Here is a 114,647-nt window from a genome sequence, read left to right as displayed (position 1 = left end):
ACCAGCACCGCCATGATGCTGTGTACGATGCCGTTGTAGGTCTCGCTGTACTCCCACTGCGGAATGCTCGGCACCAGCGTCGTCACCCAGACCCCCAGGACAAAGGTCAGGTTGGCGATAAACGAGATGATGATGGTGCGCCTGGCCAGCCGCAACCCGTAGAATTCGTTGAGAATGTCCACCAGAATGAATGTGAGCGGGTAAATGAAGATCGCCGGCGGCGTGATGAGATTCAGCACCGGGATTTGGATCGGCTTGACGCCGCACAGCGTTGAGAAAATATAAATCACGCTGAGCGCCACGGTAATAATCAGGTAGGCGTACCAGGATCGTTCGTGGCGATCGCTGAGCTCGTAGGCGGTTTTTTGTTGGTTGTCGCCATAGAGTTTGCGGTACAGCGCCTGCAGCTCGTGCCGGCTCAGATCTTCCGATATTTCGCTGTCGGCCAGCTCATTCAGCCCCATGGTAATGGTTTTGCCGGTGGCCAATACCATGACATTGGCCGCGATGGTGCCATGCCGGGTGAAGCCCAACAGCTTGAACTTCTGATTCGGTTCCATTTATAACCTTTCTCCAACGATGTAACCCAGGAATTGCACGGTGTCCTGAGGGCGTTTGTCCATGCTTTCGCTGTCTTTGTCGTCAACCACAAAGAAGCCGCTTTTTCCCGAGTGATACAGCAAAGGCGAATCGCAAATCAGTACCGGCGGACGTTTTATGATGATGATCTCGCCGGGAATAAATGACCCTTTAATTTCGGTCTCTATTTTCATTGCCAACATGTTCGACTCATCGCCGAAGAAATAAGTCAGAGGAAACTCGGTGACCAGTTGCCCGATCTTGCGCTGCGAGACGGCCAGATAGCGCGACTGCGGGATCACCGGAATGGCGGAAGGGTTCTTGTTGCCCTCGGTGGACAGCGTCTCGTTGAGCAGCTCCAGCTTTTCCAGATCGTAGTCTTCGATCTCTTCACAGGAGACACCGAAGAAATCGGAGATCCGATTCACGGTGGATTGCTGAACGTTGTTCACTCTTCCGTCAAGAATTTTGTAGAGGGTCGTGCGCGTCAGGCCGCTGCGATTGGAAAAGGAAGCCTTGGTTTCACCTCGGGTACGCATCAGATATTCAATATTTTTAATGATGTTGATTTTGCGCTGTGCGTTGGTGGTTTTCATTGGCTGTCCTTACAAACATTACGCAGGCTTCACTATATCCTACGCACTGGCGTTGTCCAGATAAAAAGGCGCGGACGCGCGGGTAACAGGCTGATTATTGGTGGTAATTATTGTTTCTCGTCAGCCGTTTAGCGCAGTGATGTCAGCGGGGCGGCCTGCTTTCTCTGTGCGAAAGATAAAGCCGTGTAAATCAATTGATTAGGTTTTGCTTATGGAAAAGTGAACACAAAAGCCGGTTTTATGTTTACTTTTATGTTGACCAAAACCGATTTCATGGGCTACTGTTCATGCAAGCTGAAGTTTTTCTTTATGATCAAACACGGAAGCCAACAATTTTTATAATAAAAAGCCCAGAGGGGGCGTTGCCACACTCTGAGCATAATGGATAGCTTGCTACCGACACCAGGGACCCTAACTACCACGGCCGTTTGTCTGCGCGATCGGCCTATTCTTTTGCACTGAATCTCCCTTTTCGAGCATCAAACACTCCCCCGTTACCGGAGGAGTGCATTAACGCATGCGCGAAAATCAGAGCGATTTCTGTGAGGCCAGCGGTTTTTGCGCCCGGCTGAAGGCCAGTTTGAGCACCCAATACAGCAGGCTGGCGGCCACCAGAGAGTTGATGGTCGGCACGCCCCATTCGGTCGCCAGGCCAACGGCGCCGCCGACGATGCTGGCGACGATCGCCGCCCAGCCGATGGTCGGTGTTTCGCTCGGCAACTGGCCGGTACGGCGGCTCTCGTCCAGGATCTTGCGGTGGCTGCGCAGCAGGTAATAGTCCACCAGCATGATGCCGATAATCGGCGGGAAGACCACGCCAAGCACCGTCAGGAAGTCGACAAAGCGGTCAAGAATGCCCAGCACCGACAGCGTGGTGCCCAGAATGCCGATCACCAACGTGGTGTAGGTGTACTTCAGCTTTTTGCCGGTGATGCCTTCCACCGCGTTGACGATGCCCAGCGAAGAAGAGTACAGGTTGAGATCGTTGACGCGCAGGGTGGAGAACACCACCACCAGCAAACCGGCGCCGCCGGCCGCTTGCGACATGATGGTGACCACATCGGCGGTGCCCAGGGTTTTGGCGATCAGGATTGCCAGGCCGTTCACCACGAACTCGCCGGCGATGATGGTGAAGAGCGTGACGCCGAGCACGTGCTTGCCGTTTTTGGAGTAACGGGTCAGATCGGGGGTCATCAGGCTGGCCACGATGGCGCCGCCGACGACGATGGTGATGCCGGCGCTGATGGTCAGCGGTTCACCCGGCGGCGCCAGCTGGATGATCTCCTGCAGGTTATGGCCGGAAAGCGCGGTCACCGAAATATAGGCCACCAGCATGATGAACATCGGCACCGCGATACGGGCGGCGATGCGCAGCGCCTTGAAGCCGAATGCCACCAGGATGGTCAACAGCGTGCCCGAGAGCCCGGCGGCCAGGCCGAAGCCCAGCTTATTGCCGAGCGCGAAGTCGAGCGACTTGGCGAAAATGGCGTTCTGAATGCCGAACCAACCCAGCAGGCTGACGGCCACCACCACGCCGATCAGCACCGAGCCCAGACGGCCAAAGCCGCACCAGCGCGCCAGCAGGCTGCCGGAAATGCCTTCGCGCATGCCCGCCAGCCCCAGGCCGTAGGTCACCACGCCGAAGATCAGGCTGCCGACGAAAATGGCGGTGAAGGCGTCAATCAGCGTCATGGAGTTGCCGAGCACGGCGCCGAGCATGAACTGGTCCAGCGCGGTCAACATGCCCATATGCACGATGGCCACGCTTAAAAACGAAACTCGTTTATCCTGCGGCACCCGGGTGAGCGGATAATCTTCGATCTTTATCACGGTGAGATCTTCCTTGTGGTTCAAATAAACTGAATGCCTTTGGTTATCAGGCGATCGGGAATGTAGTTATCCAGATTGGCGTATTTGCAGTATTCCTCAAATTGCTGCTGAGTATGCACGTTGGCCTTCTGGTAGATGTTATAAATGCGGTTTTCGATGGTCTTATTGCTGACGTTATAGATTTTGGCGATCTCTTTCACCGTAAATCGTTGCAGCATAAGGAAAATGACATCGAGTTCGGCACGGGTGAACAGCTCGTTATTGACTTCGGTGGTCAACACGCTGGGTTTTTGCTGATTGATGTATTTCAGCGGCGACAGGCTGTTCATCGGCTTGGCGTTCCAGATCACGCCAATCACCTGTTTGTCATCGTTGTACACCGGCAGCTTTTCGCTGATAAACGGCGTCAGGCTGTCTTTGCCGTACCAGTAGTGCGTTTCTATGACCGTGACCCGATCGCGCGCCGCTTCGGTCATCTTGTCATGTTCGATAAAGTCGGCGGCGGAGTCGGCCCAGTCGGCGGGGAATTCGTGGTCATATTTACCGGCGACGTCGAAATTCAGCGGCGTATTGGTATAGAGATAAGCGGCGCGGTTCATATAGAGGTGGCGGGACAGCTGATCTTTGATGCCCCAGGGTTCGCTCAGGTGCTCCATCATGGTGATGAGGCCCTTAAAATAAGATTCATTATTTTTATGCGATGAACCCATACCCACCTCTGTGCCGCTCAGGCTGCGTTACAGGCTTTTAGCCAGGTAATGGCGGGTGTGGCGATGCGCATAGTCGCCCAGCTCCCCGTAGACCCGGTAGCCCAGTTTTTCGTAGAAGCCTCTGGCCTGGAAATCGAAGGTATCGACATAGGCCATATGGCAACCGCGCTTGCGGGCTTCTTCTTCGGCCAGCTCCATCAATTGGCGGCCGTATCCGCTTTTGCGGCATTGATCGCCGACCCACAGATACTGCACTTCCAGGCCGCCCCACCAGGTGCGCGCGACCAGGCCGCCGACGATCTGCTGGTTGTCGTCGGTGACGGTCAGGAACAGCGGGTGAATGTCTACGGGCTGGGTTTTGTGATTGTGCGCCCAAAGGCTGTCGATAACGAACTCTTCATCCTGCGGGTTGGGTTTGTCGGTGATATTAATATTCATTTTTAATATAATTCCCTGATTTAATTATTCAAAACCGAACTAGGCGCTTTCGCTCCAACCGCTTCTAATATCACTTTAATTAATGTATTTCAAGGGTGGTTTTCACCCTTTTCCACCCGGTGAGCGGGCGCTTATAGTAGGCGTCACAGGGAGAAGAAAATAGTGAACAGGCGGTATTAAAACGCTGAAATGCCCTGCCAACACCATCTTTTCCTACTTGCGCCTCACCAGGGCCCCACCGGGAAAACTGCAGTACTGTATGGCTCCACCGGATAGAGCAAGCTCACTTGCCGACGGGGGAGCCACTTTGTTTTTTGACGCCCCCATCCGCGACCACCCTTCACCGTCTCAGATAGTAAACACTCTTCTCATCAGAAGATATGTGCCGCAGATGAAAATGCGGCCGATACCTTCCAATCCGCGGATTCAATCCTCTGCGATGACGCTGCTCAGCGCCGGCTCGATGGCCGCGCCCAGCATGGCGCCGTGCCCTAAGGCGGGCCACTCCCGATAGCCGATGGTGAGACCGCCGAGCTGCGCCAGCTGTTCGGCCAGCAAATGCGTTGCATCCGCCGGCAGAGTGGGGCTCTTCACGCCGGGCGGAGCCGCGCGATCGCGTTCCGCCAGGCCAACCCACAGTTGCAGCCTTGTCGCCGGCACCGCACGTCGTTCCGTCATCTGCTGCGCTTCTTGCAGGATCATGCCGTTGCCCCACCACAGCGAGGGTTCCACGGCGATGTAGCGCTGGAAGGCGGCGGGATGGGTGAACAGCGTGTGCAGAACGAAGAGCCCGCCGTAGGAGTGGCCCCACAGCGTTTGCCGCTGCGGATCGACCGCCAGTTTGGCGGCGATCGCCGGTTTGATCCGAGCTTCAATCAATTGCAGGAACGCATCCGCGCCCCCGACGGCTCGCGGCGGTTTCTTCATGCCTGCCGGCAGAGGGAGCGTATAGTCGTAGGCGCGGCCGGCGGCATCGATGCGCAGATCGTTGTCATAACCGATCATCACCAGCACCGGCGGCCGCTTCGCCGCTGCCAATTTGGCCAGTAAGGCGGCGTTCAACTCCATCAGCACCGCATTGCCATCGAGGAAATAAACCGTTGGATAGCCGTCAGGCGCAGGCGCCCGACGCGGCTGGGCGATGCGAACACGGTAATGCCGTTGGCCATCGGCGGAGGTGAAGCGCAGATCGCTGAAACGATAATCCGCAGAATCGCTATCGGCTACGGTAGTGCCGATCTTGCGTTCCAAATCGGGCCTGGCCAGCACGGAGCCCGGCAGCCAAAGGCCGATGGCGAGCGCCAGAAGCGCGGAGATAAAATGCCGGTTGGACAATAACATGCGGATCAACATCCTCGAAAAAGGCCGATAGTAGCATCCGTTCGCGTCAGGCAAAAACCTACCTTTAGGGTGGACATTCCGGCCGCGGAACCCGGAAGCGCGCCGCCAGTTGCTTTGCCGGGTTAATAGCAACTCATTGTTATTATTGGTAAGTCAGGAATAAGAAGGATTAGCATTAATTAGAAATGGTTATGGTTTTTATGGGGCGGAGAATAGCGAAGGCAGGTAAAAAATCACGGTTATCAACGATTTTTGGCAAAAAAAGCCCTATAAAATAGGGCAAAGACACACAACAACACCAGGGAAACTTTCCTGTATCTTATATTATAGCTTCCTATACATATAGAACATTTTATTATAAATATGTAAGTGATTCTTATTAATCGTTTAATGCCATTATTTTTCAAATGGTTATGTGGTCTGGCTGAGGTATTGTTCTTGGGCCGGGCGTGGGCTGCCAGGGATTGCCGGCAGGGGTTTTGCTGTAACGGCGGCATGAACCGGCGAGATCGGCGGCCCGATAACCCTCAGGGCAATACCGGCCGGCAGGCCGCGAACATGCCGGCAGGTATTGCCGATCTTCACCGTGGGGCCAGGTGAAAATCAGTGCTGTTGCAACGTCAACATCTCGCCAAGCAAAACATCGGTTGGCGGCAGGATATCCGTATCCAGCCCGGCGGAGGGGGTAAAGGTCAATTCGCCGAAAATGATCTGGCCTTTGGAGATGTAGAAATCAACGCGAACAAACTCGAAGGGCGCGGACAAGCGTGAGGCGTACTCAAACAGCTCATCGTAGCCTTCTGGCTTCACGAAGGCGTCTATTTCTTCCTGGCTCAAGGCCAGGCAGTCATCGCTGTAGCACAGAAACTTGAAATCTTTGTCAAAGAAGTAATACTTCGGCGACCCGGTATCTCTGCCGACACACAGCAACGTGCAGTAAGGCACGCCGCGGAAACAATAGATTTTATAGTCTTCAGGCCCGTGACCATTGGCCGATTCGATATATTTCTCCCCAATGATCTTTTTTTGTATCCCTTTGTAGTTGAGTTCTACATAGGTTTTCCAATAATCGTCTTTCATCCAGCCGTCGATCAATTTTTTGGCGCTCGTGATATTCAGCATTTTTTTATTCTGGCAAATCAGGTTATATCCGGAACCGTGATTCCCTTTGATCACAAATTTGTCCGGCAACGCGTCCCACGGAATATCGTTTACTGAATCGCAGGCAAAGTACAATTCATTCAGGATCTCTTCGCACCCCTTTTCTTTGATGTACTCTCTCACCGCATATTTATCTGCGCATTGCTTCACCAACGCATTGTGACTATAGCCATTCAACTTCAGGTGATTGATCTTTTCATTCCAGGTGGACGGCGCCTGTAAGTTTAACGGTTTGCCAAACGCTTTTTTGTAGAGCAATCTGGCCTTGAATTCGGGGGCCAATACGGCCAACTGCTTTATAATAAATTTAATAATTTGTCTTTTCATATACGTCATTCCATCATAGCGCTGTGATAATGATTAAGGCGTGCTCGCGGTTAAAACGTGGGAGAGACACCTTCACTTCGCCATTGAATTGCACTCGGCGTTGTACTCAGATCAAACGGCTGTTGTTCTAAAGCGCGATTAAGAATACGGGCCGATCGCCACGCCATCAGGCTCAACTGCGGATCGGCAATGCCGTGATTATGCATACTGGCGTTCATGGCGAATAAGCAGTTCTCCGCAGGGCCTTCCCACTCAAAGGTAAAGTCGGGAGCGATGCGGTATTCGCCATCCGCAGTGGTCAGCAAACGGTGGGCCAAAGGCTCAAGGAACTCTGGCGTTGCCGATTGGTAACCGGTGGCAAAGATCACCACGTCCGCCTTGAAGGCTTCTTCGCCGTGATCGAGATGATGGCGCGTTTCGAGTTGGTAGGCGTTATCCAGCGTGTGTTTCACGGCCGTCAGCGAACGGCTGGGCAGCAGGCGCACCCATAATTTCTCGCGCAGGACGTCGAAGCGGTGGTACATGGCGCGATAAATCGCCAGCAGCGACTCACTGGTGATGCCGTCTGAGGTCATCTTCTGTTCGGCCAGCATATGCCGCTTGGCCGCGCTATCCAGTGAGTAAAAGCTCTCGACGTAATCGGGCGTGAAATATTCGTTGGCAAAGGCCGCTTCATCGAGCGCGTTGTAATTGTTGCGGCGCGATATCCAGTCGAGCTGTTCCGGTTGCCCCCATTCCCCTTTAAAAATATTCAGGAACAGGTCGGCGCCGCTCTGGCCGCCGCCGACGATCGCCACGCGTTTGCCTGTCAGATCGGGGTTGCGCAGCATCATTTCGCTGGCATGGAAACAGCGATCGCTTTGCGCCGTCACGCAATCAGGCAACTTTATTTTCTTGCCAATCCCAATGCTGACGTGCCTGGCGTGGAAGACCTTATTCGAGGTGGTCACCACGAACTGACGCTGCCGATCGTCAAACTCGACCCGTTGAACGTCTTGATTAAATGCTAATGAGCGCATGCCGCCGGCGGCCCAGGAGAGGTAATCGGCGAACTCTTCACGCGATGCGGTGCGCTGTTCCGTGGTCAGAAAACGGTAGAATTTCCTGTTTTTTACCAGATAGTTGAGAAAGCTGTACCGATTGGTTGGGGCAACCGCGCTCACCAGGTCTTTTAAAAAGTTGGTCTGCATGCTGCAATCCGCCAGGATCATCCCTGGGTGCCAGGAGAAATGGGGTTTGCGTTCCAGGAATTGCCCCGTAAATCCCTCTATTTCACTCCCTAAGGCCGCCAGGCTAAGATTCGACGGGCCAAGGCCAATACCGATGATATCCAAACGCTGATTCATTAATAAGCTCCAGTATAATGAGAATAATACCCAGAAATACGGCTGCAGAAGGGCGGCTTATAGCAACCAGGCTGCCTTTTTCTTATAAGTAAGCTTCACGAATTAAATGTAATTAAAAGGTGTGCGGGCCAAAAATACCGCATTATTTAAATGCTCGTTTAGAATTCGGTAGCACATCAGGTAAAGGCTACGGGCGTATTTCTTCCATGAAAGTCCCAATAAAAGCTTCCGTGTGTTTATAATTAACTCGTTTAGGTATAAATCCGATAAAGTCTTATTTATCATTCCATAAAAACGCCAACCCAGGGAAAAGAAAAGCCGTTGGGTTTTCATCAGTTGTTCTCGTGTCGACACTGGTCTGCGTTCGTCTTATGTCTCTGGGATCAAGTATTCGTTGCCTAGAATAGCCCTAAAATGCGTCCTGGGAAGGTGAAATAACATGATATTAGAAGCAGAGGGCGTTTTGAAAATATGAAATTAAAAGTGAAATTATGAAATCAGCCTGTTGTGATTTGCTTTTTGTCATATAATTCAACGTGTTGAAGTGTAACTTGTAATGGTGTGGCGAGGCAGTGAGCAGGGGTTTTCCTGCTGCAGTGAGCCTCTTCCTTCGCTGTATCCCTCCTGAATCCTAAGCATTCCCTCCCTGCGGGTACTGATCGGCTGAGCAAAGATTGCTCATGTTGCATGCAAAATGCGCTGTTCGTTTAGTGGACACCGGCTCAATGTCGGCGGAAGGTCAGAGAGGCTGGCCGTCACGCTCGACGTGGTTACGTTGTGAGTAAGACTTGTCTAACCGCGCGGCGGTTAATTGTTCGTGTGATAGGAAGATTCTTATGTTTCAGCTATAATCCGCGCCAGGAGTAGGTCTAAGAGAGCGATTATGAGGTTCTTAATCAATAACCGAATTATCTTCGATGAGGATAACTCGACGCTGGCGTTGGCGGAGGAGAACCTCGAACCGGTGACGCTCACCACGATAGCCAATCGTCTGCTCGCACTGTTGGTAAAAAATAACGGCATCTTGATTAGCCGGGACTTTATTTTTTCCACCGTCTGGGACGATCATGGCAAAACGGCCTCGAACAGTAACCTGAACAACTATATCGCCAGCCTGCGCCGTACATTTTCCGGCTTGGGAGAGAGCGAAATTCTGGTTACCGTGCCGAGGCAGGGATTTATGTTTACCGCCGCCAGCATTCATTCCGTGGCGGACAATATGACGCAGGACGAAACTGTTCCTGCCGCGCCTTTACCCGTCCGGCGCCGTTGCGATGCCATTTTACCTAAGGTAACGCTGCTGTTTATCGGGATTGCGTTGGTATTGGCGGGCGTTTACTTTTTTACCGAACGTTACGACACCGCTTATCAGACCCAGATCGCCAGCTACAAATCTTGCCGCGTGGAGACGCTGAACGCCAGCGAGCGGATCGACGAGCGGTATATTGCCGACGCCCTGGAAAGGCTCAAAAGCCGTGGTTTTGATTGTGATGTACCGGCAACGGTTTATTACTCTCGATTGACATACCATTATACGAACTACAAAAAGCTGATTGATTTCATCTCGTATTGCCCGAAACACCGCGTTAAGAATATGGATGCGCACTGTGAAGATGAGTTTGAGGTGATCAATGAAGGTTAGTTCGCGCCGTGCTTTCTACCTGGCATTATCTGCTGCTATTGCCCTTGTTATTGTTATATTGATTTATTTATTGACCGCCTCGCGAGATTTCCCTGAGTGCAATGCGTCTTTATCGACGACGCGCATGACGCCGAATGGGACGGTAACCAGCGGTTTGTACGTGAACATCGTGCGTTCGGGATGGCGCCGCGCGACCATTACGCTTAACGGTTTAGCCTATCGGGATGGAAAGAAGCAGGTGATAGCCCGCGTGCTCGAAACGAAGTATCACTATCATCGTGGGTACTACTATGTCGCCATTGAAAAGAAAATCCTTCAATCCATGGATAACTTCACCTACTCCGATGCGCAGACGTTTCTGTTGGGTGAGGAAAAACATTACTATGTTTTAAAAATTGCCAAATTGAATGATGACAATTTTATTATGTACTACGGCAGACAGCCTGAGCTGCTGTGTTCCGTAACCAGAAAATGATGGGAACATCCCATAATGAGACGATTATGGGATGTGGTTGGTGATGGCGTGTATAGCAAATAACGGCAGGTTGAACGTGTCCGTGAACGGACATCTTGCTGTTTTTGTATCACTGGTAGTGAAAAACGTTACTCAATTATGGAATATAAACCACTTCGCAAGGTTGGCGGCCTGCGTTTTCCCGGCAGGATACGAGCATTTTCTCTTCAAACTGCCTGTTATCCTGAGTGATTTTGTTATAGTAATAAACTTTAGTCTTTTTCTGGCAATTGACATAGGCCTTTACCATGTCGGTTACCGTTTCCTTCTCTGGATAATCCCACCCCATGTTGTATATTTGGCAACCCGCGAACTGAGTGCCGCGGAATAGGTTGTTACGCACGGAGTACTGATGGCTGGCCATGATCAATGCAGCGATGCTGATGAATAGGATGAGATTAACCCATTTATTCCAACTCTGAAAATGCCGCCAGGCCGATAATAATTTTCCGCTACCACGCCCTCTGGGGGCGGCTTGCCCCGGCGGTTGCGTGGGAACAGCGGTTTCCTCCATTATGTTTTGTTCTTTTTCCGGTTCGGCAGTGGCGTGTCGGCTAATTTTTTTTGCAACGAACTTAAAGCCTTGTCGGGGGTAAGTGATTATCAACTCCGTCTCGCCAAGTTGCGCCAGATGGCGACGCAATAGTGAGATATAGTTATTCAAGTTGCTGTTTGTTCCTTTTAGTCCCCGTTCTTCCCAGACCTCTTCAAGTAATTGTTGACGCTTAATCAACATTTCATTGTTCCTGACGAAAATAGAAAGCAAACGGCAAGCCGCGGCCGCTAGCGGCTGCATATTTTGCGGGGCATTGACGCTCTCCAGGGTTCCTTCGTATTCATTGAACTTAACCCTTCCATTTATAATGAAAATCATAGGAATCCTCTCATTTTTTGTTTCGGGAAGGGATTTTGCGCTGAGAGGTTATATTTTTCAATAACCCTGATTCTCTGTGTTTTCCAATAATACTGATATCTGTCACTAAGTGATAATTTATCCATAATGAATTTTTTATGGAGATCTAACTATTGAGCTAAATGATGTCATGTTTAGTGTCTGTTTGTAATTTAATGGTGTTTTTTAGTTTTTAATATCGTATTTACAGTGTTTGATGAAATAATATTTCAAGATTGCGGCAGGGGCGCTAAAGTGGCTTCACCCCGGCGATGGAGGATTTCATCGGTTGGGAAAAACAGGAGAGTAATTGGTTTATTCCTTGAATAGTATGTGGCTGACCTATTAACCATGGTTATCCACTACATCAGTAATAGCCGCGTGAAAAGGCGGCTTGGTTTTTAAAGCATCAGGCCAGGCCGTTGATACACATTACTCATTGTTAAGAAAATACCTTATGTATTAATACGATTAAGGATAATTGGTTATATGAAACTGAATAAAATCATGCTGGCTGCCGTCATGGCGTTTGGTGTTTCTTCTCTGGCTCATGCTGCTAATCAGGGCAGTGGCACTGTGACCTTCAGCGGTTCCATTATCGATGCGCCATGTTCCATCGCGCCTGAGTCAATCGATCAGACCGTTGAGCTGGGGGCTATTTCCAATGCGGCGCTGAAAAACGGTAGCAAGGCATCGACCCCGCGCGATTTTCATATTCAGCTGGAAGGCTGTGATCTGAAAACGGAAGCGCCAGGGAAAAATAACACCGTTACGCTGACGTTCAACGGTACCGCTTCGGAAACCGACAAAAAACTGCTGGCTATTACCGGTGAGGCGAAAGGCGCAGGTATTGCTATTACCGATGCTAACAAGAACCTGATCGAACTGGGCAAAGCTTCCAATGCGATTGAACTGCAAAATGGCCGTAACAAACTGAGCTTTGCTGCTTATCTGCAGGGCAGTTCGGCTTCTGATTCGGTCATCGTGCCTGGGGAATTCCAAGCCGTAGCCGATTTCACTCTGGCATATCAGTAATCTATTACCCGGTGAAATACGCGTGATTATCGGCATGCGGGGGAACTCGCATGCCATTTATAAATAAACGTTATTTCAAAAGGGAATGGTAATGAAATTTGGTTTAAAAGGTGTGAAAAGACTTCTCCTGTTTTTGGGAGTGCTAAGCGTTGAGGGAACAGCTATATCCTCCCCACTTTTTCAGGGGCGGATAAACATGCAGGGCGCCATTAATGATGCTGCTTGCGCCATTGCTACAGAGAGCCGTGAACAAGTGTTTGATCTGGATGTTACATCATTTTCGGATATTTATCCGGGCGGCGAAGGGAAAGTAACCCCCTTCAGCATTCATCTGGTGAATTGTATTTCAGCGCTGGGGAGTAACTCAATATCTGAATGGAGACAGTTTCAGATAACTTTTGACGGCAATGTTGACGGGCAGATGTTTGGCGTGGGGGGGAAGGCGTCGGGTGTGGCACTGGCTATCAGCGATGCGGATGGCAATATCGTCAGGCCGGGAATACCTCTGCCGCTAAGTAATAATTCATTTAAAAATGGTCGATTGGATTATGTCATGAAGTTAATGACTAACAGGCAGCCATTTAGATCGGGTGAGTATTTTACTTCGGTGAGATTCAAAATGGATTATTACTGAGTCGGCCGGCTATTTCAGGGACGTTTATAGTAAAGGGTTTGAATATGATGTTTTTGTCTGCAGGAAAGCCGTTTCGTTTACCCATTCTGAGCGTCTGGATAGCGCTGGCATTGGGCAGCCTGGTGACCAATGCTGGAGCCGTGGAGGAAATCCAATTCAATACCGACGTATTGGATATAAACGACCGCAAAAACATCGATCTGAGCCAGTTTACGCGCGGCGGTTACATTATGCCGGGGACTTACGGCATGACGGTGCATGTCAATAAAAGCGATCTTCCTGAGCAACAGGTGCCTTTTTATGTCCCTGAAGACGATCCCAACGGTAGCCGCGCCTGTGTAAACCGAGCGCTGGTGGCACAGTTGGGGCTGAAAGAGGCGATGCAGAAGGAACTGACCTGGTGGCACCAGGGAGAGTGTCTGAATGAAACCAGCCTGAAGGGCATGGAGGTGCGAGGCGATCTGGCGTCGTCGTCGCTGTATCTCAGCATCCCACAGGCTTATCTGGACTATATCTCGGAGGATTGGGAGCCGCCATCCCGCTGGGACGAAGGCATACCGGGAGTGCTGCTCGATTACAACCTTAATGCGCAGGCGCAACGTCAGTTAAAGGGCGGTACGCGGTCATACAATGCCAGCGGCAACGGCACGGCGGGCGCCAACATGGGGGCCTGGCGGCTACGGGCCGACTGGCAAGCGAGCATTAGCCAGCAAAGCGGGGCCGGGCAGGGCGCGGAAAAACGGTTGGAATGGAGCCGTTACTACGCTTATCGGGCTTTGCCAGCGCTGCGTTCGAAATTGACCGCCGGTGAAGATTATCTCGATTCCGGGCTGTTCGACAGTTTCCGCTTCGGCGGCGTGAGCCTGCGTTCCGACGACAGTATGTTGCCGCCCAACCTGCGCGGCTATGCGCCGGAGGTGGTGGGCGTGGCGAAAAGCAACGCCAAGGTAATCATCAGTCAGCAAGGGCGGGTACTGTACGAAACCACGGTAGCGGCGGGGCCGTTCCGCATTCAAGATATTGATGATGCGGTGTCTGGTGAATTGAATGTGCGGGTGGAAGAACAGGATGGCAGCGTACAAGAGTTCACGATGAACACCGCCAGCATCCCGTATCTGACTCGTCCCGGGTCAGTGCGCTATAAGCTGGCTTTGGGCAAACCCTCCGATATGAATCACCGTTATCGAGGGCCGCTGTTCGGCACCGGCGAGTTTTCCTGGGGGGTGAGCAACGGTTGGTCGCTGTACGGCGGTGCACTGCTGGGCGGGGATTACAATGCTGCGGCGCTGGGCATCGGCCGCGATCTGATGCTATTGGGCGCGATGTCATTCGATATCACCCAGTCGCGCGCCAGATTGCCCTACGACCGCGAGACGCTGAGCGGCGGATCATACCGGCTCAGTTACTCGAAGAGTTTCGACGAGCTGGACAGCCAGGTCACTTTCGCCGGCTACCGTTTCTCGGAGCAGAGCTTTATGAGCATGAGTGAGTTTCTGGACGCTCGTCAGTTCGGGCGACGGTTCGGCAACAGCAAGGAGATGTACACCATCAGCTATAGCCAGCAACTGCGCGAGCTGGGGCTGAGCGCGTACTTGAACTATAACCACCAAACCTATTGGGACCGGCCGGCTAACGATCGTTACAACCTGACGATGTCGCGTTATTTCGATATTGGCCGGTTCAGAAGCCTGAGTTTGTCGCTAACGGCTTACCGCAACCGCTACAACGAGCGTAACGACGACGGCGCCTATTTGTCGCTGTCGGTGCCGTGGGGCAATGGCGCCAGCGTCAGCTATAACGCCACGCTTAACCGCAGCGACAACACCCATCGGGTGAGCTATTACGATCGCCTCGACGAGCGCAGCAACTACCAGCTCAGCGCCGGCGGCTCGCGCAGCGGCGCGAATTTGAGCGGCTATTACACCCGCGATAGCGATATGGCGCGCGTTAGCGCCAACGCCAGCTATCAGCAGGACAGGTACAGCGCGATCGGCCTGTCGGCACAGGGGGGCATGACGCTGACCGCCGAAGGCGGTGCGTTGCACCGTAGCAACATACCGGGCAGCACCCGGCTGCTGTTGGATACCGAAGGCGTGAGCGGGGTGCCGGTGCGCGGCTATGGCAGCGCCGCGGCGACCAATCGCTGGGGCAAGGCGGTGGTGACGGACGTCAACAGTTACTACCGCAACAAGGCCAGCATCGATCTCGACAAGCTGGGGGATAACGCCGAGGCCACCAAATCGGTGGTGCAGGCGACGCTGACTGAAGGGGCTATCGGCTACCGCAAGTTTGCGGTGATCGCCGGGGAGAAGGCGATGGCGGTGATCAGGCTGGCGGACGGCAGCGAACCGCCGTTCGGCGCCACGGTGCTGAACGCCCGCAAGCAGGAGACCGGTATCGTCAACGACGGCGGCAGCGTTTACCTGAGCGGCATCAACGCCGGCGAGCGCATGACGGTGCGCTGGGGCGGGGCGGGGCAGTGCGAGGTGCAGATGCCGACGCCGCTGCCGGCGGAGATGTTGACCACCAATTTACTGCTGCCGTGTCGGGCGCTGAGCGCGGGCGACGGCGGCAACGAACACTGAATTTAGGAGTTTTTATGATGAGCAAACGTCACGTTATCGGCCTGCTGGCTACCACTTCGCTGCTGGCGGGGGCTTTGACCCCTGCGGCGAATGCCGCCATCGCGCTGGATCGCACCCGGGTGGTGTTTGATGGCAGCGTGCAGTCGGTGAGCCTGAGCGTCAGCAACCAGAACAAGCAGCTGCCGTACCTGGCGCAGGGCTGGCTGGAAGACGCGCAGGGCAACAAGATCCAGAGCCCACTGACGGTGCTGCCGCCGGTGCAGCGCATCGAGCCGGGCAAGCCGAGCCAGGTGAAGATCCAGGCGTTGCCGGCGGCGAAGATGCTGCCGCAGGACAGGGAGACGCTGTACTACTTCAACCTGCGCGAGATCCCGCCGAAGAGCAACAAGCCGAACTCGCTGCAGATTGCGCTGCAGACGCGCATCAAGCTGTTCTACCGCCCGGCGGCGATCGCGCCGGAACGCAATGCCGCGCCGTGGCAGGAGCAGCTGACGCTGACCAAACAGGGCGACAAGTACATCGTCAATAACCCGACGCCGTATTACGTCACTATCGTCGATGCGGCCAGGGGCAAAGGTGCGGCCAGCCCGCATAATTTTGAACCGTTTATGGTGCCGCCGAAGGGGCAGATACCGTTGACGGTGAGCGCCTCCAGCGTAGGCGGTAGCCCGGTGCTGACCTACATCAACGACTACGGCGGCCGTCCGCAATTGGCGTTTAACTGTCGCGGCGGGACTTGTACGGTGGCGCCGGAGAAAAAATCGTCTTAATGACGAGATGGCGATTGGTTGACGTCAGTACCAGTGTTCAAAGCCTAGGGAGTCAGATGAAAAGCCTGTTATTGCGCATGACGCTCGCCCTGAGCGCGAGCATGAGTTCGTATTGTTCAGTCGCTACGACGGACAACATGTTATTGCACGGAGCGTTGGTTACGGAGCCATGTACGTTGCGAATGGGCGATGAAGATATTCAATTGGAGCTGGATCCGGTTATTGACAAATACCTCTACATGCACAGTCGCACACCGGCAAAGCCGTTTAGCCTGACCTTACAGGATTGCGACGTCAGCGTGGGAAAAACGGTAAAGCTCACGTTTAGCGGTACTGAAAGCGCCGCTTTGCCCGGCCTGCTGGCTTTGGATGGCGGCAGCCAGGCCAGCGGCATCGCCTTAGGGATAGCGACGGCGGAGGGGAAACCCGTCGTATTGAACAAGCCAGGCCAAGGCTATGCGCTGGTTAACGGCACCAACAGTTTGCAACTGCAGGTTTACATCCAGGCGGAGGGGGAGGCGATAGCGCAAAAGAAAATCAGTCTTGGCGCATTCTCAGCCGTCACCACTTTCGGTCTGGAATATGAGTGAAGGCGGGCTGCGACAGTTACTCAGGAGGGGATGATATGACAAGGGAAAAAGCGAGAGTACATCGCTCATATTCATATGTTGCTTACGAACTCTGCTATTACGCCGTATTGGGCGGGCTGGCGCTGATGGTGCCACTAATTATTATGACAACGCTGTGGCTCATGCCTGCAGCGCAAGCGGCAAACGATCTCGATACCTACGGCGCCGACGGCGTGCTGCATGTGAGAGGGGCTTTGACGGAAAGCGCCTGTCGGCTGGAGATGGACAGTGCCAGGCAAGACATACGTTTGGACGATATCGGCACCGCGGAGTTGCGGCGGGCGGGGGATCGTGGTGAACCGGTGGCATTTTCCTTGAGGTTACGCGATTGCCTACGCAGCGTAGGCGCCGGCACCAGAGATGAACGCACCGGCTCTTTGAGCTGGGCGCCTTATCAACCGGCGGTCACTATCGGTTTCAGTGCTCCTGCGGATGCGGATAATCCGCAGTTGGTCAAATTGGTGGGCGTTTCAGGCATCGGGCTGCGGGTAACGGATGCCGCGGGGCGTGATGCCCGATTGGGTGAACGCGGCGCCCCGTTATTGCTTGAGCAGGGGAACAATGTACTTACGTATAAGGTGGCGCCGGAACGAACCCCGGCGCCATTAAGGGCCGGTGCTTATGCCGCAACGATAGATTTCAGGCTGAATTATGACTGACGGAGCGAAATAAATGGCAAGTGTGAGAGGAAAACTCCGGGTGGCGGCATGGCTGTTTTTGGCATTGTCGGTTATACCCGCCGGCACCTCTTGGGCGGATACCGCCATCTCTTTCAGCGGCACCGTGACTGCGCCGATGCCTTGCTCAATTAACGGTAAACGGGCAATAGTCACTCATTTTGGCAACGATCTAGTCACTACTCGTATCGATGGCAGTAATTACCTGAAATCGTTGGATTATACGCTGGAGTGTCATAGTAACAGCCCGAATGCGCTTCGCATGCAGCTGCAGGGCGATGTCTCTGATTTCAACCAGCATGCGTTGCGAACGACCACGATGCCTGACTTGGCTGTCGAGCTACGCGTCAACGGCAAACCTGTGGCACCTAATAGCTGGTTTAAGTTTATTTATCCCGAGACGCCGTTGCTGCAGGCTGTGCCGGTTAAACGTCACGATGCGAAGCTGTCCGGCGGCTCGTTTTACGCTACGGCGACCATGCTGGTGGATTATCAGTAGCGACCGGATTGAGGCGCAAAACATATTTTCTTCAAGGAGCCCAGCGATGTGTCCGTATTGGAAAGCGATAAGAGCGAAACGCCTGAGCGCGTTGGCTCTCTTGGCATTGATGCAAACCGGCGCGGCTCAGGCTGCAGCCACCGCGGATATGGTCTTTTACGGCACGCTGAATGCCCCACCGCCTTGCACGATCAACAATGGGCAAACCGTTGAAGTTGATTTTGGCGATCGGGTAGGGGTGAGTAAGGTGGATGGTAAAAATTACCTGCAATTGATCAACTACCGCATTACCTGTGAGCAGGGCGGTGGCGGGATGGCGTTGGGATTGACGCTTTTCGGGCCAGTCAGCGGCTTTGATACGGCGGCTTTGCAAACCAACGTTCCGGATTTGGCAATTCGCATAATGCGAGACGGCCAACCACTTGAATTAAATAAGCGCATCGATATTGCAATAGACAGCCCGCCAATATTGCAGGCAGTGCCGGTTAAAAGAGCTGGGATGCAATTATCATCAGGCACCTTCAGCGTTACGGCGACGCTGTTGGCGGATTATCTCTAGAGGCTGTAAAAGACGGTATTTTTTATTTAACTTGTGGTGAATAACCATAGAGAAACGATATTATGTATAAAGTTAATGCTCCGTGCGTGTTATTGAGTGTGCTGCTCTTTTTATTGATGGGTGAAGCACGTGCCTTTACTTGCATCACCTCTGATGGTGGGGTTATTGGAGCGGGTGGCAGTGAAGAACCTCTTCCGGTTAGAATTAGAGTTTCCCCGAATTTGGTGGATGGGAAAAACAGCATTGTTAATGTTAGTCAGATTTATTGTAAGAACGATTTGCCTGGAAATCATATATGGACTGACTATCTCTACTTTAAAGCAGTGTCTGTTAGGAAAGCTGATTTATATCCGCTCACGCTTGGTATAACAATTAATGGAAAAGATTTCGATATACCTGGGAATATGCTTTCCCTAAAAAATCTTGAATATTTGTTTCAGGTGGTGAGTGGAGGGAAGAGGAATGTGCCAATAAACATGTATATTAAAATGAATAAGCGGCCTTCACGAGATGTTGTGATAAAAAAAGGGGATGTAATAGCAAAGATTGATATGTGGCAAGTAAATAATCAGGTAGGCTGCCCAGAATGTGGTCCTTATAATTGGTTGTTGATCGCTGATAACGACGCTTATTTCGCGACGACCACCTGTACTATCAATGGTGCCAAACAGATGAACATCGATTTTGGGCCGATCAGTCAGGACAATTTCACTACTGACGTGGAGAGCGCGGTGATTAAGCAGAATCATAACCTTGATTATTATTGTGAGGATTCTAACGCCAGTCAAGATATCGCGGTTCGTTTAGTCGGAAACGCCAGCGGGTTTAGTTCTGAGGTGATTAAAACCTCGAATGAAAACATTGGTATTGCCATGGTGTACAAAGGAAAGATTGTTAAACCTAATGAAATTTTTAATTCTAAAGTTGTGAACGGTATCGGCAGTGATACGTTGACCTTCGTGCCGATAAAAAAGAACGTTCCTTTTAATGAGATAAATACGGGGCCGTTTACCGGTTCTGCAACGTTAGTGTTCAGCGTGCCTTGACTTCTCTCGTAGGGAAGGGGCTTCTTTTATATTAATAGAGGGTTTGGACACTCATCTTTTATATGAAAGCGCATGAGATTTAAAAGGGGAGAGAATGAGCCCAATAAAAATTCTTATTGATGATGAGAACGACTATTTTGCCGTTGGCCTGCGGCTAATTATCGAGGAATATGCGCAGGAGTACGCGAAACGGGTGATTTTTTTAACCTCGGATGACGAAGAACATCCCGATATCGTTTTTGTCTCATCGGCTTTGCGTATCCAGTATTGGCGGGCGCTATGGCGTTATGGCGCCGCATCGCATATTGTAGCGATCAAGGAGCGAAAGTCCGGCATCCATGAAGACCGATCGCTTGTGCTGTTACGCACATGGGGAAGAGAGGCGCTGAGCGCATTGCTGACGAATCTTTTTGCTAATTGTCATGGAGTGATACGCCCATTGGTGTCTCACCCGTTTACTTACCGTGAATGTCAGGTAATCAGTCATCTCCGAAGAGGGATGGATCAATCGCAGACGGCCAGGGAGATCGGCGTCAGTGTAAAAACGGTACATAGCCATAAACGGTCGGTTATGAAAAAACTGATGCTGAATCGCCACCGAGAATTTATGTATTGGTTAATATCGCAAGATGACTAATCTTTTTTTTGAAAATGATGGCTTACTATTTTATCAGTTTTAGAGCTTTCTTTTTCTAACAAAAGGAACTTAAGTGTTTTTTTTGCTTTCTGCAGCAATACTATTTTTATTTAGCCTGTTGTCTTTTTATAAGCATCTTAAATTAGTCAGGAAAAAACGGCTGATTATTAGCCGTCATAAAATTTTATGGTAGGAGACAACGCGTTAAGTTTTAATAAACGGCGAAGCCGGTTTATTCATCTTGGGCACCGGTAAGAAGCGCCGGGGTATTGCTCATTCACACCTGGAAAGGCATTTCCTCGCCGGCGGCCACTTGCTGATTAACCAACAGAATAGGCTAACCAGAGTGTTTTCCGCCTGATACGAGCCCAGGCTGGTATGCTGCACAACAACCTTTCTGCCATTGATGATTGCCTGGCTGTAACCGACCCTGATCACTATCGCTTAACGCATGGCGTACCTGACAAATAATCGAACGCAGTTCGAGGGAGAGTCCGTACTCCAGAAAGCGAAAAACCCGCCATAGGCGGGTTCTTCTGAATAGGGTGACCGGACTAGGACAACCGGCGCTGGCGCCGCGTTGAACAGCGCTTCAGCGCTGGCCCATAGAGTGAGGCCTTGGGCCGAATAATCGAACGCAGTTCGATGGAGAGTCCGTACTCCAGAAAGCGAAAAACCCGCCATAGGCGGGTTCTTCTGAATAGGGCGACCGGACTCGGACAACCGGCGCCTGCGCCGCGTTGAACAGCGCTTTAGCGCTGGCCCGCAGGGTGAGGCCTTTGGCCGAATAATCGAACGCAGTTCGATGGAGAGTCCGTACCTCGGAAAGCGAAAAACCCGCCTTTTGGGCGGGTTCTCTAAATATGGTGCCCGGACTCGGAATCGAACCAAGGACACGGGGATTTTCAATCCCCTGCTCTACCGACTGAGCTATCCGGGCAACGGGGCGCATTAAACCGTATTGGCCGGATGGCGTCAATCGCTTTCTGTCACAAAGCCGATCGGTTGCTCTATTTTCAGGCAGTGAACCCGGGGGAGTGGGGGATTGGAGGGTATTGCCACTCAATAAATATGCATGTAAAACGTGTATTTATACTGTCGTCAAGATGGGTTTTTATAATTTTTTAATTAAATAACAATGCGTTATTGTAAAATCAATGCGCGTTAAACCAAGGCGATTCTTGCTTGAACCCCGCAACGAATCATGCAATCATTGCGCAAATTTTAGCACTCTCCGTTCCCTGACGGTGTTCCCGCTTCTTATAAGCCAGAGGGTTATTGGCATGACTGGTTTTGTTGCTCAAGCGCTGCTGCGCACCAGACATCTGACGCCGCCACCGTTCCGCCGTTGTTTCCTCCGTACGTCATCCGCCCGAATACGCCTGCCGGCCATGCGGTAAGGCCGCCTGATGCCCGCTGTTAGGCATGCGTAAAGCCAGCGCTGCGGCCCTGATTTTACTGATGCCTGTCGGACGCTGCCAAGACCAGTTTTCCCGATAGCCGCCTGATGATCGCCGATCATGAGCCGGTCACGCACGCCGCTTATGCTGCCGTGCCCGGGTATCGCTTTTACCGGGATAACCGCGTTATCTCATTACCGTGCCGGTGGCACACCCTCATCCTTCACCGTTTGAGAGTCAGCATGATGAAAGAATTGAAAATCGCGACCAGCGCCAGCCTGGTCGCCACCATTGAGACGCTGCGTCAGATCGTGCGCGTAGAGCAGACGGACTACACCGACGTGGCGGCGGTGGTGGTGTCGGTCGCCGACGTGAACGCCGGCATTCTGGCGCGCTTGCAGGCGACGGGGTTCGACATCCCGACCTTCGTGGCGGTGGAAGGGGACGAGCATCTCTCGCCGGACTATCTGCCGTTCGTCAGTGGGGTCTTCGCGCTGCTGGCCGGCGCCAGCAAGCCGTTCTACATGGCACAGCTGGAGGCTGCCGCCGACGCCTACGAGCAGGCGCTGCTGCCGCCGTTCTTCAAAACGCTGAAGACCTACGTCGAGATGGAAAATTCGACCTTCGCCTGCCCGGGGCACCAGGGCGGTGAGTTCTTCCGCAAGCACCCGGCAGGCAGGCAGTTCTTCGATTTCTACGGTGAAACCCTGTTCCGTTCCGACATGTGCAACGCCGACGTCAAGCTGGGCGATCTGCTGATCCACGAAGGATCGGCCAAGGATGCGCAAAAGCACGCGGCGCGGGTGTTCAACGCCGATAAAACCTATTTCGTGCTCAACGGTACCTCGGCGGCCAACAAGGTGGTGACCAACGCACTGCTGACCCGTGGCGATCTGGTGCTGTTCGATCGCAACAACCACAAATCCAACCACCACGGCGCGCTGATCCAGGCCGGCGCCACGCCGGTCTATCTGGAAACCGCCCGCAACCCGTTCGGCTTTATCGGCGGCATCGACGCGCGCTGCTTCGACGAGCGCTACCTGCGCGAGCAGATCCGCGAAGTGGCGCCGGAGAAGGCGGCGGCGGCGCGGCCGTTCCGGCTGGCGATCATTCAGCTCGGCACCTACGACGGCACGATTTACAACGCTCGCCAGGTGATCGACACCATCGGCCATCTGTGCGACTACATCCTGTTTGACTCCGCCTGGGTGGGTTACGAAGGCTTTATTCCGATGCTGAAAGAGTGCTCGCCGCTGCTGCTGGAGCTGGACGAACACGACCCGGGCATTTTCGTCACCCAGTCGGTGCATAAACAGCAGGCGGGGTTCTCGCAGACCTCGCAGATCCACAAGAAAGACGACCATATCAAAGGGCAAAAGCGCCACTGCAACCACAAGCACCTGAACAACGCGTTCATGCTGCATGCGTCGACCAGCCCGTTCTATCCGCTGTTCGCCGCGCTGGACGTCAACGCCAAGATGCACGCCGGCCCCGCCGGGCGCCGCATGTGGATGGACTGCGTCAAGCTGGGCATCGAGACGCGCAAACAGCTGCTCAAGCGCTGCTCGCAGTTGAAGCCGTTTATTCCGCTGCAGGTGGCGGGCAAGGACTGGCAGGATCACGATACTGACCTTATCGCCAACGACGCGCGCTTCTTCACCTTCGTGCCGGGGGAGACGTGGCACGGCTTCGAAGGCTATGCCCAGGATCAGTATTTGGTCGATCCGTGCAAGCTGCTGCTGACCACGCCAGGGATTGACGCCGCGACCGGCCAATACACCGAGTTCGGCGTGCCTGCCACCATTCTGGCCAACTTCCTGCGCGAGAACGGCATCGTGCCGGAGAAGTGCGATCTCAACTCGATCCTGTTCCTGCTGACCCCGGCGGAGAACCCGGCCAAGATGGAACAGCTGGTGGAGATGCTGGCGCAGTTCGAGCGCTATGTTGCAGAGGACGCGCCGCTGAGCGTGGTGCTGCCGACGGTGTACCGCAAGAACGAGCAGCGCTACCGCGGTTACAGCATTCGCCGGCTGTGTCAGGAGATGCACGATCTGTACGTCAGCTTCGACGTCAAACAGCTGCAAAAGGAGATGTTCCGCCAGGATCATTTCCCGCCGGTGGTGATGAACCCGCAGGACGCCAACGTGGAGTTTATCCGCGATAACGTCGAGCTGGTGCCGATCGGCCAGGCGGAAGGGCGCATCGCGGCGGAAGGCGCCTTGCCGTATCCGCCGGGCGTGCTGTGCGTGGTGCCGGGCGAAGTGTGGGGCGGCGCGGTGCAGCGTTACTTCCTGGCGCTGGAAGAGGGCATCAACCGCCTGCCGGGCTTCTCGCCGGAGCTGCAGGGGGTCTACATCGAGAAAAAAGATCACGGCTGGAAGCGCATTTTCGGCTATATGATCAAGCCATAGAAAAAGGGCCGGTTCGCACCGGCCCTTCTCATTTATCCACGCGGAACGCGTTACTTCCTGCGGTAGCTCTTCTGCGCGGTATTCACTTTCACCAGATAGCGGCGCGACTCGGCGGCCGGGTGCTTGGTGGTCAGCGTCTGATACACGTCGCCCGGCTGCATGGCGTTGATGATGCCCACCGCGCGCGTTCTGTCGCTGGAGAACACCCGCAGCACGCTGCCGGCGCCGCCGTTGTAGGCGGTGATCACCGCATAGCGGCGCGAGGTCGGGTTCTGAATGCCGCCCAGGTAGTTGTTCTGCAGGATCGCCAGGTAGGCGGTGCCGGTGTCGATGTTGTTCTCCGGATCGAACAGGTAGCTGCGGCTCGGGGTGCCCCATTTGCCGCGCATCTGGAACACATCCTTGCCGGCGGTGTGCTGCATCACCTGCATCAGGCCCAGCGCGTCCGAACCGCTCACCGCATACGGGTTGAAGCTCGATTCGGTCTGCATGATAGCCAGGATCAGCGACTCGTCCACGCCGTATTTTTCCGACGCCTTGCGCACCATCGGCAGGTATTTGTGCGCACGTTTGTCCAGGTGGTTCGGCACCAGTTGGATGGTGACCGAGTAGATCACGTGCAGGCCGGAGGTGCGTTTTTGCAGCTTGGTCTGCAGCAGGTAATCGGCGAAGTGCGCCGCGCGCCATTCCCAGCGGATCGGCGCGCCCTTGTTATCCAGCACCTGGCCGTACAGGAACGGCTCTTTGCTGATCTGGATATCGTTGGCGTCGGAATAGAGATCGATGGAGCCCGGATCGTCACCCATCAGCAGCGTGCTGATGATCGCCTGGCGCAGGTGCGCGGCCGGATCGGTGGTGGCGATGGTCTCGATGGTAATGGCGCCGGTGTCGAAGTTGATGTGGCTGCGGGTTTGGTATTGGTCGGTATATTTGACGTAGTCTTTCGGCCCGGCGATCAGAACTTCGTTCAGACCCCAGATGTTCTCGATGTTGTGGGCGAATTGGCCCATCAGAATGTCGAAGCCGTTGGTATCTTTAATCCAGGCTTCGTTGATTTCTTCACTTTTTTTGCCGGAACAGGAGATCAGCAAAGGCGCTATTACGAGCAAAGCTAAAATTTTCTTCATCTTAAAGCCGTTTGGAAGAAGTATAAAAGGATTGAAGCGGGCCAGCGCCTGGCCCCAACAGCGTTATTCGCTCGGCGGCGTATAGCCTTCGATGTGCACGTCGTGCCCTTCGAACAGGAACTTGATCATTTCCTCTTCCAGCAGCTTGCGGTCGTCCACGTTCATCATGTTCAGCTTCTTCTCGTTGATCAGCATGGTCTGCTTCTTCATCCACTCGCCCCAGGCTTCCTTGGAGATCTCGTTGTAGATGCGCTTACCGACGTCGCCGGGATAAAGCTGGAAGTCCTGGCCTTCGGCGTCGCGCTGCAGGAAAGTACAAAAAATGGTGCGGCTCATGCTAATTCCTCATCGATGGCGCTATCGCCATATAAGTTTTGTTGGATCGGGGGCTGCTTCGCCAACTGTTGCAACAAACGGTCTACCGGCGCCGCCAGCCCGACCGACGGCGGCTGCGCTAAGTTATACCAGAGACCCGCGCCCTCATCCATGCCGCTGCCCGCCGCGTCGAGCGACAGCCACATCGGCACGATATCGAGGTGGAAATGGCTGAACGTGTGGCGAAACGCGGTCAGCTGTTCCAGGCGCTTGCCTTTCAGACCGCGCTGCTGCAGCCAGAGTTCCAAATCGACGCGCGCGCTGAACTGCGGGAAGCAGAACAGACCGCCCCACAGCCCCACCGCCGGGCGCTGTTCCAGCCACACGCGCTCGCCGTGCTGCAGTAATAAGAAGTAGGCGGTTTTTTCCGGCAGGGTCTGTTTGGGTTTTTTGCCGGGGTAGTTGGCCCAGCTGTGATTGGCGTAAGACAGGCAGCCGACGTTGAGCGGGCAGAGTTCACACTTGGGCTTGGAGCGGGTGCAGACCATGGCGCCCAGATCCATCATCGCCTGGTTGAACTGGCCGACGCCCTGCGCCGGGGTGACCTCTTCGCTGATTTTCCACAGCCGGTTTTCGACCTCTTTCTTGCCCGGCCAGCCCTCCACCGCGTAGCAGCGGGCCAGCACGCGCTTCACGTTGCCGTCGAGGATCGGATAGTGTTGGCCCAGCGCCAACGACAGCACCGCGCCGGCGGTGGAGCGGCCGACGCCCGGTAAATCGGCGATTTCTGCGAAGGTTGTCGGGAACTCGCCGCCGTGCTGTGCGACAATGGTCTGCGCCGCCTTGTGCAGGTTGCGGGCGCGGGCGTAATAGCCGAGCCCGGTCCACAGATGCAGCACTTCGTCCAGTGGGGCTTCCGCCAGCGCACGCACGTTGGGAAAACGGGCCATAAAGCGCTGAAAATAAGGAATGACGGTGGCAACCTGGGTCTGTTGCAACATCACCTCGGAGAGCCATACTTGATAGGCGGTTTTTTCCAGCTGCCACGGCAGGGTCTTGCGGCCGTAGCGCTGATACCAGTCAAGCACCACCTGTGCGAATTGTTGTGCTTGCATCATGAGCAGCGTCGTTATCCGGCAGAAAATGAAGCGAGATTGCAGCATAGAGTCATGGTGCTGTAAACCGGAACTTTCCGACGCCGCACGGCGGGTACAGAAGATGAACACTTGCTAAACCAATGTATCTTTGCATAATGCGCGTTTCCCTAATTGGCAGCCAAACAGACAGAAAGCACTATGATTAATGACGTCATCTCCCCGGAATTTGATGAGAACGGCCGCGCGATGCGCCGTATCCGCAGTTTTGTCCGCCGCCAGGGGCGGCTGACCAAAGGCCAGCAGCACGCGCTGGAGAACTATTGGCCGGTGATGGGCGTGGAGTATCAGGCTGACGCTGTCGATCTCGCCGCGCTGTTCGGCCGCGAAGCGCCGACGGTGCTGGAGATCGGTTTTGGCATGGGCGCCTCGCTGGTGACCATGGCGGGCAACAACCCGCAGCAGAACTTTTTAGGGATTGAGGTGCACTCGCCGGGCGTGGGCGCCTGCCTGGCCGACGCCCACGAGGCGAAGCTGAGCAACCTGCGCGTGATGTGCCACGACGCGGTTGAGGTGCTGGAAAACATGATCCCGGACGGCTCGCTGGACATGGTGCAGCTGTTCTTCCCCGATCCGTGGCACAAGGCGCGCCACAATAAGCGCCGCATCGTGCAAACGCCGTTTGTCGAACTGGTGCTGCGCAAGCTGAAGACCGGCGGCGTCTTCCACATGGCCACCGATTGGCAACCTTATGCGGAACATATGTTAGAGGTTATGAACGGGGTCGCAGGCTACCGTAATCTTTCCAGCGATAATGATTACGTGCCGCGTCCGGATTCGCGCCCACTGACGAAATTTGAATTACGCGGCCAGCGCCTGGGACATGGCGTTTGGGACTTGATGTTTGAGAGGAAAGAATAATGGCTAAGAACCGCAGTCGTCGTTTACGTAAAAAGTTGCACATTGAAGAATTTCAGGAGCTGGGTTTCTCCGTAGCCTGGCGCTTCGCCGAAGGCACGTCGGTGGAAGACATCGACAGCACGCTGGATACCTTCATCGATGAAGTGATCGAGCCGAACGGCCTGGCGTTTGACGGCAGCGGCTACCTGCAGTGGGAAGGTCTGATCTGCCTGCAGAAGATCGGCCACTGCACCGACGAGCATCGCGAGCTGGTGAAAAACTGGCTGGAAGCGCGCAAACTGAGCGACGTTAAGGTCAGCGATCTGTTCGATATCTGGTGGGATTGATCGCGCTTGCCCGATGAGCGCGGCTTCGCGCCGCGCCGTTTTATTGATCTAAGGTGCCTTAACGGCGCCTTTGTTTTGCCCGGAGTGTGACCGAGGTGGTAACAACATTGGATAACGCGTTGCTGGAGGAGATCCTGCAACAGGTGCGCCCGCTGATTGGCCAGGGGAAAGTGGCCGACTACATCCCGGCGTTGGCGGAAGTGCCCGCCGATCGGCTGGCGATCGCCGTCTGCACGGTGGACGGCGAACTGTTCCAGGCCGGCGACGCCGCGGAGCGCTTCTCCATTCAGTCGATCTCCAAGGTGCTGAGCCTGACGCTGGCGCTGACGCGCTATCAGGAGCCTGAGATCTGGCGGCGCGTCGGCAAAGAGCCTTCCGGCCTGCCGTTCAACTCGCTGCTGCAGCTGGAGATGGAACAGGGCAAACCGCGCAATCCGTTTATCAACCCCGGCGCGCTGGTGGTGTGCGACATGCTGCAAACCCGGCTCAGCGCCCCCAAACAGCGGATGCTGGAGGTGGTGCGCCAGCTGGCCGGCGAAGACGACCTGGCCTATGACCTGCGGGTGGCGCGCTCCGAGTTCGAACACTCCGATCGCAATGCGGCCATCGCCTATCTGATGAAGTCGTTCGGCAACTTCGAAAACGACGTGATCACCGTCCTGCAAACCTATTTCCACTACTGCGCGCTGCGCATGAGTTGCGTGGAGCTGGCGCGCAGCTTCGTCTATCTGGCCAATCGCGGCCGCGATCTCAGCGGCGAGGCGGTGATCAGCCCGCTGCAGGCCCGGCAGATCAATGCTCTGATGATGACCTGCGGCATGTACGACGGCGCCGGCGAATTCGCCTATCGGGTGGGGATGCCGGGCAAGTCCGGCGTGGGCGGCGGCATCGTGGCCATCGTACCGGATGAGTTGTCGATCGTCGTCTGGTCGCCGGAGCTGGATGCTTCCGGCAACTCGCTGGCGGGAACTGCGGCGCTGGAACTGTTGTCTCAACGTATCGGTCGTTCGATTTTTTAATCCCAATCTGGATGGGAGTCAGGAGAAGCTATGTTGAAGAAAACCGGGTTAGCCTTACTGCTGCTGGCGGCGACTGCCGCGCAGGCCCACGCCGAGTACCAATGCAGCGTTAAACCCCAGGATGATGTGATCATCAGCCCGCAGAGCGTGCAGGTGAAAGGCGCCAGCGGCGACCTGCAAATTTCGCCGGATGGCGACGTGATCCGCAACGGCCAGGCGCTGAGCCTGAACGACAGCCAGCGGCAGAAAGCCTTCAGTTACCAGAGTGCGCTGCGCAAGCAGCTGCCGTGGATCGACGACGGCGCGCAGCAGCACCTGGAGAAAGCCCGTTCGGCGCTGGATAAGGTGATCGTCAAAGAGCTGGGCAGCAACAGCAACGTGCGCAACCGGCTGACCACCCTGAACGGCCAGCTGAAACAGCAGATGAACCGCATCATCGAGCACCGCAGCGACGGCCTGACCTTCCACCACAAGGCGATTGACCAGGTGGAACAGGACGGCCGCAACATCGTGCAGCAGAGCATGGGCGGCGTGCTGCAGGACAGCCTGAACGAGATGGGCGTCAAACAGGCCGCCAACAGCGGCGGCAACCCGCTGCAGGCGATCATGGGCAACCTGGGCGGCTTGCAGAAGGCGATCCAGAACGAATGGAACAACCAGGAGCAGGACTTCCAGAACTTCGGCCGCGACGTTTGCAACCGCGTCACCGCACTGGAAACCCAGCGCAAGGATCTGCTGAAGGCGTTGAAGTAACGGATAGATATCGCATATCCATATCAGAGACGCTGAGGCGAAGCGAAATTCTGGTTGATACCTATCAGGCATTGTTTTTGGAGGCTTGGCATGAGTACGGCTAAACGCGTCAGCTTTGGGACGCGTTGGACGAGGATGTTTCCGTTGAGGGATTGCTGAAGGGGCGTGGCGACGTGACGCATCGCCCTCATAATGCCGCCTGAACATGAAAAAAAGCGCTGATTATTCAGCGCTTTTTTTTACTCGTCGTCCGCCAGGAACAGTTCCAGCAGCGAGTTGAGGAACAGTTTGCCCTTCTCGGTGATCTGCCAGTGCTCCGCGGTTTCTTCCAGATAGCCTTTGGTCAGCGCTTCGTCCAGCTGTGGGCGAATGACGCTTTCCCCCAGCCCGGTGTAGTTGACGAAGTCGGCGCGCGGCGCGGCTTCCAGCAGGCGGAAGCGGTTCATGAAGAATTCGAACGGCCGATCCGCCGCCGCCACCTCATGTTGCTTGTCCATGTAGTCGCCGCGCATAAAGCCGCGCGGGTGCTTGGTCTTGGCGGTGCGCAGGATGCGCCCGTCGCTGAAGGTCACCTTGCCGTGCGCGCCGCAGCCGATCCCCAGATAGTCGCCGAAGCGCCAGTAGTTGAGGTTGTGCTGGCATTGGTAGCCCGGCTTGGCGTAGGCCGAGGTTTCATATTGCTGATAGCCGGCGGCGCTCAGCAGCTGGTGGCCGCGTTCGAAGATGTCCCACAGCGCGTCGTCGTCCGGCAAGACCGGCGGGCGCGAGCTGAACAGGGTGTTCGGTTCGATGGTCAGCTGATACCACGACAGGTGCGGCGGATTGAGGGCGATAGCCTGACGCAGATCGTCCAGCGCCTCTTCCAGCGACTGATCCGGCAGGCCGTGCATCAGATCGAGGTTGAAGCTGCGCAGGCCGAGGCCGGTCGCCAGCGTCGCCGCGCGCTTGGCCTCTTCCGGGCCGTGGATGCGCCCCAGGCGGGTCAGCTTCTCTGCGCTGAAGCTTTGCACCCCGATGGAGATGCGGTTGACGCCGGCGCGCTGGTAGCCACTGAAGCGATCGGCCTCCACGGTGCCGGGGTTGGCCTCCATGGTGATTTCGGCGTCGTCGGCGACGCGAATGCGCGCCCGCACGCCGTCCAGCAAGGCTTGCATCGCCTCGGCGCTCAGCAGGCTGGGGGTGCCGCCGCCGATGAAGATGGTGCTTATCTCCCGGCCGCCGGCCAGCGGCAGGTCGGCATCCAGATCCGCCAACAGATGATCGACATACTCCTGATGCGGCACGTCACCCTTCAGCGCATGGGAGTTGAAGTCGCAGTACGGGCATTTCTGCACGCACCACGGGATGTGGATGTAGAGACTCAGCGGGGGCAGCTTAAGCATTGCGCATGGCTTCCAACATCAGCTTCAGCGCCTTGCCACGGTGCGAAATCGCCCGCTTCTCGTCGCGGCTCAGCTCGGCGGCGGTGCGGCCCAGCTCCGGCACGTAGAAGACAGGATCGTAACCGAAACCGCCTTCGCCGGCGGCCTGTTCGGTGATTTCGCCGGCCCAGCTGCCGTGGAACACCAGCGGCGTCGGATCCTGCGCATGGCGCAGATAGACCAGCACGCAGTGGAATTGCGCGCCGCGCCGGCCCGGCGCCACGTCTTTCAGCGCCGCCAGCAGCTTGTCGAGGTTCTGCCGATCGTCGGCGTCTTCACCGGCATAGCGTGCGGAGTAGATGCCCGGCGCGCCGCCCAGCGCGTCGACCGCCAGGCCGGAGTCGTCGGCGATCGCCGGCAGGCCGGTGACCTGTGCCGCATGGCGCGCTTTCAGAATGGCGTTTTCGATAAACGTCAGCCCGGTTTCTTCGGCGGATTCAACGCCCAGATCGGTTTGCGCGACCACGTCCAGGCCGAAATCGGCCAACAGGTCGGCGAGTTCGCGCACTTTGCCCGGGTTACCGGTGGCAAGAACGACTTTTTGCATAATGACTACCTTGAAAATTATTCGATGAGCGCCGCGACCACGGCGGGGATCTGTTGCGGATTCACGATGCGTAACTGTTTATGCCGCCCCAGTTCGCCTTTCTCGATGGTGACGTTGCTTTTCGCCACTTTGAACTGCTTGGCGATAAACTTGATCAGATGGGCGTTGGCTTGGCCGTCGACCGGCGGGGCGGTGATGGCGACTTTCAGTTCGTCGCCATGCAAGCCGATAATTTGGTCGCGGCTGGCTTTCGGCTGAATATATAGCCTGATCGCCAGCCCGTCCAGCACCGGAGTGACTGCACTCACAGCAGGAACCAGATCTCGCCGAACAGATCCATGCCCAGGTAATTGATCAGATAGAGGATCAGGATCACCACCATGGCGGAAAAGTCGATGCCGCCCATCGCCGGGATGATGCGACGGATCGGCGCCATCAAGGGTTCGGTGAGCTGGTACATTACATAGTCGATCGGGCTGCGGCCCTGACTGATCCAGCTCATCAGCGCACGAATGATCATCACCCAGAAGATCAGGTAGCCGGCAGACTTCACCAGCGAGATCAGGCCGAACAGCAGGTTATATGGGCTGAGCGACATCGCGCCGCCCTGGATCAGCAGCAGCAGCGGGTACTTGATGGTCATCAGCAGGAACGCCAGCAGCAGCGAAGCGCTGTCGATGGGCCCCAGCGACGGGATGATGCGGCGCAGCGGGCCGACCACCGGCTGGGTGATCTTCACCACAAACTGCGAGAACGGGTTGTAAAAATCGGTGCGCGTCCACTGCATCCAAATGCGCAGCAACAGCACCATCACGTACAGATCAATAACGGTCTTGACCAGGAAAGTCAGCGTTAGCATGAAGTGGTCCTTCTCCTTAACTCATGGTTATTTAAAATAATTTTTCCATCTCTTGCGCGCGGGAAACGGCGGCCTGCATCGCTTGCGCCACGGTTTCCGGCAGCTGGCGTTCATTGAATACCCGCAGCGCTTCGGCGGTGGTGCCACCTTTGGAGGTCACCTGCTCGCGCAGCGTGCCCAGCGGCGTATCCGGGTTGGCTTCCACCAGCGCGGCGGCGCCGGAAGCGGCCTGCTGCACCAGATCGCGCGCGGTCTGGCTGTCGAAGCCCATACGTTCGGCCTCTTTTTGCATCGCCTCCATAAACAGGAAGAAATAGGCCGGGGCGCTGCCCGCGGCGGCGATCACGCCGTTGATGCCATTTTCGTCATCGACCCAGCAAACTTTACCGACCGACGCCATTAAATCGCCGGTGTAGTCGCGATCCTGCTGGCTGACCTGCGCCGGCGCGTACAACCCGCTCATGCCCTTGCCGACCAACGACGGGGTGTTGGGCATGATGCGCACGATGTCCAGCTTGTCGCCGAGCAGCTGATAGAAACGGCTGACCTGAATACCGGCGGCGATCGACAGCACCAGTTTGCCGCTGAAATCGACCTGCTCGCGCAGCGGTTGGCAAACGTCGGCCATCATCTGCGGTTTGACCGCCAGCACCACTACTTCGGCCGCGCGCGCGCAGGCGACGTTGTCGCCGCTGCTGACGATGCCATAGTCCGCCGCCAGCGCATCGCGGTTTTTCGCCGAAGGGGCGCAGACGCTGATGGATTTGGCCGGATAGCCGCCTGCCACCAGGCCGGCGATGATTGCACGCGCCATGTTGCCGGCGCCGATAAAGGTAATCTTGCGATGTTGCATCAAATCCCTCGTCTGTGTGTCAGGCCTGCGAGTAGTCGCGGGCGCCAAAAATTGCGGTGCCGATGCGCACCAGGGTGCTGCCTGCGGCGATCGCTGCCGCCATATCGTCCGTCATGCCCATAGATAGCGTATCGGCCTGCGGATAACGCTGACGCAGGGCGAGAAAGGCGTCGTTCATCCGGCCGAATACCGCCAGCTGCCGCTGATAATCCGCTTCCGGTGCCGGGATGGCCATCAGGCCGCGCAGCGTCAGGTTCGGCAGCGCGGCGATCGCTTCGGCCAGCGCCGGCAGCTCGGCCAGCGCGATGCCGGATTTGCTCTGCTCGTCGCTGATGTTGATTTGAATCAGCACGTTGAGCGGCTGCATGCCGGCCGGGCGCTGATCGCTCAGGCGCTGGGCGATGCGCAGCCGATCTACGGTATGGCACCAGGCGAAGTGTTCCGCCACCAGCCGACTCTTATTGGATTGCAGCGGGCCGATAAAGTGCCACACCAACTCGCCGCTCTGCGGCGACTCGGCGAAATGCCGGATCTTGTCTACCCCTTCCTGGACGTAGTTCTCGCCGAAGGCGCGCTGGCCCGCGGCGATGGCTTCTTCGATCGCCGCCACAGGTTTGGTTTTGCTGACTGCAAGCAGGGCAACTTCTTCTGGCGCCCGCGCGCAGTTTTGCGCGGCGGCCGCGATGCGGTTTCTGACATCCTGCAGGTTCTGTTGGATAGTGCTCATTATTGACCCGGGAGAGTGATATGGATATCGATGAATTCGTGGCCCTTAGTGTAAAGCATAATGCTTCCGATCTGCACCTTTGTGCCGGTCATCCGCCGATGTTGCGCATCGACGGTGAACTGCAGCCGCTGGCGGCGGCGCCAACGCTGACGGCGCAAGGCGTGCAGGCCCTCTGCGACGGATTGCTGAATGCGCAGCAGCGCGAGAGCCTGCGGCGGCTGGGGCAGGTCGATCTGGCGTTGCACCGGCCGGGCGGGGAGCGGCTGCGGGCCAACGTTTTTCAGCAAAGCGCGGGGATGTCTCTCGCATTGCGGCGCATCGCCGGGCAGGCGCCTTCGCTTGCCGAGCTGGCGGCGCCGGCCATCGTCCCGGCGCTGCTGCGGCGCGACGACGGGCTTCTCCTGGTCACCGGCGCCACCGGCAGCGGCAAGTCCACCACGCTGGCGGCGATGATCGACGAGATCAACCGGCACCAGCCGCGGCACATTTTGACGCTGGAGGATCCGATCGAATTCCTGCACCGCAGCCGGCGTTCGCTGATCCAGCAGCGGGAAATCGGCCGCGACAGTCAAAGCTTCGATGCGGCGTTGCGCGCCGCGCTGCGCGAAGATCCGGATGTGATCCTGCTGGGCGAACTGCGCGATATTGCCACCATTCGGCTGGCGCTCACCGCGGCGGAGACCGGCCACCTGGTGCTGGCGACGCTGCACACCCGCAGCGCGCCGCAGGCGGTGGAACGGCTGGTGGACGTGTTTCCGGCGGAAGAGAAACCCTATGTGCGCGCCCAGCTGGCCGGCAGCCTGCAGGCGGTGATCGCGCAAAAGCTGATGAGGCGGCCCGGCGGCGGGCGAGTGGCGATCTTTGAGGTGCTGACGGCGACGGCGGCGGTCAGCAACCTGATCCGCGAAGGGAAAACCCATCAGTTGGCGAGCGTGTTGCAAACCGGCGCGCAGTCCGGCATGCAAACCTTTGAGCAAGGTTTGCAGCAGCGGATCGACGCCGGCGTGTTGGGGGAGAGTGCGGGGGAGGGAACGGAGGGTTAACCCAGCTGCCGTTCGAACCAGCTTTCGAGGATCACCACCGCAGAGGCGGAATCCACGCTGCCTTTGTCGAGCGCGCGGAAGCCGCCGCGATCGAACAGGTTGGCGCGCGCTTCCACGGTGCTCAGGCGCTCGTCATGCAGATCGATCTGGATGCCGAAGCGGCCGTGCAGGCGGTTGGCGAACTTGCGCGCCTGGGCGGTCACGGGTTGTTCGGTGCCGTCCATGTTCAGCGGCAGGCCGACCACCACCAGATCCGGCTGCCACTCCTTCAGCAGCTTTTCGATTTTCAGCCAGTCCGGCGAGCCGTCCTGCGCTTTGAAGGCCGGCAGGGCGCGGGCGCTGCCGGTTAACTCCTGGCCGACGGCCGCGCCGATGCTTTTGGTGCCGAAATCGAAGGCGATAATGGTGCGGTTGCTCATCAGGCGTGTCCTGCGTGGTTGGCGATGCTGCGAATGTCGATACCCAGAAGGTTCCCCGCCTCGCGCCAACGGCTGGCGATCGGCGTGCGGAACAGAATGTCGGTGTTGGCCTCGATGGTCAGCCAGGCGTTCTCCAACACCTCCTGCTCCAGCTGGCCCTTTTCCCATCCGGCATAACCCAGCGCCACCAGCACGTCGTCCGGTTGTTCCGGGGTGCCGAGCGTTTCCAGCACGTCTTTCGAGGTGGTGATCATGGTGTTGGGGGAAATTTGAATGCTGGCACCGAAGCCGTGGCGCGGCGTATGCAGGATAAATCCGCGATCGTCCGCCAGCGGGCCGCCGGCGAATACAGGCTTGTCCAGGCTGATGGCCGGATCGCGCGCAGGCGGCATGATCTTCAGCTTGCTCAGTACCGTGGCTACCGTGAACTGCTCCACCGGTTTATTGATCACCAAACCCATGGCGCCTTCTTCGTTGTGCTCGCAGACGTAAATCACCGAGCGCTTGAAGCGAGGATCCTGCAGGGTGGGCATGGCGATCAGAAAATGGTGCTGTAAATTCATGGCGTTAGTATAAGGTAATCAATGGGTGAGAAAATAAACAGCCGCCAGTATGCGGCTATACCCGCCGCCTTTCAAGCCGCGAAAAGGCGGCTTTGGCGGGCGCGATGCAGGATAGCGGGCGGCAGGCCGCCCGCATGGCGCATCACTTCGCCGCCAGGCGCTTTTCAATCGCGTCCATCAGCATGCCGGTAATCGAGATCGGGAATGCCGCCTCAATTTCGCGCGCGCAGGTTGGGCTGGTCACGTTGATTTCGGTCAGGCGATCGCCGATCACGTCCAGGCCGACGAAGATCAGCCCTTTCTCTTTCAGCGTCGGGGCGACGGTGCGGGCGATTTTCCAGTCGCTCTCGCTCAGCGAGCGCGCTTCGCCACGGCCGCCGGCCGCCAGGTTGCCGCGGGTCTCGCCCTGCGCCGGAATGCGCGCCAGGCAGTAAGGCACCGGCTCGCCGTCGACGACCAGGATGCGTTTGTCGCCGTCCTTGATCGCCGGCAGGAAGTTCTGCGCCATGCAGAAACGGCTGCCGTGTTCGGTCAGGGTTTCGATGATCACCGACAGGTTGGGATCGTCCTGCTTCACGCGGAAGATAGACGCGCCGCCCATGCCGTCCAGCGGCTTCAGGATGATGTCGCCGTGCTGCTGGTGGAATTTGCGGATGTGCGCGGCGCTGCGGCTGACCAGCGTGTCCGGCGTCAGCTCAGGGAACCAGGCGGTGAACAGCTTCTCGTTGCAGTCGCGCAGGCTTTGCGGCTTGTTGACCACCAGCGTGCCTTTGACCTCGGCGCGCTCCAGAATGTAGGTCGCGTAGATGTATTCGGTATCGAACGGCGGATCCTTGCGCATCAGGATCACGTCCAGATCGTGCAGCGCCAGATCCTGCTCGCTGCCGAAGCTGAACCAGTTTTCCTTGTCTTCCTTCACGCTCAGCAGGCGGGTGCGGGCGCGCCCGTCACCGGCGTGCAGATAGAGATCGTTCATCTCCATGTAGTGCAATTCGTAACCGCGGCGCTGCGCTTCGAGCAGCATGGCGAAGCTGGTGTCTTTCTTGATGTTGATGGAATCGATAGGATCCATCACGATGCCGAGCTTAATCATCTTTTCTCCTTTAACCCAGGTCGCCGAAGCGGACCTGCAGAGCGGTAATGGCGGTGAGCGCTGTGGTTTCGGTACGCAGCACGCGTGGCCCCAACAGAATATCAGTAAATCCGTGGCCGGTGGTCATGGCGATTTCGTCGGCGGACAAACCGCCTTCCGGGCCGATCAGCAGGCGGACGCGGTCTACCGGCTGCGGCAGGGTGTTGATGCTGTGGCTGGCGCGCGGATGCAGGTTGAGCTTCAGGCTGCCGTCTTGTTCGGCGCACCAGGCTTCCAGCGACATCGCCTCGCGGATTTCGGGAATGCGGTTGCGGCCGCACTGTTCGCAGGCGGCGATGGCGATCTTTTGCCATTGCTGGATTTTCTTCGCCAGACGCTCGCCGTCCAGTTTGACGCCGCAGCGCTCGGAAAACAGCGGGGTAATGACGTTGACGCCCAGCTCGATGGATTTCTGGATGGTGAACTCCATCTTCTCGCCGCGCGAGATCACCTGGCCCAGATGCAGGTTGAGCGGCGATTCGATGTCGTCCACGCGGCCGTCGCTGAGGCGCACCAGCACGCTCTTTTTGTCCACCCGAACTATCTCGGCGTCGAACACCTGGTTGCTGCCGTCGAACAGCTGCAGCGCCTGGCCGGCGCTCATGCGCAGCACGCGGCCGACGTGGTTGGCGGCGTCCTCGCTGAGGGCGATCTCCGCCCGATCGGTCAACGGCTGCGGATGGTAAATGCGGGGTATGCGCATGGGTAGTCTGATCCTGACGAAACGGCGCCGTGGGTTGGCGGCGCCATGAAAGATAAAGGCTATAGTAGGTTAGCTTTTCCGCTGCTGACAAGCCTGTTGAATATAGGGGTTGTGGTTGCCCTGCACCTTGGCGATACGTGCTTCACGCTGACATTCCCATTGGCTCACCGGATATTGCCGGTTCCACACCTCGAACAGCTGGGTTTGCTGGCGTGACAGCCGCAGCTGGTAGCGATCGCGCATGTAGAAGTAGGTGCGGGCGATGGCGCCGCGGGCGCGGGCGGGCGGCTCCGCCTGTTTATTCTTGAAGTCCACCTTCATCGGGCACTGCCCGTATTGGCCTGCGCCGCCGTTCCATTGGCTGTACATGAAGTTATTGCGGTCGCCGTTCACTTCGCCGATCGCCGGCTGCAGGTTGTGCAGATCGGTTTCTATCTGGCGATAGGTGGCGTCCTTGTTGCAGTTTTTGCGCCCGCCGTCCTGCCAGCACTGCAGCTGGTGGCCGAACTGCCAGGCCGGCACCACGTGTTCCCACTCGATACGCTGCGCGCGCTGGGCGTTTTTACGCACCTGATAGCCGCAGCCGGCGAGATCCGGGATGCCCTTCTTGCCTTGCCAGTCGATGCGGCAGCCGCAGTAAAAGCTGCCCGGCGCATCCTGGTTAATCTTGGCCGACGCCGCCTTGGCCTGAGAAAAATTATTGATGCCGTGCGCCTGTACGGCGCCTGCGGCGAAAACCGCGATAAACAAAATTCTGCGAAGCATATTCCAAAACAGCTCAAAATTGGAAAAGCAGGCAGGGTAACGGAACTTGCCGGCAGTGGCAAATGACGATATTTGCTTGTTTTAACGTATAAATCGTTTAACTAAAGGTTCTCGCTAGCGAGAAATTTCAGTTTTTCGCCGCACCGGCGGCAGCGGTATTCGCTTTCGCCGCGCAGCACGCGATTATGGCGGCGGATGGTGAGCTGGTGCTGCCCGCAGCCACAGCGATAGGGGAAGGTTTTGCTTTGCACCGAGGCGGTTTCGAAGCGGTGGGTGCGGCTGGCGGGGGTCAGCAGCACGCTTTCCATCATCCAGCGCCATTCGCGGCCGTGCGGCGCCACCCGGCCGAATTGGCGAAACACCAGCAGGTGCGCCAACTCGTGCGGCACCACTTCATCGATAAACGGCTGTTGGTTTTCCAGCAGCAGCACCGGATTCAGGCGGATTTCCCAGCTTTGCAGCCAGGCGGTGCCCGCGCTGGTGCCGCGTTGCTGATAGACGATGCTGGGTTCGGGGAACTCGACGGCAAAATGCCGGCGGGCCAGCTGCAGCTTTTCTCGCAGGCAGCGCATTACCGCTTGTTGCAGCGCGATGGGGATTCTCGGTTTGTTCATTGCGGCCTAGCTTAAGCAATGGCGCGGCGGCTGACAATACGCCCCGCGTAAATCGCATCCGGCGCTTTTTCGCCACATTGATAAGACGATCGCCGCCGATGGATTGTAATCAATGTGTTAACTGCGGGATAATAAAGCGTGCATGATGAGCCTGTACCCGCAGTTCTCACCGAGCAAGGTTGAAACGCCGCCTGTGGTAATCCCTTACGCAAAGAGCGGTTATTTTGCGATTTGGCGCAATAACTGACTGATTAAAAATACGTAAGGTGGAGGCAGTTTTTTGACAAGGCGCCGAGCCGTGCGCCGCAAGTGTGAATTTAACGCAGCTGATGTTGCAAGTGAGAGATCAATGTCGAATAAACCGTTCCACTATCAAGATCCGTTCCCGCTGAAGAAAGACGATACCGAATACTACCTGCTGAGCCGCGACCACGTTTCCGTGAGCGAATTTGAAGGCCAGGAAATTCTGAAAGTTGCCCCTGAAGCGTTAACCCTGCTTGCCCAGCATGCGTTCCACGACGCCTCGTTCATGCTGCGCCCGGCGCACCAGCAGCAGGTGGCCGATATCCTCAAAGATCCGGACGCCAGTGAAAACGACAAGTACGTTGCGCTGCAATTTCTGCGTAACTCAGAAATCGCCGCCAAGGGTATTTTACCGACCTGCCAGGACACCGGTACGGCGATCATCGTCGGCAAAAAGGGCCAGCGCGTCTGGACCGGCGGCGGCGATGAAGCCGCGCTGTCGCGCGGGGTGTACAACACCTACATCCAAGAGAATTTGCGCTATTCGCAGAACGCCGCGCTGGATATGTACAAAGAGGTCAACACCGGCAGCAACCTGCCAGCGCAGATCGATCTCTACAGCGTGGACGGTGAAGAGTATAAGTTCCTGTGCATCGCCAAGGGAGGCGGTTCCGCCAACAAAACCTATCTGTATCAGGAAACCAAGGCGCTGCTGTCGCCGGGCAAACTGAAAAATTACCTGGTCGACAAGATGCGCACGCTGGGCACCGCGGCTTGCCCGCCGTACCACGTGGCGTTCGTCATCGGCGGCACCTCGGCGGAAGCGACGCTGAAAACCGTCAAGCTGGCTTCGACCAAGTATTACGATGGTCTGCCGACCGAAGGCAACGAGCATGGCCAGGCGTTCCGCGATCTGGAACTTGAAGCGGAATTGCTGCAAGAAGCGCAGAACCTGGGTCTGGGCGCGCAGTTCGGCGGCAAATACTTCGCGCACGATATCCGCGTGGTGCGCCTGCCGCGCCACGGCGCGTCGTGCCCGGTCGGCATGGGCGTCTCCTGCTCCGCGGATCGCAACATCAAAGGCAAGATCAACCGCGACGGCATCTGGCTGGAAAAACTGGAGCACAATCCGGGGAAATTCATTCCTCAGGAGCTGCGCCAGGCCGGGGAGGGCGAGGCGATCAAGGTCGATCTCAACCGTCCGATGGCCGAGATCCTCAAACAGCTGTCGCAGTACCCGGTTTCCACCCGCCTGTCGCTGAGCGGCACCATCATCGTCGGCCGCGATATCGCGCACGCCAAGCTGAAAGAACGCCTGGATCGCGGTGAAGGCCTGCCGCAGTACGTCAAGGATCACCCGATCTACTACGCCGGCCCGGCCAAAACGCCGGAAGGTTACGCGTCCGGTTCGCTGGGGCCAACCACCGCCGGGCGTATGGACTCCTACGTCGATCTGCTGCAATCCCACGGCGGCAGCATGATTATGCTGGCGAAAGGCAACCGCAGCCAGCAGGTAACGGATGCCTGCCACAAGCACGGCGGTTTCTATCTCGGCAGCATCGGCGGCCCGGCGGCGGTGCTGGCGCAGCAGAGCATCAAGAGCCTGGAGTGCGTGGAGTACCCTGAGCTGGGCATGGAAGCGATCTGGAAAATCGAGGTGGAAGATTTCCCGGCGTTTATCCTGGTGGATGACAAAGGCAATGACTTCTTCCAGAAGATCCAGGCCGGTCAGTGCTCCAGCTGCCTGAAATAAGCGCGGCCCCCTTCGCCGCCTGCGGGCGGTGAAGGGGATTGTGTAAAGTCCTGTAGCCTGCTGGACGGCGAGTTTTAACCTGTATACCCTACGCGGACAGCACTAAAATTCGACTAATGGAATATCGGCAACAGAAGGCTCGGCAAGCACATGAGTACGCAGGAAAGTCATATCAAGGAATTGCTGGTCTGGATTGAGGATAATCTGACCAATCCGCTGTCGTTGGATATCGTTTCCGCCAAGTCAGGCTATACGAAATGGTATCTGCAGCGCATGTTCAAGAAGCAGACCGGATTATCGTTAGCTTCGTATATCCGCGCTCGCCGCCTCTATCTCGCCGCCTTCGCCTTGCGTTTCACGCAGAAGAGCATCCTCGATATCTCGGTCGAATACCAATTCGATAACCAGCAGACGTTCTCGCGCTGTTTCAAGAAACACTTCGCCGAATCGCCCAGCGTCTATCGCCATGCCCGCAAGCAGGACTTCAGTAATCTGGTGCGTTCGCTGGCGGCCAGCCAGCCGGGCGATATTCAGGTCGAACGCGTCAGCATCGCCAGCGGGCAATACGCCTTTCACGGCAAGCAGTACGCTTATCACCTGGATATCGAGAAGCTGGACAAGTCGCACCTGCCGCAGCGCAGCGCGCTGCGGGCGCAGTTCTATACCTTATTGGGCGAGCGCCCGACGCAAACCTATTCGTTTACCCAACTGGTGCCGGACGGCGAGCGGGTCAGGGTCGATTATACCCTGGGCGTGACGACGGAATACCCGCTGCGCGAAGGCGTGGTGCTGGAGCCGTTGCCGGAGATCCACGGCGAGTTTTGCCGTTTTCGCTATTCCGGCAAGCCGGTGGCGCTCAATGACCACATCATTCAAATCTACACGCAGGTGCTGCCCGAAATGGGGCTGGCCCGCGGTGACGGGCCGGACATTACGGTGTTCAGCTATTCGCTGAGCGGGAAAGAGGAGCTGCATCTGGAGTTGCAGCATCTGGTGCCGGTGGTGCCGCTGCATTGAGCTCGTCGGCGGCCGGCAGCCGGTTTTTTTGCTGCACGATCGCCGCCATCACCGCCAGGGCGATCTCCGCCGGGGTTTTGCTGCCCAGTGGCAGGCCGATCGGCGCATGGATGCGTTCCAGCTCCTGCGGGGTGAATTCGGCAATCTGCTGCAAACGCTGGCGCCGCCGCGCGCTGTTTCTGAGCGAGCCCATGGCGCCGATGTAAAACGCCGGGGTGTGGATCGCTTCCATCAGCGTCAGGTCGTCCATGCGCGGATCGTGGGTCAGCGCCACGACGGCGGTATTGGCGTGGCAACCCCCTTCCTCAATGAATTTGGCCGGAAACTGACGCAGCAACGTCACGCCCGGTTTCAGCTCGGCGGCAAAGTTATCCAGCGCCTCCGGGCGGTTCTCGCACACCAGCACCTCAAACCCCAACGCCACGGCGAAATCGGCGCAGTACAGCGCCACGCTGGACAGCCCGGCGATCAGCAGGCGCGGCGCGGCCGCGATGTGCAGGGTGATCTGCTCGAGCCGGCGTTCGACCTGGGTGGCGCTGGTGAAGTGGCTCTGCTCGAGGCTGTGGCAGGCGTTGGGCAGCGTCAGGCGTTTGATCAACGCGTGATGCCCTTCCAGCGCGCCGGCGATGCGCCGCAGGTAAGCGATGCTGGCTTCACTCGCCGGCAGGTATTCGATCAGCACGTCCAGCACGCCGCCGCAGGGCAGCGCCACGTTGGGCGTCATGCCGCCTTCGCCGTAGCGAATCACCTGGCTGGCCGCCTGATACTCCCCGGCGGCCATGCGGCGCAAAAAATCCTCCTCCACGCAGCCGCCCGACAGCGAGCCGCTGTAGCGGCCATCGCGGGTCGCCGCCATCAGCGCACCCGGCGAGCGCGGCGAAGAGCCGTAGGTGCTGAGCACGGTACATAACCAGACCGGCTGTTGCTGCAGCCAGCTTATCGCCTGGCTGACCACGGTGACGTCAAGATGTTGCATAGGTGAATTTACTCGCTGGCCGGGAGTTGCGATGGAAGATCAATATCCTGCACGACGCCGGGTTGCTCAAGCGGCAGCAGGTGCACTACCGCGCCTTGCAGCAGTTCACGCGCGCCATTATCGCCGCGCAGTTGGCAAAGGGGTTTGCGCAATAGAGCGGAAAAGCCGACCGGATGACCGGGCTGTTGCGCATAGCAGGGGCGCACGATCGCGTGCTGCCGTAAGGCATCCGCCACCTGCCGGAAAACATCGGCGCCGACGAACGGCATATCGGCCAGGTGAATCAGCCAGCCCTGCCAGTGCGGCGTGGCCGCAACGCCCGCGGCGATCGAGTCGCCGAGGCCCGCGCTGGCGAGCAGGGTGACCGGCACCTGGTTGGCGGCGCAGGCGGCCAGCACCGGCAGATTATCCGGCCGGGTCACCACCTGTACCGGCAGGCCGGAGGCCAGCGCCTGGCGCAGGGTGTGTTCGAACAGCGATCGCCGCTCGCCCGCCGCATCGGCAAATCCGGCGTTCAATTTGTTGCCCCGGCCGCCGGCCTGAATAAAGCGCTCCCCGCGTCCGGCGGCGGTAATGACAATGCCCGTGGTCATGGTTGAAGTCCGTGTTTGCGCAAATTATTTATTAGCCTACAAACTACCTGTGTTTTGTAAATGTTTTTTTGTTGAAAACAGTCTGTTAATCATCACATAATTTTAGTTATAAGCATATGCTTATGACGTCTACGGCAAGGTCGTCAGCGTTTGCGCAACAACACCGCGAACAAAAACCAATTACAAGAAAGACGTGAAGGACTTATTTATGAGCAATTTCAACCCGTCGCGGCGCCGCTTTATCAAAGGCGCCGTGATTGCGGGGGTGTCCGTGTACCTCGCGCCCCTGTACAGCCGCGCCTACGCCGCGCTGTTCGAGCAAAAAATCCTCCAGTCACCCAACTGGGATCCGCAGACCAAACGCGTCCGTTTCCGTATCGATGGCCGCGCCAAGGTGATGGGGCAGAAGGTGTTCGCGCGCGACATCCGCGCGGTGGACATGCCGCACTGGCCGCAGAAACAGGCGCACGCCTTCATTCTTCGCGTCACTAAAGCCGACCGGCTGTTCGAGGGCGTCGATCTGTCGCTGCTGGGGGACGACCTGCAGCCGGATCGCCTGGTGACGGCGGAAGATCTGGCGCGCGACGGCCTGGCCTTCCCGGCGTTCTACGGCGACGACATGCTGCTGCCGAGCGGCAAAACCCCGGCCTATCTCGGCCAGGCGGTGGCGATACTGATCTATCACGACTTCGCCCGTTTCCGCTTCGCCAAGGACAAGCTGAAATTCCGTGAGGAAACCATCAAATACGGCGCGGTCACCGGCCCGCTGGAGCGCGATCCCTGGGGCAGCTTCCGCTATGTGCGGGTGGGGGGCGATCAACCGTTCGACGACGATCGCTTCTCCAGCCTGAAGGACACGCCGATCTTCCCGGTGTCGATGAAAAAACACCTGCCGGTGTGGCCGGAAGGACGCGAGGGCGGCAAGCTGGATCAGGAAGGCATGCGCTATGCGGGCCTGATCGCCGACGAGATGGCCAATCCGCCGGCCGATTGGCTGGTGATGTCGCGCCGCTACACCACGCAGTCGATCGACACCTCGGCGCTGGAGCCGGACAACGCCAACGGCTGGTTCGATGCCGAGACGCAAACGCTGCATCTGGTGGTGCCGACCCAGTCGCCGCAGGAAGTGGCCGACGAGATGCCGCGCATGCTGGCCAAGCGCAACCCGCCGGTGAAACAGCTTATCCTGCACCCGTGCTACACCGTGGGCTACGGCTCGAAAGATCACTACAACTTCCCGTATTACGGCGCGGTGGCGGCGATGTACGGCGACGGCCACCCGGTGCGCCTGGCCAACGATCGCTTCGAGCAGTTCCAGACGGCGCTGAAGCGCCACGCGTTCGACATGAATTACCGCATCGCGGTGAATAAGCAGACCGGCGTCATGCAGTCGTTCCTCGGCGACATGACCGCGGACGGCGGCGGCCGCAGCAACTTTACCCCTTCGGTGGTGATGGTCGGCGCGACCGCCGCCCAGTCGATTTACTACTTCCCGAAAAGCGATCTGTCGTCGGTCGGGCTGGCCTCACGCGCCATCGACGCCGGCTCGGCGCGCGGTTACGGCACGCTGCAGAGCATGGCCGCCACCGAGATGATGGTGGATGAGCTGGCCGCCGAGCTGAAGATCGACCCGATCGAGTTCCGCCTGCGCAACGTGCTGAAATCCGGCATGAAAAACACCCAGGGGGCGATCCCGGCCGGTGCGATCCGCGCCGATGAAGTGCTGGAGAAGGCGGCGAAGCATGAGATGTGGCTCAAGCGCGCCGAACGCAAGGCCGAGTTTGAGAGCCGCCATCCCGGCAAGCGCTATGGCGTTGGCTTCGGCTGCGTGCAGAAAGACTTCGGCACCGGGGCGGAAACCTCGTTCGCCCGGGTGGAGCTGAGCGAAGACGGCCGCATCACGCTGCATCACAGCGGCGCGGAGATGGGCACCGGCATGTCGACCTCGCAGTCGGTGCTGTGCGCACAGTGGCTGGGCAAACCGGCCGACGAAGCGCATTTCTCGGTCACCGACTGGTCGGTGCTGCCGATGGTCACCAGCGGCGATCCCTACCTGATGTCGCAGGAGGAGCAGGACAAGCTGCAAACCAACCCTAACTGGACGCCGAGCTACTGTTCGCCGTCCAGCGCCAGCAACTCGGCCTATTACTTCTCGCACAGCACCCGCGAAGCGGCGCGCCTGATCTTCGATCACGGCCTGTGGCCGGCGGCGATGGCGCTGTGGCAGGCCGGCATCGGCGGCGGCCAGGCGGCACCGCTGGTGGTGCGGCGTGAAGATGCGCGTTGGGTCGAAGGCGGCCTGACGGCGGCGGGCATGTCGGTGCTGAGCCTCGAGCTGCTGGCCAAGACGGCCTATCAGATGGGCGGCGTCACCGGCGCGGCGGTACACGTCTTCAACCGCTGGCAGTGGGCGGAGGCCGATTTCACGCTGAGCGGCAAAAGCGAACGCCTGCCGATCGACGGCATGGCGCTGCGCAACGCCGGCGGCGAATTCAAACCGCTGGTGCGTGAGCAGGTCTACTACCCGCCAACCCAGCGCAACAATGCGGCGGTGACCTACTACAGCGCCGTTGGCACGCTGGCGGAAGTGGCGGTAGATATCGCCACCGGCCAGGTGGAATTGCTGAATCACCATTCGATCATGGAGTGCGGCAACCTGATCGTGCCGGAACTGGTTTCCGGCCAGCTGCAGGGCGGGCTGGCGATGGGGATCGGCCATGCGCTGCACGAATATTTACCGCTGTACGAAGACGGGCCGGGCAACGGCACCTGGAACTTCAACCGTTACCACCTGCCGCGCGCCAGCGACGTGGCGGTGTGGAAGCAGAGCGGCGACATCCTGCCGGCGCTGTCGGAAACCGATCCGCCGAAAGGCATGGCGGAGGTGGTGATGATCCCGATCGTGGCCGCGCTGGTCAACGCCATCGCCGACGCCACCGGCCACCGTTTCCGTGATTTGCCCGTTCGTGCAGAAAATATTCGTGAGGTATTACAATGAGCATTAAAACCCAGCCGATCTCCCTGACCATCAACCAGAAGCAATACGGCCCGATCGAGGTGCCGGAAGGCTTGATGATGATCGATTTCCTGCACGAATACCTTGACCTGACCGGCTCGCGCCTCGGCTGCGGGCAGGGCATTTGCCACGCCTGCGTGGCAATCGTCGATCACCCGAGCGGCACCAGCGAAGAGGTGCGCACCTGCATCACCGGCGCGCATTTCTTCAACGGCAAGAAAGTGCGTACCGTCGAAGGCCACGCCAGGGTGGACGAGCAGGGCGAGGTGGTTGAACTGTCGCCGATCCAGCAGGCGTTTCTGGAGCACTACAGCTTCCAGTGCGGCTACTGCACGCCGGGCTTCGTCAATGCCGCCACCATTTTCGTGGAAAAGCTCAAGCGTGAACCTATCGCCCGCGAGCAGCTGGAAAGCGCCATCGAGCAGGCGCTGGACAGCCACATCTGCCGCTGCACCGGCTACGTACGCTACTACGAAGCGGTGCGCGACGTGGTGCTGAAAACGCCGGGCCTGCTGAAGGAGACGGCGCAATGAAAAAACGTCTCGCAGTATTGATTTTGCTGGTGGCGATCGTGGTGATTGCGCTGCTGTGGTGGCGGGAAAACCGCCGTTACGACGGCCCGGTGCAGCAGGTGACCGCCGGCGCCGAACAGATCGCCCGCGGCCGCTATCTGGCGCAGGCCGCCGACTGCGCCGCCTGTCATACCGCCAGCGGCGGGGCGCCGTTGGCCGGCGGCTATCCGCTGGAAACGCCGTTCGGCACGATTTACGGCAGCAATCTGACGCCGTCGGCCGACCACGGCATCGGGCGCTGGACCAGGGACGACTTCTTCCTGGCGCTGACGCAGGGCGTGGCGCCGGGCGGGCGGCACCTGTACCCGGCGATGCCTTACACCTCGTACAAGGGCATGTCGCGTCAGGACGCCGACGACATCTACGCTTACCTGATGACGCGCCCGGCGGTGGACGTGGCCATTCCGGCCAACGAGATGCCGTTCCCGTTCAACCAGCGCATGGCGCTGATCGGCTGGAACCTGCTGTTCCGCAGCCAGGATCCGCTGCCGGCCAGTTCGCAGGGCAGCTCGCCGCAATGGCAGCGCGGCCGCTATCTGGTCGACGTGCTGGGCCACTGTGGCGAATGCCACACGCCGCGCGGCGCGCTGGGGCAGATGGATCTCGCCAAGCCGATGCAGGGCGGCGATCTCGGCCGCTTCATGGCGCCGGACATTACGCCGCACGGCCTGGCGCAGCGCGGCTGGACGCCGCAGGACGTCAGCCGCTTCCTCAGCACCGGCCTCGCGCCGCAGGGTTCCGCCTTCAGCGAGATGCACATGGTGGTGGATCTCAGCACCCGGCATTTAACGCCGGAAGACCATCAGGCGCTGGCGCTGTATCTGATGGGCGAGCAGCCGCCGGCGGCTGTGCCGGTGAAAATGGGCCAGGGCAGTGATGCCGGGCGCATGGCCTATCTGGATCAGTGCGCCGGCTGCCACGCGCGCGAAGGCGAGGGCAAACCGCACGTCGCACCGGCGATGCGCGATAACGCCACGCTGCGCCAGGTGGACGGCAAGAACCTGATCGTGTCGGTGCTGGACGGCCTGCCGGCTCAGCAGTTCCCGAACGGCGAAAGCATGCAGAGCATGCCGGGCTTCGGCGAACGGCTGAGCGATGCCGACGTGGCGGAGCTGGTGAATTATCTGCGCGTGACCTGGGGCGGCTTGCCGGCGGACATCACCGCCGAACAGGTGAAAGCGTTGCGTAAGTAAGCGGCGTTCAGGCGAAAAAAATGGCCCGCATCAGCGGGCCATTTTACTGTGCGGTCACGGGGTTCAACGGCTGGTGACGCCGTCGACGCGTTGGCTGCGCTGTTTGATGGCGTAACCGACGGCCAGGATCGCCACCCACACCGGGATCAGCAGCACCGAGATTTGAATGCCCGGCGTCAGGTACATGATCACCAGGATGCCGGCCATGAACAGCAGGCACAGGTAGTTGCTGAACGGGTACCAGAAGGCTTTGAACTTCGGCACCACACCTTCGCGATTTTTAGCGGCGCGGAACTTCAGGTGCGCCAGGCTGATCATCGCCCAGTTGATCACCAGCGCCGATACCACCAACGCCATCAACAGTTCGAAGGCGCGGCCCGGGATCAGGTAGTTAATCAGCACGCACAGCGCGGTGGCGAGGGCTGAAATGCCGATGGCCACCACCGGCACGCCGCGGCCGTCGACCTTCAACAGGCTTTTCGGGCCGTTGCCCTGCTGCGCCAGGCCGTACAGCATGCGGCTGTTGCAGTAGACGCAGCTGTTGTACACCGACAGCGCGGCGGTGAGCACCACGATGTTCAGCACGGTCGCCACCAGGTTGCTGTTCAGCGCGTGGAAGATCAGCACGAACGGGCTGCCGCCTTCGACCACTTTGCCCCAAGGGTACAGCGACAGCAGAATGGCCAGCGAACCGATATAGAAGATCAGGATGCGGTAGATCACCTGATTGGTGGCTTTCGGAATGCTCTTTTGCGGGTCGTCGGCTTCGGCGGCGGTGATGCCGACCAGCTCGAGGCCGCCGAAGGAGAACATGATCACCGCCATCGCCATCACCAGGCCCATGACGCCGTTGGGGAAGAACCCGCCCTGCGCCCACAGGTTGGTGACGGTGGCCTCCGGGCCGCCCATGCCGCTGAACAGCAGGTAGGCGCCGAACACGATCATGCCGATAATCGCCACCACCTTGATGATGGCGAACCAGAACTCCATCTCACCGTAAACTTTGACGTTGGCCAGGTTGATGGCGTTGATCGCCAGAAAGAATACCGCGGCGGAAACCCAGGTGGGGATCTCAGGCCACCAGTACTGCACGTAGATGCCGACCGCGGTCAGCTCCGCCATCGCCACCAGGACATACAGCACCCAGTAGTTCCAGCCGGAGGCGAAGCCGGCGAAGTTGCCCCAGTATTTGTAGGCGAAGTGGCTGAAGGAACCGGCAACCGGCTCTTCCACCACCATCTCCCCCAGCTGGCGCATGATCAGAAACGCGATGAAGCCGCCGATGGCGTAGCCGAGAAGCACTGACGGGCCGGCCATTTTTATTGTTTGAGCGATACCGAGAAATAACCCGGTGCCGATTGCGCCACCTAAGGCGATGAGCTGAATATGGCGGTTTTTCAGGCCGCGTTTCAGCTGATCACCATGCTGTTGACCATCCATCAATCAAACCCTCTGTCGTTGTGAATGCCCACATGCCTGTAAAGCAGTGGTTACGATGTGTGTTTTGTTTTATTTACGGCGTTATAGCTATTAATTCCACGGCGACGCTACCGTTTGGCAGAGAATAATGTTATGCGCGTCGGTTTGCACCTGCTTTGTCGTGTGAGTGATTAAGATTGCAGCAGTTTAGGAAACAAAATGCGGGTTGTGTGACGGCAGGGGGGATTCAGTGCATGAAATAAGCAACAAATCACATAATGCGCAAAAATAACGTAGATCCGAGCGGCGGCGCGCGTTCAAATAATGAACGAATCACCGTGGCGCTGCTCGCCAAATAGCCATTCATTAAAGCGTCATAACCATGCAATAAAACTTGGGCAAAAAGTTTGCACTCTTCCTTGCGTAAGGTTTGGTAAAAGTTAAATCCCCAACCCGGCGCGTAAATGGTAATACCATCACGGCGTTACCGGTTTGCAGCGGGGTTTTCAGCGGGGTGTTAAAATGTGCGGGTAACCTGATTTCGATCAAGGCCCGTATGGACAGGAGGTGAATACTTTGTTACTTTACCGTCACGTTTTTGAAATTGGTATTACCAATTGACTCCGCGCCATTCGCAGAGAAGAATTCACTCATGGCCTACAGCAAAATCCGCCAACCCAAGTTGTCAGATGTTATCGAGCAACAGCTCGAATATCTGATCCTCGAGGGGACACTGCGCCCAGGCGAAAAACTGCCTCCGGAGCGCGAGCTGGCGAAACAATTTGATGTCTCCCGTCCTTCTCTGAGAGAGGCCATTCAGCGCCTGGAAGCGAAAGGGCTGCTCCTGCGTCGTCAGGGCGGCGGCACCTTCGTGCAAACTAATCTGTGGCAGAGCTTCAGCGATCCGCTGGCCGAGCTGCTGGCCGACCATCCCGAATCACAGTTCGATCTGCTGGAAACCCGTCACGCGCTGGAAGGCATTGCCGCCTATTACGCGGCGCTGCGCGGCACCGATGAAGATCTGGCGCGCATCCGCGACTGCCATATCGTGATTCAACAGGCTCAAGACAGCGGCGATCTCGACGCCGAAGCCGATGCGGTCATGCAGTATCAAATCGCCGTGACCGAAGCTGCCCACAACGTTGTGTTACTTCACCTGCTACGCTGCATGGGGCCGATGCTGGAACAGAACGTGCGTCAGAACTTTGAATTGCTCTACTCGCGCCGTGAGATGTTGGCAAAAGTGAGCAGCCACCGCGCCGGAATTTTTGAGGCGATTGTGGCACGCGAGCCGGAAAAGGCCCGTGAAGCCTCGCATCGCCACTTGGCGTTTATCGAGGAAATCTTGCTGGATCTCAGCCGGGAGCATACTCGGCGCGAGAGATCGCTACGGCGTCTCCAGCAACGCAAGGATTAAGAGCTGTCCTCTTCAGGGTACACCAGCCTGCGGGGGTTAAGTTCGAGGTACTTAGTTAAGTACTTAAGCGGCAACTAAACTGATGGGCCTGTCTTCGTGTGTTTTTGCACAGAACACAGGAAGACAGGCTCCAAACAAACCATTAGACAGATAAGGAATACCACCATGTCAGAACGTTTAAACAATGACGTGGATCCGATCGAAACCCGCGACTGGCTGCAGGCGATCGAATCGGTCATCCGTGAAGAGGGTGTTGAGCGAGCTCAGTTTCTGATTGATCAGGTATTGGGAGAAGCCCGCAAAGGCGGCGTTAACGTTGCGGCCGGTGCTGCAGCGCACAACTACGTCAACACCATCGCGGTAGAAGACGAACCGGCCTACCCAGGCAACCTGGATCTGGAACGCCGCATTCGCTCAGCGATCCGTTGGAACGCGATCATGACCGTTCTGCGCGCATCCAAAAAAGACCTGGAGCTGGGCGGCCACATGGCTTCCTTCCAGTCTTCCGCGACCTTCTATGAAGTCTGCTTTAACCACTTCTTCCGCGCACGCAACGAGAAAGACGGCGGCGACCTGGTGTACTTCCAGGGCCACATTTCTCCGGGCGTTTACGCGCGTGCCTTCCTTGAAGGCCGCCTGACCGAAGAACAAATGAACAACTTCCGTCAGGAAGTGCACGGTAAAGGCCTGTCCTCTTACCCGCATCCTAAACTGATGCCGGAATTCTGGCAGTTCCCGACCGTATCCATGGGCCTGGGCCCAATCAGCGCCATCTATCAGGCGAAGTTCCTGAAATATCTGGAACACCGCGGCCTGAAAGACACCTCTGAGCAGACCGTTTACGCCTTCTTGGGCGACGGCGAGATGGATGAGCCGGAATCCAAAGGCGCCATCACCATCGCGACCCGCGAGAAGCTGGACAACCTGGTGTTCGTCATCAACTGCAACCTGCAGCGCCTGGACGGCCCGGTCACCGGCAACGGCAAGATCATCAACGAACTGGAAGGCATCTTCTCCGGCGCAGGCTGGCAGGTGCTGAAAGTGATCTGGGGCGGCCGTTGGGACGAACTGCTGCGTAAAGACACCAGCGGTAAACTGGTTCAGCTGATGAACGAGACCCTGGACGGCGACTACCAGACCTTCAAATCCAAAGACGGCGCTTACGTGCGCGAGCACTTCTTCGGCCGTTACCCGGAAACCGCGGCGCTGGTCAAAGACATGACCGACGACGAAATCTGGGCGCTGAACCGTGGTGGTCACGATCCGAAGAAAATCTTCGCTGCACTGAAAAAAGCGCAGGACACCAAAGGCAAACCGACCGTTATCCTGGCCCACACCATCAAAGGTTACGGCATGGGTGAAACCGCGGAAGGTAAAAACATCGCTCACCAGGTGAAGAAAATGAACATGGAAGGGGTTCACCACTTCCGCGATCGTTTCAACGTGCCGGTTGCCGATGCTGACATCGAAAAACTGCCGTACATCACCTTCGAGAAAGATTCCGAAGAGTACAAATACCTGCACGAACGTCGCCAGGCGCTGAAAGGCTACGTGCCGACGCGTCTGCCGGAGTTCACCCAGAAGCTGGAAATGCCGGCGCTGGAAGATTTCAGCTCGCTGCTGGAAGAGCAGAACAAAGAGATCTCCACCACTATCGCCTTCGTGCGTGCCCTGAACGTGATGCTGAAGAACAAGTCGATCAAAGATCGCCTGGTGCCAATCATCGCCGACGAAGCGCGTACCTTCGGTATGGAAGGTCTGTTCCGTCAGATCGGTATCTACAGCCCGAACGGCCAGCAGTACACCCCGCAGGACCGTGAACAGGTTGCTTACTACAAAGAAGACGAGAAAGGCCAAATCCTGCAGGAAGGCATCAACGAACTGGGCGCAGCCTCTTCCTGGCTGGCCGCAGCGACTTCCTACAGCACCAACGATCTGCCGATGATTCCGTTCTACATCTACTACTCGATGTTCGGTTTCCAACGTATCGGCGACCTGTGCTGGGCAGCGGGCGACCAACAGGCGCGCGGCTTCCTGATCGGCGGAACCTCGGGCCGTACTACCCTGAACGGCGAAGGTCTGCAGCACGAAGATGGCCACAGCCACATTCAGTCTCTGACCATCCCTAACTGCATCTCTTACGATCCGGCTTACGCGTACGAAGTGGCGGTGATCATGCACGACGGTCTGGTGCGCATGTATGGCGACAACCCGGAAAACGTGTACTACTACCTGACCACGCTGAACGAAAACTACCACATGCCTGCGATGCCGCAGGGTGCGGAAGAAGGTATCCGCAAGGGTATCTACAAGCTGGAAACGCTGGAAGGCAGCAAAGGCAAGGTACAGCTGCTGGGCTCCGGCGCCATCCTGCGCCACGTGCGCGAAGCTGCGCAGATCCTGGCGAAGGACTACGGCGTGGGTTCCGACACCTACAGCGTGACCTCGTTCACCGAACTGGCGCGCGACGGCCAGGATTGCGAGCGCTGGAACATGCTGCACCCAACCGAAACGCCACGCGTGCCTTACATCGCTCAGGTGATGAGCGACGCGCCGGCGGTAGCTTCTACCGACTACATGAAACTGTTCGCCGAACAGGTTCGTACTTATGTGCCGGCCAGCGACTATCGCGTACTGGGCACCGACGGCTTCGGTCGTTCGGACAGCCGCGAAAACCTGCGTCACCACTTCGAAGTCGATGCATCCTACGTGGTGGTTGCTGCTCTGGGTGAACTGGCTAAACGCGGTGAGATCGAAGCTTCTGTGGTTGCCGATGCAATCAAGAAATTCGACATCAACCCGGAAAAAGTTAACCCGCGTCTGGCCTAAGAGGTACTGAATAATGTCTATCGAAATCAACGTACCGGATATCGGTGCAGATGAAGTCGAAATCACCGAGATTCTGGTGAAGGTCGGCGATAAAGTTGAAGCGGAACAATCGCTGATCACCGTGGAAGGCGACAAGGCTTCCATGGAAGTGCCATCCCCGCAGGCGGGCGTGGTGAAAGAGATCAAAGTGGCGGTCGGCGATAAAACCGAAACCGGCAAACTGATCATGATCTTCGAAGCGGCAGGCGCAGCGGAAGCTGCACCGGCGGCGAAAGCGGAAGAAAAACCGGCAGCAGCAGCTGCCCCGGCTGCCGCTGCGGCCAAAGACGTTGCCGTGCCGGACATCGGCGCCGACGAAGTCGAAGTGACCGAGATCCTGGTGAAAGTGGGCGACAAGGTGGAAGCCGAGCAGTCCCTGATCACCGTGGAAGGCGACAAGGCTTCCATGGAAGTCCCTGCGCCGTTCGCGGGCACCGTGAAAGAGATCAAGATCGCGACCGGCGACAAAGTGAAAACCGGCTCCCTGATCATGGTGTTCGAAGTGGCCGGCGCCGCTTCCGCTGCGGCCCCGGCTGCGGTTGAAGCTCCTGCCGCCGCTGCAGCGCCTGCGGCCTCTGCGGCCAAAGATGTCGCCGTGCCGGATATCGGCGGTGATGAAGTCGAAGTGACCGAAGTGATGGTTAAGGTGGGCGACAAGGTTGCCGCCGAGCAGTCTCTGATCACCGTGGAAGGCGACAAGGCCTCCATGGAAGTGCCTGCACCGTTCGCGGGTACCGTGAAAGAGATCAAGATCGCGACCGGCGACAAAGTGAAAACCGGCTCCCTGATCATGGTGTTCGAAGTGGAAGGCGCTGCGCCTGCCGCTGCCGCCGCTCCAGCCGCTAAAGCGGAAGCTGCGCCGGCGCCGGCCGCCGCGAAAGCCGCCGCTCCGGCTGCGAAAGCTGACGACAAAGGCGAGTTCGCCGAGAACGCGGCATACGTGCACGCGACCCCGGTCATTCGTCGTCTGGCGCGTGAATTCGGCGTTAACCTGGCGAAAGTGAAAGGCACCGGTCGTAAAGGCCGTATCCTGCGCGAAGACGTTCAGGCTTACGTGAAAGACGCGGTGAAACGCGCTGAAGCGGCCCCGGCCGCTGCCGGCGGCGGTCTGCCAGGCATGTTGCCATGGCCGAAAGTGGACTTCAGCAAGTTCGGCGAGATCGAAGAAGTCGAAATGGGCCGCATCCAGAAGATCTCTGGCGCGAACCTGAGCCGCAACTGGGTGATGATCCCGCACGTGACTCACTTCGACAAAACCGACATCACCGATCTGGAAGCGTTCCGCAAACAGCAGAACGAAGAAGCGGCCAAGCGCAAGCTGGACGTGAAGTTCACGCCTGTCGTGTTCATCATGAAAGCCGTTGCTGCCGCTCTGGAGCAGATGCCGCGCTTCAACAGCTCGCTGTCCGAAGACGGTCAGAAGCTGACGCTGAAGAAATACATCAACATCGGCGTGGCGGTAGATACCCCGAACGGCCTGGTGGTTCCGGTGTTCAAGGACGTGAACAAGAAGAGCATCACCGAGCTGTCTCGCGAACTGATGACCATCTCCAAGAAAGCGCGCGACGGCAAGCTGACCGCGGGCGAGATGCAGGGCGGCTGCTTCACCATCTCCAGCCTGGGTGGCATCGGGACGACCCACTTCGCGCCGATCGTCAACGCGCCGGAAGTGGCTATCCTGGGCGTCTCCAAGTCTGCGATGGAGCCGGTCTGGAACGGTAAAGAGTTCATGCCGCGCCTGATGATGCCGATGTCGCTGTCCTTCGACCACCGCGTTATCGACGGTGCCGATGGTGCGCGCTTCATCACCATCATCAACAACATGTTGTCCGACATTCGCCGTCTGGTGATGTAATGCAAAAGGGGCGCAGCATGCTGCGCCCCTGACGATTCTGTAGCAGTTTTGTCGGATTTTGCATAACTCGACAAAATTGTTGAGACACGGGTCACTCGAACACGCTTTGCAGATTATTAACAATTCTGTAAACTGCTCGCGGTGTAAGCGTCCCGGTGGATGAAGGGCGTTATGAGATCGATTAGCAATAAAAATGACGTCTGACCCGCCGGACAATCAATTAAGAGGTCATGATGAGTACTGAAATTAAAACTCAGGTCGTGGTACTTGGGGCGGGCCCGGCAGGTTACTCTGCAGCCTTTCGTTGCGCTGACTTAGGTCTTGAAACCGTTCTGGTTGAACGTTATTCCACTCTGGGCGGGGTTTGCCTGAACGTGGGATGTATCCCTTCCAAAGCACTGCTGCACGTTGCCAAAGTGATCGAAGAAGCCAAAGCGCTGGCCGAACACGGCATCGTTTTCGGCGAGCCGAAAACCGACATCGACAAAGTGCGCGTCTGGAAAGAAAAAGTCATCACTCAGCTGACCGGCGGTCTGGCTGGCATGGCGAAAGGCCGTAAAGTGAAAGTGGTCAACGGCCTGGGCAAGTTCACCGGCGCTAACACCCTGGTTGTTGAAGGCGAAAACGGCCCAACCACCATCAACTTCGACAACGCCATCATCGCTGCAGGTTCTCGTCCGATCCAACTGCCATTCATTCCTCATGAAGATCCACGCGTGTGGGATTCCACCGATGCGCTGGAGCTGAAAACCGTCCCAGAGCGTCTGCTGGTTATGGGCGGCGGCATCATCGGCCTGGAAATGGGCACCGTATACCATGCGCTGGGTTCACAGATCGACGTCGTTGAGATGTTCGATCAGGTTATCCCGGCGGCAGATAAAGACGTGGTGAAAGTCTTCACCAAACGTATCAGCAAGCAGTTCAACCTGATGCTGGAAACCAAAGTGACCGCGGTAGAAGCCAAAGAAGACGGCATCTACGTCACGATGGAAGGTAAAAAAGCGCCGGCAGAACCACAGCGTTACGACGCGGTGCTGGTGGCGATCGGCCGCGTGCCGAACGGCAAACTGCTGGATGCCGGCAAAGCCGGTGTTGAAGTTGACGAGCGTGGCTTCATCAACGTCGACAAACAGCTGCGCACCAACGTGCCGCACATCTTTGCTATCGGCGACATCGTCGGTCAGCCGATGCTGGCGCACAAAGGCGTGCACGAAGGCCACGTTGCCGCAGAAGTTATCGCCGGCATGAAGCACTACTTCGATCCGAAAGTGATCCCATCCATCGCTTACACCGAGCCGGAAGTGGCATGGGTGGGTCTGACCGAGAAAGAAGCGAAAGAGAAAGGTATCAGCTACGAAACCTCCACCTTCCCGTGGGCGGCTTCCGGCCGTGCGATCGCTTCCGACTGTGCAGACGGCATGACCAAACTGATCTTCGACAAAGAAACTCACCGCATCATCGGTGGCGCGATTGTCGGCACCAACGGCGGCGAGCTGCTGGGTGAAATCGGTCTGGCTATCGAGATGGGCTGCGACGCGGAAGACATCGCGCTGACCATCCACGCTCACCCGACCCTGCACGAATCCGTGGGCCTGGCGGCGGAGATCTACGAAGGCAGCATCACCGACCTGCCTAACCCGAAAGCCAAGAAGAAGTAATTCTGCTGGTTTGACCGGTTAACAAGCGGCTCCTGACAAGGAGCCGTTTTTTTTTGCTCAAACTCAGAAAGCGGTTTTTTTGTGGCCGCTGCGCCAAATTCCGATCCTCCTGCTTATATCCATTCTAATTATATGGATATAATGCCCTGCTAGTCCGGCAGCCGATTACGCTGCGCTCAACGATTCAGCAAAGATTTAATGTTGCTTTTATGTGAACGAATTAACAACCGTTTCAAATCCTGATATGCTGGCTGAGCGGAACCGGGCACTGTACCTTACAGTCCAGGACATCGACAGCAGTGCCCCGTCAGGATAGATGGCATCAATATCGCCGTGCGCTCTACCCATCAGTCTTTCATGCTGTAACGCTGTTTGACCGTGTCTGTTTGCCCCAATCACCGTTTCGGGGCCTTTACGGGCCGATCGCCTAGCCACAGAGTGAAACCCCAAGGGTATAAACCCGGTTTGCATATACGCCAGGCACAATAAATGACAATGAGAGCGAGGAGAACGTCGTGCTAGAAGAATACCGTAAGCACGTAGCCGAGCGTGCTGCTGAGGGCATCGCCCCTAAGCCGCTAGACGCCACCCAAATGGCCGCGCTGGTCGAACTACTGAAGAATCCGCCAAAAGGCGAAGAAGAATTCCTGTTAGACCTGCTGATTAACCGTGTTCCACCGGGCGTCGACGAAGCCGCCTACGTCAAAGCAGGTTTCCTGGCGGCCATCGCCAAAGGTGAAGCGACATCCCCCCTGGTTACCCCCGAGAAAGCCATTGAACTGTTAGGCACCATGCAGGGCGGCTATAACATTCACCCGCTGATCGAAGCGCTGGATAACGAAACGCTGGCGCCTATCGCCGCGAAAGCGCTGTCCCACACGCTGCTGATGTTCGACAACTTCTACGACGTGGAAGAGAAGGCCAAGGCCGGTAACCCGCACGCCAAGCAGATCATGCAGTCCTGGGCCGACGCCGAATGGTACCTGTCGCGCCCTGAGCTGGCGGAAAAGATCACCGTCACCGTGTTCAAAGTCACCGGCGAAACCAACACCGATGACCTTTCTCCGGCGCCGGACGCCTGGTCGCGCCCGGATATCCCGCTGCACGCGCTGGCGATGCTGAAAAACGAACGTGAAGGCATCGTGCCGGATCAGCCGGGCAGCGTCGGCCCGATCAAACAGATCGAGCTGCTGAACAAAAAAGGCTTCCCGCTGGCCTACGTCGGCGACGTGGTCGGCACCGGTTCTTCCCGTAAATCCGCCACCAACTCCGTGCTGTGGTTTATGGGCGACGACATCCCGCACGTGCCGAACAAGCGCGGCGGCGGCGTGGTGCTGGGCGGCAAGATTGCGCCTATCTTCTTCAACACCATGGAAGATGCCGGCGCCTTGCCGATCGAAGTGGACGTGTCCGAGCTGAACATGGGCGACGTGATCGACGTTTACCCATACAAAGGTGAAGTGCGCAACCACGAAACCGGCGCGCTGATCGCCAACTTCGAGCTGAAAACCGACGTGCTGCTGGATGAAGTGCGCGCCGGCGGCCGTATCCCGCTGATCATCGGCCGCGGCCTGACCACCAAGGCGCGCGAAGCGCTGGGTCTGCCGCACAGCGATGTGTTCCGTATCGCCAAACCGGTCGCCGCCAGCAGCAAAGGCTTCTCGCTGGCGCAGAAAATGGTCGGCCGCGCCTGCGGCGTCGCCGGCATTCGCCCTGGCGAATACTGCGAACCGAAGATGACCTCCGTCGGTTCTCAGGACACCACCGGCCCGATGACCCGCGATGAGCTGAAAGACCTGGCCTGCCTCGGCTTCTCCGCCGATCTGGTCATGCAGTCATTCTGCCACACCGCCGCGTACCCGAAACCGGTCGACGTGACCACGCACCACACGCTGCCTGACTTCATCATGAACCGCGGCGGCGTCTCGCTGCGTCCGGGCGACGGCGTGATCCACTCCTGGCTGAACCGCATGCTGCTGCCTGACACCGTCGGCACCGGCGGCGATTCCCACACCCGCTTCCCGATCGGCATCTCCTTCCCGGCCGGTTCCGGCCTGGTGGCGTTTGCCGCCGCGACCGGCGTAATGCCGCTGGATATGCCTGAGTCGGTGCTGGTGCGCTTCAAAGGCAAAATGCAGCCGGGCATCACCCTGCGCGATCTGGTGCACGCCATCCCTTACTACGCGATCCAGCAAGGCTTGCTGACCGTCGAGAAGAAGGGCAAGAAAAACATCTTCTCCGGCCGCATCCTGGAGATCGAAGGCCTGCCGGATCTGAAGGTCGAGCAGGCGTTTGAGCTGACCGATGCGTCCGCCGAACGTTCCGCCGCCGGTTGTACCATCAAGCTGGACAAGGCGCCGATCGAAGAGTACCTGAACTCCAACATCGTGCTGCTGAAGTGGATGATCTCCGAAGGCTACGGCGACCGCCGTACGCTTGAGCGCCGTATTCAGGGCATGGAAAAATGGCTGGCGGATCCGCAACTGCTGGAAGGCGATGCGGATGCGGAATACGCGGCGGTGATCGACATCGATCTGAACGAGATCAAGGAGCCGATCCTGTGCGCGCCGAACGATCCTGACGATGCGCGCCTGCTGTCCGACGTGGCCAACAGCAAAATCGATGAAGTGTTCATCGGGTCTTGCATGACCAACATCGGCCACTTCCGCGCGGCCGGCAAGCTGCTGGATCAGCACAAGGGCCAGCTGCCGACCCGTCTGTGGGTGGCGCCGCCAACCAAGATGGACGCGGCTCAGCTGACCGAAGAAGGCTACTACAGCGTCTTCGGCAAAAGCGGCGCGCGTATCGAGATCCCGGGCTGCTCGCTGTGCATGGGCAACCAGGCGCGCGTGGCGGACGGTGCGACGGTGGTCTCCACCTCGACCCGTAACTTCCCGAACCGTCTGGGTACCGGTGCCAACGTCTATCTGGCGTCTGCCGAACTGGCTGCGGTTGCGTCCCTGCTGGGCCGCCTGCCGACGCCGGACGAGTACCAGACCTATATGGCGCAAGTCGACAAGACGGCGGCGGATACCTACCGCTACCTGAACTTTGACCAGCTGGGGCAGTACACCGAAAAAGCCGACGGCGTGATCTTCCAAACCGCCGTGTAAGCCGCTATATTGCGCAACTGTTTAACGGGAGGCCTTGGCCTCCCGTTTTATTTTGCTCAGTTGCCAACTTTGCGAGCGCTCACTGAGTTAGTCCGCCATTTATGTTTACACTAAGAAAAAGGGCTCAGGAGGGCATGCTATGGATTACGAATTTCTGCGTGACGTCACCGGTCAGGTGATCGTCAGATTTTCGATGGGGCATGAAGCGATTGGCCACTGGATCAACGAAGAAGTCAAAGGCGATTTCAACCTGCTGGACCGGATTGAAGCCGGTGCGGCCGAGGTTAAAGGCAGTGAACGTCAATGGCAGCTGGAAGGCCATGAATATACGCTGCTGATGGATGGTGAAGAAGTGATGATCCGCGCCAATCAGCTGGAGTTCGAGGGCGATGAAATGGAAGAGGGGATGAATTACTACGACGAAGAAAGCCTCTCATTCTGCGGCGTTGAGGACTTCCTGCTGGTGTTGAAGGCCTATCGTTCTTTCATGCTGAAATACTAAGCATCAGGGCGCGGCGTGCCGCGCCCTTTCCATCACAGATGCGGAATATTGCGGCCGTAATAGATTTCCTGCATCTCTTTCCATAACAGATCGGTGATCTGCTTGCGTTCGGCGGCGCTCAGCGCCTCCGGTTCCGCGTTGAACAGGTAGTGCTTCAGATCGAAATCTTTCAGCAACATCTTGGTATGGAAGATATTTTCCTGGTAAACGTTCACGTCCATCATGTGATACAGCGCCTTGATGTCTTCCGACATAAAGTTCTGGATCGAATTGATCTCATGATCGATGTAATGTTTCACGCCGTTCACGTCGCGGGTAAAACCGCGCACGCGATAGTCCATGGTGACGATGTCGGATTCCAGCTGGTGAATTAAGTAGTTCAGCGCCTTGAGGGGCGAAATGACGCCGCAGGTCGAAACCTCGATATCGGCGCGGAAGGTGCATAGCCCGCCTTCCGGATGGCTTTCCGGGTAGGTGTGTACGCAGATATGGCTCTTGTCCAGGTGCGCAACGACCGTGTTCGGCAGCGGGCCGGGATGCTCCGACGTATCGACGTCTTTCGGATCGATCGGCTCTTCGCTGACCAGGATGGTGACGCTGGCGCCCTGCGGCTCGTAGTCCTGACGCGCGATGTTCAGAATATTGGCGCCGATGATCGAGCAGGTTTCGCTCAGGATCTCGGTCAGCCGGTTGGCGTTATATTGTTCGTCAATGTAGGCGATATAGCCGTCGCGGTCGTCCGCGGTCTTGGCGTAACAAATATCGTAAATACAAAAACTCAGGCTCTTGGTCAGGTTGTTGAAGCCGTGCAGTTTTAGCTTATGCAATTTGGGCCACCTCCTTTATCTTCTCGCTTAACGTGTTACGTTCAGGGCATTGAGCAAATATTGCGGCAGGGCAAAACTGCCGACGTGAATTGCCGGGTTGTAATAACGACAGTGTAGGCCGCTTTGGTTAAAGCGCTGTTGCAGAGTAGGCAGATCGCGCTGGCGCAGCGCCGGGTTCTGGCTCGCCCAGGCAAAGGTCATGATGCCGCCGTAATAGGTCGGGATCGCCGCCTGATAGAAGCTGACGTCGGTAAAGTAGCGGCTCAGTTTGGCGTGGCTGTTGACCGCCTCGTCCTGTTGCAGGAAGCAGACGCCGTTCTGCGCGACGAAAATGCCGCCCTCATTCAGGCAGCGGGCGCAGCCTTCATAAAACGCCGAAGTGAACAGGCTTTCGCCGGGGCCGATCGGATCGGTGCAGTCGGAGATGATCACATCGAAGGTTTCGTCGGTTTGGTTCACGAAGTTGACGCCGTCGTCGATCACCAGCTTGAAGCGCGGATCGTCATAGGCGCCGGCGCTGTGGTTGGGCAGGTACTGGCGGCAGAACTCGACGACACCGGCGTCGATCTCGACCATGGTGATCTGCTCCACGCCAGGGTGCCGGCTGACTTCGCGCAGCATGCCGCCGTCGCCGCCGCCGATGATCAGCACTTTCTTCGCCGCGCCGTGCGCCAGCAGCGGCACGTGGGTCAGCATTTCGTGATAGATGAACTCGTCGCGCTCGGTGGTTTGCACCACGCCGTCGAGCGCCATCACGCGCCCCAGCACCGGGTTCTCGAAGATCACCAGATCCTGGTGATCGGTCTTATCGCGGTACAGCACCTTCTCTACCGAGAAATACTGGCCGAAGCCCGTATGCAGCGTTTCGTACCAAATTTCTTTCTGGGTCATGTGCGGGAAACTCCGTAATAACAGCCATGAAAAATCGGCGCAACATCATAGCTAACTCTGCCTGGCGATGCACGGTTGAATTTCAGACAGAGAGAGCGTTAGGCGGGCGGGAAAGGGGAAGGAATTAGTTGGCGTAGGCCAGCAGGCTCAAAGAGTCGCGCGCCAGCGATTTGCACTTCTTGGGCGTTGGAATGGCGATGCCGCTGAGATCGCGATAGCTGTCTTCGCCCAGCGCCTTCATATTGAAGCTGTTGTAGTTGCTCAAATCCCAGCGGTTTTGTTGCGCGAAATAGACGATGGCGCGTTTGATTTGCGCGTTTGGCAAATCGTTGTAGCCGCAATCATTTTTCAAATAAATAAATACCGCCGTCAGATCGGCCAGATCTTCCGCCTCGGATTCATTCAGCGCCAGACTGGCGTTGGAGAAGCCCAGCATCGCCAGCAACAGCATCGATAACGTTGTTTTTTTCATCATGAAATAGGCCTGTTTGTCGTTTGCTGACGTTACCACACTTGCCTGTAAAGGCACCAAATTTTATTGCTGCCGGGCCGGCGTTGCGTTTGCCAGCCATATTCTCTTGATTGTGAGGCATAGCTTAAAATACCGCCAGGAAAGGCTTGACCTTCCGCCAGGGGGAAGGTTTAGGCTGGCGGCATTGAGTTATGTCACTGAGAAAAGGGAGTCAGCGATGTTACGCCGTGATTTTATTAAATTAACCGCCGCACTGGGCGCTGCGAGCGCATTGCCGTTATGGAGCCGGGCCGCCTGGGCGGCCGATCGGCCGGCCCTGCCGGTGCCGCCGTTGTTGACGCCGGACGCGCAGGGAAAAATTGCGCTGGCGCTGCAGGTGGGGGAAACCCGCTGGTTGCCCGGCGCCGCCACCAAAACCTGGGGATTCAACGGCGCGCTGCTCGGGCCGGCGGTGAAGCTGCAGCGTGGGCAGCCGGTGACGGTCGATATCAAAAACGGCCTGGCGGAGGCCAGCACCGTCCACTGGCACGGCCTGGAAATTCCCGGCGACGTCGATGGCGGCCCGCAGGCATTGATCCATCCCGGCGCGACGCGCACGGTGAATTTCACCGTCGATCAACCGGCGGCCACCTGCTGGTTCCACCCGCATACCCACGGTAAAACCGGCAGCCAGGTGATGATGGGGCTGGCGGGGCTGGTGCTGCTGGAAGATGAGGAGAGCGCCAAACTGCCGCTGCCGAAAACCTGGGGGCAGGATGATATTCCGGTGATCCTGCAAGATAAGCGGTTGGGCAAAGACGCACAAATCGAATACCGCCTGGACGTGATGAGCGCGGCGGTGGGCTGGTTTGGCGATCGCATGTTCACCAACGGCGCGCAGTATCCGCAACATTTGGCGCCGCGCGGCTGGCTGCGTCTGCGCTTCCTCAACGGCTGCAACGCCCGCTCGCTGAATCTGGCGGCCAGTGACAACCGTCCGCTGTATGTCATCGCCAGCGACGGCGGTTTCCTGGCGGAGCCGGTGAAACTGACCGAGCTGCCGATGCTGATGGGCGAACGTTTTGAAGTGCTGGTGGATGCCTCCGACGGGAAAGCGTTCGACATCGTGACGCTGCCGGTGAAGCAGATGGGTATGACGCTGGCGCCGTTCGATCAACCGCTGCCGGTGTTGCGCATTCAGCCGTCGCTGGCGCAGGGCATCAAAACCATGCCGGACAGCCTGGTGAAGCTGCCGACATTACCCGCTACCACCGGTATCCAGGAGCGTTGGCTGCAGCTGATGATGGATCCGCAGCTGGATATGCTCGGCATGCAGGCGCTGATGGATCGTTATGGTCACCAGGCGATGGCCGGCATGAGCATGAATCATGGCGCGATGGGCGGTGGAGACATGAAAGGCATGGACCACGGCAACATGAAAGGCATGGAAAAGGGCGGCATGCAGGGCATGGACCACGGCAACATGAAGGGCATGGATCATGGCAGTATGGCCGGGATGGATCACGGCGGCGCGCAGGGTAAAGCCAAACCGTTCGACTTCAGCCACGGCAACATGATCAACGGCAAGGCCTTCGACATGACCAAGCCGATGTTCGCCGCCAAACGGGGCCAGTATGAGAAGTGGACCATTTCCGGCGAGGGCGACATGATGTTGCACCCGTTCCATATTCACGGCACCCAGTTCCGTATCCTGTCGGAAAATGGCAAACCGCCGGCGGCGCATCGCAGCGGCTGGAAGGACACGGTGCGCGTCGAAGGGTGGCGCAGCGAAGTGCTGGTGCGCTTCGACCATCCGGCCAGCAGCGAACATGCGTACATGGCCCACTGCCACCTGCTGGAGCACGAAGATACCGGCATGATGATGGGCTTCACCGTCGGCGAATGATCGCGGCCCGTCGCTCAGGTGGCGGCGCGCTCGCGTCGCCACCGGCGAAAGGCTATGCTAAACTCTGCGCCTTTCTTCCGGCAACTGACCTGAATACTATGAAACACACTGTAGACGTAATGATTTCCGAGCAGGAAGTTAAGACCCGTATCGCCGAACTTGGCCGCCAGATCACCGAACATTACCGCGACAGCGGCAGCGACATGGTGCTGGTCGGGCTGCTGCGCGGCTCCTTCATGTTCATGGCCGATCTCTGCCGCGCCATCGACGTGCCGCACGAAGTCGACTTTATGACCGCCTCCAGCTACGGCAGCGGCATGTCCACTACTCGCGACGTGAAGATCCTCAAGGATCTGGACGAAGACATTCGCGGCAAAGACGTGCTGATCGTGGAAGACATCATCGATTCCGGCAACACGCTGAACAAAGTGCGCGAGATTTTGGCGCTGCGCGGGCCGAAATCGCTGGCGATTTGCACCTTGCTGGACAAGCCTGAGCGCCGTGAAGTGCAGGTGCCGGTCGAATATGTCGGCTTCTCGATCCCGGATGAGTTCGTGGTGGGGTATGGCATCGACTACGCTCAGCGCTACCGTCACCTGCCGTACGTCGGCAAAGTGGTGCTGCTGGACGAGTAATTAATGTGGGGCGCGGCCAGCCGCGCCCGCGGCGGGGTTATATGCCTTTATCCTGCTTCAGTTTGGCTATCGCTTTGCGGTAGCCCATCTCCAGGCTCTCGCGGCTGGTCGCCAGCACTTCCATATCGCGCAGGCGGCCGTCCTGAATGCCGTACACCCAACCGTGGATCATCACCTTCTGGCCGCGCTTCCACGCGGACTGCATGATGGTGGAGTGGCCCAGGTTGTATACCTGCTCAATGACGTTGATCTCGCACAGCATGTCGAAACGCTGCTCCGGCGGCAGCTCGCCCAGCAGCGAGCTGTGCTTGTACCACAGATCGCGAATGTGCAGCAGCCAGTTGTCGATCAACCCCAGCTCCGGGTTTTCCACCGCCGCCTGCACGCCGCCGCAGCCCAGATGGCCGCAAATGATGATGTGTTCGACTTCCAGCACATCTACCGCATACTGCACCACCGACAGGCAGTTAAGATCGGTGTGGATAACGAGGTTCGCCACGTTGCGATGGACGAACAGTTCACCCGGCTCGAGGCCGGTCAGGCGTTCTGCGGGAACGCGGCTGTCAGAGCAACCAATCCATAAGAAGCGGGGCTTTTGCGCCTGGGCTAAACGTTCAAAAAATTCCGGGTCTTCCTGGCTGATGTTGGCCGACCAGGCCTGGTTGTTGGCGATAAGCTCTTCGATTTCTTTCATGGAGGTGATTGACCCGTAACGGACAGATTGCGTTGGGGTAATATAGGGTAAGCGTCACACTTTGGAAATCGGAACAGTGGTGCAGCCTCATTTTCCGCACGGATTCGACTCAGTGAAAACGTCGCCGATGCTAGGATTATCGTTAGTGTTTCAAGCCTCGCAAACAGGGGCGCGGCGGCATACTCATCGTCATAAGGTACTATTTTACATATGAATTATGCACTGGAATTAGCGCAGCTGACCAAGACTTACGCCGGTGGCGTCAAGGCGCTGCGCGGTATCGACCTGAGCGTCGAAGCGGGGGATTTTTATGCCCTGCTGGGGCCAAACGGCGCCGGAAAATCCACCACCATCGGCATCATCAGCTCGCTGGTGAACAAAACGGCCGGCAGCGTGCGGGTGTTCGGTTACGACATCGATAAAGACATCGTCAACGCCAAGCGCCAGCTCGGCCTGGTGCCGCAGGAGTTCAACTTCAACCCGTTCGAGACCGTGTTGCAGATCGTGGTGAACCAGGCGGGTTACTACGGCGTCACGCGGCGTGAAGCGATGGCGCGCGCTGAAAAATACCTCAATCAGCTGGATCTGTGGGGCAAGCGCAACGAGCGCGCCCGCATGCTGTCCGGCGGCATGAAGCGCCGCCTGATGATCGCCCGCGCGTTGATGCATCAGCCGAAGCTGCTGATCCTCGATGAGCCGACCGCCGGGGTGGACATCGAGCTGCGTCGCTCGATGTGGGGCTTCCTGAAAGAGCTGAACGCCCAGGGCACCACCATTATCCTCACCACCCACTATCTGGAAGAGGCGGAGATGCTGTGCCGCAATATCGGCATCATCCAGAACGGGGAGCTGGTGGAAAACACCTCGATGAAGGGGCTACTGGCCAAGCTGAAGTCGGAAACCTTCATCCTCGATTTGGCGGCGAAGAGCCCGTTGCCGAAGCTGGACGGTTACCACAGCCGCCTGACGGATACCTCAACGCTGGAAGTGGAAGTGATGCGCGAGCAGGGGCTGAACGGGCTGTTCACCCAACTGAGCGCGCAGGGCGTGCAGGTGCTGAGCATGCGCAACAAGGCGAACCGCCTGGAAGAACTGTTTGTCACCCTGGTTAACGGCAATGGAGAAAAAGCATGACGCGTTTGTATTGGGTGGCCTTGCAGAGCATCTGGGCCAAAGAGGTGAACCGGTTCGCGCGCATCTGGATCCAGACCCTGGTGCCGCCGGTGATCACCATGACGCTGTACTTCATCATCTTCGGCAATCTGATCGGCTCGCGCATTGGCGATATGCACGGCTTCAGCTACATGCAGTTCATCGTGCCTGGCCTGATCATGATGGCGGTGATCACCAACTCCTATGCCAACGTTGCCTCGTCGTTCTTCAGCGCCAAATTCCAGCGCAACATTGAGGAACTGCTGGTGGCGCCGGTGCCGACCCACGTGGTGATCGCCGGCTATGTCGGCGGCGGCGTGGCGCGCGGCATCTGCGTCGGCGTGCTGGTGACCATCATCTCGCTGTTCTTTGTGCCGCTGCAGGTGCACGCCTGGTGGGTGATTGCGCTGACGCTGCTGCTGACGGCGATCCTGTTCTCGCTGGCGGGGCTGATCAATGCGGTGTTCGCCACCACCTTCGACGATATCAGCCTGATCCCGACCTTCGTGCTGACGCCGCTGACCTACCTGGGCGGGGTGTTCTACTCGCTGTCGCTGCTGCCGCCATTCTGGCAGGCGGTGTCCAAGCTGAACCCCATCGTCTATATGATCAGCGGTTTCCGCTACGGTTTCCTCGGCATCAACGACGTGCCGCTGGCGTTCACCATGGCGGTGCTGCTGGCGTTTATCGCGGTGTTTTACCTGCTGTCCTGGTACCTGATCGAGCGCGGCCGCGGCCTGCGCAGCTGATGGTATCGCGCCCCCACTTTTCCGGTGGGGGCGCTTTTCTTGATTTGGCGCAGGCGGCGCGTAAATCAATAGAATTGCTCAAATAACCGCTAGTTCCCCGTTGTTCAAATCGTGCTATGCTGGCGCTCCACATTTCCTTCACTTTAGTCATTACGCACTCGTAAGTAGAACATCATCATGCGGCCTCAATACACGTTAGCGGCTGGTTTCCTCGGCATTCTGATGTCGTTGGTTTCCCCTGTGAGCCTGGCGAATCTGCTGTCGGAAGACGGCGCGGTTAAATCTGAATACATGGAAGCGCAGCGCGATAGCGAAGTCTATGCGTTGGTGGGCGAGCATGTGATCCCGGTAGGAGAAGTGAAGCGCGGGCAACTGATCCAGGTGTTCCCGGCGGATGCGGAATACTACGAATTCAAATTCGGGCACGGCACCGGCTTTATCGATAAAGATGACGTGCGCGAACTGAAGAAGTCGCGCAAGGTACAAGACGATCTGGGCGAGCTGAATAAACCGCTGACCAACCAGAATCTGATCACCCAAAAAACGATCGACGTTTATACCGCTGCGGACAAGGACAGCGAAGTTTTGGGCACGCTGGAAGGCAACCTGCGCTATCCGATCATCGGCAAGCTGAAAGATCGGCTGAACAACACCTGGTACGAAGTCAACATCGGCGAGCGGCTGGGGTTTGTCAATGAGCTGGACTGCGAGATCGATAGCGGCATACCGGTGCTGACCTATCATCACCTGCTAAAAAACGAAGAGAACAAGCGCTTCCGCCACACCTCGACCACCACCTCAGACGTGGCGTTCAGCAACCAGATGACCTACCTGAAGCAGGCGGGCTACGACACCATTTCGCTGTATCAGCTGGAAGCCTACCTGAAGAACCAGATCAACCTGCCGGGCAAGGCGATCGTGCTGACCTTCGACGACGGGCTGAAATCGGTTTATCGCTACGCTTACCCGGTGCTGAAGGATTACGGTTTCCGCGCCACGGCGTTCATCATCTCTTCGCGCATCAAACGCCACCCGCAGAAATGGAACCCGGACTCGCTGCAGTTTATGAGCGTCTCGGAGCTGAAGCAGATTCAGGACGTGTTCGACGTGCAGTCGCACACTCACTTCCTGCACCGCACCGACGGCAATCGCCAGCCGATTTTGCTGAGCCGTTCGCTGCACAATATCGAGTTCGATTTTGAGCGCTCGCGCCGCGCGCTGTCGCAGTTCAACCCGCACGTGCTGTATCTGTCCTACCCGTTCGGCGGCTATAACCAGCGGGCGATCCAGGCGGCGCAGGACGCCGGTTTCCATCTGGCGGTGACCACGGTGCAGGGCAAGGTGAAGCCGGGGGATAACCCCTATACGCTGAAGCGGCTGTATATTCTGCGCACCGACTCGATCCAGACCATGGCGGATCGGATAGCCAACAAGCCGGGCACGGTGGTGGTGCAGTAAGGAAGAACGGGCGCGCAAGGCGCCCGTTTTAGTGTCATGCGACCTGAACCGGCACGGCTTTCGCCTTGCGCTGCAGGTTGTTGTCACCTTCGAAATAGGCGACTTTCGGGTGGTGTTGGCGGGCGTCGGCGTCGGTCATTTGCACATAGGAGCAGATGATCAGTTTGTCGCCCACGCAGGCGCAGCGCGCGGCGGCACCGTTAACCGAAATGATGCGCGAACCGCGCTCGGCGGCGATGGCGTAGGTGGAGAAGCGCTGGCCGTTATCCACGTTGTAAATATCGATCGCTTCATATTCCAGAATGCCGGCGGCCTCCAGGAAATCCTGGTCGATGGCGCAGGACCCTTCATAGTGCAAGTCAGCCTGAGTGACTTTGACGCGATGCAGCTTGCCTTGCAGCATAGTACGTATCATAGCTTTACCTAACTGAATATCGGCCTTCACAGGCGCTGGGGTTGAACATCTCTCCTGCATCCCTGCAATCTCTATCGTCACCGATTGCTCCGCCATTGTCTACCAATGGTCAGCGGCCAAGGGTGACGACAGTATAAAAAACGGCTTACAGCGTCAGGTCGACCTGCTGGTTGTCGATAAGACGCGCCTTGCCCAGCCAGGCGGCCATCAGCACCACCGCCCGTTGGCTGTCCACCGTCAGCGGCTGCAGGCTGTCGGCGTCGCGAATAAACAGTTCATCCGGCGTAAAGCCGGCGGCGCGCAGCTGCTCGGCGGTCTGTTCCAGCAGCGTTTCGATATGGCGCTCGCCATTGGCCAACTGCTGCGCCAGCGCGTTCATGATCTTGCTCAGCTGCGGCGCGACCTTGCGCTCTTCGGCGGTCAGGTAGCCGTTGCGCGAGCTGAGGGCCAGGCCGTCTTTGGCGCGCACGGTCGGCACGCCGACGATGTCGATGTCGTAACCCATGTCCGCCACCATTTTGCGGATCAGCGCCAGCTGTTGGTAATCTTTCTCGCCGAAGCAGGCCAAGTCAGGTTGCACCAGGTTAAACAGCTTGCTGACGATGGTGGAAACGCCGCGGAAGTGGCCCGGCCGGCTTGCGCCTTCCAGGATGCTGGAGATGCCCGGCACGTCGACGTAAGTCTGCTGCTCCAGCCCCTGCGGATAGACTGCAGCCGGGGCTGGCGCGAACACCAGATCGACGCCGCGGCGGGTCAGCTTCTCGCTGTCTTCCTGCAGCGTGCGCGGGTAGCGCGCCAGATCGTCCGGCCGATCGAACTGCATCGGGTTGACGAAGATGCTCACCACCACCACGTCGGCGCGGGCGCGCGCTTCATCGACCAGCGTCATATGGCCGTCGTGCAGGTTGCCCATGGTCGGCACCAGCGCGATGCGTTTGCCTTCCTGGCGCCAGCGGCGGATCTGCTGACGCAGCATCGGCAGGGTTTCGATAATAATCATTGGGTGACTCCTGGAACCATCGCTTAGTTAAAAGAGTGTTCAGCCGCCGGGTAGAGGCCTTGTTCCACTTCCTGAATGTAGTGCTGCACCGCCGTGCGGATATCGCCGCTCTGCGCCAGGAAGTTCTTGGCGAACTTCGGCGTGTGGCCGCCGGTGATGCCGAAGGCGTCGTGCATCACCAGGATCTGGCCGTCGGTGCCGTTGCCGGCGCCGATGCCGATGACCGGAATGGACAGCGCTTCGGTGATCTGGCGCGCCAGCTCGGTCGGCACACATTCCAGCACCAGCAACTGAATGCCGGCCAGCTCCAGATTCTGCGCATCCTGCAGCAGCTGTTTGGCGGCCAGTTCGTCGCGCCCTTGCACCTTATAGCCGCCGAACACGTTGACCGACTGCGGCGTCAGGCCCAGATGGCCGCACACCGGCACCGCGCGCTCGGCAAGCATTTTCACCGTGTCGCACAGCCAGCTGCCGCCTTCCAGTTTCACCATGTTGGCGCCGGCGCGCATCAGCTCGGCGGCGTTGGCGAAGGTCTGTTCCGGGGTGGCGTAACTCATGAACGGCAGATCGGCCAGCAGCAGGCAGGCCGGCGCGCCTCGGCGCACGGCGCGCGTGTGGTAGGCTACGTCGGCGACGGTGACCGGCAGCGTGGAGTCGTGGCCCTGCAGCGTCATGCCCAGCGAATCGCCCACCAACAGGACTTTGATGCCTTGCTCTTCAAACAGTTTGGCAAAGCTGGCATCGTAGGCGGTAAGGGTAGCAAACTTGCGTTGCTCCTGTTTGCACTGGCGCAAGTGGGTCACGGTGGTGGGTTTCATCACAACGTCTCCTGAAACGGGGCGTGCGGCTTGCGCAGGCCCAGGCTGCAAAAAAGTGCAGCCATTCTACTGTAACCCGATCGGGGTGGGTAGCGCGGATCGCCATGCTTAAGCGGTTCTTAAGAACCTTGTGGTGCAATGGCGCAATGACTGAAAAGGGATACTCATGCGAATTCTGCTGATCGAAGATGACAAACTGATCGGGGACGGCATCAAGGCCGGACTGACCAAACTCGGCTTCAATCTGGACTGGTTCACCGACGGCGCCGTCGGCAAAAATGCGCTGGACAGCGCGCCGTACGACGCGGTGATCCTCGATCTCAGCCTGCCGGGCCTCGATGGCCTGGATCTGCTGCGCCAGTGGCGCCAGGCCGGGCAGGACGTGCCGGTGCTGATCCTCACCGCCCGCGATGCGCTGGAGCAGCGGGTCAGCGGTCTGCAAAGCGGCGCCGACGATTATCTGTGCAAGCCGTTCGCGCTGGCCGAAGTGGCGGCGCGCCTGCAGGCGCTGATCCGCCGTCGCCACGGCCAACTGATGCCGCAGCTGACGCACGGCAACGTGGTGTTTGACAGCGCCACCCGCAGCGTGAGCTGCAACGGCGAGCCGGTGACGCTGACGCCGCGCGAGTTGGCGGTGCTGGAGCTGTTTCTGCACAACAAGGGGCGGGTGCTGGCGCGGCCGTTGATTCAGGAGAAGCTGTACAACTGGGACGACGAGGTGAGCAGCAACGCGGTGGAGGTGCATATTCACCACCTGCGGCGCAAGCTGGGCAACGGCTTCATCCGCACCATTCACGGCGTGGGTTACACGCTAGGGGATGCGCCGTGAAGCGTCTCAGCCTGCGGCTGCGTTTGATCCTGATCTTCAGCCTGTTGGCGCTGATGACCTGGTGCACCGCCAGCGTGGTGGCCTGGCTGATGTCGCGCAACACCATCAATGAAGTGTTCGACACCCAGCAGATGCTGTTCGCCAAACGGCTGGCGACCGCCAACCTCGGCGATCTGCTGGCCGATGAAAGCGCGCGCAGCCTGCCGAAAACCAAGAAGCTGGTGCATCACGGCAAGCGTGGCGATCAGGACGACGACGCGCTGGCGTTCGCCATCTTCGATCGCCAAGGCAAGATGCTGCTCAACGACGGCGAGAACGGCGCCGATTTCCTGTTTGACGGGGAGCGTGAAGGTTTTACCGACGGCGAGCGCAAAGGCGATGACGACAGCTGGCGCCTGCTGTGGCTGACCAGCCCGGATGGGCGCTATCGCATCGTGGTCGGCCAGGAGTGGGATTACCGGCGCGATATGGCGCTGGGCATGGTGACCGGCCAACTGGTGCCTTGGCTGGCGACGCTGCCGGTGCTGATGCTGCTGATCGCGCTGATGGTCGGGCGCGAGCTGCGGCCGCTGCGCGTGGTGGCGGCCGGTTTGCGTCGGCGCGCGCCCGATGACGCGACGCCGTTGGACGCGCGCCAGGTGCCGACCGAGGTGCGTCCGCTGGTGGATGCGCTCAATGCGCTGTTCGCTCGCATCAATGCGTTGCTGGTGCGGGAGCGGCGCTTCACCTCCGATGCCGCGCACGAGTTACGCAGCCCGCTGGCGGCGCTGCGGGTGCAGACCGAAGTGGTTCAACTGGCGGGGGACGATGCGCCGATGCGCGAGCACGCGCTGGACAATCTTACGGTCGGCATCGATCGCGCCACCCGGCTGGTGGATCAGCTACTGACGCTGTCGCGGCTGGATTCGCTGTCGGATCTGGCCGAACTGGCGCCGATCGACTGGAACGAACTGGTGACGATGACCCTGGCGGAGCAGGATCGGCAGGCCCATGCGGCGGGCGTGACGCTGCGCTATGAACATCAGGGAACGCCGCCGCCGCGTCAGGGGGAAACCTTGCTGCTGTCGCTGCTATTGCGCAACTTGCTGGACAACGCGGTGCGCTATACCCCGCAGGACGGCGTCGTCACCGTGACGCTGAGCGAACGCTCGCTGACGGTGGAGGACGACGGTCCGGGGGTCACCACGGAGCATCTGGCGCGGCTCGGAGAACGTTTCTATCGCCCGCCGGGGCAGGAACAAACCGGCAGCGGGCTGGGCCTCTCGATCGTGCAGCGTATCGCCGGATTGCATGGTTTACAGATCGGCTTTGCCAATCGCCCGCCGGGCGGGTTCGTTGCGCGGCTGACGCTGTAGGCGGGTCAGGACTTGGGCTGTGGTTGATGCCACAGCGCCATGCCGTTTTCCGGCACGCGCTTGAGGCAGCTGGCGAGCGGCTCGCCATCGGGGAAAATCAGATCGGGAGCGATTTCCGCCAGCGGGTAGAGCATGAATTCGCGCTCTTTCAGGCCGTAATGCGGCACCGTCAGGCGCTCGGTATGGATCACCTTGTCGCCGTACAGCATGATGTCCAGATCGAGCGTGCGCGGCCCCCAGCGTTCATCCTTGCGCACGCGCCCCTGATTGCGTTCTATCGCCTGGGTATGGTCGAGCAGCTGTTCGGGCGGCAACAGGGTATCCAGCGCCACCACCGCGTTGAGAAAGTCCGGCTGGTTTTGCGGCCCCAGCGGCTTGGTGCGGTAAAACGAAGAACAGGTGACCAGCCGGGAGCGCGGGAGATGCTCCAGCGCCTCCAGTGCGGCTTTAACCTGTTGCAGCGGCTGCGCCAGGTTGCTGCCCAGCGCGATATAAACGCGGATCATTATGCCCCTTCTTTACGCGGTGCCCGGCGGCGAGGGCGGCGTTGACGCGCGCGGCGCGGAGCCGGATCGTCCCCCAGGGTGCTCAGCATGGCTTTCTGCCGCGCCGGCGTGGCGTCCTGGAACTCGCCCCACCACTCGGCCAGACGCAGCATTTCCTGATTGTCTTCCACTTCCGCACGCAGCGCCAGCAGATCATAGGCGGCGCGGAATTTCGGGTGTTCCATCAGCTTGTGCGCGCGTTTGCCCTGGCGGCGGGACAGGCGCAGCTGCAGCTGCCAGATATCGCGTACCAGCGTGGTAATGCGTTTCGGGATGGCCAGCGAGCGGCACTGCTCGTCGAGTACGTCGTTCATCGCCAGCGCGAAGGCGTCGTAGTAGGCCAGGCCGCTTTCCTGCGCCAGCTTCTGCGCGTGCTCCAGCAGCGGGTACCACAGCATGGCGGCAAACAGGAACGCCGGGTTGACGCGCATGTCGTTCTGCAGGCGGTGATCGGTGTTCTTCAACACCTGCACCAGAATGCGCTCCATCGGCGTATCGTGGTTCGGCGTGAAGTTGCGGGCGATCAGCGGGAACAGCGGTTGGAACAGCTGGTATTCGCACAGCTTCAGGTAGGTCTGGAAACCGTAACCGGCCTGCAGCAGCTTGAGGGATTCTTCGAACAGGCGCGCCGGCGGGATCTCATGCAGCAGCGAGGCCAGGCGCGGGATCGGCTCGGCGGTCTCTTCGCTGATGCGCATATCCAGCTTGGCGGCGAAGCGCACCGCGCGCAGCATGCGCACCGGATCTTCGCGGTAGCGGGTTTCCGGATCGCCGATCAGGCGAATCACGCCCTGTTTCAGATCGTTCAGGCCGCCGACGTAATCGCGCAGGGTGAAATCCGCCACGCCGTAGTACAGGCTGTTGATGGTGAAGTCACGGCGCTGGGCGTCTTCCTCGATCGAACCGAAGATGTTGTCACGCAGCAGCATGCCGTTTTGCGCCTGCTGAGACGAGTTCTTGTCGGATTCCGGGTTCTGTTCGTGGTGGCCGCGGAAGGTGGCCACTTCGATGATTTCCGGCCCGAACATCACGTGTGCCAGGCGGAAGCGCCGGCCGACCAGGCGGCAGTTGCGGAACAGCTTGCGCACTTGCTCCGGCGTGGCGTTGGTGGTGATGTCGAAGTCTTTCGGCTTTTTGCCGAGCAACAGATCGCGCACGCCGCCGCCGACCAGATAGGCTTCGTAGCCGGACTTGTTCAGGCGGTAAAGCACTTTCAGCGCATTTTCGCTGATGTCTTTGCGGGAAATCGAGTGCTGTTCGCGCGGGATCACGGTCATCGAGTCGTTGCTCTCGGCGAGGGGGAAAGGCGGACGCTTGCGCGGCGTTGAGCGGCGGGCAGGGGCGTTGTTGCCGTTGTCGGCGGCGCGCGGCTGCGGCGCAGGGCGGCTTGGCGCCGCGGCACGCTCTTCGCGGACTACGTTTTTATCGCCGGCCGCCGCGTCGTCGCGGGGCAGCTTGTCATCGCGGGTCAGTACCTTACGACAGAAGTTGGCTACTCGGGTAAAAATGGTACACCTCGATAGTGACTGATAAAAATGGAGCTAACAAAAAATAGCGGCTAATCATAGCTCACCATGGCTCCTTTGAGAATGCCGGCGTGTTTTCATCCAGAGGGATAGCCTCCTGACGCGGCACGTTTTCCAACCGCCAATGTGCGACCGCCCAGCTCAATAATAATGGCAGGTCAAGATCTTGCCAGCTTTCCGGCAGCGGTTGGCGCAGAAATTTCAGCGCGGCGATCAGCACCGGGCGCGGATCGCCTGCGGGCAACGCCGGCGCATGATTTTGCTTCGACAGCTTGATGCCGTTGGCGCCCAGCGCCAGCGGCAGATGCACATAGGCGGGCACCGGCGCCTGCAGCTGGCGGTAGAGGGCAATTTGACGCACCGTCGGTTCGATCAGATCGGCGCCGCGCACAATCTCGGTCACGCCCTGAAAATGGTCGTCGATCACCACCGCCAGGTTGTAGGCGAACAGTCCGTCGCGACGGCGAATGATAAAGTCCTCCCCCGCCAGCGCCGGATCGGCGTGCAATTCTCCCTGCAGGCGATCGTGGAACCCGTAAACGGGCGCGGTCTGGCGCAAGCGGATGGCGGCGCCCTGCGGGCCGAGTTGCAAATCGCGGCAGTGGCCGTCGTACAATCCGCCGATGTGCTGGATGCGGCTGCGGGTGCAGGTGCAGTAATAGCTGAGCCCCTGACGCTGCAACAGATCCAGCGCGGCGCGATAGGCGTCGTGACGTTGGGATTGATAGATGACCTGGCCGTCCCAGTGGAGACCATAATGTTCCAGCGCGGACAGGATGCGAGCGGCGGCGCCGGGGACTTCGCGCGGCGGGTCGATATCTTCGATGCGAACCAGCCACTGCCCGCGTTGGGCGCGAGCCTGAAGGTAGCTTCCCAGAGCGGCAATCAGCGAACCGAAATGCAGATCCCCGGAAGGCGATGGGGCAAAGCGCCCCACATAATGACTTTCTTGCATATCAGAGGGGAGTGGTTCCCTTTTCTCTGTGCGGCGCACGCGGGTGCGCACGCCGCAGCGGTAACAACGGTATTAGCCGGCCATCTGCTTTTCGCGGATCTCAGCCAGCGTCTTGCAGTCGATGCACAGATCGGCGGTCGGACGCGCTTCGAGGCGACGAATGCCGATCTCCACGCCGCAAGATTCGCAGTAGCCGAAATCATCGTCTTCCACTTTCTTCAGCGTTTTCTCGATCTTTTTGATCAGTTTGCGTTCACGGTCACGGTTACGCAGTTCAAGGCTGAACTCTTCTTCCTGAGTAGCACGGTCGGCCGGATCAGGGAAGTTGGCTGCCTCTTCTTGCATATGCGATACAGTACGGTCCACTTCGTCCCTGAGCTGGTTGCGCCACGCTTCAAGAATGCGCTTGAAATGCGACAACTGGGCGTCGTTCATGTACTCTTCGCCCGGCTTCTCTTGGTACGGCTCCACCCCAGCGATGGCGAGAATGCTCAAGGACGAGGTTTTACGGTTTTGCCCTTCTTGCATGTTGCTTCTCCTACATACACACGCACTATCGAATCCCCAATGCGGGGGAAAAACAGGCCGCTATAAATAACAGAAGGAAGGTAGGTTGGCAATTATTCCTGTCGCCCGCTTGACAATCGTGTGAAGGAGGGCGTATTTGGCGATCGTGCTGGCCGGTTGTCTATTTATAGGGACCCGACCGCGCTAATCGATAAAAAACGGCAGCTTATCGCAGAGATAAATACCGTCAGGTGATAACTTTGCCCCGTAGCAAACCACTTCCACTCCCAACTGCCGGACCTGTGCCAACAGCGCCGCATAGCGCTCATCTATATGATGTGCCGGTGCGACCTGCTCAATACCGCTGTGTAACACGGCAAAGAACAACACCGCCCGTTGCCCGCTTTCAACCACGCTGAGCAACTCACGCAGGTGCTTTTGCCCTCTGAGCGTTACCGCATCAGGAAAGTAACCACGTTGTTGTTGCAGTAATGTGACTGACTTAACTTCAATATAGCAGTTAACCCGATTTTCTGCCTGTAATAACAAATCGATACGGCTGTTTTCACCGCCGTATTTCACTTCGCCGCTGATTTTACTGTAACCGGATAATTCATTGATTAAATTGTGTTCGATCGCCTCGCGTACCAGCGCGTTGGCACGCAGGGTATTGACGCAGATCCAGTGCCCCTGTTGGGTATGGGTCAGTTCCCAGCTGTGGGCGTATTTGCGCTTGGGGTTGTCCGACGTGGAGTACCAAACGGTGTCGCCGGGCGTGGCGCAGCCGGTCATGGCGCCGGTATTGGCGCAGTGCAGCGTAAAGGTTTCCCCTTCCGGGGTAATCACGTCCGCCAGAAAGCGTTTGTAACGTTTTATCAGCGTGGCGGAACGCAGCGGTGGAGAGAAAATCATGCGGATGCCTGCGTGGCCAGCGGCCACTGTTCGAGGTGTTGGTAACGGGTGCGCCCGTTTTCGAACACCGACTCATACAAGGAAAAGGCGTCGGCGCTGAACGCCCAGCCCGGCGTCGCCGGCGGGATCGCCACCGGCTGGGTGGCGGCGCGCAGCAGCGTGATGTGCGGATGGAACGGCAACGCGCTTTGATGGCAGCCGCTGCGGGCGGCCTGCGAACGCAGCAGTTCGGCCAGTTGCAATAGCCCGCGCGGCGCGCGGCGGGTGCCGAGCCAGACCACGCCGGGGCGCGGCCAATGGCCGAGATCGTCGAGCCGCATGCTGAAGCCGGGTTGCACGATGCGGCCGGCCAGTTTGCGCAGCGCCAGCTCTTTCTGCGCGGTGACTTCGCCGAGAAACGCCAGCGTCAGGTGCAAATTAGCCGCCGCCACCGGCCGGCCGGCCTCCGGCGCAAACGCCTCGGCGCGCCAGCGGATCACCTGCTGTTGCAGGGCATCAGGCAAGGACAGGGCGAAAAACAGGCGGCGCGAATTGGACATGGGGGCTCGGTAAATAATGACAAATCCGTCAGGAACAGATTTGAATGCGGCTTGCAGCGGCCTCGCGCGAAGCGGGACGCCTGGACGAGCTCCGTACTATAGCTAACGGCGCCGCAGTTTGAAAGGCTACGGGGGCAAAGCTAATGCTACACTGTACGCCGTTTAACGTTAACCACCACGGAGAGTTCAGTGTCTTCATTGCCCGTCAGCGCGGTGCTTGATGAGTTGCTGGCTGCGTTGCAGTCCGCTCCTCAGGTACTGTTGCACGCCCCGACCGGCGCCGGTAAATCCACCTGGTTGCCGCTGCAGATCCTGGCTAAGGCCGGGTTGCCGGGGCGCATTATCATGCTGGAGCCGCGGCGGCTGGCGGCGAAAAACGTCGCTTATCGCCTGGCGCAGCAACTGGGGGAGGAGCCCGGCCAGACCGTGGGCTACCGCATGCGCGCCGAGAGTAAAAGCGGGCCGCAGACCCGGCTGGAAGTGGTGACGGAAGGCATTCTCACCCGCATGCTGCAGCAGGACCCCGAGCTGCAGGGCGTGTCGCTGGTGATCCTCGATGAGTTCCACGAACGCAGCCTGCAGGCCGATCTGGCGCTGGCGCTGCTGCTCGACGTGCAGCAAGGGCTGCGCGACGATCTGAAACTGCTGATCATGTCGGCCACCTTGGACAACGCGCGCCTGTCGCAGCTGCTGCCGGCAGCGCCGGTGGTGGTGTCCGAGGGGCGCAGCTTCCCGGTTGAGCGTCTGTATCAGCCGTTGGCCAGCCATCAGCGGCTGGAGGATGGCGTAGCGGCGGCGGTGAAGCGCCTGCTGGCCGAACAGCCGGGGTCTTTGCTGCTGTTCCTGCCGGGCGTGGCGGAGATCAATCGGGTGCTGGAGCGATTGACCGGCGAGGTGGCGAGCGATACCGATCTTTGCCCGCTGTATGGCGCGCTGCCTCTGGCGCAGCAGCAAAAAGCGATTCAGCCGGCGGCGGTTGGCCGCCGCAAGGTGGTGCTGGCAACCAACATCGCTGAAACCAGCCTGACGATCGAGGGCATTCGGCTGGTGGTGGACAGCGGCCTGGAACGCGTGGCGCGTTTCGACGTGCGCAACGGTTTGACGCGGCTGGCGACGCAGCGCATCAGTCAGGCTTCGATGGTGCAGCGCGCCGGGCGCGCCGGGCGTCTGGAGCCGGGCATTTGCTGGCATCTGTTCGCCAAAGAACAGGCGGAGCGCGCGGCGGAACACGCCGAACCGGACATTTTACAGAGCGATCTCACCGGCTTTTGGCTCGAGTTGCTGCAGTGGGGTTGCCACGACCCGGCGCAGCTGACCTGGCTGGATGCGCCTCCTGCCGCCGCATTGGCGGCGGCCAGGGCGCTGTTGCACCGGCTGGGGGCCACGGATGACGGTGGCAAACTTACCGCACCGGGGCGCCAGATGGCCGCGCTGGGATGCGAGCCGCGGCTGGCGGCGATGCTGACCGCCGGCGCGGCGCTGAGTGCCGACGGCCTGGCGACGGCGGCGTTGCTGGCGGCATTGCTGGAAGAACCGCCGCGCGGCGGGCAGATGGATATCGGCTACTGGCTGAGCCGCCCGCAACCGAACTGGCGGCAGCGTGCCGCGCAGTTTGCCAAACGCCTGCCGCAACGTGCGGGGCAAGTCGACGTCGATCTGGCGCCGCGCCTGTTGGCGCCGGCGTTTACCGATCGCATCGCCCAGCGGCGAGGCCAGGACGGCCGCTACCTGCTGGCCAACGGCATGGGGGCGGCGATGAATCAGGATGAGGCGCTGTCGCGCGCGCCCTGGCTCATCGTCCCCAGCCTGTTGCAGGGCCACAACAGCCCCGATGCGCGCATCCTGTTGGCGCTGCCGGTGGACATCGACGCGCTGGCGGCGCAGCTGCCGGCGATCGTCACGCAACGCACGGCGGTGGAGTGGGATGACGAGAAGGGCACGCTGCGCGCCTGGAAGCGCCAGCAGATCGGCCGTCTGACGCTGCGCGCCCAGCCGCTGGCCAAACCGGCGGACGAAGAGCTGCAGCAGGCGCTGCTCGATTGGGTGCGTGCGCAGGGGCTGGCGGTGCTCAACTGGGAGGGCGCAGCCGAACAATTGCGGGTGCGCCTGCAGTGCGCGCAAGCCTGGTTGCCGGAGGCGGAATGGCCGGCGATGGATGAAGAGCCGCTGCTGGCGGCGCTGGAGCAGTGGCTGTTGCCGTCGCTGAATGGCGTGCGCGATCTGCGCGGCTTGAAGCAGGTCAACATCGCCGAGGCGCTGTCCCGCCTGCTGGACTGGCAGCAAAAGCAGCGGCTGGATAATGCGCTACCCACTCATTACACTGTGCCGACCGGCAGCCGCCTGCCGATCCGTTATGAGGCCGGTAAACCGCCGGCGTTGGCGGTGCGTTTGCAGGAGGTGTTCGGTGAGCAGCGCAGCCCGATGTTGGCGGAGGGTCGCATCCCGGTGGTGCTTGAGTTACTCTCACCGGCGCACCGGCCGTTGCAAATCACCGGCGATCTGGCGGCCTTCTGGCAAGGCGCCTACCGCGAGGTGCAAAAAGAGATGAAGGGCCGCTACCCGAAACACGTTTGGCCGGACGATCCGGCCACGGCGGTACCGACGCGCCGAACGAAGAAATATCAGTAGGCCGCGATCATTCAAGGTTTGGAATTCAGATGTTTCTTCTGGTCAGCGCTGCGGCGTAGGCACAGATTAAGCGACTAATCATGGCCGGCAGTGTCGGCAAGCTCGGAGAACAACAGCCATGGCTGGGGATGACCGCGAGCCCATCGGGCGCAAAGGAAAACAACCAAAAAACACCGCGTCGCGCAAGCCGCCGCGCCGTCGCCGAGACGACGATTATGACGATTACGAAGAAGACGAGTATGACGATGATGAGTATGAAGAGGAGGAGGAACGCATGCCGCGTAAGGTAAAAGCGACTCCGCCGCGTAAAAAACGCCGCTGGCTCAGCCTGATTATCAAACTGATCCTGGTGATCGCCGTCCTGTTGGCGATCTACGGCGTCTATCTGGATTCCCAGATCCGCAGCCGCATCGACGGCAAAGTCTGGCAGCTGCCGGCGGCAGTGTACGGCCGCATGGTCAACCTGGAACCGGGCATGCCGTACAGCAAGAAGGAAATGGTCAACCTGCTGGAAGGCATGCAGTATCGCCAGGTCAGCCGCATGACGCGTCCGGGCGAGTTTACCGTGCAGGCTAACAGCATCGAGATGCTGCGCCGCCCGTTCGATTTCCCGGATGGTAAAGAAGGGCAGATCCGCGCCCGTCTCGATTTCCAGAACAACCGTCTGGCTAAGATCGAAAACCTGGACAGCGGCCGCAGCTTCGGCTTCTTCCGCCTCGATCCGCGCCTGATCACCATGCTGCAGTCGCCAAACGGTGAACAGCGTCTGTTCGTGCCGCGCGCCGGTTTCCCGGATCTGTTGGTGGATACGCTGATCGCCACGGAAGACCGCCACTTCTATGAGCATGACGGCATCAGCCCGTATTCCATCGGCCGTGCGGTGCTGGCCAACCTGACCGCCGGCCGTGCGGTGCAGGGTGGCAGTACCCTGACGCAGCAGCTGGTGAAGAACCTGTTCCTGACCAACGAACGCTCGCTGTGGCGTAAGGCCAACGAAGCCTATATGGCGCTGCTGGTCGATTACCGTTACAGCAAGGACCGCATTTTGGAGCTGTATCTGAACGAGGTGTACCTCGGCCAGAGCGGCAGCGACCAGATCCGCGGTTTCCCGTTGGCCAGCCTGTACTACTTCGGCCGTCCGGTGGACGAGCTGAGCCTCGATCAGCAGGCGCTGCTGGTCGGCATGGTCAAGGGCGCGTCGCTGTATAACCCGTGGCGTAACCCGAAACTGGCGCTGGAACGCCGCAATCTGGTGCTCAAGCTGCTGCAGAACCAGGGCGTGATCGACGGCGAGCTGTATGACATGCTGAGCGCGCGTCCGCTGGGCGTGCAGCCGAAAGGCGGCGTCATTACGCCACAGCCGGCCTTTATGCAGATGGTGCGTCAGGAGCTGCAGACCAGGCTGGGCGATAAGGTGAATGATCTGTCCGGCGTGAAGATTTTCACCACGCTGGATCCGGTGTCGCAAGACGCGGCGGAAAAAGCGGTCGAAGACGGCATCCCGGCGCTGCGCGCTGCGCGTCACGTGCAGGATCTGGAAGCGGCGATGGTGATCGTCGATCGCTTCAGCGGTGAAGTGCGCGCCATGGTCGGCGGCGCCAATCCGCAGTTCGCCGGTTTCAACCGCGCCATGCAGGCGCGCCGCCTGGTCGGCTCGCTGGCCAAGCCGCCGACGTACCTGACCGCGCTGTCCGAACCGGATAAATACCGCCTCAACACCTGGCTGGCGGATGCGCCGCTGTCGCTGAAACAGCCGAACGGCGCCGTCTGGCAGCCGAACAACTATGATCGCAAATTCCGCGGTCAGGTGATGCTGGTGGATGCGTTGGCCAACTCGCTGAACGTGCCGACGGTGAACCTTGGCCTGTCGGTGGGGCTGGATCAGATCAGCGCCACGCTGCAACGTCTGGGCATCCCGAAAGCGGAGATCAACCCGGTGCCTTCGATGCTGCTGGGCGCGATCGGCCTGACGCCGATGGAAGTCGCGCAGGAGTACCAGACCATCGCCAGCGGCGGTAATCGTGCGCCGCTGTCGGCGGTGCGTTCGGTGATCGCCGAAGACGGCACGGTGCTGTACCAGAGCTTCCCGCAGGCCGAACGCATGGTGCCGGCGCAGGCCGCTTACCTGACGCTGTACGCGATGCAGCAAGGCGTGGCGCGCGGGACGTCCCGCTCGCTGTCGGTGAAGTTCCCGAACTACAACCTGGCGGCGAAAACCGGTACCACCAACGATCTGCGCGACAGCTGGTTCGCCGGCATCGACGGCAAGGAAGTGGCGATCGCCTGGGTGGGGCGCGACAACAACGGCCCGGCCAAGCTGACCGGCGCCAACGGCGCGTTGACCCTGTATCGTCGTTATCTGGAAAACCAGACGCCGCTGCCGCTGATGCTGCAGCCGCCGGAAGGCATTAACCAGATGAGCATCGACTCTGCCGGCAACTTTATCTGCGGCGGCAGCAGCTGGCGCACCATCCCGGTCTGGACCGACAATCCGCAGGGGTTGTGCCAGGCCAGCCAGGCGGCGGTGCAGCAACAGCAGCAACCGGCGGCGGGTGAGCAAAAAGATGGCGATGGCGTCGCCGGCTGGATCAAGGATATGTTCGGCCAGTAATCGCTACCGGGGCGTCGGCCCCGGTGAAAATTTTTTCTTTGTTATTAAGCCCGTAACCTTGGTTGCGGGCTTTTTTATTTTTTCGCTCGTTTTATTTCCCTGTTAACCGCATGGCTAAGCGCCTAATCCTTAACCTATTTACCCCATGAATTCGGCTTGCAGTTTAATTTGGCTTCTGCATAAAATGCGACGCTTATAATAATTATTATCGTTTACATTCTTCATTTAATAATTCATCAGAGAAATCAACTATGCCGACCAAGCGTCTTTCGTCATCCGCGGCCAAGCAGGGCCGTACCCCCGTCAGCGCGTTAGCGATCACCGTCGCTGCGGCGTTGGGCACGCTGGCGATGCCAGCTTTTTCCGCCGACGCCAAGCCGGCCACCAAGGAAGACACGATTACCGTTGTGGGCGGCAGCAATACCGCCCAGCAGGAAAGCGCCTGGGGGCCGGTCGGCACCTATGTCGCCAAACGCAGCGCCACCGGCACCAAAACCGATACGCCAATCGAGAAGAACCCGCAGTCCGTTTCCGTAGTGACGCGTGAAGAGATGGACATGCGCCAGCCGGATACGGTGAAGGGCGCACTGGCCTATACGCCAGGTGTGATGATTGGGAATCGCGGTGCCTCCACCGCCTATGATGCAGTGAACATCCGTGGTTTCAGCTCGGTAGGTACCAATATGTATCTGGATGGCCTGAAACTGCAGGACGATAACTATTCGATTTATCAGATAGACCCTTACTTCCTTGAGCGAGCGGAAGTACTGCGCGGACCGTCTTCGGTATTGTACGGCAAAAGCAACCCTGGTGGGGTGGTCGCGCTGGTCAGTAAGCGGCCGACAACAGAGACGCTGCGCGAAGTTCAATTCAAAATGGGGACAGATAATCTGTTCCAGACCGGTTTTGACTTCAGTGACGCTTTGGATGATGCGGGGGTTTACTCATATCGTCTGACGGGGGTTGCGCGCGATGAAGATCAGCAGCAGGTTGGCGAGAAAAGTAAACGTTATGCTATTGCTCCTTCCTTCAGTTGGCGACCTGATGATCGCACTTCTTTGACTTTCCTCAGCAGCTTCCAGGATGATCCTAGCGTTGGCTTCTATGGCTGGTTGCCGAAAGAAGGTACGGTGCAAAATGGTATCAACGGTAAGTTACCGACCAGTTTCAACGATGGTGAGCCTGGCTATAACAACATTTCCCGCAAGCAGCAAATGGTCGGATATGCCTTTGAGCATAGTTTTGATGATGTTTGGACCGTGCGCCAAAACCTGCGTTATTCGAAAATGGATGTGGACTACCGTTCTATTTACGGCCTAGGCATTGATCCAGATAATTCAGCTGAGCTGAAGCGTGGCGTGATGAATTCCAAAGAGCATATGTCCAGCTTTGCGGTCGACACACAGGCACAGGCTAAATTTGCGACCGGGCAAGTTGACCATATCTTGTTGATGGGTGTGGATTATATGCGTATGCGCAATGATGTTGTTTATCAATATGGCAGTGCATCCAATCTGAATGTCATCGCTCCACAGTACGGCAATCGGAGCTATACCATTACCGGTGGTGCCAGTCAGGTTAACCGTCAGGAGCAGACCGGCCTGTATGTGCAAGATCAGGCTGAATGGAACAACTGGGTTCTGACGATGGGGGGGCGCTATGATTGGAGCGATACCAACAGCACCAATCGCCTGAACCAGAATTCCGTCTCTAAGCAGCAGGATAACCAGTTTACCGGCCGTGCTGGCTTGAACTATGTTTTCGAAAACGGCATCGCGCCTTATGTCAGCTACAGCGAATCGTTTGAGCCAACCTCAGGCACTGATTTTTCAGGTAATACGTTTGCTGCCTCTAAAGGCAAGCAGTATGAGGCTGGGGTTAAATACGCACCTAAGGATCGTCCGATCACCGCCAGTGTGGCGCTTTACCAGTTGACTAAAACCAACAATAAAGTGGCTGACTTAGAACATCCGTTCTTTAGCGTCCAGGGAGGGGAGGTCCGTTCTCGTGGGATTGAGTTGGAGGCGAAGGCGGCCTTGTCGGCTAACCTCAATCTGTTGGGCTCTTACACTTACACGGATGCTGAATATACTAAAGATACTTCGCTACAGGGGAATACACCTTCCGCTATCCCTAAACACATGGCTTCTCTGTGGGCGGATTACACCTTCCATGAAACTGCGATTAGCGGTGTGACCTTGGGTTCAGGCGTTCGCTATGTCGGCTCCAGCTATGGCGACGAGGCCAATACGTTTAAAGTGAAGGATTACACGGTGTTTGATGCCGCGATAAAATATGATCTGGCGCGTTTCAATTTGCCGGGTTCTTCGATTGGCATCAATGTGAACAACCTGTTTGATAAGGAATATGTCTCCAGCTGCTTTGCTACCTATGGCTGCTACTGGGGCGCAGAACGCCAGGTGGTCGCCACCGCAACCTTCCGTTTCTAACCGGATAGCCGGGGCGGCGCCGCGTCGCCCCGGACAAAGCAGGATCTATGCAGGACAAACTTCTTAATCCCGGCGCGACCTTCGCGCTGGATAACGCCAGCTTCGCCGTCCCCGGCCGGGTGCTGTTGCAACCGCTGTCGCTCAGTTTTCCCCAGGGCAAAGTCTGCGGCCTGATCGGCCATAACGGTTCCGGTAAATCCACCCTGTTGAAACTGCTCGGGCGGCATCATGCGCCCAGCGGTGGTCAGGTCTTGCTCAATCGGCAGCCGTTGGCGCAGTGGGACAGCAAATCCTTCGCCCGCCAGGTGGCCTACCTGCCGCAGCAGTTGCCGGCGGCGGAAGGCATGACGGTGCGCGAGCTGGTGGCCGTCGGCCGCTATCCGTGGCACGGCGCGCTAGGGCGTTTTGGCGCCAACGATCGCCAATTGGTGGAGGAGGCCATCGCGCTGGTAGGGCTGAAGCCGTTCGCCAACCGCCTGGTGGACAGCCTCTCCGGCGGCGAGCGCCAACGCGCCTGGCTGGCGATGATGGTGGCGCAGGACAGCCGCTGCCTGCTGCTTGACGAACCGACCTCGGCGCTGGACATCGCGCATCAGGTCGAGGTGCTGGCGCTGATCCAGCGCCTGAGCCGCGAACGCGATCTCACGGTGATCGCCGTGCTGCACGACATCAACATGGCGGCACGCTATTGCGACCATCTGGTGGCGCTGCGCGGCGGTGAAATGATCGCCCAGGGCGGCCCGTTGGAACTGATGCAGGGGCCGGTGCTGGAACAAATTTACGGTATTCCTATGGGCACGTTGCCGCACCCGAGCGGCGGCGCGCCGGTGAGTTTTGTCTACTGATGTCCTCTGCATTCACTTCTTCTCACGATCCGCTGCGCCGCCGTTTGTTGATGGCGCTGGCGCTGTCGCCGCTGTTGGGGTCGTTGCCCGGCCGAGCGGCGGATGCGCCGCCGGATATCGCCCGCGTTGCGGCGCTGGAATGGTTGCCGATCGAACTGCTGTTGGCATTGGGCGTGACGCCGCTGGCGGTGGCCGATGTGCATAACTACAACCTGTGGGTGGCGGAGCCGAAGCTGCCGGCGACGGTGGTCGACGTCGGCCAGCGCACCGAACCTAACCTCGAACTGCTGCAGCAGCTCCAGCCTTCGCTGGTGTTGCTGTCACAAGGCTATGGCCCGACGCCGCGAAAGATCCAACCCATCGCGCCAACCATGAGCTTCGGCTTCAACGACGGCAGCGGCAAACCGCTGACCGTCGCCCGCCAGTCACTGCTGGCGCTGGGGCAACGATTGGGCATAGAAAGCCGCGCGGTACAGCACCTGGCGCAGTTTGACCGCTTTATGCAGGACGCGCGTCAGCGCCTGCAAAGCTACACGCGGCAACCGCTGCTGCTGTTTTCACTGATCGACACGCGCCATGCGTTGATCATCGGCCAGAAAAGCCTGTTCCAGGAGGCGATGGATCAACTGGGCATCCGCAATGCCTGGCAGGAAGAAACCAATTTCTGGGGCACGGCGGTGGTGGGCATTGAACGGTTGGCTACGGTGCGTAACGCGCGGGTCATCTATCTCGATCACGGTAATCAGGCGATGATGGACAAGGTCAGCGCGACGCCGCTGTGGCAGTCGTTGCCCTTCGTGCGGCAAAACCAGTTGCGGCAGGTGCCGGCGGTGTGGTTCTACGGTGCCACGCTGTCGACGATGCGATTTTGCCGCCTGCTGGCGCAGGCTCAGGAGAGTGCGTCATGAGTTCGGGCATCCGGAAATTGCCGCTGACGCTGATCCTGCTGTTGCTGGCGGCGGCAGGTGGCCTGACGATATACAACCTGGCGCAGCAGCTGCCGCCGGCGCAATGGGCGCGGGCGCTCAGCGCGCCGGACATCGACGACGTGCGGCAAATGCTGTTCCATTACAGCCAACTACCGCGGTTGACGGTGTCGCTGTTGGCCGGCGCCGGTCTGGGGTTGGTCGGCGTGCTGTTCCAGCAGGTGTTGCGCAATCCGTTGGCGGAGCCGTCGACGCTCGGCGTGGCCGCCGGCGCGCAGCTCGGCCTGACCATCGCCACGCTGTGGGTGCTGCCGGGAGGTGAGTTTACTCGCCAGTTGGCCGCTATGGTGGGGGCTATCGTGGTGGGCGGGCTGGTGTTCGGCGTTGCCTGGGGCAAGCGGATGTCGCCGGTCACGCTGATTCTGGCCGGGCTGGTGCTGGGGCTGTATTGCGGCGCGGTCAACAGCCTGTTGGCGCTGTTTCATTACGATCAGCTGCAGGGCATGTTCCTGTGGGGCACCGGCGCGTTGAACCAACAGGACTGGAGCGCCGTGCAGTTCCTCCTGCCGCGTTTGCTGGTGGCTGGCCTGTTGGCGGCGCTGTTGCTGCGCCCGCTGACGCTGCTGGGGCTGGACGACGGTGTGGCGCGCAACCTGGGGTTAGGGCTGTCGATGGCGCGCTTCTGTGCTTTGGGGTTGGCCATCATCTTCAGCGCCATGTTGGTGAGCGCGGTGGGCGTTATCGGCTTTATCGGCCTGTTTGCACCGCTGATGGCGAAGATGCTGGGGGCTCGCCGCCTGGCGCACCGCATGATGCTGGCGCCGCTGCTGGGGGCGCTGTTGCTGTGGCTGACCGATCAGGTGATGCTCGGGGTAACGCAGGTGTGGCGCGAGATCCCGACCGGCGCGGCCACCGCGCTGTTCGGCGCGCCGCTGCTGCTGTGGCTGCTGCCGCGTTTGCGCAGCGCCGCCACGCCGCCGCCGATGAACCTCGGCGACAAGGTGCCTGCCGAACGCGGGAATCTGCCCGGCTGGATCCTGGTGGGCGGCCTCGTGCTGCTGATCGGCCTGGCGCTGGCGTTGATGCTGGGCAAAAATGCCGGCGGCTGGCACTGGAGCCTGGGCGCGGAACTGGACGCTCTGCTGCCGTGGCGCTGGCCGCGCGTGCTGTCGGCGCTGGCGGCGGGCATGATGCTGGCAGTCGCCGGCACGCTGATCCAGAAGTTGACCGGCAACCCGATGGCCAGCCCGGAAGTGTTGGGCATCAGCTCCGGCGCCGCTTTTGGCGTCGTGATGATGCTGTTTATGGTGCCGGGCGACGCCTTCGTGTGGCTGCTGCCCGCCGGCAGTCTGGGGGCGGCTGCTACGTTGCTGATCATCATGATCGCCGCAGGCCGCGGCGGTTTCTCGACCGAACGCATGCTGCTGGCCGGTATTGCGCTCAGCACCGCCTTTACCACCGTCATCTTCCTGCTGTTGGCCAGCGGCGATCCGCGTATGGGGGGCTTGCTGACCTGGCTCTCCGGTTCGACCTATTCGGTGGAGCCGGCGCAGGCGCTGCGCACCGCGCTGATCGCCGCCGGATTGCTGGTATTGGCGCCGCTGTGCCGCCGCTGGCTGACCATCCTGCCGCTTGGCGGCGCCACCGCCCGTTCGGTGGGCATTGCGCTGACGCCGGCGCGGTTGACCATTCTGTTGCTGGCTGCCACCCTGACCGCCATGGCGACCCTGACCGTAGGGCCGCTGAGCTTTGTCGGGCTGATGGCGCCGCATATGGCGCGCATGCTGGGCTTCCGCCGCGCGCTGCCGCAAATGGTGATCGCCGCGCTGCTGGGCGGCTTGCTGATGGTGTTTGCCGACTGGTGCGGACGGATGCTGCTGTTCCCGTATCAGATCCCCGCCGGGTTATTGGCGACCTTTATCGGTGCACCGTACTTCGTGTATCTGCTGCGTAAGCAGACCTCGTAAGCGGCGTCTCGGCTGCGTTTTCTCTGTCATCAAAGGCTCAGCGTCGCTGGGCCTTTTTTATTTTTCATGATGTTGCAAGGCGCTGCGAACGGATGCGCAAAAACGATATTGCGTGCGAAAAGGAACGCGAGGCGTGGCGGTGAGATGAATATACTGCGGGCGGGTGCTCTGGATCTTTGTCTCTGGAGCTTCTGCGAAAGGTACAAAGAGAAAAGCCCCGAGTCGATATTCATCAACCCGAGGCCTACTCTAACGCGTCACAACGTTAAGTTAGCCTCTTACCCGCCGCGAGGCAAGGAGAAGAAGGCATGATGCCGAACAAACGCAGCCCGTTAAAACTGGTGATTATTTGTGTCACTGTAATATCACTGGCATGGATAACCCGCAGCACGCTGTGTGAGCTGCGGATCCGAGCGGGCACTACGGAGGTTGCGGCCATTTTGGCTTACGAATCCGAACGGTAAGGCAACCCGGCGGCGGGGGCTTTGCCTCCGCTTGCCGGCAGTCGATGCGTTGATCCAAGAGCACCCATCCGCTCAAAAAAAAACGGCGAGCCAGGGCTCGCCGTTTTCATGTTGATGTCGGGGCTTATTTCAGGCCGGCGGCATCGCGCAGCAGCGCGGCTTTGTCGGTCGCTTCCCACGGGAAGTGCTCGCGGCCGAAGTGGCCGTAGGCAGCGGTTTCGCGGTAGATCGGCTGCAGCAGATCCATCATCTGGATCAGGCCATATGGGCGCAGATCGAAGAATTCGCGCACCAGCAGCGTCAGCTGTTCGGTTGGCACTTTCTCGGTACCGAAGGTTTCCACCATGATGGAGGTCGGTTCCGCTACGCCGATAGCGTAAGACACCTGGATTTCGCAACGATCGGCCAGGCCGGCGGCAACGATGTTTTTCGCCACGTAGCGTGCCGCGTAGGCCGCGGAACGGTCAACCTTAGACGGATCCTTACCGGAGAAGGCGCCGCCGCCGTGGCGCGCCATGCCGCCGTAGGTGTCGACGATGATCTTACGGCCGGTCAGGCCGCAGTCGCCCATCGGGCCGCCGATAACGAAACGGCCGGTCGGGTTGATGTGGTATTTGGTGCCCGCCGTCAGCCATTCCGCCGGCAGGACCGGTTTGATGATCTCTTCCATCACCGCTTCTTGCAGATCTTTCAGCGCGATGTCTTCGGAATGCTGGGTGGACAGCACCACGGCGTCGATGCCGACGATTTTGCCGTCGTCGTACTGGAAGGTCACCTGGCTCTTCGCGTCCGGACGCAGCCACGGTAGGGTGCCGTTTTTACGCACTTCGGACTGGCGCTGCACCAGACGGTGCGCGTAGGTCACAGGTGCCGGCATCAGCACGTCGGTTTCGTTGGTGGCGTAGCCAAACATCAAGCCCTGATCGCCGGCGCCCTGCTCGAGAGGATCGGTACGGTCAACGCCCTGATTGATATCCGGGGATTGTTTGCCGATGGCGCTCAATACTGCGCAGGAGTTGGCGTCAAAGCCCATGTCCGAATGAACGTAGCCGATCTCGCGCACGGTCTTGCGGGTGATCTCTTCGATATCGACCCAGGCGCTGGTGGTGATTTCACCGCCGACCAGTACCATACCGGTTTTCACGTAAGTTTCGCAGGCGACGCGCGCCTTCGGATCTTGTTCCAGGATGGCGTCGAGGACGGCATCGGAGATCTGATCGGCGATTTTATCGGGATGTCCTTCGGAGACGGATTCGGACGTGAAGAGGTGTTTAGCCATTGTGTTCTTTACCTTGCATAAGACGGGTTAGAAATTACTGCACAGCGCTGGAGATCCGGCATCAAAGCGAAGGGTCTTCCGCTGATGGCGCGAGATGCATCCTGCAACGCCCCTCAGGCAAAGCCGTTAAGCAGTTTATCAGTTAACCAGTATAGATGGATTAACATCTGGACGTCTATTTTAGGTCAGGGTTTAGCCAGATTGCCAGTAATTTTTTGCGCTTTCGCTCTTTTGCGCAAACGGGTTGGCGCCATTTTCATCGCTTGAAACAGTTTTCGGCGAATTTTCATTTTGCTTTTTCACCTGCTTACCGGTATAAACTGCGCGCGCGGTTCATTTGCTGCACAGTACGGCGGTCTTGAGTGGGGGAAGGCGCGATAAACTTCCGCTTTGCATTCGCCGCCGTTGCGCTATTATCCGTCGCAGGCGTTCGCCGTGAGCGCCGCCGCTTCATCGAACGGTCACGTTCTTACACTATTTTAGAGGCTGGGTCGTTCACTCCGAACGGCGCGCGTGGAGGTGGTTGGATTAATGATCCGTTGTCTACCGGTTGTTGGTTCCCAACAGCAGTGCCGTTCTGGCGCACATTCTTCTGCTATTTCCCGTCTTGTCTCTTTGTCACTTACCAGGTGCGATAAACACTTGGCCGCTACTCAGGATTCTCGGGCCGGTTAACGGTCGTCTGAAGAACTGAACAAGGGTAGCCTGCAGCCTTCCTGTGGGATGTTTCTTGGCCCGATTCACGAGGTTTGAACAGGGTGTCTTACAATTATATGAGTGATAAACCGATCGCTGACCGCGAACGGCGGTTCTCTTCGCTGCCGCCAGCGCGGCTTGTTGGGTTGTTCTCGCGGGTGGTAGCTGCGATAGTGGCTGACGGTTTCGTCAGTGCGGAATGTGAGGCGAACCATGTCTGATGATCTGTTGATTCACCGCCCGCCGGTTGCGGGCGAGTCTTTATCTTTGCGCTCCATGCAGGAGGTTGCCATGAATGATCGTAATGCCAGCAAGATGCTGCGTACTTATAACGTCGCCTACTGGGGCAACAATTACTATGACGTCAACGAGCTGGGCCATATCAGCGTGTGCCCGGACCCGGATGTCCCGCAGGCGCGCGTCGATCTGGCAGAACTGGTGAAAACGCGCCAGCAAGACGGCCAGCGTTTGCCTGCGCTGTTCTGCTTCCCGCAGATCCTTCAGCATCGCTTGCGTTCGATCAACGCCGCGTTCAAACGCGCGCGTGAGTCTTTCGGTTACCAGGGCGGCTATTTCCTGGTGTATCCGATCAAGGTAAACCAACATCGCCGCGTGATTGAGTCGCTGGTGAACTCCGGGGAACCGCTGGGGCTGGAAGCCGGCTCCAAGGCCGAGCTGATGGCGGTGCTGGCGCATGCCGGCATGACCCGCTCGGTGATCGTCTGTAACGGCTATAAAGATCGTGAATATATTCGCCTGGCGTTGATCGGCGAAAAACTGGGGCATAAGGTGTACCTGGTGATCGAGAAGATGTCCGAGATCAACCTGGTGCTGGAAGAGGCTGAGCGGCTGAACGTGGTGCCGCGCCTGGGCGTGCGTGCGCGCCTGGCGTCGCAGGGCTCCGGCAAATGGCAGTCGAGCGGCGGCGAAAAATCCAAGTTCGGTCTGGCGGCGGTGCAGGTGCTGAAGCTGGTGGAGACCCTGCGCGAAGCGGGCCGTCTCGACAGCCTGCAGCTGCTGCATTTCCACTTGGGCTCGCAGCTGGCCAACATTCGCGATATCGCCACCGGCGTGCGCGAATCGGCGCGCTTTTACGTTGAACTGCACAAGCTGGGCGTCAACATTCAGTGCTTTGACGTGGGCGGCGGCTTGGGCGTCGACTACGAAGGCACCCGCTCGCAGTCCGACTGCTCGGTGAACTACGGCCTGAACGAATACGCCAACAACGTGATTTGGGGTATCGGCGATGCCTGTAACGAACACGGCCTGCCGCACCCGACGGTGATCACCGAGTCCGGCCGCGCCGTGACCGCGCACCATACGGTGCTGGTTTCCAACGTGATCGGCGTCGAGCGCAACGAATTCAGCGAACCGTTGCCGCCGGAAGCGGACGCGCCGCGCGCGCTGGAAAGCATGTGGGAAACCTGGCTGGAAATGAACGAGCCGGAGAACCGCCGTTCGCTACGTGAATGGCTGCACGACAGCCAGATGGATCTGCACGACGTGCACACCCAATACGCGCACGGCATGCTGGATCTGACCAAGCGTGCCTGGGCCGAGCAGCTGTATCTGAACATCTGCAACAAGATCCAGCAGCAGCTCGATCCGAGCAACCGTGCGCACCGTCCAATCATCGACGAGCTGCAAGAGCGCATGGCGGACAAGTTCTACGTCAACTTCTCGCTGTTCCAGTCGATGCCGGATGCCTGGGGTATCGATCAGCTGTTCCCTGTGCTGCCGCTGGAAGGGCTGGATAAGCCGCCGGAAGGCCGTGCGGTGCTGCTCGACATCACCTGCGATTCCGACGGCACTATCGACCATTACGTCGACGGCGATGGCGTGGCGACCACCATGCCGATGCCGCCGTACGATCCGGAGAACCCGCCGGTGCTGGGCTTCTTCATGGTCGGCGCGTACCAGGAGATCCTCGGCAACATGCACAACCTGTTCGGCGACACCGCCTCGGTTGACGTGTACGTGTTCCCGGACGGCAGCGTCGAGACCGAGTTGTCCGACGAGGGCGACACCGTGGCGGACATGCTGGAGTACGTGCAGCTCGATCCGGGGGCGCTGCTGGCCAAGTTCCGCGATCAGGTCAAAGAAACCGATCTGGACAGCGAGCTGCAGGCGCAATTCCTGGAAGAGTTTGAAGCCGGCCTGTACGGCTACACGTATCTGGAAGACGAGTAACTGCCCTCTTCAGGGGGGCGATATCGGCCCCCTTGAAGCATGGATAAAATGCGGCCATAATCAGCCGTATCGGTAGCACCGAAACAAACATCGAACAAATCCCTTTCTCGTCGGGCTAACGACGCGGGAGGGATTTTTTTTTTGTAACGGCCCGGCGTCTGCGCCCGGCAACTTGTTGAACTACGAGGGTTTACTATGAGCACCTTAGGCCATCAGTCCGATAATTCATTAGTGTCCAACGCCTTTGGTTTCCTGCGCTTTCCGCTGAACTTCATGCCTTACGACAGCGATGCAGAGTGGGTCATCACCGGCATTCCGTTTGACATGGCGACCTCCGGTCGCGCCGGCGGCCGTCACGGCCCGGCGGCTATTCGTCAGGTGTCCACCAACCTGGCCTGGGAAGGCAACCGCTGGCCGTGGAGCTTCGATCTGCGCGATCGGCTGAACGTGGTTGACTGCGGCGATATCGTGTTCAACTTCGGCGACGCGCAAGACATGAGCGACAAGCTGCAGGCGCACGCGGAGAAACTGCTGAAGGCCGGTAAGCGCATGCTCTCGTTCGGCGGCGACCACTTCGTGACCCTGCCGCTGCTGCGCGCGCACGCCAAGCATTTCGGCAAGCTGGCGCTGGTGCACTTCGACGCCCACACCGATACCTACGCCAACGGCAGCAAGTTCGACCACGGCACCATGTTCTACCATGCCCCGAACGAAGGCTTGATCGATCCGCATCACTCGGTGCAGATCGGCATTCGTACCGAGTTCGATCATGACAACGGTTTTACCGTGCTGGACGCCGCGCAGGTGAACGATCGCAGCGTGGACGACCTGCTGACCCAGATCAAGGGCATCGTCGGCGATATGCCGGTGTATCTGACCTTCGACATCGACTGCCTGGATCCGGCGTTCGCACCGGGCACCGGCACGCCGGTGATCGGCGGCCTGACCTCCGATCGCGCGCTGAAGCTGGTGCGCGGCATGCAGTCGCTGAACATCGTCGGCATGGACGTGGTGGAAGTGGCGCCGGCTTATGACCAGTCCGAGATCACCGCGCTGGCCGCGGCGACCCTGGGCCTGGAGATGCTGTACCTGCAGGCGGCGAAGAAACACGCCTGACGCCAGGCCACTCTTCGCTGAAAAAGCGGCTCCCATCGTATGGAGCCGCTTTTTTTATTTCATTTGTCGCCATCCGCGCTGCCCTTTTCAGTCCGTTGCAACGCCTTTGCGCAATCCTGCGCAGAAATGAAACTGAGTCAGAGAAAAGGAAACGGGACAACGGAGAGGATGAATATACTGCGCGCGGGTGCTCTGGATCTTTGTATCTGGAGCCTGCGTGAAAGGTACAAAGAGAAAAGCCCCGAGTCGATATCCATCAACCCGAGGCCAACTCTAACGCCAGACAACGTTAAGTTAGCCTCTTACCCGCCGCGAGGCAAGGAGAAGAAGGCATGATGCCGAACAAACGGAGCCTGTTAAAATTGGTGGTTATTTGTGCCACGGTAATATCACTGGCATGGATAACTCGCAGCACGCTGTGTGAGCTGCGGATCCGATCGGGCAATACGGAGGTTGCGGCCATTTTGGCTTACGAATCCGAACGGTAAGGCAACCCGGCGACGGGGATGTTCCCCGTCTGCTGGCTGTTGGCGTCCAGATCCACGAGCACCCTCTCAACGCTTTCGGTTTTCCGCCGCACAGGGCAGAGAAACGGGTTTATGCCCGCTTCATCTGCTGTGCCAGCAACATGCGGCCAAACAGCGCGCCGCCCGCCAGCAGCGTCAGCAGCTGCGAGGCGATCAGCACTGCAAAGCCTGAAGACACCTTGCCCTGGCTGGCCATCACCATGCCCATCGCCATCGGCACAAACGCCGAGAACAGATTGCCGATGCCGTTGATCAGCCCATAGGCGCTGCCGACCGCCTCCGGCCGCGCATAATGTTGCAGCAGCGTGGGTATCGCCGCGCCCTGTGCCCCCCAACAGGCGTTGGCCGCCAGCAGGAAGAAGGCGATCCAGCCAAGCTGATGGCTGTGCATCACGCCATAAATGCACAGCGCGGTCGCTGCGCCGCCGCAGACGAAGATCAGCGGCGCCTGATAAGGGCGGATACGATCGAGCAATACGCCACCGAGGTATTTGGAGGCGATGCTGACGATGAAAGGCAGCGCGGCCATCCAGCCCATCTGTTTGATGGAAAAACCCTTTTCATCGGTCAGATACGCCGGCAGCCAGGCGCTGGAGCCCCACAGGTAGCTGAGCGTGGCGATCTCGATCAGCAGGATCCAGCCGAGCATCGGCGTGCGCCAGGCCAGTGCAAAGGTGCGCCAGACGCGGTTCAGCACCGGTTGCGGATCGGCAGGGCGTGAAGATGAGGATAAGGGGAGCGGGTGAACGAACAGCCGCACCAGCGCCAGCCCCAGCAGCAGGTTGAGCAGCGCCAGCAGGTGAAACGACATCGCCCAACCGAAGTGCGTCATCAGAAAACTCACCAGCGGAAAGCCGAGCACCAGCCCCAATGAAACGCCCAATGCGCTGACCGCGTTGGGCTTGCCGCGCTCGTCGGCGGCGAAATGATCGCCGATGTACATGGTCTTCAGCGAGAACAGCGGCCCCTCGCTGACGCCAAGCAGCGCACGCACCACGCACAGCAGCATCAGCGACCCCGCCAGCGGCGAGGCGGCGGTGAGCAGCGCCCACAGCACCACGCTCAGCGTCAGCGCGCGGCGGTAGCCCATCAGCGTTTCCAGAAACGGCGTCAGCAACATGGCGGACAGCCCGTAGCCGAGCAAAAACACCGTCATCAGCGTGCCCTGGTGAGCGCGGTCACCGCCAAGTTGGAAGTGTTGCAGGAAGTCGGGATTGACCAACATCACGGCGATATTGACCCGATCCGCATAGGCGATAACGATCAGAAACAGCAGGGCGATCACCCCAAACCAGCGTTGACGTTGTTGCACGGCGCGTTCCTCAGTGCGAGCGGTTGACGAATTCAGGCAGCAGTAAACTCACCCGAGGATGCCAGTTAGCGCAAACGCGGGGGATGAGGCTGATTGATGTAAATTTATTGTTATCAAATAGGGTGTGAAAGACAGAGAGAAAACACTTTTACGCGCAATGCGTCGTCGGAATCAACGCGTTTTTTGCCATAAATTAGCAGGGGAGCGCACAACTGACATAGGTTTTTCATATCGGTGCATTATTTCGTGATCCTTCCCGCATTTGTCATTTTTAAACAACCTTTCATTAACATTTGCCGTTCCGCTCGCTTGACGAAAGTTTCGCCATACTTATAGTGAATGTATTAAATAAGAAACTGAGTTTCATATATGAAACAATCAGATAGAGGATAAAAGCAATGAGCTGGAAGAATGTGTGCGAAGTGTCTCAGGTGAAAGAAGATTTTCCTTTTTCCGGCAAAGTGGAAGGAAAAGAGATCGGGGTATACCTGCTCGACGGTAACTACTACGCGCTGGAAGACGTCTGCCCGCATGCCTATGCCTTGCTCAGCCAGGGGTTTGTAGACGACGGCAAGGTTGAGTGCCCGCTGCACGAAGCGCTGTTTGACGTGCGCACCGGCCAGTGCCTGCGCGAGCCGGGCGGCCGCGATCTGCAAACCTATCCCACCCGGGTGGTCGACAACCAAATCCAGATCACCTTTATCGCGGAGGAGTAATCATGCAGCACATCACCGATTTCAATCCCTGGCTGCCGGACACCCAACAGGTGACGCCGGCCCGCGAAGGCGGCAACGGTCAAATCCATCAGCCGGGCCAGTTCCGCAATGTCATCTGGCAAAACCGCGCCCGGGTGCCGGACGGTTTCGAAACCGCCCTGGTGGCGGCGCTGGAAACGATCTTCGATCAGGGCGCGGAAGAGCTGGAGCAGATCGTCAGCGCGCTGAATCAGCGCCGCCTGTTCGATCGCAGCGGCCAACCGTGGAATGAGGCGACGTTCCGCGAATTCCTTCACGTTAACGGTTTCTGAGCCACATCCGGGAGAAGACAATGACAGCAAATACAACATCCTCCGAACAGAGCTTGCAGGACTATCTTGACCAGGGGCTGCGCGGCATGTGGTATCCGGTGCTGGCCAGCTGGGAAGTGGGCAACAATCCGGTCGGTATCACCCGTCTGGAGCAGCAAATCGTGGTGTGGCGCGACGGTGAAGGCCAGATCCACGCGTTGGAAGACCGCTGCCCGCACCGCGGCGCGCGGCTTTCCATGGGGTGGAACCTCGGCGATCGCATCGCCTGCTGGTATCACGGGGTGGAGGTCGGCGGCGACGGCACGGTGAAAGACGTGCCGGCGGTGGATCGTTGCCCGCTGGTGGGGCAAAAATGCCTGCGGTCTTACCCGGCCAAAGAAGCCTACGGCGCGGTGTTCCTTTATTTCGGCGTGACGGCGGATGAAGCGCCGGCGGAGCTGACTTTCCCGCAAGAGCTGGCGGACGAAGCGTCGTACAGCAATTTCCTGTGCACCGCCAGCTGGAACTGCAACTACCAATACGCCTTGGAAAACGTGATGGATCCGATGCACGGCACCTACCTGCACTCCTCCTCGCACTCGATGGCGGAAGGGGACCGCAAGGCGGATATGGGGCTGGAGCCGACCGACAGCGGGTTTATCTTCAAGAAAAACGGCCAGATTGGCGTCAACTTCGACTGGGTGGAGTTCGGCAGCAGCGGCGCCTATTGGATGCGCCTGTCGATCCCGTACAAAAAGCGCTTCGGGCCAGGTGGCCACTTCTGGATCATCGGCATGGTGGTGCCGGAAGACAAGGATCACTGCCGGGTATTCTTCTGGCGCATCCGTAAGGTCAAAGACTGGCAGCGCGACATGTGGCGCTTCATGTACCGCAACCGCCTGGAATCGTTGCATTGGGACGTGCTCGAGCAGGATCGCATCGTGCTTGAAAATATGGCGCCTAACGCCCGCGGCCGCGAATACCTGTACCAGCACGACGTCGGCCTTTCGCGCCTGCGCCGCCTGATGCAAAAAGAGGCGCAGAAACAGCTGGCGACGCTGCGCGAGCGGGAGGCGGCGCAGTGAACGGCCTGTTGAACGGCAAACGCATCGTGGTCACCGGGGCAGTGCGCGGCCTGGGCTACAGCTTCGCCGCCGCCATCGCCGCCGCCGGCGCGCAGGTGGTGATGTGCGACATTCTGGCGGATGAGCTGGCGGCGAGCGGCGCCGCGCTGCGTGAGCAGGGCGCTCAGGTGGAAATGCAGACCATCGATCTAGCGTCACCGGATTCGATCCGTTCGGCGTTCGAGAAGATCGCCGCTGGCGGCGGGATCGACGGCCTGGTAAACAACGCGGCGCTGGCGACCGGCGTCGGCGGCAAAACCATGATGGAATACGATATCGATCTATGGGATCGGGTGATGCAGGTCAACGTGCGCGGCACCTGGCTGGTGAGTCAGGCGGCGGTGCCGCTGCTGGCGCGCAATCCGCACGCCAAGATCGTCAACGTGGCGTCGGATACCGCGCTGTGGGGCGCGCCGCGCCTGATGGCCTATGTCGCCAGCAAAGGCGCGTTGATCGCGATGACCCGATCGATGGCGCGCGAACTGGGCCCGCAGGGGATCTGCGTCAACGCCATCGCACCGGGCCTGACGCGGGTGGAAGCCACCGAATATGTGCCCGCCGAGCGCCATCAGCTGTACGAGCAGGGGCGCGCGCTGGCCGGGGCGCAGCATCCGGACGATGTGAACGGTACGGTGCTTTATCTGCTGTCGTCGTTGGCGGATTTCGTCACCGGCCAACTGCTGCCGGTCAACGGCGGCTTCGTATTCAACTGAGGCCCGCAGGGCAGGCGCACAGCGCAGGAGCGAGAGATGGCGGACGAGCAAGCATGTAAGTATCTGATCCCGGGACTGGATCGCGGGTTGCAGTTGCTGCTGGCGTTTGGCGAGCAGCATAAGGAAATGACTTTCGCCGAGTTGCATCGCCTGGTCGATATGCCGAAGGCCACCGCTTACCGGGTGGTGCAGACGCTCGAGCACCTGGGCTTTTTGGAGCGCAATCCGCGCACCAACACCTTTGCGCTCGGCATCAAGGTGCTGCGCCTCGGCTTCGAATACATCGCGTCGCTGGACGTGGCGCAGGCCGGCCAGCCGGTGATTGAGCAGCTGCGCGATCGCAGCCAGTGCAGCAGCCATCTGGCGATCCGAGACGGGCGCGACGTTATTTACATCGCCCGCGTCAGCGCCGCCGGTTCGCAGATCAATCAGGTCAGCGTCGGCACCCGTTTGCCGGTGCACCAAACCTCTCTGGGTCGCATGCTGTTGACCAGCGCCACCCGCAGCGAGTTCGAACAACTTTATCCGGACGCGCAGCTGCCGGGCAATGCGCCGGGCACCCCGGCGGATCGCGAAACGCTGTGGCAGATGGTGCAGCAAGACAAAGCGCGCGGCTATGTGATCGGCGAATCGTTCTTCCGCCACGGCATCTCCTCGATCGTCTACCCGATCTTCAACCGCGAGCAGCGGGTCGAGGCGGTGGTCAGCATCATGGTGCCGTCCGATGAGATCCCGAAAGCGGATCGCGAGCGGCTGCGCATGGAAGTGCGCGACGCGGCGGAGAAAATTTCCGGCTTCCTCGGCGCGCCGCCGCAGGCCAACGTCGGCTAACCGACAGGACCGACTCTTTTACTCAGGCAGGGATAAGGCCCGTAGCAAACAGGGGCCGGGGTTCACTCATGCCTGAAAACCGTATGCAGCGAGAACGTGAGGCTGAACAATGAGCGTAATCGGAATCGAAAAACTGGAGTTTGGCGTCGAAGATCTGCCAACCTGCGAAAAATTCATGCAAGACTTCGGCCTGCAGCCCGCCACGCAACATTGGGGCGAACCGCAGCGCGAATTCACCACCCTGAGCGGGGCGCGTGTCGTCCTGTATCCGTTGCAAAGCGCGGCGCTGCCTGCGGCGTTTGAGGGCGGTTCTACCCTGCGCCGCATGACCTGGGGCGTGGCCTCGCCCGCCGAGCTGGCGCGCCTGCAGCCGCGTTTGGCGTTGATGCCCGGCTTCCGGCAGGTGGGAGAAGAGCTGGAATGCCTCGATCCCAACGGCATGACGCTGCGCTTCGTCGTCAGCCGCCAGCAGGCGGTCGAGGTGCCGGTCACGCCGATCAACCAATGGGGTGACGTGCGCCGCATCGATCAACCCAGCCCGGTCTATGCGCAGGCGCAGCCGATCAACATCGGCCACGTGGTGTTCTTCGTTGAGGATCTGGCGGCGACCGAGCGCTTCTACCGCGAGCTGTTGGATTTCCAGGTTTCCGATCGCTATATCGATCGCGCCGTCTTCCTGCGTACCCAGGCGCGCGGCGGCCACCATAACCTGTTCCTGCTGAAGCTGCCGAACCGCCCACGCGGCCTGAACCACGTGGCGTTCACCGTGCGCGATATCCACGAAGTGATCGGCGGCGGCATCGCCATGAACAAGGAGAAGTGGAGCACCTTTATCGGCCCCGGCCGCCACCCGATCTCCTCGGCTTATTTCTGGTACGTCAACAGCCCGACCGGCGGGGCGTTCGAGTACTACACCAACGACGATTATCTGACGGAAAACTGGCAGCCGCGCGAGCTGGAGCATTCGTTGGTCTCCTTCACCGAATGGGCGGTAGAGGGCGGCATCGATCACGACACGCGCCGTCAGCATAAAAAGGCGGAGGCGTTATGAACCGGCCGGAACACGCGGGCATCGTCATCGTCGGCGGCGGCCAGGCCGGGGGCTGGGCGGCCAAGACGCTGCGCGATCGCGGTTACAGCGGCCGGCTGACGGTTGTCAGCGACGAACCCTACGATTTTTACGAGCGGCCGCCGCTGTCGAAAGCGGCGCTGCTGAATGCCGAGGCTTCCCTCAGCCGACTGTTCAGCGAACAGGCGGTGGCGGAGCTGAATATCGACTGGCGTCGCCCGCTGCGCGCCGAGTCCATCGATGCAGAACAGCAAATCGTTACGCTCAGCGACGGGCAACGGCTGCAGTTTGAGCAGTTGCTGATCGCCACCGGCGGTCGGCCGCGTTTGCCGGGCGCCGCCTGGGCGCAGCACCCGCGTGTGATGACGCTGCGTTCCTGGGACGATGCGGCTCGGTTGCGGCAGGGCCTGCAGGGTTGCCGCCGCCTGGCGATCGTTGGCGGCGGTTGGATCGGGCTGGAGATCGCCGCTTCCGCGCGCCGTCTCGGCGCCGAGGTGACGGTGTTTGAACGCCAGCCCGCGCTGTGCATGCGCAGCGTCGGCGCCGACGTTTCACAGGCGTTGCTCGAACTGCATCGCCGGCAGGGCGTCACGGTGCTGTGCGGCTGCGGCGAGATCTCGCTGGAAGATCGCGACGGCGCCGCCTGGATCGGCAGCGAAGTCAGCGATCCGCAGGCCTTCGACCTGGTGGTGGTGGGGATCGGCGTCGAGCTGAATCTCGAACTGGCGCGCAGCGCCGGGCTGGCGATCGAGTCCGGCATCGTGGTCGACGGCCAGGGGCGCACCAGCCATCCGGCGATCTTCGCCGCCGGCGACGTGGCGCGCCACCCGACGCTTGGCCTGTGCCTGCAGTCCTGGGCCTACGCGCAAAATCAGGCCATCAGCACCGCCTGCGCGATGCTCGACGCCTTCGCCGCACCGTATGACGACGTGGCCTGGCTTTGGTCGGATCAATACGACGCCAATATCCAGATCCTCGGCGTGCCGAGCGGCGGCGTGCACCATGTGGTGCGCCGCACGCCGCAGTCGCAGGTGTTCTTCACGCTGAACGCCGATCGGCAGCTGGTGCAGATGGTGGCGTTCAACGATGCGCGCACCATCAAGCTCGGCAAGCGTTGGCTGGCGAGCGGCCGGGTGCTGGATCCGCAGCAGCTGACGGATGCGGAGTTTTCTTTGATGGCGTTGAAATAACGCCCGAACCTCGGGAGCGTTTTATGACTACGCAAGACATTGACGCCCGCGCTGGACGGGCGGGGGAAGCCGTTGCCGAAAATCCGCAGCAGCGGGTGCGCTGGTCGGTGCCGATCGCGCTGTTTGCCTGCGTGTTGCTGGCGTTTTTCGACAAGATCAGCATCGCGGCGCTGTTTTCCGATAGTGAGTTTCAGCAGGCGTTGGGCATCGGTTTTGACCCGGCGCGGCTAGGCTTGCTGATGAGCGCGTTTCTGTTCTCCTACGGCATTTCCTCGATGCTGCTCAGCGGCATCGGCGATCGGCTTAATCCGGTCAAGGTATTGATTGGCATGATGGTGGTGTGGGGCGTGCTGATGGTGTTGATGGGGATGACGCGTTCCTATCACGCCATGATGACGCTGCGCATTCTGCTCGGCATCGCCGAAGGGCCGCTGCTGCCGATGGCCTACGCCATTATTCGTCAGGCCTTCCCGCCGCAGCTGCAGGCGCGCGCCACCATGCTGTGGCTGCTCGGCACGCCGCTGGGCGCCGCGCTTGGCTTCCCGGTCACCCTGTACATCCTCAATACCTTCGACTGGCAGGCCACCTTCTTCTTTATGGCGTTTCTGACGCTGCCGGTGATGTTGCTGGTGCTGTTCGGCATGCGCCACCTGAACGTCGCGCGCCCGGCGGCGGCGACCAAGCCGGCGGTGTCCGAACGCCAACAGCATCGCCGCGAGCTGCTGCGCAGCCCGCACTTTTGGATGATCTGCCTGTTCAACATCGCCTTCCTGACCTACCTGTGGGGCATGAACGGCTGGTTGCCGAGCTATCTGATCAAGGGGAAAGGCATTCATCTGGAGCATGCCGGTTACCTCTCTTCGCTGCCGTTCATCGCCATGCTGCTCGGCGAAGTGCTGGGCGCCTGGCTGTCGGACAAGCTGGATCGGCGCGCGCTGGCCTGTTTCCTGTCGCTGTGCGGCGCCGGCCTCGGTCTGGCGGTGGTGCTGCACCTGCAGGGCACCTACAGCGTAATCGCCGCCATGGCCTTCAGCACCTTTATGTGGGGCGCCGGCGCGCCGAATATTTTCGCGCTGTTGGCGAAGGCGACCAGCAGCAAGGTCAGCGCCACCGCCGGCGGCATCTTCAACGGGTTGGGCAATTTTGCCGGCGCGCTGGCGCCGGTGCTGATGGGGGCGTTGATCGCCGCTACCGGCAATATGGATAACGGCCTGCTGTTCCTGGTGGTGATGGCTTTCGTCGGCTGCCTCATTCTGCTGCCGTTACTGAGAAAGTACTGATTAATCAATCGATTCAACAGAGGAGTGACAACATGTCTCAGGTTGAGAACAAAGCCGGCGTTAAGCCGCAGGATCTGTCGATGGAAAACTGGGTGGAGTCGCGCATCGCCCGTTTCGAAGGCCGTAAATACGACTGGAACGCGCTGAAGTTCCAGGCCGACTTTGACCCGAAATACCGCCGTGCGCAGATGCGCTACATCGGTACCGGTGCTACCGGCGTGGCCAGCGACGCCAACACCATTCCGGCGGGCAATTTCACCTTCTCCACCATGGTGCTGCCGTCGAAGTGCGAGGGCCCGCTGCACCTGCACGACGACGTGGAAGAAGTGTTCTTCATGCTGAAAGGCAGCATCACGCTGATGATTCAGGATGGGGAAGAGTATTACGAAACCCGGCTGAAAGAGCGCGATCTGATCTCGGTGCCGGCGGGGGTGTATCGCGGCCTGTTCAACCACGGCGAGGAAGAGGCGCTGATGTGCGTGATGCTCGGCACCGCCAAGCCGGAGATCCCGACCTATCCGGCGGATCACCCGCTGTCCAAAGTGAAGCGCAACTGATGAACGGCCTGGCGCAACGCCAACGGGCGCGCTGCGGGGCGTATACCCTGAGCTGGCGCGAGGCCGGGCAGGGGCGGCCGGTGGTATTGCTGCACGGCATCAGCTCCGGATCGGCCTCGTGGATCAAGCAGCTCAACGATAGCGGCCTGACGGACGGCCACCGTCTGTTGGCGTGGGATGCGCCGGGCTACGGCGGCAGCCTACCGTTGGCGGATCCTCAGGCCGATGCCGCCGGTTATGCGGCGGCGTTGGCGGCGCTGATTGATGAGCTGCAGCTGGCGCAGCCGCTGATCGTCGGCCATTCGCTGGGGGCGCTGATCGGCAGCGCCTATGCCGCCGGCTATCCGGACGGGTTATGTGGATTGGTGTTGGCGGATCCGGCGCAGGGCTATGCCACGGCGCCGGAGGAAAAACGTCGGCAGGTGTACGGCCAGCGCCAACAGATGATAGAGACGCTGGGGCCGGTGGGCTATGGCGAGCAGCGGGCGGCGGCCTTGCTGCGTGAAAGGGCGGATCCGCAGGATATCGCCTGGGTGCGCAACGGCATGCAGCAGCTCGATCCCGACGGTTTTCTGAGCGCCGCCTGGATGCTGGCCAACGACGATATCGGCCGCTATCTGGCGCGCTATCGCGGCCCTCTGGAAGTCTGGTGCGGTGAACAGGATCGCATTACGCCGCCGGAGAAGGCGGCCGAGCTGGCGCGTGAGCAGGACGCGACGCTGCGTTTGATCGCCGCCGCCGGCCATGCCAGCTACCTCGACGCGCCGGCGTGTTTCAACCGCTATCTGCGGGACTTTACGGGAGCAATCCAACGATGAATTTTCAGCTTGAGAATCGGGTGGCGGTGGTAACCGGCGGCTCGTCGGGCATCGGTTTCGAAACCCTGAAACTGCTGCTGGCCGAAGGGGCGAAGGTGGCGTTCTGCGGCCGCGATCCGGACAAACTGGCCGGCGCAGCAGCCAGCCTGCGTGCGGAGTTTCCGCAGGCGGAGATCCTGGCGCTGCGCTGCGACGTACTGGACGCGCAGCAGGTGGCGCAGTTCGCTGACCAGGTGACGGCGCATTTCGGCGGCGTGGATCTGCTGATCAACAACGCCGGTCAGGGCTTCGTCGCCCATTTTGACCAAACGCCGCGCGAAGCCTGGCTGCATGAGGCCGAGCTGAAGCTGTTCGGCGTGATCAACCCGGTGCAGGCGTTCTTACCGGCGCTGGAACGGTCGACGATCGCGTCGATCACCTGCGTGAACTCGCTGCTGGCGCTGCAGCCGGAAGAACACATGATCGCCACCTCGGCGGCGCGCGCCGCGCTGCTCAACATGACGCTGACGCTGTCGAAAGAGCTGGTGGGCAAAGGCATTCGCGTTAACTCGATCTTGCTGGGGATGGTGGAGTCGGGCCAATGGCGCCGCCGTTTCGACGAGCGCAGCGATAAAGATCAAAGCTGGGAGCAGTGGACGGCGGCGATCGCCGAACGCCGCGGCATCCCGATGAAGCGCCTCGGCAAGCCGCAGGAGCCGGCGCAGGCGCTGCTGTTCCTCGCTTCGCCGCTGGCTTCCTTTACCACCGGCGCGGCGCTGGACGTATCCGGCGGCTTTAACCGCCATGTGTAGCAGGGGCCGATAAAGATGAAGAAGATCATGATGATTGGCTACGGCGCGATGGCGAAGGAAGTGATCGCCCGTTTGCCGGAAGGCGTGGAGGTCGGTTGGATCCTGGCGCGCGCGGCTCATCATGCGGCGATCGCCGAGGCCTTTGGCGGGCGGGTGCTGGCGTTGACCCATCCCGAGCAGTGTTTGCAGCGGCCGGATCTGGTGCTGGAGTGCGCCAGCCAGCAGGCGGTGGCGGAGTTCGGCGAAGCGGTTCTGCAGCGCGGTTGGCCGCTGGCGCTGATCTCGACCGGCGCGCTGGCGGACGCCGCATTGCAACAGCGGCTGCAGCAGGTTTGCCGCCGCTATCACGGGCAGTTGGTCGTGTTGTCCGGTGCGGTGGCGGGGATGGATGGGCTGGCGTCGGCGCGCGAAGGCGGGCTGGAGAGCGTGACCTATCAGGCCAGCAAAAGCCCGGCCAGCTGGCGCGGCAGCCCGGCGGAGCAGCTGATCGACCTCGATGCGGTGAGCGAAGCGCAGGTATTTTTTGAAGGGTCGGCGCGCGAAGCGGCGCGTTTGTTCCCGGCCAATGCCAACGTGGCGGCCACCATTGCGCTCAACGGCCTGGGGATGGACGCCACCCGGGTACGCCTGCAGGTCGATCCCGCCACCCGGCGCAATACCCATCGTCTGCAGGTGTGCGGCGACTTTGGCGAATTTCACATCGAGCTGAGCGGCACCCCGCTGGCGAGCAATCCCAAAACATCAACCCTGGCGGCGCTGAGCGCGGTACAAGCCTGTCGCCGTCTGGTGGACGGCGGTTTTATTGCCTGAACGGCAGGAGCGGAGCATGGAACGATTGAATATTTTTGTCGCCGGGCGCTGGCGTGAAGGGCGTGGCGAAGAGATGGCTTCGGTATTCCCGGCCGACGGCAGCGTCAACGCGCGGCTGCGTGCCGCGAACGTCGAGGACGTGAACGAGGCGGTGGAAGCAGCGGAACGCGCCTGGCGCGCGCCGGAATGGCGTGGGCTGGTGCCGCACCAACGCGCCTCGATCCTCTACCGCGTCAGCAACCTGATTCTGGCGCAGCAGGAACAGTTGGCCGAGCTGCAGACCCGCGACAACGGCAAGCCGCTGGCGGAAACCCGCGGGCTGGTGGCCAGCGCGGCGGCGACCGCGCGCTACTTCGCGGCCGCCTGCGAGGTGTTGGAAGGCGAGCTGCCGACCCCGCGCAGCGCCGAGGTGATGACGATAAGCCAGTATCAACCGATGGGGGTGATCGCCGCCATTACGCCGTGGAACTCGCCGATCGCCAGCGAAATGCAGAAGGTGGCGCCGGCGCTGGCGGCGGGCAACGCGGTGGTGCTCAAACCGGCCGAAGCCACGCCGCTAATGGCGCTGAAGCTGGCCGAGCTGTTCGAACAGGCGGGCCTGCCGGCTGGGCTGCTCAGCGTGTTGCCGGGCAAAGGTTCGGTGATCGGCGAGGCGTTGGCGCGCCATCCGCTGGTGAAAAAGATCTCCTTTACCGGCGGGACCAGCACCGGGCGCCATTTGGCGCACATCGCCGCCGACAAGCTGATCCCCACTTCGCTGGAATTGGGCGGCAAATCGCCGACCATCGTGCTGGAGGACGCCGATCTGGAGCAGGCGGCGCGCGGCATCTGCTACGGCATTTTCAGCTCCGCCGGCCAGGCGTGCATCGCCGGTTCGCGGCTGTTCGTGCATCGTTCGCTGTATCAGCCGCTGCTGGCGCGTTTGACCGAACTGACGGCGGGGCTGCGCATCGGCAACCCGCTGGTGCCGGGCGTGCATCTCGGCCCGCTGATCAGCGCCAAACATCGGCAAAGCGTGGCGGACTACGTGGCGCTGGCGCGGCAGGAGGGCGGCCGGGTGATCATCGGCGGCGAAGCGCCGGCCGATCCGCAGCTGGCGAGCGGTAGCTATTACCTGCCGACCATTATTGAAGGCTTGAACAACGACGCCCGCGTCTGCCAGGAAGAGATCTTCGGCCCGGTGCTGGTGGCGCTGCCGTTTGACGATGAGCAACAGCTGATCGAACAGGCCAATGACTCGGTGTACGGCCTGGCGGCCGGCATCTGGAGCCGCGACTTCCCTCGCGCGATGGCGCTGGCGGAGCGGCTGGAAACCGGCACCGTCTGGGTCAATACCTACAAAACGTTCTCGATTTCCACGCCGTTCGGCGGTTTCAAGGAAAGCGGGCTGGGCCGCGAAAAGGGCCTGAACGGCATCAAGGCCTACATGCAGCAGAAAAGCGTGTATCTGGCGCTGAGCCATCAGGTGAACCGCTGGAGCGACTAGGCCGACACCTCTACGCATAACCCTAATAACGAATACCCTAAGAAGGCAGATGATGAGCGATAAAATCACGGTTGGCGAGGCGATAGCCCGGACTCTGGAACAGTACGCGGTGTCGGCGATGTACGGCATCATTTCGATTCATAATCTGCCGATCGCCGATGCGGTGGGGCAGCGCGATAAAATTCGCTTCGTGCCGGCGCGCGGCGAAGCGGGGGCGGTCACCATGGCCGACGCGCACGGGCGCTTCTCCGGCCTGGGCGTGGCGTTGACCAGCACCGGCGCCGGCGCCGGCAACGCGGTGGGGGCGATGATTGAGGCGCTCAACGCCAACACGCCGCTGCTGCATATCACCGGCCAGGTGGAAAAAGCCTATCTGGACGCCGACGCCGGTTTTATTCATGAAACCCGCGATCAGCTCGGCTTCCTGCGCGCCTGCTCCAAACGCGCTTACCGGGTCAATTCGCCGGAGCAGGCGGTGGCGGTGATCCAGCGGGCGATCCTGGATGCGCAAACCGTGCCGTGCGGCCCGGTGGCGGTCGAGATCCCGATCGATATTCAAAGCAGCCTGGTTTCCCGTTCGGTGCTGACCGAACCGTTGGCGCCGGCGCCGCTGCCGCAGGCGGACGATGCGGCGGTGGAACGGCTGCATCAGCGGCTGAAACAGGCCAAGCGTCCGCTGCTGTGGTTGGGGGGCGGCGCCTTGGCCTGCGGCGACGCGGTGCGCAAGCTGGCGGACGCCGGCGTAGCGGTGATCTCCAGCACCCACGGGCGCGGCATTCTGCCGGACAGCCATCCGCGCAGCCTGCGGGCGTTCCATAACTCACCGAGCATCGAAGCGATCCTGACGCAGTGCGATCTGACGCTGGTGGCCGGTTCGCGCCTGCGCAGTAATGAAACCCGCACCTGGACGTTGCCGCTGCCGCGCCCGCTGGTGCAGATTGACATCGATCCGGCGGCGGCCAACCGCAACTATCTGGCCGATGAACAGATCAGCGGCGACTGTGCGGCGCTGCTGGCGGCGCTGGCGGCGCGGCTGAGCCCCGGCGAGAAGGTCAACGCCGAGTGGGATGCCGAGATCGCGGGGGCGGTGCAGCAGGCGGAGAGCGCGCTGCGCCAGCAGTCCGGCGAATACGCCAAACTCAACGACGCCATCGACGCCGCGCTGCCGCAGGACGGGTTGCTGGTACGCGATATCACCGTTTCCGGCAGCGTCTGGGGCAGCCGTCTGTTCCGTGCCATCTCGCCGCTGTGCAACATTCACTCGCTGGCGGGCGCTATCGGCATGGGGCTGCCGATGGCCATCGGCACCGCGATCGCTAACCCGCAGCGCAAGGTGGTGGGGCTGGTGGGCGACGGTGGTTTGGCACTGGGCCTGGGCGAGCTGGCGACCATGGCGCAGGAACAGGTGAACATCACCCTGATTATCATGAACGACGGCGGTTATGGCGTGATGCGCGGCATTCAGGACAAGTACTTCGCCGGGCGTCAGTATTACAACGAGCTGCATACGCCGGCCTTTACCCAGATCGCCGAAGCGATGGGGTTGAAAGCCTGGAAGGTGGACGCGGCGTCGCAGTTCAACGGCGTGCTGGCCGAGGCGATCAACTACCCGGGGCCGTCGGTGGTCGAGGTGGACATGAAGCAGGTCGGGCCGCTGACCTTCGCCGGGCCGCCGCAGAAGACGCTGTATTGAGACGATAAAAAACGCCCGGCGATTGCCGGGCGTTCTCGTGGTTATTTCTCTGCCGCGATGCGATCGCGAATGTGCTGAGCGCGCGCTTGGGAAGACGGGTGATCGTCGAACATGCTGCTCTGACGGCCGGCTTCCATCTGGGCCAGTTTTTCGAAGCTGGTGGCCAGGCCATTCGGATCGATGCCGCGCTTTTTCAGCAGATCGAACGAGTAATCATCCGCTTCGCTTTCCTGCTTCTGCGAGAACTGGGCGCTGACCAGCTTCTCGCCGATGTCCGCCAGCTGCGACTGCGACAGCGAGCCGATGACGCCCCCGGCGGAGGACGCCGCGGTGCGCAGCGCCACGGTGCCGTAAGCCACCTGCATCGCCTTGCGGGTGTGGCCCAGCGCCACGTGGCCCATTTCATGGCCCAGCACGCCTTCGACTTCGTTGTCGTTCATCATGTCCATCAGGCCGCTGTAGACGCGGATGCAGCCGTTGGCCATCGCCCAGGCGTTGACGTCTTTGGTCACGTAGACCTTGTAGTTGGCCGGGGTGCCGTTGATGTTGTCGCCCAGCGCCGCGGCGATTTTGTTGAGACGCTTGGCGTAGGTGCTGTCGGCCGGCGCGATTTGTGCCTTGCTGTCCATCTCGGCGCAGGATTTATCACTCAGGGCCTTAACGTCGTCGTTGCTCAGGGTCGCCGCCTGGAACGCCTGCGCGCCGGACTGCATCAAGGTTTCGGTATTCAGGTTTTGACAGCCGGTTGCCAGGGTGGCAATGCCCAACGCAATCAAAGAGGTACGGATCTTCATAACGCCATCTTCCTGTGAAGGTAACAAGGTAAAAGAGTCATTTTGCTTGGAGGAAATCTTGTTGCAAGAGCCTAGTGTACGCCAGCCGGGGCGAGAATAGTGTTATTCCGAAAAAGCGTCCAATCGTGCTAATAAGTGGTGAACTCGCTCTCATTTGGCATTAGGGATTGCCGTTGTGATGTGGAGTCTGAGAAAATAGGGAACTTGACTGCTTTTTTTATCCGACCTGGAGTAAAACATGTCCTCTCGTAAAGAGCTTGCCAACGCCATCCGCGCACTCAGCATGGACGCCGTACAAAAAGCCAATTCCGGCCACCCCGGTGCCCCTATGGGCATGGCGGACATCGCCGAAGTCCTGTGGCGTGACTACCTCAACCACAACCCGACTAACCCGCACTGGGCTGACCGCGACCGTTTCGTGCTCTCCAACGGCCACGGCTCCATGTTGATTTACAGCCTCCTGCACCTCACCGGCTATGACCTGCCGATGCGCGAGCTGGAAAACTTCCGTCAGCTGCACTCCAAAACCCCAGGGCACCCGGAGTACGGCTACACCCCGGGCGTTGAGACCACCACCGGCCCGCTGGGCCAGGGCATCGCCAACGCCGTCGGCTTCGCCATCGCCGAACGCACCCTGGCGGCGCAGTTCAACCGCCCGGGCCACGACATCGTTGACCACCACACCTACGCCTTCATGGGCGACGGCTGCATGATGGAAGGCATCTCGCACGAAGTCTGCTCTCTGGCCGGCACCCTCAAGCTCGGCAAGCTGACCGCTTTCTACGATGACAACGGCATCTCCATCGACGGCCACGTCGACGGCTGGTTCACCGACGACACCGCCCTGCGCTTCGAAGCCTACGGCTGGCACGTGGTGCGCAACGTCGACGGCCACAACCCGGACGCCATCAAGGCCGCGATTGAAGAAGCCCGCAAGGTGACCGACAAGCCGTCGCTGCTGATGTGCAAGACCGTTATCGGCTTCGGTTCGCCGAACAAGGCCGGCACCCATGACGTGCACGGCGCCGCGCTGGGCGCCGCCGAAGTGGCCGCCACCCGCGAAGCGCTGGGCTGGAAATACGCCGCCTTTGAAATCCCGCAGGACATCTACGCCCAGTGGGACGCCAAGGAAGCCGGCCAGGCCAAAGAAGCGGCCTGGAACGACAAATTCGCCGCCTACGCCAGGGCCTTCCCGGAGCTGGCCGCCGAGTTCAAGCGCCGCATGAACGGCGAGCTGCCGGCCGACTGGAAAGCCGACGCCAAGGCGTTCGTGGAAAAACTGCAGGCCAACCCGGCCAACATCGCCAGCCGCAAGGCGTCGCAGAACGCGCTGGAAGCGTTCGGCAAGGTGCTGCCGGAGTTCCTGGGCGGCTCTGCCGACCTGGCGCCGAGCAACCTGACCATGTGGTCAGGCTCGAAAGCGCTGAACGTTGACCCGGCGGGCAACTACATTCATTACGGCGTGCGCGAGTTCGGCATGACCGCCATCACCAACGGCATCGCGCTGCACGGCGGCTTCCTGCCGTACTCGGCGACTTTCCTGATGTTCGTGGAATACGCCCGCAACGCGGTGCGCATGGCGGCGCTGATGAAGCTGCGCAACGTGTTCGTCTACACCCACGACTCCATCGGTCTGGGCGAAGACGGCCCGACCCA

General features: G+C 59.4%; 104 protein-coding genes, 1 tRNA gene and 1 pseudogene (1 of these 106 running past the window's edge). 62 read left to right on the top strand and 44 right to left on the bottom strand.

All coding sequences use genetic code 11. The features are described from left to right. The 8 genes from ACJ8HB_RS21370 to ACJ8HB_RS21335 all read right to left on the bottom strand — a co-directional run. Positions 1-560: the 5' portion of a queuosine precursor transporter gene (locus tag ACJ8HB_RS21370; protein WP_004937338.1), read on the bottom strand. 337 nt of this gene lie to the left of the window's left edge; 560 of the gene's 897 nt are visible here — the first part of the coding sequence; its start codon is at positions 558-560; its stop codon lies off the left edge, out of view. Beyond that, on the bottom strand, positions 561-1,175 hold the full coding sequence (locus ACJ8HB_RS21365) for a helix-turn-helix domain-containing protein (protein ID WP_033636033.1): 615 nt from the start codon (positions 1,173-1,175) through the stop codon (positions 561-563). A gap of 528 nt (positions 1,176-1,703) precedes the next feature. Beyond that, positions 1,704-3,005 (bottom strand): cytosine permease, encoded by a 1,302-nt coding sequence (locus tag ACJ8HB_RS21360; protein WP_033649111.1) that lies wholly within the window; start codon positions 3,003-3,005, stop codon positions 1,704-1,706. A 20-nt stretch (positions 3,006-3,025) separates the two neighbouring features. Next, positions 3,026-3,715 (bottom strand): helix-turn-helix transcriptional regulator, encoded by a 690-nt coding sequence (locus ACJ8HB_RS21355; protein WP_033636032.1) that lies wholly within the window; start codon positions 3,713-3,715, stop codon positions 3,026-3,028. Between the two features lie 27 nt (positions 3,716-3,742). After that, positions 3,743-4,153 (bottom strand): GNAT family N-acetyltransferase, encoded by a 411-nt coding sequence (locus ACJ8HB_RS21350; protein ID WP_004937348.1) that lies wholly within the window; start codon positions 4,151-4,153, stop codon positions 3,743-3,745. Positions 4,154-4,579: 426 nt separating this feature from the next. Next, positions 4,580-5,494 carry an alpha/beta hydrolase gene (locus ACJ8HB_RS21345; protein WP_047571726.1) on the bottom strand — a complete coding sequence of 305 codons (915 nt, stop codon included), beginning with the start codon at positions 5,492-5,494 and terminating at the stop codon, positions 4,580-4,582. Between the two features lie 603 nt (positions 5,495-6,097). Continuing rightward, positions 6,098-6,982 carry an ATP-grasp fold amidoligase family protein gene (locus ACJ8HB_RS21340; RefSeq protein ID WP_047570512.1) on the bottom strand — a complete coding sequence of 295 codons (885 nt, stop codon included), beginning with the start codon at positions 6,980-6,982 and terminating at the stop codon, positions 6,098-6,100. A 50-nt stretch (positions 6,983-7,032) separates the two neighbouring features. Next, a complete protein-coding gene (locus ACJ8HB_RS21335; protein WP_047570515.1) occupies positions 7,033-8,328 on the bottom strand; it encodes a lysine N(6)-hydroxylase/L-ornithine N(5)-oxygenase family protein in 1,296 nt (431 codons plus the stop codon). Between the two features lie 883 nt (positions 8,329-9,211). Here ACJ8HB_RS21335 and ACJ8HB_RS21330 point away from each other — a divergent pair. Both ACJ8HB_RS21330 and ACJ8HB_RS21325 read left to right on the top strand, forming a co-directional pair. After that, positions 9,212-9,970, top strand: coding sequence for a winged helix-turn-helix domain-containing protein (locus ACJ8HB_RS21330; RefSeq protein ID WP_047570517.1), 759 nt, complete (start codon positions 9,212-9,214; stop codon positions 9,968-9,970). Then, positions 9,960-10,445, top strand: coding sequence for a hypothetical protein (locus ACJ8HB_RS21325; protein ID WP_033636027.1), 486 nt, complete (start codon positions 9,960-9,962; stop codon positions 10,443-10,445). The genes ACJ8HB_RS21330 and ACJ8HB_RS21325 overlap by 11 nt, the downstream gene beginning before the upstream one ends. Positions 10,446-10,581: 136 nt before the next feature. Here ACJ8HB_RS21325 and ACJ8HB_RS21320 read toward each other — a convergent pair whose 3' ends face one another. Continuing rightward, positions 10,582-11,358 carry a transcriptional regulator gene (locus ACJ8HB_RS21320; protein WP_052133480.1) on the bottom strand — a complete coding sequence of 259 codons (777 nt, stop codon included), beginning with the start codon at positions 11,356-11,358 and terminating at the stop codon, positions 10,582-10,584. Between the two features lie 507 nt (positions 11,359-11,865). Here ACJ8HB_RS21320 and ACJ8HB_RS21315 point away from each other — a divergent pair. The 10 genes from ACJ8HB_RS21315 to ACJ8HB_RS21270 all read left to right on the top strand — a co-directional run bounded on the left by ACJ8HB_RS21315 (position 11,866) and on the right by ACJ8HB_RS21270 (position 20,447). Next, complete coding sequence (locus ACJ8HB_RS21315; protein ID WP_047570521.1) at positions 11,866-12,411, top strand: fimbrial protein; 546 nt, start codon at positions 11,866-11,868, stop codon at positions 12,409-12,411. Positions 12,412-12,502: 91 nt separating this feature from the next. After that, the gene (locus tag ACJ8HB_RS21310; protein WP_223307136.1) at positions 12,503-13,045 is read left to right on the top strand and encodes a fimbrial protein; all 543 of its coding nucleotides are present in this window, start codon (positions 12,503-12,505) and stop codon (positions 13,043-13,045) included. Between the two features lie 44 nt (positions 13,046-13,089). Beyond that, positions 13,090-15,630 (top strand): outer membrane usher protein, encoded by a 2,541-nt coding sequence (locus ACJ8HB_RS21305; RefSeq protein WP_060424522.1) that lies wholly within the window; start codon positions 13,090-13,092, stop codon positions 15,628-15,630. A 14-nt stretch (positions 15,631-15,644) separates the two neighbouring features. Then, entirely contained in the window at positions 15,645-16,400 is a 756-nt protein-coding gene (locus ACJ8HB_RS21300; RefSeq protein WP_094860153.1) for a fimbria/pilus periplasmic chaperone, read from the top strand. A 56-nt stretch (positions 16,401-16,456) separates the two neighbouring features. Beyond that, positions 16,457-16,990 (top strand): fimbrial protein, encoded by a 534-nt coding sequence (locus tag ACJ8HB_RS21295; RefSeq protein ID WP_080298879.1) that lies wholly within the window; start codon positions 16,457-16,459, stop codon positions 16,988-16,990. Positions 16,991-17,025: 35 nt separating this feature from the next. After that, positions 17,026-17,688, top strand: coding sequence for a fimbrial protein (locus ACJ8HB_RS21290; RefSeq protein ID WP_047570525.1), 663 nt, complete (start codon positions 17,026-17,028; stop codon positions 17,686-17,688). A gap of 13 nt (positions 17,689-17,701) precedes the next feature. Next, on the top strand, positions 17,702-18,205 hold the full coding sequence (locus tag ACJ8HB_RS21285; protein ID WP_052133481.1) for a fimbrial protein: 504 nt from the start codon (positions 17,702-17,704) through the stop codon (positions 18,203-18,205). A gap of 46 nt (positions 18,206-18,251) precedes the next feature. Continuing rightward, positions 18,252-18,764, top strand: coding sequence for a fimbrial protein (locus ACJ8HB_RS21280; RefSeq protein WP_047570527.1), 513 nt, complete (start codon positions 18,252-18,254; stop codon positions 18,762-18,764). 62 nt (positions 18,765-18,826) lie between these two features. Next, on the top strand, positions 18,827-19,810 hold the full coding sequence (locus tag ACJ8HB_RS21275) for a fimbrial protein (protein ID WP_223307137.1): 984 nt from the start codon (positions 18,827-18,829) through the stop codon (positions 19,808-19,810). Between the two features lie 94 nt (positions 19,811-19,904). Then, positions 19,905-20,447 carry a helix-turn-helix transcriptional regulator gene (locus ACJ8HB_RS21270; protein ID WP_047570529.1) on the top strand — a complete coding sequence of 181 codons (543 nt, stop codon included), beginning with the start codon at positions 19,905-19,907 and terminating at the stop codon, positions 20,445-20,447. Positions 20,448-21,311: 864 nt separating this feature from the next. Here ACJ8HB_RS21270 and ACJ8HB_RS21265 read toward each other — a convergent pair. Continuing rightward, positions 21,312-21,387 (bottom strand) — tRNA-Phe (locus tag ACJ8HB_RS21265). Positions 21,388-22,092: 705 nt separating this feature from the next. Between ACJ8HB_RS21265 and speF the strand changes: the two genes are divergently transcribed. Next, entirely contained in the window at positions 22,093-24,258 is a 2,166-nt protein-coding gene (gene speF / locus ACJ8HB_RS21260; RefSeq protein ID WP_041038110.1) for an ornithine decarboxylase SpeF, read from the top strand. 50 nt (positions 24,259-24,308) lie between these two features. On the opposite strand, the gene mltC is transcribed toward speF, so the two are convergent. The 3 genes from mltC to mutY all read right to left on the bottom strand — a co-directional run bounded on the left by mltC (position 24,309) and on the right by mutY (position 26,818). Then, positions 24,309-25,385 carry a membrane-bound lytic murein transglycosylase MltC gene (mltC, locus tag ACJ8HB_RS21255; protein ID WP_033649581.1) on the bottom strand — a complete coding sequence of 359 codons (1,077 nt, stop codon included), beginning with the start codon at positions 25,383-25,385 and terminating at the stop codon, positions 24,309-24,311. A 63-nt stretch (positions 25,386-25,448) separates the two neighbouring features. Then, complete coding sequence (locus ACJ8HB_RS21250) at positions 25,449-25,721, bottom strand: oxidative damage protection protein (protein ID WP_004937404.1); 273 nt, start codon at positions 25,719-25,721, stop codon at positions 25,449-25,451. After that, complete coding sequence (mutY, locus tag ACJ8HB_RS21245) at positions 25,718-26,818, bottom strand: A/G-specific adenine glycosylase (RefSeq protein ID WP_223182207.1); 1,101 nt, start codon at positions 26,816-26,818, stop codon at positions 25,718-25,720. Before mutY ends, ACJ8HB_RS21250 begins: the two co-directional genes overlap by 4 nt. 177 nt (positions 26,819-26,995) lie before the next feature. Between mutY and trmB the strand changes: the two genes are divergently transcribed. From trmB to ACJ8HB_RS21220, 5 genes and pseudogenes are all read left to right on the top strand, one after another. Next, positions 26,996-27,715 (top strand): tRNA (guanosine(46)-N7)-methyltransferase TrmB, encoded by a 720-nt coding sequence (gene trmB / locus ACJ8HB_RS21240; protein ID WP_004937410.1) that lies wholly within the window; start codon positions 26,996-26,998, stop codon positions 27,713-27,715. Beyond that, positions 27,715-28,041, top strand: a complete 327-nt coding sequence (locus tag ACJ8HB_RS21235) for a YggL family protein (RefSeq protein ID WP_025304256.1) — start codon at positions 27,715-27,717, stop codon at positions 28,039-28,041. Before trmB ends, ACJ8HB_RS21235 begins: the two co-directional genes overlap by 1 nt. A 95-nt stretch (positions 28,042-28,136) precedes the next feature. Further along, on the top strand, positions 28,137-29,060 hold the full coding sequence (gene glsB / locus ACJ8HB_RS21230; RefSeq protein ID WP_033638578.1) for a glutaminase B: 924 nt from the start codon (positions 28,137-28,139) through the stop codon (positions 29,058-29,060). Between the two features lie 30 nt (positions 29,061-29,090). Continuing rightward, a complete protein-coding gene (locus tag ACJ8HB_RS21225) occupies positions 29,091-29,813 on the top strand; it encodes a DUF2884 domain-containing protein (RefSeq protein ID WP_033635949.1) in 723 nt (240 codons plus the stop codon). A gap of 116 nt (positions 29,814-29,929) precedes the next feature. Then, positions 29,930-30,016, top strand: a pseudogene (locus ACJ8HB_RS21220) (DUF2442 domain-containing protein); the annotation flags it as partial. A gap of 36 nt (positions 30,017-30,052) precedes the next feature. On the opposite strand, the gene hemW reads toward ACJ8HB_RS21220, so the two are convergent. Genes hemW through ACJ8HB_RS21190 form a run of 6 tightly spaced genes read right to left on the bottom strand, consistent with a single transcriptional unit; the run spans position 30,053 to position 34,220 of the window. Then, positions 30,053-31,195, bottom strand: a complete 1,143-nt coding sequence (gene hemW / locus ACJ8HB_RS21215; RefSeq protein ID WP_047570533.1) for a radical SAM family heme chaperone HemW — start codon at positions 31,193-31,195, stop codon at positions 30,053-30,055. After that, complete coding sequence (locus ACJ8HB_RS21210; protein ID WP_033635946.1) at positions 31,188-31,781, bottom strand: XTP/dITP diphosphatase; 594 nt, start codon at positions 31,779-31,781, stop codon at positions 31,188-31,190. The genes hemW and ACJ8HB_RS21210 overlap by 8 nt, the downstream gene beginning before the upstream one ends. Positions 31,782-31,798: 17 nt before the next feature. Then, positions 31,799-32,089 (bottom strand): DUF167 family protein YggU, encoded by a 291-nt coding sequence (yggU, locus tag ACJ8HB_RS21205; protein ID WP_004948014.1) that lies wholly within the window; start codon positions 32,087-32,089, stop codon positions 31,799-31,801. Further along, the gene (locus ACJ8HB_RS21200; protein WP_033635944.1) at positions 32,086-32,640 is read right to left on the bottom strand and encodes a YggT family protein; all 555 of its coding nucleotides are present in this window, start codon (positions 32,638-32,640) and stop codon (positions 32,086-32,088) included. Before ACJ8HB_RS21200 ends, yggU begins: the two co-directional genes overlap by 4 nt. Positions 32,641-32,671: 31 nt before the next feature. Continuing rightward, entirely contained in the window at positions 32,672-33,493 is an 822-nt protein-coding gene (gene proC / locus ACJ8HB_RS21195) for a pyrroline-5-carboxylate reductase (protein WP_033635943.1), read from the bottom strand. 19 nt (positions 33,494-33,512) lie between these two features. Further along, positions 33,513-34,220, bottom strand: coding sequence for a YggS family pyridoxal phosphate-dependent enzyme (locus ACJ8HB_RS21190; RefSeq protein ID WP_047570540.1), 708 nt, complete (start codon positions 34,218-34,220; stop codon positions 33,513-33,515). Positions 34,221-34,240: 20 nt separating this feature from the next. Between ACJ8HB_RS21190 and ACJ8HB_RS21185 the strand changes: the two genes are divergently transcribed. After that, positions 34,241-35,263, top strand: a complete 1,023-nt coding sequence (locus ACJ8HB_RS21185; protein WP_047570543.1) for a type IV pilus twitching motility protein PilT — start codon at positions 34,241-34,243, stop codon at positions 35,261-35,263. On the opposite strand, the gene ruvX is transcribed toward ACJ8HB_RS21185, so the two are convergent. The 6 genes from ruvX to ACJ8HB_RS21155 form a co-directional block, all read right to left on the bottom strand. Then, positions 35,260-35,682 carry a Holliday junction resolvase RuvX gene (ruvX, locus tag ACJ8HB_RS21180; RefSeq protein ID WP_015379046.1) on the bottom strand — a complete coding sequence of 141 codons (423 nt, stop codon included), beginning with the start codon at positions 35,680-35,682 and terminating at the stop codon, positions 35,260-35,262. The genes ACJ8HB_RS21185 and ruvX overlap by 4 nt on opposite strands. Next, positions 35,682-36,245 (bottom strand): YqgE/AlgH family protein, encoded by a 564-nt coding sequence (locus ACJ8HB_RS21175; protein ID WP_033635940.1) that lies wholly within the window; start codon positions 36,243-36,245, stop codon positions 35,682-35,684. Before ACJ8HB_RS21175 ends, ruvX begins: the two co-directional genes overlap by 1 nt. A gap of 142 nt (positions 36,246-36,387) precedes the next feature. Continuing rightward, on the bottom strand, positions 36,388-37,338 hold the full coding sequence (gene gshB / locus ACJ8HB_RS21170) for a glutathione synthase (protein WP_033654664.1): 951 nt from the start codon (positions 37,336-37,338) through the stop codon (positions 36,388-36,390). Between the two features lie 10 nt (positions 37,339-37,348). After that, entirely contained in the window at positions 37,349-38,080 is a 732-nt protein-coding gene (gene rsmE / locus ACJ8HB_RS21165; protein ID WP_033649590.1) for a 16S rRNA (uracil(1498)-N(3))-methyltransferase, read from the bottom strand. Between the two features lie 69 nt (positions 38,081-38,149). Further along, positions 38,150-38,845 (bottom strand): deoxyribonuclease I, encoded by a 696-nt coding sequence (gene endA, locus ACJ8HB_RS21160; RefSeq protein ID WP_041036666.1) that lies wholly within the window; start codon positions 38,843-38,845, stop codon positions 38,150-38,152. A 101-nt stretch (positions 38,846-38,946) separates the two neighbouring features. Continuing rightward, entirely contained in the window at positions 38,947-39,459 is a 513-nt protein-coding gene (locus ACJ8HB_RS21155) for a SprT family zinc-dependent metalloprotease (RefSeq protein WP_016930082.1), read from the bottom strand. 349 nt (positions 39,460-39,808) lie between these two features. Here ACJ8HB_RS21155 and fumA point away from each other — a divergent pair, with 349 nt between their 5' ends. Both fumA and ACJ8HB_RS21145 read left to right on the top strand, forming a co-directional pair. Continuing rightward, complete coding sequence (gene fumA / locus ACJ8HB_RS21150; protein WP_033649593.1) at positions 39,809-41,455, top strand: class I fumarate hydratase FumA; 1,647 nt, start codon at positions 39,809-39,811, stop codon at positions 41,453-41,455. 150 nt (positions 41,456-41,605) lie between these two features. Then, positions 41,606-42,472 carry a helix-turn-helix domain-containing protein gene (locus tag ACJ8HB_RS21145; protein ID WP_047570548.1) on the top strand — a complete coding sequence of 289 codons (867 nt, stop codon included), beginning with the start codon at positions 41,606-41,608 and terminating at the stop codon, positions 42,470-42,472. Here ACJ8HB_RS21145 and ACJ8HB_RS21140 read toward each other — a convergent pair. Continuing rightward, positions 42,396-43,448, bottom strand: a complete 1,053-nt coding sequence (locus ACJ8HB_RS21140; protein ID WP_047570550.1) for an XdhC family protein — start codon at positions 43,446-43,448, stop codon at positions 42,396-42,398. The genes ACJ8HB_RS21145 and ACJ8HB_RS21140 overlap by 77 nt on opposite strands. 8 nt (positions 43,449-43,456) lie before the next feature. Beyond that, positions 43,457-44,041, bottom strand: coding sequence for a nucleotidyltransferase family protein (locus ACJ8HB_RS21135; RefSeq protein ID WP_047570551.1), 585 nt, complete (start codon positions 44,039-44,041; stop codon positions 43,457-43,459). A 208-nt stretch (positions 44,042-44,249) separates the two neighbouring features. On the opposite strand from ACJ8HB_RS21135, the gene ACJ8HB_RS21130 reads away from it, so the two are divergent. From ACJ8HB_RS21130 to ACJ8HB_RS21120, 3 genes are read left to right on the top strand one after another with little or no spacing between them, the layout of a single operon-like run. Beyond that, positions 44,250-47,039, top strand: coding sequence for a xanthine dehydrogenase family protein molybdopterin-binding subunit (locus ACJ8HB_RS21130; protein ID WP_047570553.1), 2,790 nt, complete (start codon positions 44,250-44,252; stop codon positions 47,037-47,039). After that, complete coding sequence (locus ACJ8HB_RS21125) at positions 47,036-47,590, top strand: (2Fe-2S)-binding protein (RefSeq protein ID WP_033635931.1); 555 nt, start codon at positions 47,036-47,038, stop codon at positions 47,588-47,590. The genes ACJ8HB_RS21130 and ACJ8HB_RS21125 overlap by 4 nt, the downstream gene beginning before the upstream one ends. Then, positions 47,587-48,822 carry a cytochrome c gene (locus tag ACJ8HB_RS21120; protein ID WP_047570555.1) on the top strand — a complete coding sequence of 412 codons (1,236 nt, stop codon included), beginning with the start codon at positions 47,587-47,589 and terminating at the stop codon, positions 48,820-48,822. The genes ACJ8HB_RS21125 and ACJ8HB_RS21120 overlap by 4 nt, the downstream gene beginning before the upstream one ends. 63 nt (positions 48,823-48,885) lie before the next feature. Here ACJ8HB_RS21120 and ACJ8HB_RS21115 read toward each other — a convergent pair whose 3' ends face one another. Further along, on the bottom strand, positions 48,886-50,262 hold the full coding sequence (locus ACJ8HB_RS21115; RefSeq protein ID WP_033635929.1) for an amino acid permease: 1,377 nt from the start codon (positions 50,260-50,262) through the stop codon (positions 48,886-48,888). A gap of 631 nt (positions 50,263-50,893) precedes the next feature. On the opposite strand from ACJ8HB_RS21115, the gene pdhR reads away from it, so the two are divergent. The 6 genes from pdhR (at position 50,894) to yacL (ending at position 61,654) form a co-directional block, all read left to right on the top strand. Further along, positions 50,894-51,658, top strand: a complete 765-nt coding sequence (gene pdhR / locus ACJ8HB_RS21110; protein ID WP_004937490.1) for a pyruvate dehydrogenase complex transcriptional repressor PdhR — start codon at positions 50,894-50,896, stop codon at positions 51,656-51,658. 165 nt (positions 51,659-51,823) lie between these two features. Further along, the gene (gene aceE / locus ACJ8HB_RS21105) at positions 51,824-54,487 is read left to right on the top strand and encodes a pyruvate dehydrogenase (acetyl-transferring), homodimeric type (protein ID WP_039567225.1); all 2,664 of its coding nucleotides are present in this window, start codon (positions 51,824-51,826) and stop codon (positions 54,485-54,487) included. 13 nt (positions 54,488-54,500) lie between these two features. Next, positions 54,501-56,381: a pyruvate dehydrogenase complex dihydrolipoyllysine-residue acetyltransferase gene (gene aceF / locus ACJ8HB_RS21100; RefSeq protein WP_047570557.1), complete on the top strand. Its 1,881-nt coding sequence runs from the start codon at positions 54,501-54,503 to the stop codon at positions 56,379-56,381. Between the two features lie 233 nt (positions 56,382-56,614). Further along, positions 56,615-58,039 carry a dihydrolipoyl dehydrogenase gene (lpdA, locus tag ACJ8HB_RS21095; protein WP_004937500.1) on the top strand — a complete coding sequence of 475 codons (1,425 nt, stop codon included), beginning with the start codon at positions 56,615-56,617 and terminating at the stop codon, positions 58,037-58,039. A gap of 515 nt (positions 58,040-58,554) precedes the next feature. Next, complete coding sequence (gene acnB, locus ACJ8HB_RS21090; protein ID WP_033635927.1) at positions 58,555-61,152, top strand: bifunctional aconitate hydratase 2/2-methylisocitrate dehydratase; 2,598 nt, start codon at positions 58,555-58,557, stop codon at positions 61,150-61,152. A 139-nt stretch (positions 61,153-61,291) separates the two neighbouring features. After that, a complete protein-coding gene (gene yacL, locus ACJ8HB_RS21085; protein WP_004937507.1) occupies positions 61,292-61,654 on the top strand; it encodes a protein YacL in 363 nt (120 codons plus the stop codon). A 32-nt stretch (positions 61,655-61,686) separates the two neighbouring features. Here yacL and speD read toward each other — a convergent pair whose 3' ends face one another. The 3 genes from speD to ACJ8HB_RS21070 all read right to left on the bottom strand — a co-directional run bounded on the left by speD (position 61,687) and on the right by ACJ8HB_RS21070 (position 63,844). Then, entirely contained in the window at positions 61,687-62,481 is a 795-nt protein-coding gene (gene speD / locus ACJ8HB_RS21080) for an adenosylmethionine decarboxylase (RefSeq protein WP_004937510.1), read from the bottom strand. A 27-nt stretch (positions 62,482-62,508) separates the two neighbouring features. Next, positions 62,509-63,372 (bottom strand): polyamine aminopropyltransferase, encoded by an 864-nt coding sequence (gene speE, locus ACJ8HB_RS21075; protein ID WP_047570560.1) that lies wholly within the window; start codon positions 63,370-63,372, stop codon positions 62,509-62,511. A gap of 124 nt (positions 63,373-63,496) precedes the next feature. After that, a complete protein-coding gene (locus ACJ8HB_RS21070; protein ID WP_004937515.1) occupies positions 63,497-63,844 on the bottom strand; it encodes a YacC family pilotin-like protein in 348 nt (115 codons plus the stop codon). A 217-nt stretch (positions 63,845-64,061) separates the two neighbouring features. Between ACJ8HB_RS21070 and cueO the strand changes: the two genes are divergently transcribed. After that, positions 64,062-65,729, top strand: a complete 1,668-nt coding sequence (cueO, locus tag ACJ8HB_RS21065; RefSeq protein ID WP_047570562.1) for a multicopper oxidase CueO — start codon at positions 64,062-64,064, stop codon at positions 65,727-65,729. 98 nt (positions 65,730-65,827) lie between these two features. Next, the gene (hpt, locus tag ACJ8HB_RS21060) at positions 65,828-66,364 is read left to right on the top strand and encodes a hypoxanthine phosphoribosyltransferase (RefSeq protein ID WP_048234659.1); all 537 of its coding nucleotides are present in this window, start codon (positions 65,828-65,830) and stop codon (positions 66,362-66,364) included. A 37-nt stretch (positions 66,365-66,401) separates the two neighbouring features. Here hpt and can read toward each other — a convergent pair whose 3' ends face one another. Beyond that, positions 66,402-67,058 carry a carbonate dehydratase gene (can, locus tag ACJ8HB_RS21055; protein WP_033635923.1) on the bottom strand — a complete coding sequence of 219 codons (657 nt, stop codon included), beginning with the start codon at positions 67,056-67,058 and terminating at the stop codon, positions 66,402-66,404. A 210-nt stretch (positions 67,059-67,268) separates the two neighbouring features. On the opposite strand from can, the gene ACJ8HB_RS21050 reads away from it, so the two are divergent. From ACJ8HB_RS21050 to ACJ8HB_RS21040, 3 genes are all read left to right on the top strand, one after another. Next, complete coding sequence (locus ACJ8HB_RS21050) at positions 67,269-68,192, top strand: ABC transporter ATP-binding protein (protein ID WP_033635922.1); 924 nt, start codon at positions 67,269-67,271, stop codon at positions 68,190-68,192. Continuing rightward, complete coding sequence (locus tag ACJ8HB_RS21045; protein WP_033635921.1) at positions 68,189-68,959, top strand: ABC transporter permease; 771 nt, start codon at positions 68,189-68,191, stop codon at positions 68,957-68,959. The genes ACJ8HB_RS21050 and ACJ8HB_RS21045 overlap by 4 nt, the downstream gene beginning before the upstream one ends. Before the next feature lie 177 nt (positions 68,960-69,136). Continuing rightward, positions 69,137-70,417, top strand: coding sequence for a polysaccharide deacetylase family protein (locus ACJ8HB_RS21040; RefSeq protein ID WP_033635920.1), 1,281 nt, complete (start codon positions 69,137-69,139; stop codon positions 70,415-70,417). A gap of 34 nt (positions 70,418-70,451) precedes the next feature. Here the strand turns inward: ACJ8HB_RS21040 and panD are convergent, their stop codons facing one another. The 3 genes from panD to panB all read right to left on the bottom strand — a co-directional run bounded on the left by panD (position 70,452) and on the right by panB (position 72,650). Further along, positions 70,452-70,832: an aspartate 1-decarboxylase gene (panD, locus tag ACJ8HB_RS21035; RefSeq protein WP_004937544.1), complete on the bottom strand. Its 381-nt coding sequence runs from the start codon at positions 70,830-70,832 to the stop codon at positions 70,452-70,454. 145 nt (positions 70,833-70,977) lie between these two features. Then, positions 70,978-71,832: a pantoate--beta-alanine ligase gene (gene panC, locus ACJ8HB_RS21030; RefSeq protein ID WP_047570564.1), complete on the bottom strand. Its 855-nt coding sequence runs from the start codon at positions 71,830-71,832 to the stop codon at positions 70,978-70,980. Between the two features lie 23 nt (positions 71,833-71,855). Further along, positions 71,856-72,650, bottom strand: coding sequence for a 3-methyl-2-oxobutanoate hydroxymethyltransferase (panB, locus tag ACJ8HB_RS21025; RefSeq protein WP_041036647.1), 795 nt, complete (start codon positions 72,648-72,650; stop codon positions 71,856-71,858). Positions 72,651-72,816: 166 nt separating this feature from the next. Here panB and qseB point away from each other — a divergent pair, with 166 nt between their 5' ends. Together qseB and qseC are read left to right on the top strand one after the other, a co-directional pair. Then, complete coding sequence (qseB, locus tag ACJ8HB_RS21020) at positions 72,817-73,479, top strand: quorum sensing response regulator transcription factor QseB (protein ID WP_004937550.1); 663 nt, start codon at positions 72,817-72,819, stop codon at positions 73,477-73,479. Further along, positions 73,476-74,834 (top strand): quorum sensing histidine kinase QseC, encoded by a 1,359-nt coding sequence (qseC, locus tag ACJ8HB_RS21015; protein ID WP_047570567.1) that lies wholly within the window; start codon positions 73,476-73,478, stop codon positions 74,832-74,834. Before qseB ends, qseC begins: the two co-directional genes overlap by 4 nt. Before the next feature lie 5 nt (positions 74,835-74,839). Here the strand turns inward: qseC and folK are convergent, their stop codons facing one another. From folK to thpR, 6 genes are all read right to left on the bottom strand, one after another. Continuing rightward, positions 74,840-75,340 (bottom strand): 2-amino-4-hydroxy-6-hydroxymethyldihydropteridine diphosphokinase, encoded by a 501-nt coding sequence (gene folK / locus ACJ8HB_RS21010; protein WP_033635916.1) that lies wholly within the window; start codon positions 75,338-75,340, stop codon positions 74,840-74,842. Continuing rightward, positions 75,340-76,887 carry a polynucleotide adenylyltransferase PcnB gene (gene pcnB, locus ACJ8HB_RS21005; RefSeq protein WP_071883846.1) on the bottom strand — a complete coding sequence of 516 codons (1,548 nt, stop codon included), beginning with the start codon at positions 76,885-76,887 and terminating at the stop codon, positions 75,340-75,342. The genes folK and pcnB overlap by 1 nt, the downstream gene beginning before the upstream one ends. 61 nt (positions 76,888-76,948) lie before the next feature. Then, positions 76,949-77,860, bottom strand: a complete 912-nt coding sequence (gene gluQRS / locus ACJ8HB_RS21000; protein WP_047570569.1) for a tRNA glutamyl-Q(34) synthetase GluQRS — start codon at positions 77,858-77,860, stop codon at positions 76,949-76,951. 72 nt (positions 77,861-77,932) lie between these two features. Next, a complete protein-coding gene (gene dksA / locus ACJ8HB_RS20995; RefSeq protein ID WP_004937569.1) occupies positions 77,933-78,388 on the bottom strand; it encodes an RNA polymerase-binding protein DksA in 456 nt (151 codons plus the stop codon). Between the two features lie 183 nt (positions 78,389-78,571). Continuing rightward, entirely contained in the window at positions 78,572-79,279 is a 708-nt protein-coding gene (gene sfsA, locus ACJ8HB_RS20990) for a DNA/RNA nuclease SfsA (RefSeq protein WP_004937572.1), read from the bottom strand. Continuing rightward, positions 79,276-79,818 carry an RNA 2',3'-cyclic phosphodiesterase gene (gene thpR, locus ACJ8HB_RS20985; RefSeq protein ID WP_033649609.1) on the bottom strand — a complete coding sequence of 181 codons (543 nt, stop codon included), beginning with the start codon at positions 79,816-79,818 and terminating at the stop codon, positions 79,276-79,278. Before thpR ends, sfsA begins: the two co-directional genes overlap by 4 nt. Before the next feature lie 189 nt (positions 79,819-80,007). On the opposite strand from thpR, the gene hrpB reads away from it, so the two are divergent. The 7 genes from hrpB (at position 80,008) to ACJ8HB_RS20950 (ending at position 91,709) form a co-directional block, all read left to right on the top strand. Then, positions 80,008-82,446 (top strand): ATP-dependent helicase HrpB, encoded by a 2,439-nt coding sequence (gene hrpB / locus ACJ8HB_RS20980; RefSeq protein WP_170943495.1) that lies wholly within the window; start codon positions 80,008-80,010, stop codon positions 82,444-82,446. Between the two features lie 118 nt (positions 82,447-82,564). Further along, on the top strand, positions 82,565-85,057 hold the full coding sequence (mrcB, locus tag ACJ8HB_RS20975; protein WP_094860150.1) for a bifunctional glycosyl transferase/transpeptidase: 2,493 nt from the start codon (positions 82,565-82,567) through the stop codon (positions 85,055-85,057). 251 nt (positions 85,058-85,308) lie between these two features. Next, positions 85,309-87,507 carry a ferrichrome porin FhuA gene (fhuA, locus tag ACJ8HB_RS20970; protein ID WP_094860149.1) on the top strand — a complete coding sequence of 733 codons (2,199 nt, stop codon included), beginning with the start codon at positions 85,309-85,311 and terminating at the stop codon, positions 87,505-87,507. Between the two features lie 47 nt (positions 87,508-87,554). Further along, complete coding sequence (gene fhuC, locus ACJ8HB_RS20965; RefSeq protein WP_033654689.1) at positions 87,555-88,352, top strand: Fe3+-hydroxamate ABC transporter ATP-binding protein FhuC; 798 nt, start codon at positions 87,555-87,557, stop codon at positions 88,350-88,352. Beyond that, a complete protein-coding gene (fhuD, locus tag ACJ8HB_RS20960) occupies positions 88,352-89,260 on the top strand; it encodes a Fe(3+)-hydroxamate ABC transporter substrate-binding protein FhuD (protein WP_047570580.1) in 909 nt (302 codons plus the stop codon). The genes fhuC and fhuD overlap by 1 nt, the downstream gene beginning before the upstream one ends. Further along, entirely contained in the window at positions 89,257-91,245 is a 1,989-nt protein-coding gene (fhuB, locus tag ACJ8HB_RS20955; protein ID WP_047570582.1) for a Fe(3+)-hydroxamate ABC transporter permease FhuB, read from the top strand. Before fhuD ends, fhuB begins: the two co-directional genes overlap by 4 nt. 311 nt (positions 91,246-91,556) lie before the next feature. Further along, a complete protein-coding gene (locus ACJ8HB_RS20950; protein ID WP_039567912.1) occupies positions 91,557-91,709 on the top strand; it encodes a Hok/Gef family protein in 153 nt (50 codons plus the stop codon). Positions 91,710-91,833: 124 nt separating this feature from the next. Here ACJ8HB_RS20950 and metK read toward each other — a convergent pair whose 3' ends face one another. After that, positions 91,834-92,988: a methionine adenosyltransferase gene (gene metK, locus ACJ8HB_RS20945; protein ID WP_033654692.1), complete on the bottom strand. Its 1,155-nt coding sequence runs from the start codon at positions 92,986-92,988 to the stop codon at positions 91,834-91,836. A 909-nt stretch (positions 92,989-93,897) separates the two neighbouring features. Here metK and speA point away from each other — a divergent pair. From speA to ACJ8HB_RS20930, 3 genes are all read left to right on the top strand, one after another. Further along, positions 93,898-95,874, top strand: coding sequence for a biosynthetic arginine decarboxylase (speA, locus tag ACJ8HB_RS20940; RefSeq protein ID WP_047570584.1), 1,977 nt, complete (start codon positions 93,898-93,900; stop codon positions 95,872-95,874). Between the two features lie 195 nt (positions 95,875-96,069). After that, positions 96,070-96,990 carry an agmatinase gene (gene speB, locus ACJ8HB_RS20935; RefSeq protein WP_004937606.1) on the top strand — a complete coding sequence of 307 codons (921 nt, stop codon included), beginning with the start codon at positions 96,070-96,072 and terminating at the stop codon, positions 96,988-96,990. 335 nt (positions 96,991-97,325) lie between these two features. After that, the gene (locus ACJ8HB_RS20930; protein WP_033638576.1) at positions 97,326-97,478 is read left to right on the top strand and encodes a Hok/Gef family protein; all 153 of its coding nucleotides are present in this window, start codon (positions 97,326-97,328) and stop codon (positions 97,476-97,478) included. Between the two features lie 109 nt (positions 97,479-97,587). On the opposite strand, the gene ACJ8HB_RS20925 is transcribed toward ACJ8HB_RS20930, so the two are convergent. Continuing rightward, positions 97,588-98,829: an MFS transporter gene (locus ACJ8HB_RS20925; RefSeq protein ID WP_047570586.1), complete on the bottom strand. Its 1,242-nt coding sequence runs from the start codon at positions 98,827-98,829 to the stop codon at positions 97,588-97,590. A gap of 398 nt (positions 98,830-99,227) precedes the next feature. On the opposite strand from ACJ8HB_RS20925, the gene ACJ8HB_RS20920 reads away from it, so the two are divergent. The 14 genes from ACJ8HB_RS20920 to ACJ8HB_RS20855 all read left to right on the top strand — a co-directional run bounded on the left by ACJ8HB_RS20920 (position 99,228) and on the right by ACJ8HB_RS20855 (position 112,197). Further along, entirely contained in the window at positions 99,228-99,545 is a 318-nt protein-coding gene (locus ACJ8HB_RS20920) for a non-heme iron oxygenase ferredoxin subunit (RefSeq protein ID WP_004937614.1), read from the top strand. Between the two features lie 2 nt (positions 99,546-99,547). Next, positions 99,548-99,856, top strand: coding sequence for a recombinase-like helix-turn-helix domain-containing protein (locus ACJ8HB_RS20915; RefSeq protein ID WP_004937617.1), 309 nt, complete (start codon positions 99,548-99,550; stop codon positions 99,854-99,856). A 20-nt stretch (positions 99,857-99,876) separates the two neighbouring features. Next, on the top strand, positions 99,877-100,920 hold the full coding sequence (locus tag ACJ8HB_RS20910; RefSeq protein WP_041036625.1) for an aromatic ring-hydroxylating oxygenase subunit alpha: 1,044 nt from the start codon (positions 99,877-99,879) through the stop codon (positions 100,918-100,920). Next, positions 100,917-101,672, top strand: a complete 756-nt coding sequence (locus ACJ8HB_RS20905) for an SDR family oxidoreductase (RefSeq protein ID WP_047570588.1) — start codon at positions 100,917-100,919, stop codon at positions 101,670-101,672. Before ACJ8HB_RS20910 ends, ACJ8HB_RS20905 begins: the two co-directional genes overlap by 4 nt. 36 nt (positions 101,673-101,708) lie before the next feature. Further along, positions 101,709-102,503 carry an IclR family transcriptional regulator gene (locus ACJ8HB_RS20900; RefSeq protein WP_004937625.1) on the top strand — a complete coding sequence of 265 codons (795 nt, stop codon included), beginning with the start codon at positions 101,709-101,711 and terminating at the stop codon, positions 102,501-102,503. A 109-nt stretch (positions 102,504-102,612) separates the two neighbouring features. Continuing rightward, the gene (locus tag ACJ8HB_RS20895; protein WP_060425283.1) at positions 102,613-103,554 is read left to right on the top strand and encodes a VOC family protein; all 942 of its coding nucleotides are present in this window, start codon (positions 102,613-102,615) and stop codon (positions 103,552-103,554) included. Continuing rightward, positions 103,551-104,762 (top strand): NAD(P)/FAD-dependent oxidoreductase, encoded by a 1,212-nt coding sequence (locus ACJ8HB_RS20890; RefSeq protein ID WP_047570591.1) that lies wholly within the window; start codon positions 103,551-103,553, stop codon positions 104,760-104,762. The genes ACJ8HB_RS20895 and ACJ8HB_RS20890 overlap by 4 nt, the downstream gene beginning before the upstream one ends. Positions 104,763-104,785: 23 nt before the next feature. Next, a complete protein-coding gene (locus ACJ8HB_RS20885; RefSeq protein ID WP_041036617.1) occupies positions 104,786-106,042 on the top strand; it encodes an MFS transporter in 1,257 nt (418 codons plus the stop codon). A 32-nt stretch (positions 106,043-106,074) separates the two neighbouring features. Further along, a complete protein-coding gene (locus tag ACJ8HB_RS20880; RefSeq protein WP_004937634.1) occupies positions 106,075-106,599 on the top strand; it encodes a cupin domain-containing protein in 525 nt (174 codons plus the stop codon). Next, on the top strand, positions 106,599-107,417 hold the full coding sequence (locus ACJ8HB_RS20875; RefSeq protein ID WP_047570593.1) for an alpha/beta fold hydrolase: 819 nt from the start codon (positions 106,599-106,601) through the stop codon (positions 107,415-107,417). Before ACJ8HB_RS20880 ends, ACJ8HB_RS20875 begins: the two co-directional genes overlap by 1 nt. After that, positions 107,414-108,208: an SDR family oxidoreductase gene (locus ACJ8HB_RS20870; RefSeq protein ID WP_047570596.1), complete on the top strand. Its 795-nt coding sequence runs from the start codon at positions 107,414-107,416 to the stop codon at positions 108,206-108,208. Before ACJ8HB_RS20875 ends, ACJ8HB_RS20870 begins: the two co-directional genes overlap by 4 nt. A 15-nt stretch (positions 108,209-108,223) precedes the next feature. Beyond that, positions 108,224-109,018 (top strand): aspartate dehydrogenase, encoded by a 795-nt coding sequence (locus tag ACJ8HB_RS20865; protein WP_047570598.1) that lies wholly within the window; start codon positions 108,224-108,226, stop codon positions 109,016-109,018. A gap of 16 nt (positions 109,019-109,034) precedes the next feature. After that, the gene (locus tag ACJ8HB_RS20860) at positions 109,035-110,504 is read left to right on the top strand and encodes an aldehyde dehydrogenase (protein ID WP_047570600.1); all 1,470 of its coding nucleotides are present in this window, start codon (positions 109,035-109,037) and stop codon (positions 110,502-110,504) included. 52 nt (positions 110,505-110,556) lie between these two features. After that, on the top strand, positions 110,557-112,197 hold the full coding sequence (locus ACJ8HB_RS20855) for a thiamine pyrophosphate-binding protein (RefSeq protein ID WP_047570602.1): 1,641 nt from the start codon (positions 110,557-110,559) through the stop codon (positions 112,195-112,197). A gap of 41 nt (positions 112,198-112,238) precedes the next feature. Here ACJ8HB_RS20855 and ACJ8HB_RS20850 read toward each other — a convergent pair whose 3' ends face one another. Then, entirely contained in the window at positions 112,239-112,991 is a 753-nt protein-coding gene (locus tag ACJ8HB_RS20850) for a M48 family metallopeptidase (RefSeq protein ID WP_033635890.1), read from the bottom strand. A 238-nt stretch (positions 112,992-113,229) separates the two neighbouring features. Here ACJ8HB_RS20850 and tkt point away from each other — a divergent pair. Next, positions 113,230-114,647: transketolase (tkt, locus tag ACJ8HB_RS20845; RefSeq protein ID WP_442520198.1), on the top strand; the 1,418-nt coding region annotated here is incomplete at its 3' end.

The sequence above is a fragment of the Serratia sp. CY27727 genome, assembly GCF_052169275.1.
GTDB lineage: Bacteria > Pseudomonadota > Gammaproteobacteria > Enterobacterales > Enterobacteriaceae > Serratia > Serratia sarumanii.
Note: the sequence above shows the minus strand (reverse complement) of the source record. Positions and strands in the feature narration are given on the sequence as shown.

Bases quoted from the DNA above. Each gene is read 5' to 3' on its own strand.
- ACJ8HB_RS21365 (WP_033636033.1), bottom strand. From the start codon at position 1,175: ATGAAAACCACCAACGCACAGCGCAAAATCAACATCATTAAAAATATT.
- ACJ8HB_RS21355 (WP_033636032.1), bottom strand. From the start codon at position 3,715: ATGGGTTCATCGCATAAAAATAATGAATCTTATTTTAAGGGCCTCATC.
- ACJ8HB_RS21350 (WP_004937348.1), bottom strand. From the start codon at position 4,153: ATGAATATTAATATCACCGACAAACCCAACCCGCAGGATGAAGAGTTC.
- ACJ8HB_RS21345 (WP_047571726.1), bottom strand. From the start codon at position 5,494: ATGTTATTGTCCAACCGGCATTTTATCTCCGCGCTTCTGGCGCTCGCC.
- ACJ8HB_RS21340 (WP_047570512.1), bottom strand. From the start codon at position 6,982: ATGAAAAGACAAATTATTAAATTTATTATAAAGCAGTTGGCCGTATTG.
- ACJ8HB_RS21335 (WP_047570515.1), bottom strand. From the start codon at position 8,328: ATGAATCAGCGTTTGGATATCATCGGTATTGGCCTTGGCCCGTCGAAT.
- ACJ8HB_RS21330 (WP_047570517.1), top strand. From the start codon at position 9,212: ATGAGGTTCTTAATCAATAACCGAATTATCTTCGATGAGGATAACTCG.
- ACJ8HB_RS21325 (WP_033636027.1), top strand. From the start codon at position 9,960: ATGAAGGTTAGTTCGCGCCGTGCTTTCTACCTGGCATTATCTGCTGCT.
- ACJ8HB_RS21320 (WP_052133480.1), bottom strand. From the start codon at position 11,358: ATGATTTTCATTATAAATGGAAGGGTTAAGTTCAATGAATACGAAGGA.
- ACJ8HB_RS21315 (WP_047570521.1), top strand. From the start codon at position 11,866: ATGAAACTGAATAAAATCATGCTGGCTGCCGTCATGGCGTTTGGTGTT.
- ACJ8HB_RS21310 (WP_223307136.1), top strand. From the start codon at position 12,503: ATGAAATTTGGTTTAAAAGGTGTGAAAAGACTTCTCCTGTTTTTGGGA.
- ACJ8HB_RS21305 (WP_060424522.1), top strand. From the start codon at position 13,090: ATGATGTTTTTGTCTGCAGGAAAGCCGTTTCGTTTACCCATTCTGAGC.
- ACJ8HB_RS21300 (WP_094860153.1), top strand. From the start codon at position 15,645: ATGATGAGCAAACGTCACGTTATCGGCCTGCTGGCTACCACTTCGCTG.
- ACJ8HB_RS21295 (WP_080298879.1), top strand. From the start codon at position 16,457: ATGAAAAGCCTGTTATTGCGCATGACGCTCGCCCTGAGCGCGAGCATG.
- ACJ8HB_RS21290 (WP_047570525.1), top strand. From the start codon at position 17,026: ATGACAAGGGAAAAAGCGAGAGTACATCGCTCATATTCATATGTTGCT.
- ACJ8HB_RS21285 (WP_052133481.1), top strand. From the start codon at position 17,702: ATGGCAAGTGTGAGAGGAAAACTCCGGGTGGCGGCATGGCTGTTTTTG.
- ACJ8HB_RS21280 (WP_047570527.1), top strand. From the start codon at position 18,252: ATGTGTCCGTATTGGAAAGCGATAAGAGCGAAACGCCTGAGCGCGTTG.
- ACJ8HB_RS21275 (WP_223307137.1), top strand. From the start codon at position 18,827: ATGTATAAAGTTAATGCTCCGTGCGTGTTATTGAGTGTGCTGCTCTTT.
- ACJ8HB_RS21270 (WP_047570529.1), top strand. From the start codon at position 19,905: ATGAGCCCAATAAAAATTCTTATTGATGATGAGAACGACTATTTTGCC.
- speF (WP_041038110.1), top strand. From the start codon at position 22,093: ATGAAAGAATTGAAAATCGCGACCAGCGCCAGCCTGGTCGCCACCATT.
- mltC (WP_033649581.1), bottom strand. From the start codon at position 25,385: ATGAAGAAAATTTTAGCTTTGCTCGTAATAGCGCCTTTGCTGATCTCC.
- ACJ8HB_RS21250 (WP_004937404.1), bottom strand. From the start codon at position 25,721: ATGAGCCGCACCATTTTTTGTACTTTCCTGCAGCGCGACGCCGAAGGC.
- mutY (WP_223182207.1), bottom strand. From the start codon at position 26,818: ATGATGCAAGCACAACAATTCGCACAGGTGGTGCTTGACTGGTATCAG.
- trmB (WP_004937410.1), top strand. From the start codon at position 26,996: ATGATTAATGACGTCATCTCCCCGGAATTTGATGAGAACGGCCGCGCG.
- ACJ8HB_RS21235 (WP_025304256.1), top strand. From the start codon at position 27,715: ATGGCTAAGAACCGCAGTCGTCGTTTACGTAAAAAGTTGCACATTGAA.
- ACJ8HB_RS21225 (WP_033635949.1), top strand. From the start codon at position 29,091: ATGTTGAAGAAAACCGGGTTAGCCTTACTGCTGCTGGCGGCGACTGCC.
- hemW (WP_047570533.1), bottom strand. From the start codon at position 31,195: ATGCTTAAGCTGCCCCCGCTGAGTCTCTACATCCACATCCCGTGGTGC.
- ACJ8HB_RS21210 (WP_033635946.1), bottom strand. From the start codon at position 31,781: ATGCAAAAAGTCGTTCTTGCCACCGGTAACCCGGGCAAAGTGCGCGAA.
- ACJ8HB_RS21200 (WP_033635944.1), bottom strand. From the start codon at position 32,640: ATGCTAACGCTGACTTTCCTGGTCAAGACCGTTATTGATCTGTACGTG.
- proC (WP_033635943.1), bottom strand. From the start codon at position 33,493: ATGCAACATCGCAAGATTACCTTTATCGGCGCCGGCAACATGGCGCGT.
- ACJ8HB_RS21190 (WP_047570540.1), bottom strand. From the start codon at position 34,220: ATGAGCACTATCCAACAGAACCTGCAGGATGTCAGAAACCGCATCGCG.
- ACJ8HB_RS21185 (WP_047570543.1), top strand. From the start codon at position 34,241: ATGGATATCGATGAATTCGTGGCCCTTAGTGTAAAGCATAATGCTTCC.
- ruvX (WP_015379046.1), bottom strand. From the start codon at position 35,682: ATGAGCAACCGCACCATTATCGCCTTCGATTTCGGCACCAAAAGCATC.
- ACJ8HB_RS21175 (WP_033635940.1), bottom strand. From the start codon at position 36,245: ATGAATTTACAGCACCATTTTCTGATCGCCATGCCCACCCTGCAGGAT.
- gshB (WP_033654664.1), bottom strand. From the start codon at position 37,338: ATGATTAAGCTCGGCATCGTGATGGATCCTATCGATTCCATCAACATC.
- rsmE (WP_033649590.1), bottom strand. From the start codon at position 38,080: ATGCGCATACCCCGCATTTACCATCCGCAGCCGTTGACCGATCGGGCG.
- endA (WP_041036666.1), bottom strand. From the start codon at position 38,845: ATGCTTCGCAGAATTTTGTTTATCGCGGTTTTCGCCGCAGGCGCCGTA.
- ACJ8HB_RS21155 (WP_016930082.1), bottom strand. From the start codon at position 39,459: ATGAACAAACCGAGAATCCCCATCGCGCTGCAACAAGCGGTAATGCGC.
- fumA (WP_033649593.1), top strand. From the start codon at position 39,809: ATGTCGAATAAACCGTTCCACTATCAAGATCCGTTCCCGCTGAAGAAA.
- ACJ8HB_RS21145 (WP_047570548.1), top strand. From the start codon at position 41,606: ATGAGTACGCAGGAAAGTCATATCAAGGAATTGCTGGTCTGGATTGAG.
- ACJ8HB_RS21140 (WP_047570550.1), bottom strand. From the start codon at position 43,448: ATGCAACATCTTGACGTCACCGTGGTCAGCCAGGCGATAAGCTGGCTG.
- ACJ8HB_RS21135 (WP_047570551.1), bottom strand. From the start codon at position 44,041: ATGACCACGGGCATTGTCATTACCGCCGCCGGACGCGGGGAGCGCTTT.
- ACJ8HB_RS21130 (WP_047570553.1), top strand. From the start codon at position 44,250: ATGAGCAATTTCAACCCGTCGCGGCGCCGCTTTATCAAAGGCGCCGTG.
- ACJ8HB_RS21125 (WP_033635931.1), top strand. From the start codon at position 47,036: ATGAGCATTAAAACCCAGCCGATCTCCCTGACCATCAACCAGAAGCAA.
- ACJ8HB_RS21120 (WP_047570555.1), top strand. From the start codon at position 47,587: ATGAAAAAACGTCTCGCAGTATTGATTTTGCTGGTGGCGATCGTGGTG.
- ACJ8HB_RS21115 (WP_033635929.1), bottom strand. From the start codon at position 50,262: ATGGATGGTCAACAGCATGGTGATCAGCTGAAACGCGGCCTGAAAAAC.
- pdhR (WP_004937490.1), top strand. From the start codon at position 50,894: ATGGCCTACAGCAAAATCCGCCAACCCAAGTTGTCAGATGTTATCGAG.
- aceE (WP_039567225.1), top strand. From the start codon at position 51,824: ATGTCAGAACGTTTAAACAATGACGTGGATCCGATCGAAACCCGCGAC.
- aceF (WP_047570557.1), top strand. From the start codon at position 54,501: ATGTCTATCGAAATCAACGTACCGGATATCGGTGCAGATGAAGTCGAA.
- lpdA (WP_004937500.1), top strand. From the start codon at position 56,615: ATGAGTACTGAAATTAAAACTCAGGTCGTGGTACTTGGGGCGGGCCCG.
- yacL (WP_004937507.1), top strand. From the start codon at position 61,292: ATGGATTACGAATTTCTGCGTGACGTCACCGGTCAGGTGATCGTCAGA.
- speE (WP_047570560.1), bottom strand. From the start codon at position 63,372: ATGACCCAGAAAGAAATTTGGTACGAAACGCTGCATACGGGCTTCGGC.
- ACJ8HB_RS21070 (WP_004937515.1), bottom strand. From the start codon at position 63,844: ATGAAAAAAACAACGTTATCGATGCTGTTGCTGGCGATGCTGGGCTTC.
- cueO (WP_047570562.1), top strand. From the start codon at position 64,062: ATGTTACGCCGTGATTTTATTAAATTAACCGCCGCACTGGGCGCTGCG.
- hpt (WP_048234659.1), top strand. From the start codon at position 65,828: ATGAAACACACTGTAGACGTAATGATTTCCGAGCAGGAAGTTAAGACC.
- can (WP_033635923.1), bottom strand. From the start codon at position 67,058: ATGAAAGAAATCGAAGAGCTTATCGCCAACAACCAGGCCTGGTCGGCC.
- ACJ8HB_RS21050 (WP_033635922.1), top strand. From the start codon at position 67,269: ATGAATTATGCACTGGAATTAGCGCAGCTGACCAAGACTTACGCCGGT.
- ACJ8HB_RS21045 (WP_033635921.1), top strand. From the start codon at position 68,189: ATGACGCGTTTGTATTGGGTGGCCTTGCAGAGCATCTGGGCCAAAGAG.
- ACJ8HB_RS21040 (WP_033635920.1), top strand. From the start codon at position 69,137: ATGCGGCCTCAATACACGTTAGCGGCTGGTTTCCTCGGCATTCTGATG.
- panD (WP_004937544.1), bottom strand. From the start codon at position 70,832: ATGATACGTACTATGCTGCAAGGCAAGCTGCATCGCGTCAAAGTCACT.
- panC (WP_047570564.1), bottom strand. From the start codon at position 71,832: ATGATTATTATCGAAACCCTGCCGATGCTGCGTCAGCAGATCCGCCGC.
- panB (WP_041036647.1), bottom strand. From the start codon at position 72,650: ATGAAACCCACCACCGTGACCCACTTGCGCCAGTGCAAACAGGAGCAA.
- qseB (WP_004937550.1), top strand. From the start codon at position 72,817: ATGCGAATTCTGCTGATCGAAGATGACAAACTGATCGGGGACGGCATC.
- folK (WP_033635916.1), bottom strand. From the start codon at position 75,340: ATGATCCGCGTTTATATCGCGCTGGGCAGCAACCTGGCGCAGCCGCTG.
- gluQRS (WP_047570569.1), bottom strand. From the start codon at position 77,860: ATGCAAGAAAGTCATTATGTGGGGCGCTTTGCCCCATCGCCTTCCGGG.
- dksA (WP_004937569.1), bottom strand. From the start codon at position 78,388: ATGCAAGAAGGGCAAAACCGTAAAACCTCGTCCTTGAGCATTCTCGCC.
- sfsA (WP_004937572.1), bottom strand. From the start codon at position 79,279: ATGATTTTCTCTCCACCGCTGCGTTCCGCCACGCTGATAAAACGTTAC.
- thpR (WP_033649609.1), bottom strand. From the start codon at position 79,818: ATGTCCAATTCGCGCCGCCTGTTTTTCGCCCTGTCCTTGCCTGATGCC.
- mrcB (WP_094860150.1), top strand. From the start codon at position 82,565: ATGGCTGGGGATGACCGCGAGCCCATCGGGCGCAAAGGAAAACAACCA.
- fhuA (WP_094860149.1), top strand. From the start codon at position 85,309: ATGCCGACCAAGCGTCTTTCGTCATCCGCGGCCAAGCAGGGCCGTACC.
- fhuC (WP_033654689.1), top strand. From the start codon at position 87,555: ATGCAGGACAAACTTCTTAATCCCGGCGCGACCTTCGCGCTGGATAAC.
- fhuD (WP_047570580.1), top strand. From the start codon at position 88,352: ATGTCCTCTGCATTCACTTCTTCTCACGATCCGCTGCGCCGCCGTTTG.
- fhuB (WP_047570582.1), top strand. From the start codon at position 89,257: ATGAGTTCGGGCATCCGGAAATTGCCGCTGACGCTGATCCTGCTGTTG.
- ACJ8HB_RS20950 (WP_039567912.1), top strand. From the start codon at position 91,557: ATGCCGAACAAACGCAGCCCGTTAAAACTGGTGATTATTTGTGTCACT.
- metK (WP_033654692.1), bottom strand. From the start codon at position 92,988: ATGGCTAAACACCTCTTCACGTCCGAATCCGTCTCCGAAGGACATCCC.
- speA (WP_047570584.1), top strand. From the start codon at position 93,898: ATGTCTGATGATCTGTTGATTCACCGCCCGCCGGTTGCGGGCGAGTCT.
- speB (WP_004937606.1), top strand. From the start codon at position 96,070: ATGAGCACCTTAGGCCATCAGTCCGATAATTCATTAGTGTCCAACGCC.
- ACJ8HB_RS20930 (WP_033638576.1), top strand. From the start codon at position 97,326: ATGCCGAACAAACGGAGCCTGTTAAAATTGGTGGTTATTTGTGCCACG.
- ACJ8HB_RS20920 (WP_004937614.1), top strand. From the start codon at position 99,228: ATGAGCTGGAAGAATGTGTGCGAAGTGTCTCAGGTGAAAGAAGATTTT.
- ACJ8HB_RS20915 (WP_004937617.1), top strand. From the start codon at position 99,548: ATGCAGCACATCACCGATTTCAATCCCTGGCTGCCGGACACCCAACAG.
- ACJ8HB_RS20910 (WP_041036625.1), top strand. From the start codon at position 99,877: ATGACAGCAAATACAACATCCTCCGAACAGAGCTTGCAGGACTATCTT.
- ACJ8HB_RS20900 (WP_004937625.1), top strand. From the start codon at position 101,709: ATGGCGGACGAGCAAGCATGTAAGTATCTGATCCCGGGACTGGATCGC.
- ACJ8HB_RS20895 (WP_060425283.1), top strand. From the start codon at position 102,613: ATGAGCGTAATCGGAATCGAAAAACTGGAGTTTGGCGTCGAAGATCTG.
- ACJ8HB_RS20890 (WP_047570591.1), top strand. From the start codon at position 103,551: ATGAACCGGCCGGAACACGCGGGCATCGTCATCGTCGGCGGCGGCCAG.
- ACJ8HB_RS20885 (WP_041036617.1), top strand. From the start codon at position 104,786: ATGACTACGCAAGACATTGACGCCCGCGCTGGACGGGCGGGGGAAGCC.
- ACJ8HB_RS20880 (WP_004937634.1), top strand. From the start codon at position 106,075: ATGTCTCAGGTTGAGAACAAAGCCGGCGTTAAGCCGCAGGATCTGTCG.
- ACJ8HB_RS20875 (WP_047570593.1), top strand. From the start codon at position 106,599: ATGAACGGCCTGGCGCAACGCCAACGGGCGCGCTGCGGGGCGTATACC.
- ACJ8HB_RS20870 (WP_047570596.1), top strand. From the start codon at position 107,414: ATGAATTTTCAGCTTGAGAATCGGGTGGCGGTGGTAACCGGCGGCTCG.
- ACJ8HB_RS20865 (WP_047570598.1), top strand. From the start codon at position 108,224: ATGAAGAAGATCATGATGATTGGCTACGGCGCGATGGCGAAGGAAGTG.
- ACJ8HB_RS20860 (WP_047570600.1), top strand. From the start codon at position 109,035: ATGGAACGATTGAATATTTTTGTCGCCGGGCGCTGGCGTGAAGGGCGT.
- ACJ8HB_RS20855 (WP_047570602.1), top strand. From the start codon at position 110,557: ATGAGCGATAAAATCACGGTTGGCGAGGCGATAGCCCGGACTCTGGAA.
- ACJ8HB_RS20850 (WP_033635890.1), bottom strand. From the start codon at position 112,991: ATGAAGATCCGTACCTCTTTGATTGCGTTGGGCATTGCCACCCTGGCA.